Origin of the sequence: Streptomyces alfalfae (assembly GCF_004127445.1) — a bacterium.
Taxonomy (GTDB): domain Bacteria; phylum Actinomycetota; class Actinomycetes; order Streptomycetales; family Streptomycetaceae; genus Streptomyces; species Streptomyces alfalfae.
The window spans coordinates 1-113,926 of sequence record NZ_QEXM01000050.1 but is presented as its reverse complement, the minus strand read 5'-3'; the positions used below and the strand labels follow the sequence as shown (position 1 = coordinate 113,926).

The following is a 113,926-nucleotide window of genomic DNA, read 5'->3' as shown; positions in this document are numbered from 1 at the left end:
AATTCGCGACGCGCTTCACCTCGACCCCGCGCGGTGCCCGCCTCGCCCGCCGACTCGTCTCGTACCGCCTGGATGACTGGGGTCACCCTTACGGGAGCCCGGCCAACGAGACCTTCGCTCTCATCACGGCGGAGCTGACTGCCAACGCCGTGCAGCACGGCCACGTCCCCGGCCGCGACTTCCATGTGCGCCTCACCCTGGTCGACAACACGCTCCGCGTCGAAGTCACCGACACCCGCGCAGAGAAGAAGCCTCCATCCGCTCCACCGGCACCCGACTCCGCATCGGAGTCCGGCCGCGGCCTACTCCTCGTCGCCGCGCTCGCGGACAGTTGGGGCGTCACCCCTCGCACGGCCGCCCCCGGCAAGACGGTCTGGGCGGAGTTGTCCCACCCGGCCCCGCGCCCCACGCGCGCCCAACGCCCTACTTCCGACACACCCGCATGATTGCGCCACTCGCCCGAACCTCGTTGCGTCTGCAACTCCCCATGGGAGAGGATGTTCGTTACGCTACGAGGCGTAAGTGACGCGTGCGCGCACCGTGACGACCAAACCGGGTTGTGGCGCACGGAAGTTGCCGATCTACGGGGTGGGTGGATGAAGTTCGACATGGGGGACACGACCCTCGCGGTCCTGGGGAAGGACACGGCGGGGTCCAGTGACGATCTGGGCACGCTGATCCATCTGCTGGTGCAGGCGGCCGAGCCGCTGGAGGGTAAGTTCAACGGGGCGGGCAAGGCCACCTTCGACTCGTTCAAGCTGCGCGCTGACGAGATCACCGCCGACCTGAGCGGTGCGCTGTCATCGATCCTGGGCGGTCAGGCCGGTATGGAAGAGGCGTTCGGCACGGGTGACGACGAGCAGGCCGACAACGCCCAGCAGAACATGAGCGCCGCCAACTTCGAGGCCGCCCGCTTCTCCGGCTGAGCCGGCCGGTCACACACGTATTCCAGCCACAGGGGGCTGTTTCGTCATGGCAAATCAGAACCGCCGCTCCTACGACACCGGCGCCTCGTCAGACGTCCAGGGCGGACTGCACATCATCATCGGCCAGTTGGAACGCGTACTCGGCGACCGCGACCGCGCCGTCAAGGCCGCCATGGCCGACTACCAGGCCGACGGCGTCTCGGACGAATACCACGGCAAGGAAGTCCGCTGGAACAAGGCGGCCAACGAGGTGCGCGACATCATCCGCCTCGTGCGCGGCACGCTCGAGAAGAACGACGGCACGGCGCAGACCACGCTCGCCAAGGCCAGAGCCGCGGTCGACAACATCGTCTGACAGGTGGCGCGGGGCAGTAGGAGCAGAGCACACGGGGACAAGTAGGGGGGAATCGGCATGCCCGCGTGGGACATCTCACCGTCCGGGGTGGACTCGGTGACGTCGCTGGTGCGGATGGCGATGGACGACGTGGCCAAGGACGTCAAGGCGTACGGGGACCACGTCGAGAACGCGGCCGTTTCGGCCGGAACGATCAGCCCGGTCTACTGCGGAGCCGCGCCTGTCGGCCCGGTCGGCGCCGCGCTGCGCCTGTTCTTGGCGGAGACCGAGAGCGACGTGCGCTTCCTGGCCAAACGCTCCGTCAAGTCGGTGAACGGCGCGATCGAGGCGACCAACCACTACGTGGCCGGGGATCTGGAGCAGGCCGCGAACGCACAGCAGCAGGCGGCCCAGGCGCCCGACGTGACGGTGTTCCTGCCGTCGGCTCGCCGGGACGGGGGCTTCCCGTGACGGAGAAGATGGTCGATCCGGCGGGCATACCGCAGTTCACCGGCAACTTGGAGCAGTTGGCGAAGGACGCCTCCGGACTGCGCAGCGCCGCGACGGGGATACGCAGCGGCGGAGCCGACGTCCACTCCCGCTTCCAGATGCTCGGGGCGTACTACATCGCGCCGGAGGCCGAAGACCTGTTCTCCACCACCGAACCGGTGATGGACAAGGCCGACACCTTCGCGGCGGATCTGGAGACGGTGGCGGACGCGCTGGACACGTTCGCCTCCGAGGTGCGTCCGCTCGCCGCGAAGCTGGTGTCGTTGCAGGAGGACGCCAGGAAGTTCGTGGCCAGTGTCGAGGGCGACGACGACTGGACGGACGACGGGGACAAAACCGCCCGCAACAACGAACTGGTGGCGGACGTGACCGCGACCAGGGCCGCCTTCGAGGCCGCCGAGCGCCGGGCGGCGAGCAAGATCTCGGCACTCGTGGGCGGCCCGAGATTCATCGAGGACGACGGCAGCCACAAGGCCACCGAGCAGACAGTGATGTACGGCTACGACGCCGACCTGCTCAAGCAGGCGGAGGACCTGCCGTGGGGCAGTCCGGTGAGCCAGACCAGGCCTGACAACCTCGGTGGGCACCTCACGTCCTTCTTCTACGACGGTTTCGTCATGAACGGCGCGGTGGCCAGCGTCAAGGGGCTGGGAACCCTGGTGGGCATCGGCGGCTCGGCGAAGGACGCCTGGAAGGGCCTCTACGACGTCTCGGCCGGGGCGGGTCACTACCTGATGAAGCCCACGGACTGGGTCCTGGACCAGACGATGTTCGCGACCGAGGACACCGCGGACATGAAGCGGCAGAAGACCGCCTTCCGCGAGTTCGGCAAGGCTTTCGTGGCCTGGGACCAGTGGGAGGAGCACCCGGTCCAGGCCGCCGGAACGGTCACCTTCAACGCCCTCACGCTCGCCGCGGGCCCACTGGGCGCGGTCGCCAAGGGCGGCTCCGCCGCCGGCAAGGTGGGCCTGGGCGCGAAGGCCGCCGGGATCGGCGCGAAGATCGGCACGTACGCGGATCCGTTCTCGGCCGGCTTGACGCTGGGCGGCAAGGCGGTCGGCAAACTGCCGACCGTCGCGGAGGTCACGTCACGGATCCGCGCCGGGGCCGGTGCCACCGCCAACCTCGAGCGGGTACACAGCACCCTCGAATTCGAGGGCACTAGGGTCCGCGTAGAGGACGGCGAGTTCATCCTCCTCGACGCGGAGAGCAACCCCATCAGGGACGCGGCGCCGCACGAGAAGTCCGCCGACGAACGGGCGGTCTCCGAGCAAGCGCCACCCCAGCGCGAGCCTGCACTGGTCAGCTCCGAATCACGGACACCCGGGGTTGTCGCCCATGGCAGCGAGAACCTTTCTCTACAGGCCAGCCACGATGCGCAGGGACGAGGTGGAGGCACCACGGATTCAGTCGGGAAAGGGCAAGGCGGCCACTCCGGTGCGCCCAACGCTGGCCACGCAGCGGGCGACTCAGGTACTACTCAGCGCCCCGGCACGGATCACGGATCTGCAGATGTGTCTCACGGCAGTGGTTCGGGCAATGGGAATGGCACAGACGCTGCTCCCGGTTCAGGTGGTAGTGCCGGGGCCGACGAGGGCCCCGCTCGAACACCGGACGAAACCTCACCTAAAGGTGAAACTCAGCCCATCGTCCGCGGTGGTGACACGGAACAACGCGTCCGCGACGCGGTAAAAGGTATACCGGGTAAGAAGCGTCCAAAGCCTGACGTCCTCGAGAGGGTGCTCGCCAGACTTGCCTCAGAACCCAACGGACAACGGGTCGCTGACGTCATTGCGTCCGGCCGTTTCAACCAAAGTGACGAGTTCGGCCAAGTTGTATCGTCCCTGGGAGCACGAAAAGAGGCCATGTACCAGCCCGGGGCCGACCAGATCCTCTTTGCCGACGATCTCGTCAGGAGTGGGGTGCCTGCTGAGGCCATTGCCTTCGAGCATAAGGTCCCAGTCGGCGCCGATGCGGACATCCGCATCATAGGTGAGTCCGGCGAGGTTTACTCTTACCAGATGAAACACCTCAACGATCCCGTGGATCCGGTAAGCGAAATCAGTAGAGGCAAGTATCTGCTTCAGCTGGCCAAGTCCGAAGCTGATCACCACATCATGCTGGTCGATGGCGGCAGGGGGGCTCGCGCCGAGTGGATTTCCAACGGGTCCTACGATGAACTCATGGACATCCACCGCGGCGGGCGCGGGCCGAAGGGTGAGGGCATCACTTTCGTTGTCCGCCTGGAGGATGGAACACTCGTCATCCCGCCAGGTAGCAAGACTGACCCCAAGGACATGCTGTGATCACCACTGACCCTATTGGCGACTGGACTTGGGAAATCGCATCGAGCGGTGATGGCGTCACCGCTGCCGGAGCCGCGGAGACAGCCGTCTCGCTCTGGGGCATCCTGGCCAAGCACGAACTGGCCGTACCTGCTAGTAAGGCCGACCTATCGATTCGTTCCGTGAATGACATGCGGAACGTTCATCTCGATATGTCTGGCCTGCCCCTCGAAGCCGATCCACTGAGGCCGGGGACTGCGTTTTCGGAAGCTGTGGAGCAGGCGGGATCGCTCGAGGGCGATCTTCTTATGAGTCTGCGGATTCGATGCCCCGGCATCTGGCTGGAGTCTGGGGTCAAGCATCGTGCGGAGCAGCTGTTCGCCATCCAGGTAGACGTCTGGAAGCGCAGTCTGACCGTAGTGACTCTGGAAACGTACTCCGACGCATGGCTCACAATGGATACGCGTGAGCGAGAGCAGGCCGCGGTCCATGCAGAGAATGCCCCACGGCTTGCAGCTGCTCTGATGGAAGTTTCAGTCCTGCTCGGCAGCGCTCCAGAACCTGGCGATCCGAACCGTCACGCCACCCCAACGGAAACGGGTTTTGAGGACCCGCGGATCGAGGGCCCCGCCTACAGTGACTCTTGGGGAACGTTTGAGATCGCGGCCCGGTCGCGCCGACTTCGTTCTGGACTTCCTCCAGCGGAAGACGAGTACCCGGAGACAACAGACAGTCCTGTGCGTTACTTTGCAATTCAGCGCGAAACGCAAACGCTGGGCTATGTGTGGGCTTCCGTTAACAATGATGCGGCGGGTTATGAACCTCGAACTGCCGCTGGAGATGCGGCTTTTAAGGCCGGCACCCAGTGGCTGTTGCTGCTTCGGGAAGCCCACAAGCAGGGTCTCGCTCCGCTCAAGGCGCTGGAATGGCTCGCTCAGGTGCCTCCACGCCCAGAGATCGGCTCGGTAGATGAGGGTGCCCTTGATGAAGCTCCTTCGTTGGACGATCTGGAGGATCTGTCGGGCAAGTACTAGTTTGCCCTGCCAAACTCTAGGCACTACAGGGGCTATTGGCTGCCGCCGACAAGCGTGGGATAAAATATTTTACCTACCTTTTCCTTTGGGGGGATCCCACATTCGGACCAGTGGCATGACGTCATCGTCCGATTTTACACAAATATAGATGGGTAAGATCGCGCAATGTCAGCCCAGGATTACGACAGCCAGCTCTTGGAGTCGGTGTCGGTGCGCCGCCGGCGCCTGCAGAATGCCCTATTGTTCGGTGGCCAGCGGCAGCGGCGGAGTGTGGATGAGCGGCTCGGGAAAGTGTTCGCCGGGGTGGTGATCGCGGCTGTGCTCTGTGCCGGGTGCGTCGGGTGGTCGTTCATCTCGCATCGGCTCATCGGGAAGGGGCCCTACAGCTCCTCCGTGCCGTCCAGCCCGGCGTCCACATCTACGTCCACCTCATCTACGTCCACGTCCACCCCGGCCTCCTCGCCCTCTATGACCCCTTCCTCTCGATGATAGGTTCGAACGCGTGATATCTGCGGGGCCGCTGAGCCGCACGAGCGGTGGCAGTGCGGGCGGTACGAGTCGTACGGCCCTGAGTCGCGTCACCCTGGTCGGCGAGCTGCGGCGCGTGGATCTCGTTCTCCCCTCCCAGGAACCGATCGGGCTGCTGCTCCCCGAAGTGCTGCGGCTGGTGGGTGATCAGACCGCCGAGCGGCCCATGCTGCGGCATCTCGTGACCGCCGACGGTTCCGCGCTCGCGCACGACAGCACTCTGGAGTCCGCCGGTGTGCCGGACGGTGCCGTGCTGCGACTCGTGCGGGCCGAGGACGCGCCCTCCGCGCCCGTCGTGCACGACGTCACCGATGAAGCCGCCGACGATCTCGACGTACGGGCCTGGCGCTGGCGGCCCGCGGCCAGGCGTGTGGTCGCCGGGCTGACCACCGTCGTATGGGCCGTGGCCGGTGGGCTGTTGGCACGGCGGGACGTCGAAGCCGCCGCCGTCGGCAACGCGCTGCTCGGCGCCGCCTCCGTGGCGGCTCTCGTCGGAGCCCTGCTCGGGTGGTTGCGGCGGGCCGGGCTTGCCGCCACTCTCATCGTGACCGCCGGGGCCCTGGGCGTGCTGGGTGCCGGGACGCTCGCCGATGCCCACGCCTGGTCGGGAGCTCCCCTGCTGGCAGGGACCGCCGCCAGCCTCGCGGTGGCGCTTCTGCTGCTCGGCTGGTTCTCCCCGCTGGGGCGCGGCGCGTTGATCGGCGCCGGCGCCCTCGTGGGGTGCCTCGTCGCTTGGGAGGCGGCCATCGCCCTCCAGGGCGGGGCCGGGACCTCGGGCGAGCAGGCCCGCGTGGGCGCGCTGCTCGCCGTCACGTCCGTGGTCGTCCTCGGAGTGCTGCCCCGGCTCGCCCTGATGGCCTCGGGGCTTTCGGGGCTCGACGACCGGCGCTCGGGCGGTACGTCCGTGAGCCGGTACCGGGTCGGTACGGCGCTGACCGCCACCCACCGGGGGCTCGCCCTCGCCACCGTCGTGCTGTCCGCCTCCGCGAGCGCCGCCGGAGTGCTGGTGCTGCGCGCGCCGACCGTGTGGACGGTGCTCCTCGCGGTCGTCACCGCCGTCGTCCTCGCGCTGCGTGCCCGTGCCTTTCCGCTGGTGGCGGAGGTGGTGGCGCTGCTGGCCGGCGCCACCGCGGTCGTCGTCGCGCTGATGGTGGTGTGGCTCGCGCGGGCCGCCGCCGTCGGGCCGCTCGCGGTGCTGGTCGCCCTCGCGCTCGTACCCCTGGTGGTGCTGGCCGTGGAGCCCGCCGAGCACGTGCGGGTGCGGCTTCGCCGTATGGGGGACGTGATCGAGTCGGTGGGCGTGATCGCGATGCTGCCGCTGGTCATCGGGGCCTTCGGTGTGTACGGGCGACTGCTCGACACCTTCGCGTAGGGGTGAGCGGCGGCATGGCTCAGGGAAGTGACTGGCAGCGGGATCTGCTGCGTGAGTTGGAGGCAGGGGGCAATTCGGCGGCGCGCGGCACTTCGCCGGCAAGTGGCACCTCAGCGGCGGGCGGCCCCTCGACGACAGGTGGCACCTCAGCGGCGGGCGGCCCCTCGACGACAGGCGGCACCACGGCGGCGGGCGGCCCCTCGACGGCAAGTGGCACCGCAGCGGCACGCGGCACCACGGCGGCCGAACCGTCGACGCCGTCGAGAACTCCTCGTGCGGACCCGGACGCGTCCGCAACACCTGCCCCTCCGGCACGGGGCAACGCTTCGCCCCAGGCCCACCCATCGGCCGCACCGGCCACCCACGTCACCCGCCCCGCCCGCGAGCCCCGTAACCCCGAATCCACCCCCGGAGCCACACCCCAGTCCGCCCCCACCGTCGACCCCCGCCTCGCCATCGCCCTCGGCCGCCCCCGGCACGGCGACTCCGCGGCCCGGCGTACCGGGCGCTCGATCCGGAAGCTCGCCGCGTCCGCCGGGCGGGAGACCTCCGAGCAGACGCGGCTCGCCCGCGAGGTCCAGCGGCCCGTCACCACCGGGCGCGTCATCGCGGTGACCAGCATCCGCGGCGGCGTCGGCAAGTCCACCGTGTCCGCGCTGCTCGCCCGTACGTTCAACCACTACCGGCACGACCCGGTCCTCGCCCTGGAGGCCGACGCCGCGCTCGGCACGCTGCCCGTGCGGCTGGGGGCCGAGTCCGTGCGTTGGGCCGCCGCCGATCTCGCGGGCATCCTCAGCCCGGCCATGCGGCTCACCGACGTCACCGGCTACCTGGTGCCCGTCGCCGACGGCGGCTGGCTGCTGCCCGCCGGGCAGGGCCGGGTCGGCGCCCCGCTGGACATCCCCACCTACCGCACCGTCACCCTCGCCCTGCGCCGCTACTTCGCCGTGACGGTGGTGGACTGCGAGTCGCTGCCCGGCGAGGTGGCCCGTACCGCGATGGACACCGCCCACGCGCGCGTGGTGGTCGCCCCGATGACCGCCGAGGGCGTCAACGGCACCCGCGTCGTACTGGACTGGCTGGCGAGGCTGCCGCACTCGGCGCTGGCCACCACGGTCGTCGCGCTCAGCGCCAACTCCCCCGACACCACGCTCGACCTGAAGACGGCCGCCGCGCACCTGCGGGAGACCGGGGTGACCGTCGTCCCGCTCCCCTACGACCGGCACCTGGCCCAAGGAGGCCCCATCCACACCCGCATGCTCGGCCGGAACACCCGCGACGCCGCCGTCCACCTGGCCGCCGAGGCGATGCACAGGGCGGTGCGGGTGCGATGACGCGGCATCTCGTCCACCGTGCGGCCCGCAGCACCCAGCCCCTCGCCGCCGCCCCGGAGCGCACCATCGAACCGCCGCCCAACCTGCCCGAGGGCAAGATGGGCAACGCCGCGACCGCGCTGCTGCCGATGGCCGGCGTCATGGGCTCGGTCGTGATGATGACGGTCATCCGCAACAGCCAGTTCGCCGCGGTCGGCGCGATCGTGCTCGTCTTCGCGCTGCTCGGCGCGGTGGCGCTCTTCCTGTCCCAGCGCGGCAAGGCCCAGCGCACCCGGCGGGTCCAGCGTGAGCGCTATCTGGAGTACGTGGAGGAGCAGCGCGAGGAACTGGGCGGCGCCGAGCGGGAGTTGCGGAGGAAGGCCCGGGTCCTCAACCCGCCCCCCGCCGCGCTGTACGACCTCGTCCGTGACCCGGCGCGCCTGTGGGAGCGGCGCCGCCTTGACCCCGACTTCCTGCGGGTGCGGCTCGGTACCGGCGACGTGCCCGTGCAGGGCATCGCCATCGGGCAGAGCTCGGGCAGCGGTGTGCTGACCCCGCCCGATCCGTTCATGCTGAACGAGGCGCGGGCCCTGCAGCACCGGTTCGCCTCCGCCACCGACTTCCCGCTGATCGCCCCGCTGGACCGCGCCGGCGACGTCAGCGTCATCGGTGACCGGGACGGTGTGCTGCGGGTGGCGCGCGCCCTGCTGATCCAGACCGCGGTGACGCACGCACCGGACGACGTGGCCATCGCCCTGGGCGTGCCCGAGGACCGGCTCCCCGAGTGGGAGTGGGCGAAGTGGCTGCCCCACGTCCTCGACACCCAGCAGGGCGACGGCCCGGTCGCCGCCCGGCGCATCGCCCCGGACCTCGACCGGCTCGCCCGGCAGTGCTCCATGGACCTGCGCCGCCGCGCCTCCTACGCGGCCGAGGTGCGCCGCGGCCTCTCCGACCGCGACGCCCTGCGGATGAACGACCGGCTCCTCGTCGTCAGCGACCGCCACGGGGACACCGCCGGCGAGCTCCCGCGCCCCGACGCGGCGGTCGACCTCCCCGGCATGGGCGTGACCGTGCTGCACCTGCTGGAGCGGCAGGTGCACGAGCCGGACCGGGTGAGCGTCCGCATCACCGTCGACGGCGACCAGGTGAGCGTCGAGGATCTGCGCGTCCCCGACGCGCCGCCCAGCCGCGGCACCGCGGACGACGTGGGCGTCGCCGGCGCGGAAGGCCTCGCGCGCATGCTCGCCCCGCTGCGGCTGTCCGCCGAGTCCGCCGCCGACGGCACCCCGATCTCCGGGCCCGTCGACTTCCCCGAGCTGCTGGGCATCGCGGACCCGGCCGTCCTCGACCTGGACAGGCTGTGGGCGCCGCGCGGCGAGCGGGACTTCCTGCGTGTGCCCATCGGCCTGGACGACCGTCACCGGCCGGTCCTGCTGGACCTGAAGGAGTCCTCCGAGCTGGGCATGGGCCCGCACGGGCTGTGCGTGGGCGCGACCGGCTCCGGCAAGAGCGAGCTGCTGCGCACCCTCGTCCTCGCCCTGGTCACCACCCATTCGCCCGAGGACCTGGCGCTCGTCCTGGTCGACTACAAGGGCGGCGCCACCTTCGCCCCGTTCACCGGGCTCCCGCACGTCGCCGGTGTCATCACCAACCTGGAGAACCAGGCCGGCCTCGTCGAGCGCGTCCACACCAGCCTGGCCGGTGAGGTCAAGCGCCGCCAGCAGGTGCTGAAGGACGCGGGCAACGTCGCCGACATCGGCCACTACGCCGCCCTGCGCGAGAAGCGGCCGGGCCTCGAACCGCTGCCCCACCTCTTCGTCGTCATCGACGAGTTCGGCGAACTCCTCACCGCCAAACCCGACTTCATCGACCTGTTCCTCTCCATCGGCCGCATCGGCCGCTCCATCGGCGTGCACCTGCTGCTCTCCAGCCAGCGCATCGAATCCGGCAGGCTCAAAGGCCTGGAGACCTACCTCTCCTACCGGCTCGGCCTGCGCACCTTCTCCGCCGACGAGTCCCGCACCGTCCTGGACACCGTGGACGCCTTCCAGCTGCCACCGCTGCCGGGCTTCGGCTACCTCAAGGTGGACACCTCGACATACGAACGCTTCAAGGCCGGTTATGTCTCCGGCGGCTACCGCGGCCCCGCCCTGCGCGAACAGCCCGACGAGGCACCCCTCGCCCGGCCCTACCCCGCCTTCACCGCCGGCCACGCCCCCGCGACCGGCGTGCCGGAGGAACCCCCGGCACGGGAGCGGGACACCGGCCCCACCGTCCTGTCGGCCATGGTCGACCAGCTGTGCGCGGCGGCGCCTCCCGTGCGGCGCATCTGGTTGCCGCCGCTGCCCGACGCCATCGCCCTCGACGCCGCCGCCGGGCCCGTGCGGGCCTCCGAGCGGGGCCTGCACCTCGCCCTCACCGAAGGCCCCATGCGCGTACCCCTCGGTGTGCTCGACGACCCCGCCGCCCAGCGCCAGCAGCCGTGGGTCCTCGACCTGACCGTCGCCGGGGGCCACGCCGCCGTCATCGGCGGCCCGCAGTCCGGCAAGACCACGCTGCTGCGCACCCTCGCGCTCTCCCTCGCCCTGACCCACACCCCGCGCCAGGTCGCCGTGTACGGCCTCGACCTCGTCGGCGGCGGCCTGTCCGCGCTGGCCGGACTGCCGCACGTCGGGGGCATCGCGGGCCGCGCCGACCACGAACGCGCCGCCCGCACCGTCGCCGAGGTGCGCGCCCAGCTCACGGCCCGCGAGGAGCTGTTCCGCGAGTACGGCATCGACTCGGTCGGCCAACTGCGCCGCCTGCGCGCCCAGGGCAAGCTGACCGAACTCGGCTCGACGGACATCGTGCTGCTCATCGACGGTTTCGGCGCGCTGCGGGACGAGTTCGCCGAACTCGACGACACCGTCACCGACCTCCTCAAGCGCGGCAGCGGCTACGGCATCCACGTCGTCGCCGGGATGCTGCGCTGGAACGACGTGCGCATCGCCACCCAGTCGATGTTCGGCACCCGCGTCGAACTGCGCCTGAACGACCCCTCCGACTCCAGCGTCGACCGCAAGCTGTCCGAGACCCTGGCCGCCGACACCCCGGGCCGGGTCCTGACCGACGCCAAGCTCTTCGCCCACACCGCCCTGCCCCGCATCGACGGCCGCCCCTCCACCGGGGACATCGGCCCCGCCCTGGAGAGTGCCGCGCGTACGCTGCGGGCCGGCTGGCACGGCGAACTCGCCGCCCCCGTACGGGTCCTGCCGACGGCCCTGCCCGCCGCCAGACTGCCCTCCACCGTCGCCGAGCCGTCACGCATCCCGCTCGGTGTCGAGCAGGACACCCTCGCCCCGGCCCTCCTCGATCTGACGGGGCAGGACCAGCACCTGCTGGTACTCGGTGACAACGAGTGCGGCAAGACGAACCTGCTCAAGCTGCTCACCCAGCAGCTCATCGCCCGCCACAGCGACGAGGAGCTGGTCTTCGGCGTCTTCGATCCCCGCCGCGGCCTGCGCGGCGTGGTCCCCGAGCCCTACCGCGGCGGCTACGCGCACAACGCCAGGCTCGCCGCCGCCCTGGCCACCGGCATCGCCGGTGAGCTGGAGAAGCGGCTGCCGGAGACCGCCGACCCGGACACGATCGCCGAAGGGCCCACCTTCACCGGCCCGCGCATCGTGATCCTCGTGGACGACTACGACATCTTGACCACCGCGGGCCAGCAGCCCCTGGCGGCCTTCCTCCCCCACATCTCCTCCGCCCAGGACATCGGCCTGCACTTCGTCGTCACCCGGCGCGTCGCGGGCTCCTCCCGCGCCCTGTACGAACCCTTCCTCACCACCCTGCGCGAGAGCGGCGCCACCGCCCTGCTCATGACCGGCGACCGCACCGAGGGCCAGCTGTTCCCCGGCCTCTACGCCTCCGCCCAGCCCCCGGGCCGCGGCACCCTGGTCCGCCGGGGGCGCCGCCACCAGCTCATCCAGACCGCCCTCGCCACCGAGGCCGGCGACACCGCGGAGAACCAGCACCCGTGACCAAGGACGTCATCGCCCTCACCCCTGAGATGCCCGACACCAAGACCGTGCTCGCCGGACTCTTCGCGGGCGGCCCCGACCTGGGCGTCACGTCCGTGGCCGACGGCGCCGTCGTCCAGCTCCGCGCCCCCGACGGCCGCCCCCTGGTCTCCGTCGAAGCCCCCCTGCTCATCCAGGTCCCCGGCGAGGCGAGGCGTCTCCTGGGCCCCGACGCGGTGGCGCCCGACGGGCCGTACTGGTGGACCGAAGCGCGCGCCTCCACCACCGTCGAGGAGAGCGAACGCCTCGCGGGCTCGTTCGCCGGGCGCGTCGCCGCCGTGCTCGGCGGCACGGTCTGGCCACCGGAGGCGGCCCACACCGAGGTCGTCCCGCTCACCTCGGAGGCCGCCACCGCCGCGGCCGCGCCCGAGGCGACGCCACCGGCCGTCGACATCCTCACGGACAAGGCCGCGGTCGTCATCCAGGACCGCCGCCCGGTCGTCGCGATGAACACCTGGCTCGCCGACGCCCTGCGCACCGCCGCGGCGGGCGACCGCGCCCTGCAGATCGTCACCCCGCCCGGCACCGGCCTGACCCTCCCCACGCGCGGCGCGCTGCACGGGCGCCCCAACCGCTGGGTCGTCCAGGACCCCGACTGCGGCTACTACGACGGCCTGTCCGGAGCACGCCTCCACTGGCGGGACGGGCACTTCACGCCTGTCCCGTCCCCGGACGGCGAGGCCCGGATCGCCGACGCCTACCGACCGAGTGCGCCCCCTGCCCCCGCCGAACGCCAACTCGCGCTCTCCCTCCGCACCACGCACCCCGCCGACGAGAACCTGCTCCTCGGCCGCGCCCTGGAAGCGTCCTGGCGCGCCCTGACCGGCGCCCCGCCGGCCGGCTGGTCCACCGCCGAACCCATCTCCCTGCCCTGGTCCCCTCGTCGGCTCACCGAGCTGGCCCGCGCCCGCGCCCAGCGGTCCGCCCCCACCTGGCTGACGGCCATCGGCGCCCCGGACCGCCCGGCCATCGCCACCACCCACGTCTCCCACACCCCTGCGGGCATCGAGGAGCACATCACCCTCACCCTCGGCTACGCCCCCGACGAGGCCACGCCCCTGGAAACCCTCGCCCCGCTGGCCGAACTCCTCGCCGCCGAGCACGGACTGACCTCCATGCTCACGACCCTCCGCCCCGCCCGCAGGGACCTCACCGTCCCGCCCCGCTTCGAGGCCCCGCCCCTCCCGCTGACCTTCACCCTGGGCCCGGACGCGGTGACCGGCATCGGCCTCGCCCACGCCGAACAGCCCCGGGCCGGCGCCCACCCGCTCCGCCTCGGCCCGCCGACCCGTCCCGCGCTCCACTACGCGCTGGGCGACGGCACGGACCCCCAGGCGTGGGCCAGGTTCGAACGGCTCCGCGCACATCTGGCGACGGCCCGCGCGGGGAGATGACGCAGCCCCGGACCGGGGAGTCCCCGGGCCGGGGCCGAAGTGTCGCCAGGAGACGACAGACGAGTCGGGCTGTACGCCGGGTTCTGTGCCGCGGGTCCTCGCGGACGTCGCGGTGACGGCCATCCATCTAGGGCCGGCATTGCTGCCGGCCTCGTGCGGTCTACCCGCGGACTCGGGCGGGCAGCCCTCGAACGTCCGCGCAGAAGCGCCTTTTCCTGGGAAGAGGCGTTTCCTCTTGACCTTGCTCCAGGTGGGGTTTACCTAGCCGCCTGGGTCGCCCCAGGCGCTGGTGGTCTCTTACACCACCGTTTCACCCTTACCGGGGGCCGGAGCCCTCGGCGGTCTGTTTTCTGTGGCACTGTCCCGCGGGTCACCCCGGGTGGCCGTTAGCCACCACCTTGCCCTGTGGAGCCCGGACGTTCCTCGGGAAGGGCCCCCGAAGGGGTCTTCACGCGGCCGCCCGCCCGGCTCGTCTGCCGTGCCGACCATGTTACCCGCCGGGCGCCCCGGCTCGGCGCCGTCGCCGCCGTCGCCAGGAACGAGCCGGCCAGGATCAGGGCGAACGCCGCCACCACGGGCACGGACAGCGGCTCGTCCAGGAACGTGACGCCCGCCGCGACCGCCACCGCCGGGTTGACGTACGTGAAGACCACCGCCCTCGTGGGGCCCGCCTCCCGGATCAGTTCGAGGAAGACCACGAACGCCAGCGCCGTGCAGATGACTCCCAGGCCCGCCAGGGAGAGCAGGGTGGGCGTGTCCGGGAGCGCGTCCGGCCGGGACACCGCCGCCGCGGGGGCGTAGACGAGCGCCGCCAGGACCAGGCACGGCGCGATCAGTTGCAGCGTCGGGACCTCGCGGAGGTGCCGGGCCGCGATCAGCGGGGCGATGGCGTAGCCGAGCGCGGTGATCATGACCTCGGTGAGGGACCAGGCGTCGCCGCCCGTGAGATGCGGGACCGTGAGGACCACGACGCCCCCGAGGCCCAGGCCGAGCCCCGCGAGGCGGCGGGCGCCCAGGCGTTCCGTGTCGCCGAAGAAGCGGGCCAGGAGCGCGCCGATGATCGGGACGGCGGCGATGAGGAGCCCCGCCGTGGAGCTGGAGATGTGGCGCTCCGCGTCGGTCAGGGTCCACCACGGGCCGAGGATCTCGATGCACGCGAAGGCCAGCATCGGCCGCCAGTGGCCACGGACGACGCGGTCGAGGCCGCCCTGCCGCACCGCGAAGGGGAGCAGGATCGCCGCGCCCAGCGCGCAGCGGGTGAAGACCACCGTCGACGGTGACAGGTCACTGTCGACCGCCACCTTGATCATGAGATACGGGATGCCCCACAGGACCCCCATGAGTGAGAAGAGGAACCAGCCGCGTGCCGTCATGCCGGGAGTCTGCGCCGCGGCGGCGTCCCGCGTCTTGAACGCTGTTGCGGTACGCCGCCGGGGTCACCCCGAGCACCCTGCGGAACCAGCGCGTGAGGTGCGCCTGGTCGGCGAAGCCCACCAGGGACGCCGCCTCGGCGGGGCGCAACCCGGCGTCCAGGTGGGCGCGGGCGCGCGTCACGCGGTACTGGGCGAGCCAGGCGTAGGGCGGCAGCCCCGTCGACGTGCGGAAGGCGCGCAGGAGCTGGTAGCGGGAGAGGCCGAGCGGGGCGGCGAGTTCGGCCAGGGAGGGCGGGGCGAGGAGTTCGTCGGCGAGGCGTTCGCGGACCGCGCGGGCGATGTGGTCGGCGCCCGGGACGCGGTCGGCCAGCGGGCGGGCGGCGCCGTGCCTGCGGGCGAGGGCGGTGAGCAGCCACGGCACGCGGGACTCGGCCTCCAGGGGGTCCACGCGGCCCCGGGCCCCGCTCAGCTCGGTGTGCGCGGCGCGCAGGGCCGCGGCGAGTTCGGGGTCGTCGACCACCGCCTCGCGGAAGTGCGGCGGCGTGGCGGTGCCTTCGGCGAGGAGGGACGGCAGGGGGTACATGGCGCGGTAGGCGTAGCCGCCGAGGGCCGCCGGTCCGCCCGTGTGCACCTCGCCCGCGGCGAGGACGACGATGGAGCCGGGCCCGGCGTCCACGCGCCCGCCCCGGTAGTCGATGACCTCGCAGCCGCCGACGCCCACTCCTACGGTGAACTCCTCGTGGTAGTGCGGGGCGTAGCGGTGCCGGTCGAAACGGGCGGTCAGCAGGTCGAGGCTGTCGCCGCCGGGGCCGAGGGGGGCTCTGGCCCAGAAGGCCTGCTCGCGCGGCCGCCGTCCGCCTGCCGCCGTCACCTCCCCGTCCGCCGCCTTCACCACCACCCCGTCCGCCGCCTTCACCGCCCCGTCCACCCAGGCACCCCGTCCACGCACGCGTCCCGCGCCGCCATGGCGCGCTCCCCCGCTCTCGTCGACCCCGCGTACGTCGTGGCCACTCCCGGCCCCCCAACCACGCACGCGCCCCGCGCCGCCACGGCGCGCTTGCCCACTCCCGTCGGCCGCGTACGTCGTGCCCGCCCCTGTCGGCCCGGCGTCCGAGTCCGTCGCGCCCGCGCTCCTTGCCCCTGAGTCGTTCATGTGCCGCCCGCTCCCCCGAACCCGCGCCGTCTCCGTACGCGCGGCCGCAGCCGCCCTCAGCGGATCAACGCGCGCGTGCCCTTCTTCCATGCCGCGCCGAGGTCCGCTCCTTCGGGAAACCGGCCGTGGATCTCCAGGATCACCATGCCGTGCGCGAACGCCCAGGCGGCGCGGGCCAGTTCCCCGTCCCCCGCGCAGGCGCGCACCAGCGGGGCGGCGGTCCTGTCCTCCAGGCCGTCGGGCAGGGCGTGACGGGGCAGCGGGCGTTCGGTGGCGAGGCGGTAGAGGTGCGGATGGCGCAGGGCGTACGCGCGGTAGGCGTCCGCGATGGCTTCGAGCGAGCCCGGGGCCTCCGCCTCGGCGGCCTCGCAGGCCGCGGCGCATTCGTCGAGCATCTGCGCGATCAGCTGGACCTCCACCGCCTGCTTGTCGGGGAAGTGCTTGTACAGCGAGGGCGCCTTGATGCCGAGCCGGTCCGCGAGCGAGCGCATCGTGAGCTTCTCGGCCCCCGACTCCTCGACGAGATCGCGGGCCGCGTGGACGATCTCCCTGGCCCTGGGCGTGAGGCGTTCGCCCCACGTGGGCGGCTCCCCGGGCTCCTGCCGCTGGTCAGCCACGCTGAAAGCCCTCCTTGGTACGCAGTCCATAGCCGAAGGCGCGATCGTACGAGATGTGGGCGAGCCAGCCGCACAGGGCCGCGAGGGCGGGGGCCCACTTCCCGGGCAGCGCCGCGTACAGCCCGAGGAGCGTGAGCGGGACCAGGGCGCGGTGGGCCGCGTTGTAGAGGGGGACGGCCCGCGGGGGGAGCTGCCCGCGGGCCATGCGCGGGGCGTCGCGCAGACCGGCGAGGAAGGTCAGGTCGGGGGCGACGAAGAAGACGGCGGCGGCCAGGCCCGCGAGCCGGCCGTGCTGGACGCCCGCCATGACGCCGAGCACCGACCAGGCGAGCGCGGCGACGAACCAGGCGGCACGGCACGCGCCGGGCGACGTCCGTTCCGTGGGGCGGGGCGGAGCCGGTGCGCAGGTGCTCATGGGTTCTCCTTGAGGCCAGGGCTGGCTAACGCCGTTAGGCAGGATGACATTATAGCTAACGCCGTTAGCCATCAAGGGTTCCGGCTCGGCGGAAGTCATCCCGGTTCGGCGGGAGTCATCCCGGCTCGGGAAGCGACGGGACGGCAGTCTCCCGTAGCCCTGGCCGAGGAAGCGGCCGGACGGCAGTCACCCTGGCCAGGGAAGCGGCCGGGCGGAAGTGTCCGGCCAGGAAAACGGCCGGGCGGGAGTCATCCCGGCTCGGGAAGCGGCCCCGCAGGCGGTCGCCCGCGGCTACGCCGGTTCGAACCGCACCTTCACCGCGCCCGGGTCCGCTTCCGCCTCCGCGAGCCTGACGCGCAGGCGCTCCCCGAGGGGCAGCGCCGCCGTGCCGCCCTCGATGCGCGCCACGACGGCGGGGTCGGTCACCTGCACGGTGCCCACGGCCGGTTCGTTGTCCTTCACGTCCACGACCACCGCGTCGAACACCTCGCCGACCCGGTCCTTCAGCATCACCGCTTCGACGATGTCCACGCACGCGCGCTCCACGGCGTTGCCGCGCCGGGTGCCCTCCGCCATCTCCCCGGGCAGCGCGTCGAGAGCGGCGAGCACCCACTGCGGGACGCCCGCGCCCGCGCAGGCGGCGAGGCACAGTTCGGAGGCGTAGCGGTCGACGAGGCGGCGCAGCGGGGCCGTGCAGTGGGTGTAGGGGGCGGCGACCGCGGCGTGCACCGCCGGGTCGGGCCGGTGGCCGCCGGTGAACGCCGTGTAGCCCGCGCCCCGCAGCAGCGTCGTGCACTCCTGGAGGAAGGCGGCCTGGTGCGGCTGCCGGGGGTCGAGGGAGCGCACGAGCTCCGCGTACGAGACGTGGTGCGGCCAGTCGACGCGCAGCGCCTCGGCGGTGCGGCGCAGGCGGGCGACCGCGCCGTCCGGGGCGGTGGGCAGCGTCCGCAGGATGCCCGTGCCCGCGGTCAGCATCAGCTCGGCGGCGGCCATGCCCGTGAGGAGCGAGATCTGCGCGTTCCAGCCGTCGGCCGGCAGGGGCGCGCGGAAAGCCGGCTCGTACCGTCCGTCGCGCTCGACGATCTCCTGCTCGGGCACGTTGAGCGAGATGCCGCCGCGGGCCACCTCCAGGGCCTCGCGCAGCGTCCCGATGTCCCGCAGGAGCGCGAGGGGCTCCTCTGCGGCGCCCGCGTCGATGGCCCGCTGCACGCCCGCGTAGTCCAGTTTGGCCCGGCTGCGCACGAGGGCGCGGCGCGCGTCGGCGCGTTCCGTGCGGCCGTCCGCGTCGAGGTCGATGGTCCACAGGACGGCGGGGCAGGTCTGGCCGGGCAGCAGGCTGGCGGCTCCCTCGCTCAGGGCCGCGGGGTGCAGCGGGACCCTCTCGTCGGGGAAGTAGAGGGTGGTGACGCGCCGGTGGGCCTCGGCGTCGACCGGTCCGCCGGGCGTGACGTAGGCGGCGACGTCGGCGATGGCGTACGTGACGCGGTAGCCACCGCTCTCGCGCCGGGCCAGGTGCATGGCCTGGTCCAGGTCGACGGAGCCGGGCGGGTCGATGGTGAACAGGGGGACATCCGTGGCGTCGTGCTCCGGCAGCCGGGGCGCCTTCGCGGCGCGCTCCGCCTCCGCGAGGGCCTCGGCGGGGAAGTCCGGGGGCACGTCGAGATCCGTGCGCAGCTCACGCAGCGCGGCCCGCAACGGAGCCTCCGCTGCGCCGGTCACGTGAAGACTCCGGCGAGGCATGGACCGAGCGTATGACCGCCGGCCCGACTCGGCACCCCGTACCGGGACGCGCACCCGGGGCCCCGCGCACGCCCGCGTGTCCCGGCCCGGGGGCCCCGCGCCCCGCCCGCGTGTCCCGGCCCGGGGACGCGCACCCCGTACCCTTTCGCGGGGGCCGCACCCCTCCCCTCGTACCGCTGAAGGAGTCCGATCGTGCTCGTCCTGCTGCCGCCGTCCGAAGGCAAGGCCCCGTCCGGGCGGGGCGCCCCGCTCAAGCCCGAGTCGCTGTCGCTGCCGGGGCTCGCCGAGGCGCGGCGGGCGGTGCTCGACGAGCTGGTCGAGCTGTGCTCCGCCGACGAGGAGAAGGCGCGGGCCGTGCTGGGGCTGAGCGAGGGCCTGCGGGGCGAAGTGGCGAAGAACGCCGGGCTGCGCACGGCCGGCGCGCGGCCCGCCGGGGAGATCTACACGGGGGTCCTGTACGACGCCCTGGACCTGGCCTCGCTCGACGCCGCGGCCAAGCGGCGCGCGGGGCGTTCGCTGCTCGTCTTCTCCGGGCTGTGGGGCGCGGTCGGGGTGGGCGACAAGATCCCCTCCTACCGCTGCTCGATGGGCGTGAAGCTGCCGGGTCTCGGGGCGCTCGGCGCGTACTGGCGGACGCCGATGGCCTCCGTGATGCCGGAGGCGGCGGGCGACGGGCTCGTGCTCGACCTGCGGTCGTCGGCGTACGCGGCGGCGTGGAAGCCGAAGGGCGAGGTGGCGGGGCGGACGGCGACCGTGCGGGTGCTGCACGCGCAGCTGTTCGACGGGGTCGAGAAGCGGTCGGTGGTCTCCCACTTCAACAAGGCGACCAAGGGGCGCATCGTCCGGTCCCTGCTGACCACCGGCGTCCGGCCCAAGGACCCCGCCGAGTTGGTGGAGGCGCTGCGGGACCTGGGGCACGTGGTGGAGGCCGAGGCCCCGACGAAGCCGGGCAGGCCGTGGGCGCTCGACGTGGTGGTGCGGGAGATCCACTAGGGCTCGCCCGGGACGGGACCGGCGCCCGCACCCTCTCCCGTTGCGGCCTGCGCAACGCCCTTTGCGCAGGCTGCGTCCCTAGGGGCAGGATGCCCGTATGACCTCCTCCGCGCCCGCGCCCTCCGTACTCGATCTCGCCCCCGTCGTCCCCGTGGTCGTCGTGGAGGACCTCGGCGACGCCGTGCCGCTGGCCCGCGCGCTGGTGGCCGGCGGGCTGCCCGCGATCGAGGTGACCCTGCGGACACCCGTCGCGCTCGACGCGATCCGGGCCATCGCGGCCGAGGTGCCGGACGCGGTGGTCGGCGCGGGCACCGTGATCTCCCCGCGCAACGTCACCGACTCCGTCGAGGCCGGGGCCCGCTTCCTCGTCAGCCCCGGCTGGACGGACGCGCTGCTCGACGCGATGCGGGGGTCCGGCGTGCCGTTCCTGCCGGGCGTCTCGACGACCTCCGAGGTCGTGGCGCTGCTCGAACGCGGCGTGACGGAGATGAAGTTCTTCCCCGCGGAGGCCGCGGGCGGCACCGCGTACCTGAAGTCGCTCGGCGCCCCGCTGCCGCAGGCCCGCTTCTGCCCGACCGGCGGGATCAACGCGGGGACGGCGCCGGCGTACCTCGCGCTGCCCAACGTCGGCTGCGTGGGCGGCAGCTGGATGCTCCCCGCCGACGCCGTGGCGGCCAAGGACTGGGCCCGCGTGGAGTCCCTGGCCCGCGAGGCCGCCTCCCTGCGCTGAGAGCCGCTACCGCAGGTGAGACGTGTCGTTCAGGAGGCGCAGCGAGGCGTTGCCGTCGGCGTAGTACGCCACCGCGGAGACCGAGGCCGCCGAGAGTTCCATGCGGAACATGGACTCCGGCGGGGCGCCGAGCGCCAGGCGCACCAGCGTCTTGATCGGCGTGACGTGCGTGACGAGCAGGACCGTGCGGCGCGCGTACGCGGCGGTCAGCCGGTCGCGTGCCGCCGCGACCCGCCGCGCGACCGCGGTGAACGACTCGCCGCCGGGCGGGGCCGCCTCCGGCGAGGCCAGCCAGGCGTTCAGCTCCTCGGGGTGCCGGGCGCGCGCCTCGGCGAACGTCAGCCCCTCGAAGACCCCGAAGTCGGCCTCGCGCAGGTCCTCTTCCAGGTGGACGTCGAGCCCGAGGCGGGCGGCGACCGTGTGCGCGGTCTCCTGGCAGCGCTTCAGCGGCGAGGAGACGACGGCCTGTATCGTGCCGCGCGCGGCGAACGCGGCGGCGGCCCGCTCGGCCTGCTCGCGCCCCGCGTCCGACAGGGACGGGTCGGAACCGCCGCTGCCGGAGAACCGCTTCTCGGGCGTGAGCGGGGTCTCGCCGTGCCGCAGCAGCACGAAGGTCGCGGGCGCGCCGAGGTCGGGCGCGGCCCAGCCGACCTGGGGCGCGGACACGTTCCGCGCGGCCTGGGCATCGATCCCGGCCACGGCGGGGACGACCACGGGTGCGTCGCCCCGCGCAGCCGTACCCGTGCCAGGGGCCACGCCGCGCGTGGCCGTACCCGCGGCAGGCGCGTCGCTCCGCGTGGCCGTATCGACCGCGGAGGCATCGCCCCGGGTGGCCGTGAGGGCCGCCCGTGCTCTCGCCGCGCCCGCAGCCGCGTCCCCGGGCGGGCCCGCGGGCGTCGGGTCGGCGGCCGACCGTGACGCGCGCGCGTCCAGCTCCGCCGTCGACGCCGACGGCGACCACCGCTCGCCGCGCTTGCCGGCGTCCATCGCCTCGTTCGCGAGCCGGTCCGCGTGCTTGTTCCGCTCGCGCGGAATCCACTCGTACGTCACCCGCTCCGCGGGGAAGACGCGCGCGGCCTCGGCCGCGAGCGGCTTCATGTCGGGGTGCTTGATCTTCCAGCGGCCCGACATCTGCTCGACGACGAGCTTGGAGTCCATGCGCACGTGCACCGAGGCGTCCGGGTCCAGCTCGCGGGCCGCCTTCAGGCCCGCGACGAGCCCCTTGTACTCCGCGACGTTGTTCGTCGCGACGCCGATGTGCTCCGCGGCCTCCGCCAGGGTCTCCCCCGAGGCCGCGTCGATGACCACGGAACCGTAGCCCGCGGGCCCCGGGTTGCCCCGGGAGCCGCCGTCGGCCTCGACGATGAACTCACGCATGGACCACGGCCCCTACAGGCCGGACTCGGACGTGCGGACCAGGATGCGGCGGCAGTTCTCGCACCGCACGACCGTGTCCGGGGAGGCCGCCTTCACTTCGTTGACCTCGGTGATGTTCAGTTCGAGGCGGCAGCCCTCGCAGCGCCGCTGGTACAGCTTGGCCGCGCCGACGCCGCCCTGCTGGGCGCGGAGCTTGTCGTAGAGCTTGAGCAGGTCGGCCGGGACGGAACCGGCGACGACCTCGCGCTCCTTGGTGACCGTGGCCATCTCGCCGTCCAGCTCCCGGAACGCGGAGTCGCGGCGGCCCGTGGCGTCGTCGATCTTCGACTGGACCGAGGAGACCCGCTCGGTGAGCTCGGCGACCCGCTCCTGCGCGGACTCGCGGCGCTCCATGACCTCCAGGACGACGTCCTCCAGGTCACCCTGGCGCTTGGCGAGCGAGGTGATCTCGCGCTGGAGGTTCTCCAGGTCCTTGGGCGAGGTCACGGCGCCGGAGTCGAGGCGCTGCTGGTCGCGGTTGGCGCGCTGGCGGACCTGGTCGACGTCCTGCTCCGCCTTGGTCTGCTCGCGGGCGCAGTCGCTCTCCTCGGTCGTCGCGGCGACGAGCAGGTCGCGCAGCTGCGCGAGGTCCTTGTTCAGCGACTCGATCTCGGCGTGCTCGGGCAGCGACTTCTTCTTGTGCGCGAGCTGCTGCAGGCGCACGTCCAGGGCCTGGACGTCGAGCAGTCGGATCTGGTCGGCGGGCGCGGCGTTCAGTTGGGGGCTCCAGATGTGTCGGTTGTGGTGGACGCCGCGTGGGCGGTCCAGGGGTCGGTGACCGTCTTCGAGACGTGGACGCGCAGTCCCCATCCGTTGCGGTCGGAGATCTCGTCGAGCTGGGCTGCGGCCAGCTCGCACCAGGGCCACTCGGTGGCCCAGTGGGCGGCGTCCAGCAGCGCGAGCGGGGTGCGCTCGCGGGCCTCGGACGCCGGGTGGTGGCGCAGGTCGGCGGTGAGGAAGGCGTCCACGCCGGCGGCGCGCACGTCGTCGAAGAGGCTGTCGCCGGAGCCGCCGCTCACCGCGACGGTCCTGATCAGCGCGTCGGGGTCGCCCGCGACCCGGATGCCCTGCGCGGTCGCGGGCAGCCGCTTCGCCGCGCGCTCGGCGAGCTCGGCGAGGGTCAGGGGGTGGTCGAGTTCGCAGATCCGGCCGAGGCCGCGGCGTCCGTCCCTGTCGGCGGGGTCGGGCACGAGGGGGCGCACGACGCGCAGGTCGAGGGCGCCCGCCAGGGCGTCGGAGACACCCGGGTCGGCGCGGTCGGCGTTGGTGTGCGCGACGTGCAGCGCGACATCGTGCCTGATCAGGTCGTGCACGACGCGGCCCTTGAAGGTGGACGCCGAGACGGTCGTCGTACCGCGCAGGTAGAGCGGGTGGTGGGTGACCAGGAGCTGGGCTCCGAGCCGGACCGCCTCGTCGGCGATCTCCTGGACCGGGTCGACGGCGAAGAGGACGCGGGAGACCTCGGCCTCGGGGTCTCCGCAGACCGTGCCGACCGCGTCCCAGCTCTCGGCCAGACCGGCGGGCCACAGGGCGTCGAGGGCGGCGATGACTTCAGACAGACGGGGCACGGGGAAAGGCTACCTTCCCCGCCACCCCCGCAGGTCGTGCGTTACGCACCGCTGTCAGACGGCTACTTGAAGCGCCGCGGCGGAGGCACGCCCCCACGAGCCCCGCGCGGAACCGGACGGACCGGGCGGGCCGGACGGACCGCGCGCCACCCCGCCCCACCCCCGCCCAGCACAACCACACCCCCACCCTCGGCAGAACCGTTGCTCCTCCATCCTTCCGTGTGAAGCGAACGGCCACTCACGCCACGTCAGCGCGTGCGAAAACTAGCTTCGGGGCCGGAGGTGGCGCCGACGATGACTGCGGCAACGATCACGGTGGACGGCGGGTACGCGGCGAGGCTGGCCCGCAGGGGCGAGTCCTGGTTCCCCGAGCGCTGGACACTCGACTCCCCCGAGCCCTACGCGGTGCCGCTCGCCGGCCGCCAGCCCGAGGAGCCGGGCACCGAGGTGCTGCCGATGGGCGACGGCCGTGTCCTCGTCCACCGCCCGTCGGCCGGGCGGCACCTGTTCGCGCTGCTCTACCCGAGTGGCCCGGCGACCGGCGAGATCCCGCTGGGCGCGGTGGAGTGCGCGGGCGACCTGACCCTGCTGCCACCCTCACCGGACGGCGAGCGTGCCTACGCCGTCGCCGTCGGCGCCCACACCACGGACGTGTGGCTGGTGGCGGGCGGCTCCTTCGGCCCCGAGCACGTCGCGGAGGTGCCGGGGCGCTGCTCGGGCGGTGTCTGGCTGGACCGTACGGGGCGGATGCTGGCCCTCGACCGGGAGGCGGACGGCCGCGTGAAGACCGTCACGGTCGATCTGGCGCGGGGCGGCGAGGTGTCTCCGCTCCTCCAGATCACGGAGGAGAGCGACGACCGGCTGCTGCTCGCCGACGCCGACAGCGGCCTGCTCCTGATCCGCTCCAACGCCCCGGGCCACGACCGCCTCGGCTGGGGCGTCCTCGGCTCCGCCCTCCCCGTCCGCTTCCCGGAGTCGCTGCGGCTCGCCGACTGCGCCGTCACGCCGTTCGCGATCCAGCCGGGGCAGACGCTGCTCCCCGAGCGGTGCGCGGTGGCGCTGCGGATCGACGGCGCGGCGGGCACCTGGCTCGGCCTGTGGCGCCCGGCGGTGCGCGGCATGCGGCAACTCCCCGCGCCACAGGGCTGGTTGGCGGGCACGGGCCGCTGGACGCGCGACGGCGTGCTGCTCCTCCCCTACTCGACGAGCGCCGTGCCCTGCGGCGTCGCGCGCCTCCCCGTACCCACCGGCGAGACGCCGCCGCGGACCCCCCGCGCCGAGCCGTCGGAGCCGCCCCCGGCACGGCCCGTACCGCTGCAGCAGGCACCTCTGGGCGGTCGGGTCGCGGCCGGTTAGACTCGCCCGGCTGTACGAACGATCTTCATACGGGGTGATGGGTACAAGATGTCGACCGAGACGGGTACGGAGACCCACTGGGACACCGAGCCGCAGCACGCGGCGACCACGACCGGGGCCGCGCAGGGCACGACCGCCACTGCCACCTCGGGCGCGGGCAAGCACCGGGGCCCGGTGGCCGAGCACGACGAGGCCACCTCCCCCAGGGGCCGCCACCGCAGGCAGGCGGCGCACCCGGGGGCGTGATCACGGGAGAAGTCCCGCCCCTGCGCTGCCAGAAGCGGCGTAGGGGCGGGACTTTTCCGCATCCCCGTCAGCCACGCCGCAACGCCAGCACTTCCGTCGCCGCGAAGCCCTGGGGGTGCTCGGCGTAGTACGGGGTGAGCAGCTTGTCCAGGTCGGCGTACGTGAGCGAGGCGTCCTCGGGGGCGTCGAACTTCGCCGCCACCTTCGGACGCTCCATGAGCGCGACCATGCCGCCGTGGACGACGAGCAGCTGGCCGCTCACCTCGGCCGCCGCGGGCGAGGCGAGGTAGCCGACCAGCGGGGCGACGTGCTCGGGGGCCAGCGGGTCGAGTCGGCCCTCGGACGGCTCCTGGAAGCCCTGGAAGACGTCCTCGGTCATCCGCGTCCGTGCGCGGGGGCAGATGACGTTGGCCGTCACGCCGTACTTGGCCAGCGCCAGGGCGGTCGACGTCGTCAGGCCGACGACGCCGCCCTTGGCCGCCGCGTAGTTGGGCTGGCCGGCCGAGCCCGCGAGGTAGGCCTCCGACGACGTGTTGACGATCCGCCCGTACACCGGGCCGCCCGCGGCCTTGGAGCGCTCGCGCCAGTGGGCGGAGGCGAAGCGGATGGTGTTGAAGTGGCCCTTGAGGTGGACGCGGATGACCGCGTCCCACTCGGCCTCCGTCATCGAGAAGATCATGCGGTCACGCAGGATGCCCGCGTTGTTGACCAGGATGTCGAGCTTGCCGTACGTCTCGACGGCCGTCCCGATGAGCGCGCGGGCCTGCTCGTGGTCCGCCACGTCCCCGGTGTGGGCGGTGGCCCGGCCGCCCGCGGCGCGGATCTCGGCGGCGACCTCCTCGGCGGGCGCCGCCGAGGCCTCGCCCGAGCCGTCGCGCCCCGGCTGACCGAAGTCGTTGACGACGACGCTCGCGCCGAGCCCGGCCAGTTCCAGGGCCTCGGCGCGGCCCAGCCCGCGGCCCGCGCCGGTGACGACGGCGGAAAGGCCCTCAAGTGGCAGTGACATCGCATTCCCTCCGGGGCGAATCGGATCGCGGGTCGGAACGTGCGGCGGATCGCTCGGTTCACGCAGACCGCTCGGCCCGCGCGGTTCGCTCGTTCGCTCAGATCTCTATGCAGGTGCGCAGGGCCGTTCCCGTGCGCATCTGTTCCAGGGCCTCGTTGATCTCGGTGAGGCGCACGCGGTGGGTGATCATGCTCTGGAGGTCGATGCGGTCCGCGCGCCAGAGCGCGATGGCCCGCTCGTACGACCGCAGGACGTCGCCGCCGCCGTACAGGGAGGGCAGGATGCGCTTCTCGTCGAAGAACAGCTCGAACATGTTGAGCCGGAGGTGGTCGTCCATGGCTCCGGCGCCGACGACGCAGAGCGTGCCGCCGCGGCGGGTCGCCTCGTAGGCCGTGCGGGCGGTGGCCGACTTGCCGACGACCTCGAAGACGTAGTCGAAGCCGTCGCCCGCGGTGATGCGCTGCTTGGCGTCGACGAGGCCCTCGGGGGCGACCGCCTCGGTGGCGCCGAAGCGGAGCGCCGCCTCCCTGCGCGAGGCCACCGGGTCGACCGCGACGATCTGCGCCGCCCCCTTGACGCGGGCGCCCTGGATCGCGGCGATGCCGACGCCGCCGCAACCGATGACGGCGACCGACGAACCGGCGCTCACGTCGGCCGTGTTGATGGCCGCGCCGAGCCCCGTGGTCACGCCGCAGCCGATGAGCGCCGCGACGTCGAGGGGCACGTCGTCCGGGACCGGCACCGCGCACCGGGCGTCGACGACGACCTCCTCGGCGAAGGTGCCCGTGCCCGCGAAGCCGAAGACGTCACCGCTGGGGCGCTTGAAGTTCGGGGTCCCCGCGTTCATGAAGCCGGCGAGGCAGAGCTGGGTCTGGCCGCGCTTGCAGGCGGGGCACGTACCGCAGGCCGGGAGCCAGCAGATCAGGACCCGGTCGCCCCGGGCGAGGCCGGTCACGCCGTCGCCGACGTCGATGATCTCGCCCGCGCCCTCGTGGCCCGGGACGAACGGGGCGGGCTGCGGCAGCACGCCGTTCATCGCGGAGACGTCGGAGTGGCACAGGCCGGTGGCCCTGACGCGGATCCTCACCTTCCCCGGGCCGAAGCCCATCGCCTCGACGTCGTCGAGGACCTCCAGCTTGGTCCGGCCTGTCTCGTGCAGTACGGCTGCGCGCATGGTGCGGCTCCTCTCGTCGTACTCGTCGTGCTCCTCGTACTCGTCGTGCTCGTCGTACGGAGATCCGGCCTGCTTCGGGTGCGTCCGGCCCACTTCTGGCCGTGCGTGCGTTCGATCCCTTCAGGGACGGGCTCGGCCGCCTCAGTCGTGCTCGGCCGCCTCAGTCGTGTTCGACGATCGTGTCCGTCAGCACCGGTGCGTCGTCCCGTTCGACCGCCGTCACCTCGGCTCTCACACGGCCCTCGGTGTGCCACATCCGGATGCGCAGGGTCTCGCCGGGGAAGACCACGCCGGCGAAGCGGGTGCTGTAGGCGCGCACCCGGGAGACGTCGCCGCCGAGCCGGGTGTCCACTGCGGCCTTCAGGGTCATCCCGTAGGTGCACAGGCCGTGCAGGATCGGGCGGTCGAACCCGGCGAGCGCGGCGAACTCGGGGTCGGCGTGCAGGGGGTTCCAGTCGCCGGAGAGGCGGTAGAGGAGCGCCTGGTCCTCGCGGACGGGCCGCTGGACGGTCAGGTCGGGTTCGCCCTCGGGGTCCGGGAGGCGGGCGGACGGGCCGCGGTCGCCGCCGAAGCCGCCTTCGCCGCGTACGAAGATCTGGGCGTCGCTCGTCCACAGCGGGCCCTCGGCGTCGGCGGTCTCGGAGCGCAGGACGAGGACCGCCGCCTTGCCCTTGTCGTACACCGCGGCCACCCTCGACGTCGTCACGGCCTTGCCGCCGACCGGGATCGGACGGTGCAGGGTGATGCTCTGGCCGCCGTGCAGCACCGCGGCGAGGTCCACCTCGACGCCGGGGGCCGAGAGGCCGCCGACGACGCCCATGCCGGCGCCGGCGACGGTGGCGAAGCTGGGCAGGACGTGCAGCCTCGACTCCAGCGTGTAGCGCAGCTCCTCGGGAGCGGTGGCGGGCACTCCCGCGCCGAGGCCGAGGTGGTAGAGCTGGACGTCCTTGTGGTCCCAGGCGATCTCGGCGGACCGGGGTTCGGCGGCGACGGCCTTCGCGGCGTCAATGGGCATGTGGTGAGAGCTCCTTGGGCCGACGGCGGAGACCTCGGTGCGGCCGTCCGCACCGTCGACCGCACCGAGGTCGCAACTGGGCCGGAGGGCCGTTCGGGAACCGGCCGGTTCTAGAACGCGTTCCACTCCGGCGATCCATGTATAGCCGAGGGCCGATCGCTTGGGAAGGCTCCTGACGTGACGTCAGATCGGGTGGGCCGCCCGTGACATTTGTACCGGCCGAGTCCGTACGGGCGCCTCTGCCGCCGCGTTCCGGCCGCTCCTAACGTCGTGGGCATGACGAAGACATCACAGCGCGCGGCGGGCGCGGTCCCGTTCCGCCGGTTCCCCGCCTCCGGTTCGTACGCTGGTGTCCCTGACCGGCAAGGTGCGCGGACCGTACGGCCCACTACGAGGACGGGGGACGTCGCGATGTTCCGGAAGGACAGGGGCGGCTGCCGGATGCGGGACGCCGAGGGGCTCGGGCCGCCGCCCACCGGCTTCGCGCTGCTGCCCTGGCTGCTGATGGGTCTCGGCGCGCTCTCCCACCTGCTCCAGGGCGAGACCCCCAACCCCTGGATCGGCGGCATCGGGCTGCTCCTGTTCAACTCCCTCTACGTCTTCATCGCCTTCCGCGCCTTCGACAGGAACACCCGCGAGGCCCGGTCCACGCGGGTCGCCCTGGTGCTGCTGGGGCTGCTGACCGTCGCTCTCGCCGCCGGGTACGGCGGCAACTGGCTCCTGTTCTTCCCCCTTCTCGGCCTCGCCACGGGCGCCCTCGTGCGCGGGCGCGGCCTCGGCTTCACCGGGCTCGGCCTGAGCGCGCTCGCGGGCGTCGTCGGCGGGGCCAGGGACGGCTGGGGAGCGGTCGACATCGCGTACGGGACGTTCCTGTCGACGATGGTCACCGCCGCGATCCTCTCCCTCTCCGAGGCCGTCCGCGAACTCCGCGCCACCCGCGAGGAGCTGGCCCGCGCCGCCGTCGAGAAGGAACGCCTGCGCTTCTCGCGGGACCTGCACGACCTGCTCGGGCACACCCTCTCCGTCATCGTCGTCAAGGCGGAGGCCGCGCGCCGCCTCGCCCACCGCGACCTCGGCGCGGCGCTCGGCCAGGTCTCCGACATCGAGTCCGTCGGCCGGCAGGCGCTCACCGAGATCCGCGAGGCCGTCACCGGCTACCGCGAGGGCAGCCTCACCCTCGAACTCGACCGTGCCCGCGATCTGCTGTCCGCCGCCGGGATCGACGCCGTCGTCCGTCAGGCCGGGCCGCCGCTCGACCCGCAGACCGCCGCCCTGCTCGGCTGGGTGGTCCGCGAGTCCGCCACCAACGTCGTACGCCACTCACGGGCGGCCCGCTGCGAGATCGAGGTCACGGGCACCGCCGAACAGACCCGCCTGGTGATCACCGACGACGGGTGCGGCGCGGGCCCCGGGGCGGCCGGCAGCGGGTTGCAGGGCCTCGCCGAACGCCTCGCGGCGGCGGGCGGCTCCCTCACCTCGGGCCCGGCGCCCCACTCGGGGTTCCGCGTCACCGCCGTGCTGCCGGGTACGCCCATGGCGGACTCCGACGGCGGTGACCGCCCGGGGCACGACGCCGCCGCGTCCCGGCCGCCTAACGGCCGGTCGTGACCTTCGCGAGGAGCGCAGCGAGGACCGGCTCGGCGTGCGTCCACAGCAGCGCGCCGCCGGTTCCCGGGACGACGCGGTGCTCGGCGCCGGGGACACGGGTGGCGAGCAGTGCCCCGTTGTCGGGCGAGTGGCTGGTGTCCCGTTCGCCGTACCAGATGTCGACGGGGACGGTGATCCGGTCGAGGGCGAGCGGCCAGCGCCCCATGGCCAGGACCGTGTCGCGGGCGTAGCCGGCGGCGCCCTGGGCGAATCCCTCGTCCAGGGCCCTGCGGTAGGCGCCCGCGAAACCCGGCTCCTGGTACACGGCGAGGTCGCACGCCGGGCTCCCGGCCATGACCATGTCCCACATCGCTGCCGCGGTGAAGCCCGCGAAGAACTCCTCGGCGCCCGCCGGGTCGCACACGGCCCGTTCGACCAGGCCGCGCAGGTCCGCCGCCAGCGCGGGCGCGAACTCCGGCGCGGCGACCTCGTCCGCGCCGGAGACGATCGCCAGGGCCGAGGCGATCCCCTCCTGGGCGCAGGCGAGTGCGAACGGCGCGCCTTGGGAGTTGCCGACGATGGCCGGGCGGCCGAGGCCCCGCAGTTCGCAGAGTTGCCGGATGTCGCCGGCGAAGTCGGAGAAGGTGTGGCCGGGCGCGGGCGTCGAGACACCGAGTCCCGGGCGGTCCACGGAGACGAGGCGCACTCCACGCGCCTCGACGGCCCCCGCGCCGAAGCCGAGCCACCGGCTCGTGGCCGCGCCCGGGCACAGCAGGACGGGCGTCCCGTCCGACGGGCCCCACTCCGCCCAGCCGAGCGTCCGTCCGTCGGAGAGACGGCTCTCACCGAGCCGGGCGGGATCGTCGACGTACACAGTCATGATCCACATGATGACCGTGGGCGGGGCGTCCCTCCACGGGTTTTGGACGACCGGGCCGCGCAGGACGTGGGTCCGTCGGGTCGCCCACCCCGGCGGCGGTCGGTCCTACTCTTTCCCCGTGGAAGAGATGCCGCGGGACCACCGTCCGGTCACATCTGTCAGAGTCCTGCTCGCCGAGGACCAGGGCATGATGCGGGGCGCGCTCGCCCTGCTGCTCGGCATGGAGGACGACATCGAGGTGGTCGCGCAGGTCGGCGCGGGGGACGAGATCGTGGACGCGGCGCTGGCCGCCCGGCCCGACGTGGCCCTGCTCGACATCGAGCTGCCCGGCCGCAGCGGTCTGGACGCCGCCGCCGACCTGCGCCGGGAGTGTCCCGACTGCCGGGTCCTGATCCTCACCACCTTCGGGCGGCCCGGCTATCTGCGCCGCGCCATGGAGGCGGGCGCCGCCGGTTTCCTCGTCAAGGACGGGCCCGTCGAGGAGCTGGCCGAGGCGGTCCGGCGGGTCCTGCGGGGTGAGACGGTCATCGACCCGGCCCTCGCCGCCGCCGCGCTCAGCGCCGGGCCGAACCCGTTGACCGGCCGCGAGGCGGATGTCCTCAAGGCGTCGGTGGACGGGGCCACGGTCGCCGACATCGCGGGCAGGCTGCATCTGTCGGAGTCGACCGTGCGGAACTACCTCTCCGCGGCCATCGGCAAGACGGGGACGCGGAACCGGATGGAGGCGGTGCGGGAGGCTCGGCGGCAAGGCTGGCTCTGACTGGCCCCTGAGCCTTGAGCACCGCGCCCCGGCACCCCCCGGCTTCGGGCCCCGCCCGCCCCGCTTCGGGCCCCGCCCGCCCGGCCTTGCCCGGTCCCCCTGCCCTGCGCGCCGTCCGTCACCGGCTTCGCCGAGTTCGTCCTCCATCGCCGGACGGGCTCTCATCCACGGCCGGACGGGCGTCCATCTACCGTCGGCCGGGCGCGAAGTCACCGGGGACGGCCGCCCACTTACCGCGGGCCGGACTCTTATGTACCGACGGACGCGCATCCATCTAGCGTTTCGACCGGGCGCGTAGTTACCGGGAACAGCCGCCTACTTCCCGCGGGCCGGACTGACTTTTACGTACCGACGGACGTCCATCCACCGTCGGCCGGGACTTCGTACCAACGGAAGCGCATCCATCCACCGTCGGCCGGGCGCACAGTCGCCTCGGGACGGGCTCCTACTCGCCGTCGGCCGGGCTCTTGCTCGGCTTCTGTCGGGGCTTCTCCCTCGTACTGCCCGGCATCCACAGCAGCAGTACCACCACGCCCGCAAGGAGAATGCAGCCGCTCGTGCGGAACGCCATCGCGTAGCCGTCGGTCAGGGCCTGCTTCGACGTCGAGCCGTTCATCTGGGCCGCCGCCACCGTGGAGAGCACCGCGAGGCCCAGTGCGCCGCCCATCGTGCGGGAGGTGTTGATCAGGCCCGAGACGAGGCCCGCGTCGCCCGGCGCCGCGCCCGACGTGGCGAGCGAGGCGAGCGGCGTCGTGGCGAAGCCCGCGCCGAACATCATCACGATGCCGGGCAGCATGATGGAGGTGACGTACCCGCCGTCGACCGTCATCGTCGACTGCCAGCCGAAGCCGGCGGCGGCCACGAGTATGCCGAGCACGGAGACGTTCTTCGGGCCGAGCACCGGCATCACGCGCGGCGCCAGCATCGAGCCGAGGACGATGGTCAAGGACGACGGGATGAGGGCGAGGCCAGCCTTCAGCGGGGAGTAGTCGAGGACGTTCTGGGCGTACAGCGTCATGAACATCCACATGGCGAACATGCCGCCGCCGCAGACGAACATCGCGGCGTTCGCCGCCGACACCGACCGCACCTTGAACAGCTTCAGCGGCATCAGCGGCACCCGGGTGCGCGCCTCCACCGCGAGGAACCCGCCGAGCAGCGCGAGCCCGGCCGCCAGCGGCGCCAGGGTCGCCGCCGCCGTCCAGCCCTTCTCCTCGGTCTGCACGATGCCGTACGCGAGGGTGGCGAGCCCCGCGGTGACGAGGACCGCGCCCGGCACGTCGAGGCGCCGGGCCTGGCCCGCCTTGCTCTCGGTGAGCCAGGCGATGCCCGCGAAGATCACGAGGGCGCCGATCGGCACGTTGATCAGGAGCACCCAGCGCCAGGAGAGCAGGTCGGTGAGGACCCCGCCGACCAGGCCGCCCGCCGCGCCGCCGCCCGCGCCCACGGCCGACCAGACGCCGATGGCCCGTACGCGCGCCGGGCCCTCGGGCACCGCCGAGGTGAGGATCGTCAGGGTCGACGGCGCGAGGACCGCCGCGCCGAGCCCCTGCACGGCCCGTGCCAGCAGGAGCTGCCACTCGGCCTGGGCGAGGCCTCCGCCGAGCGAGGCGGCGGTGAAGAGGCCGAGGCCGAGGAGGAACATGCGCTTGCGCCCGAAGAGGTCTCCGGCCCGGCCGCCGAGCAGCATGAAGCCCGCGAAGGCGATGGAGTAGGCGTTGACCACCCATTGCAGTCCGATGGCGCTCATGCCGAGGTCGGCCCGCATCGACGGCAGCGCGGTGTTGACCACGGAGACGTCGAGGACGACGAGGAACTGGCCCGCGCAGGCGGCCAGCAGCACCGCCCACACCGGGGCGGACTTCTTCGGCGGGGCGGCGGGATCGGTGCGGTAAGTGGTGGAGGGCGTCTGGGCCATGACAGCCATCCTCTCAACTGTCCGATGGTCCGTACATCGGGATTTCGCTCCACGGGTCCTGGGCCGCTGGGCCTAGGACCCAGGACCCTCCCCGGCCACCCCCACCGCCCGCCGTCACCGCCGCAGCAGCGTCACCACCGCCGCCCCGCCGAGGCCGATGTTGTGGGCGAGGCCGACCCGGGCGTCCGGCGCCTGCCGGGCCCCCGCCTCGCCGCGGAGCTGTCCGACCAGTTCGGTGACCTGCGCGAGCCCCGTGGCGCCGAGCGGATGGCCCTTGGAGATGAGGCCGCCGGAGGGGTTCACGACCCAGCGTCCGCCGTACGTCGTCGCGCCGCTCTCGACGAGCTTCCCCGACTCCCCGGCCGCGCACATGCCGAGCGCCTCGTAGGTGAGGAGTTCGTTGACGGAGAAGCAGTCGTGCAGCTCGATGACGTCCACGTCCTCGATGCCGAGCCCGGAGTCCTCGTACACCCGGCGGGCCGCCTCCCGCGACATCGGCTGCCCGACGACGTCGATGCACGACCCCGAGGCGAAGGACTCGCCGGTGTCGGTGGCCATGGCCTGCGCGGCGATCTCCACGGCCCGGCCGGCGAGGCCGTGCCGCCGGACGAACCGCTCGGAGACGACGACGGCCGCGGCGGCGCCGTCCGACGTCGGCGAGCACTGGAGCTTGGTGAGCGGCCGGTGCACGGTCCGCGCGGCCAGGACCTCGTCGACGGTGTACTCGTCCTGGAACTGGGCGTACGGATTGGCCGCCGAGTGCCGGTGGTTCTTGGCGCCGACGGCCGCGAGCTGCGCCTCGGTCGTGCCGTACCTCTCCATGTGCTCGCGGGCCGCGTTGCCGAAGATCTGCGCGGTCGGCGGGGTCGCCTCGAAGCCGTGCCGGGCGGCCATGACGCCGTAGTGGCGGGCCACGGGAGAGGCGCTGAGGTCTCCCCCGCCGCTGCCGCCGCCCAGGGCGCCGCGCGTCATCTGCTCGAAGCCGAGCGCGAGCACGCAGTCGTTGAGGCCGCCCTCGACGAACTGCCGCGCCATCATGAGCGCGGTCGCCCCCGTCGCGCAGTTGTTGTTGACGTTGTAGACGGGGACGCCGGTCAGGCCCAGTTCGTAGACGGCGCGCTGCCCGGCCGTCGACGGCTGGAAGCAGTGGCCCACGGGGACCTGCTCGACCTGGTCGTACGCGATGCCGGCGTCCTCCAGGGCCTTGGTCCCGGCCTCCTTCGCCATGTCCCAGTACCGCCAGTCCCGCGTCTCGGGCTTCTCGAACCTGGTCATGCCGACACCGACGACGTAGCTCTTCATGAGGGCACGTACTCCTTCAGTCACGGTGGACGCCCGGGAACCGCCCCCGCCTCGCCGGTGGCGGCGACCGGGGCGGGCGTCAGGGTAGAACACGTTCCAATCTGACGGAAGGTCAGCTGCGGGGCCCCGTCGGCGCCGGCTGCGGAACCGGCATTTCGGGCCAGCCGCGCACAAGGGGCGGCCTCGGTGATGACCCGGTTAACAAAGAGTCAAGAGTTCCCCTCGTACGACACCCGTCGGAATAGTCGCCCGAGGTGACAGGTTCGAGCTACACGTAACGACCGCCCAGCCCCACCTCGCGCCCTTCGGAGGCCCCACGCAATGTCGATGACGACGACCCAACCACGCGGCACCCGCGGAGTCGTCCCCGTACTCGCCTTCTCCGGCATCGTCGTCGCGGTGATGCAGACCCTGCTCGTGCCGGTGATCAAGGATCTGCCGGCCCTGCTGGACACCGCGCCCTCGAACGCCACCTGGGTCATGACCTCGACCTTGCTGGCGGGCGCCGTCGCCACGCCGATCATGGGCCGCCTCGGCGATCTCTTCGGCAAGCGGAAGATGCTGCTCTCCAGCCTCGCCGTGATGGTCGTCGGCTCGCTGGTCTGCGGTTTCACCGACGACCTGCTGATCATGATCGTGGGGCGCGCCCTTCAGGGCTTCGCCATGGGCGCCATCCCGCTCGGCATCGGCCTGATGCGGGACGAGCTGCCCCGCGAGAAGCTCGGCTCGGCGATGGCCCTGATGAGCTCCTCCATCGGCGTCGGCGGCGGTCTCGCGCTGCCGCTCGCCGCGCTCACCGCGCAGCACGCCGACTGGCACGCCCTGTTCTTCGGCGCCGCGGGGCTCGGCGTCCTCTCGATGCTGCTGACCGTGGCCTTCGTCCCGGAGAGCCCCATGCGCGCGGCGGGCACCTTCGACGTGCTCGGTGCGCTCGGCCTCTCCGCGGGGCTCGTGCTGTTCCTGCTGCCGATCACCAAGGGCAGCGACTGGGGCTGGTCGTCGGGCACCACACTGGGCCTCTTCACCGCCGCCGCCGTCGTGCTCGTCCTGTGGGGCGTGATGGAGCTGCGCGTGAAGGCGCCGCTGGTGGACCTGCGCACCACGGCCCGCCGCGCGGTGCTCTTCACCAACCTCGCCTCGATCATGGTCGGCGTCGCCTTCTACGCCGTCTCGCTCGTCCTGCCCCAGCTCCTCCAGCTCCCGTCGGCGACCGGCTACGGCCTCGGCCAGTCGATGGTCGTCGCGGGTCTGTGCGTGATGCCGCTCGGCCTGACGATGATGTTCACGGCTCCCGTCTACGCCCGCCTGTCGGCGAAGTACGGCCCGAAGACCACCCTCATCCTCGGCATGCTGATCATCGCGGTCGGCTACGGCGCGGGCCTCGGCCTGATGAGCGCCGCCTGGCAGACGATCATCATCGCGGTGGTCCTCGGCGCGGGCATCGGCCTCGCCTACTCCTCGCTGCCCGCGCTCATCATCGGCTCGGTCGACGCCTCCGAGACGGGCGCGGCCAACGGCCTGAACACCCTGATGCGCTCGATCGGCACCTCCGTCTCCAGCGCCGTGATCGGCATGGTCCTCGCCAACACCGCGGACCACGTCGGCGGCGTGGCCGTGCCCACCATGCACGGCTTCAGGGTCTCGTTCCTGATCGCCACCGCCGCCGTCGTCATCGGCCTGGTCTTCGCCCTGTTCCTGCCCTCCGCGCGCCGCCCCGCCACGACGCAGCTGCGGGCCAGCAGCGAGGAGGACGCCAACCTGGAGCGCGCGACCAGGGCCCTGGCCGGCTTCCACGGCCAGGTGCACGGCGCGGACGGCGCGCCGCTGGCCCGCGCCAAGGTCACGCTGATCGACCGCCGCGGCAAGCAGGCGGGCGCCGCCCTCACCGACACCGAGGGCCGCTACGCCCTCGACGTGCCCGCCGACGGCTCCTACGTCCTCGCCGCCACCGCGTCGGGGCACGCGCCGCGGGCCTCGGCCGCCGCGCACCCGGGCGGGGAGCGCCCGGTGCGGGTCGACCTGGCCCTCACGGGCTCGTCCGACGACAGCGACGTACTGTCCTGACCTCCGCGCTCCGCCCGCACCCCCGTCACCCCCGTGGCGGGGGCGCGGTGCATCATGGGGCGCCGACATCCCGTACGACCCGGAGGAAGCCCCATGGCCGACGCGCCCGACATGGCCGGGACGGCCCCCGTGCCCGAGCCGGAGGTCCTCGCCGCCTTCGAGGCCGCCAAGGGCTTCATGCCGCGCGCCGAGGGGCTCGCGCTGTACGCGGCCGCGACAGAGGCCGCCGCGCTCGGCCTGCCGCTCCTCGAAGTCGGCACCTACTGCGGACGCTCCACGATCCTGCTGGCCGACGCCGCCCGGCGGGCGGGGACGACCGCGGTCACCGTGGACCACCACCGCGGCAGCGAGGAGCAGCAGCCGGGCTGGGAGTACCACGACCCGGAGACGGTGGACCCCGAGGTCGGCCTGATGGACACGCTGCCCACGTTCCGCCGTACCCTGCGCACGGCGGGCCTGGAGGAGCACGTGATCGCCGTGGTGGGCCGCTCGCCGCAGGTGGCGAAGGTCTGGGGCGGCGCGCTCGGCCTGGTCTTCATCGACGGGGGCCACACCGACGAGCACGCCACGGCCGACTACGAGGGCTGGGCCCCGCACGTGGCCGAGGGCGGACTGCTCGTCATCCACGACGTCTTCCCCGACCCGGTCGACATCATGACCGGGCAGGCTCCCTACCGCGTGTATCTCAGGGCCCTGGAGTCCGGGGCGTTCACCGAGGTCGCGTCCGTGGACTCGCTGCGCGTGCTGCGGCGAACGGGAGCGGGGACCTGACCGCGCGGATAGGCTCGCCCTCGTGTCGTACGTAGGTCCGGAATTCGATCCCTCCCCGCCCCCCAAGCGCGGCGTCGGCCGCCCGATCACCGTGGCGGTGGCCGCCCTCGTGCCCACCTGCCTGGCCGGGTGGCTCGTCTACCAGGCGACGAGCGGCCCCGGTGGTGATGACCCGGCGCGCTCGCTGCCGGCCTCGCCGAGCGCGTCCACCGGGCAGAGCGCCCCCTCCGAGCCCGGCTCACCCACGCCTTCGGCGTCCGGAAAGGACGACAAGGGTGATAAAGACAACAAGAAAGACGGGGAGGGCGACGGCAACGATTCGAGCACGAAGCCGCCCGCCAGCCGCCCCGCCGCGAACGGCCCCCTCAAGGGCAGGACGGTCGTCATCGACCCCGGCCACAACCCCGGCAACTTCCGTCACGCGACGGAGATCAACCGCAAGGTGGACATCGGGACGAACAGCAAGGAGTGCGACACCACCGGCACTTCGACCAACGACGGTTACACGGAGGCCGAGTTCACCCTGGACCTCGCCCACCGGCTGCGGGCCCTGCTCGAAAAACAGGGCGCCACGGTGAAGTTGACGCAGGACGGCGACCGCCCCTGGGGCCCCTGCGTCGACGAGCGCGCCCGGATCGGCAACAAGGCCGGGGCCGACGCCGTGGTCTCCCTCCACGCCGACGGCTCCGGAGCGGGCAACCGCGGCTACCACGTGATCATGCCGGGCAAGGTGAGGTCGGGCGCGGCCGACACCTCCGCGATCGTGATCCCCTCCAAGGAGTTGGGCGAGCGCATCGCCGGAAAGTTCGTCGAGGTGACGGGCAGCGCCCCCTCCAACTACATCGGCGACGGCACGGGCCTCGACACCCGCACCGACCTCGGCGGCCTCAATCTCTCCACCGTCCCCAAGGTCTTCGTCGAGTGCGGCAACATGCGGGACGCGAAGGACTCGGCGCTCCTCAAGAGCGGCGCGTGGCGGCAGAAGGCGGCGCGGGGCATCTCCGAGGGGATCGAGGGATTCCTGCGGGGGTGATGCGTGAACGTCTTCCTTCTGTAATGTGGACGTCTTTATCCCGAGCAGACACCCCACACGTCCGGACGATATTGTCCCTCCTACGATGAGGGGCCACCCCCGCGCTTCGCGCCCCGCGACACGACCGCGAACACGGCGACAGCGACGCCTCCACTGACGAGACGACTGACGAAGGACCTGAAGTGAATTTCCGCTCCCTCACTCGAGGCGACGGCGTGGTGATCGGAGCAGCGGTGTTGCTCTTCATCGCGTCGTTCCTCGACACTTTCGACGGCGATGGCGACTCCGTTCCCACCGCCTGGGACAACGGCAACCTGCTGCTGAGCGTGTACCTGCTCGGCATCATCGGTGCGGCGCTCATCGTCCTCGGCCGCGCCATGCAGCCGCAGCGCAAGGTCGTGGGCCTCGACCTGGGACAGCTCGGCGTCGCCTTCGCGCTGGCCGCGGCATGGTCCTCGCTCGGTGCGATCTTCGACACCGACCAGTCCTTCGGGATTATCATCGATCGGCTCGGTGGCCTCGGCGCCGGCAGCAGCGAGTCCCCCGACGCCGGCGTCGGCCTCATCCTCGGTCTGATCGGCGCGCTGGTCCTGGCCGCCGGCGCGATCGCCGGTCTGGTCGTCCCCGCCCTCAAGGCCCCCCTCATGGGCGCCCCCCGTCCGGCCGCCCCCGGCCCCTACGGCGGTCAGCCGCAGGGTGGCTACGGCTACCCGGGCGCCGGCGCGGGCCAGCCGCAGCCGGGTTCGCCCTACGGCGGTCAGCCGGGTCAGCCGCAGGGCGGTCAGTCCTTCGGCGGGCAGCCGCAGCCGCAGGCCGGGCAGACCCCGCCGCCCGCGCAGGCGCAGCCCGCGGGGGACTTCTCGCCGTTCTGGTTCGCCGTGCCGGTGCCGCGTCCGCTGTACGCGGAGGACGGCTCGCCCACGCCGATCGCCGAACTGGCTCCCGGCACCTGGTACCTCGCCGTCGAGCAGCGCGGCCCCGGCCTGGTGGCCCAGACGCAGGACGGCCGTCGCGGCGTCCTCCAGGACACCACGGGGATCCAGCGCGGCTGATCCGCGCCCGGCAGTCCCTCGGCCCCCCGCCCTTCCGGGCGGGGGGCCGTTGTCGTACAGTCGGCCCGGCCAGCGGCTGACTTGCCGTCAGTTCAGCTCCGTGGACCGGGAGGGCGTATGCGGCTCGGGCTCGCACTCGGCTACTGGGGGCGCGGCCCCGACCCCGGCCACCTCGCCCTCGCCCAGGAGGCCGAACGGCTCGGCTACGACTCGGTGTGGACCGCCGAGGCCTGGGGCTCGGACGCCTTCACGCCGCTCACCTGGATCGCCGCGCACACCTCACGGATCAGGCTCGGCACGGCCGTCGCGCAGATGGCGGCCCGCTCCCCCACCGCCACCGCCATGCACGCGCTCACCCTCGACCACCTCTCCGGCGGGCGGATGACGCTCGGCCTCGGTCTTTCGGGACCGCAGGTGGTGGAGGGCTGGTACGGGCGGCCCTTCCCGACGTCGCCGCTCACCGCGACCCGGGAGTACGTCGAGGTCATACGGCAGGTGCTGCGCCGCGAGGGCCCGGTGGAGGTGCGGGGCCGCTTCCATCCGCATCCCTACGCGGGCGACGACGGCGCCGGGCTCGGCAAGCCGCTGAAGCCGATCACCCATCCGCTCCGGGCCGACCTGCCGGTCCTGCTCGGCGCGGAGGGGCCGAGGAACATCGAGCAGACGACGCGGATCGCGGACGGCTGGCTGCCGCTGTACTGGTCGCCGCTGCGCACCGACGTGTACGAGGCCTCCCTCGCCGGGCTGCGGGAGGGTTTCACCATCGCCCCGATGGCCCGCGCGAAGATCTGCGACGACGTCGCCGAGGGCCTGCTCCCCGTCAAGGCGATGCTGGGCTTCTACATCGGCGGCATGGGGCACGCCGCCCGCAACTTCCACGCCGACCTGATGGCCCGCATGGGCTACGAGAAGGAGGCGCGGCGGGTCCAGGAGCTGTTCCTCGCGGGCCGCAAGGAGGAGGCCGTCCTCGCCGTGCCGGACGCCTTCGCCGACGAGATCTCCCTGGTGGGCCCACGTGCGCGGGTCGCCGAGCGCCTCGCCGCGTGGCGCGCCGGCCCGGTCACCGACCTGCTGGTCCTCGCCCCGGACCCGCACACCCTGCGGGTCCTCGCCGAGCTGAACTCCTGAGAGCGCGTCGTCAGCCGTTGCCGAGTTCGCCGGCGGACGGCACCTTGTCCTTGACCTCGGCCCCGGCCTCCTTGCCCGCGCCCTTCACGGAGTTGATGACCCCGTCGAAGTCCTTCACGATCGAGTCCGTCGAGTCGCCCTTGCGGAGCTTGGACGGCAGGTCCTTCAGCTTCTCGATGCTCTCGGACAGCGGCGCCACGGCCTTGGACAGGGTCGGGTCGCCCTTGGCGTTCTTCGTCGCGGCCTTCAGCCTGTTGTACGTGAACGCGCCCGCGAGGCCCGCCTTGACCAGGGCGAACTTGCGGCCGTCCGCGCCCTTCTTGAACTTGCCCGCACGCCACGGCTTCACGATCCACTGGTACGTCGCTCCGGCGGCGAGCCCGGCGTTGGCGACGAAGCGGGTCTTGGCGAACTTCTGCTTCTCGGCGCTGCTGCTGGCCGACGGCGCCGACGCCTCGGCCTCCTTGGCATTGTCGTTGCCGCAGGCCGTAGCGCCGACGAGCAGACTGCAGCACAGCGTGAGCGAGACTCCGGCGTTGCGGACGGGTACGGAGCTGAGCACGGCAGCGGCCTCCAGAGGTGAGCGGTCCTCCGGGCAGCGTCACCCCGGCCCCGGGGCCCCGCCACTCGGGCGGGACCGTACGGGTTCGGGAGGGCGCGCTGTTTCAACGCGCGCATTGCAGGTAAACGGTTGCCATGTCCCCAGTGCGACGCTCAAGTGGAAGCACCGCAGCGAACATCATCATGGTCATCGCGGACGTCATGGCCCTCATCCTCGGGCTGTGGATCCTGATGTACCTCCTGGACGCCAACCGCGCGAACGAGCTCGTCCAGTTCATCCACGACGTGGCCCGTTTCCTCGCCGGCTGGTCCCACGACCTGTTCACCTTCGACGCGGCCTGGGCCAGGGTCGTCGCGGGCTACGGCCTCGCGGCGGTCGTGTACCTGCTCATCGGCCACGCCCTCGCGGGCCGTCTGCGCCGCTACTGACCCACCGTCGCAAACCCCGTCCCACCTGCGCTACGGAGTGCTCCGGCAGCACTCCGGGGCCAGGCCGCCCGGCAGCCGCTCACCGGAGAAGACGGCGCAGGTCGCCTCGTCGCCGCCGAGCGCCGCCACCGCGAGGAGCAGCGAGCCCGCCGTCCAGGTGGTCAGCTCCTCGGGCCAGCGGGCCCGGTCCTCGAAGACGTAGCCCGTCCAGTACAGGCCGCTCTCCGGGTCGCGCAGGTGCTGGATGGACTGGAGGATCTCCAGGGCGCGGTCGGACTCGCCGAGGACCCACAGGGCGAGGGCGAGTTCGGCGCTCTCACCGCCGGTGACCCAGGGGTTGGGCACGACGCAGCGCACACCGAGGTCCGGCACCACGAAGCGGTCCCAGCCCTCCTCGATCCGCGCCTTGGCCTCCGGTCCGGTCAGGGCGCCGCCGAGGACCGGGTAGTACCAGTCCATGGAGTAGCGGTCCTTGTCGAGGAAGCGCTCGGGGTGGCGGCGGATCGCGTGGGCGAGGGCGCCGGTGGCCAGCTCCCAGTCGGGCTGCGGCTCCTCGCGCTGCTCGGCGATGGCGAGGGCGCAGCGCAGCGCCTGGTGGATCGAGGACGAGCCGGTGAGCAGCGCGTCGGTGACGGGCGTGCCGTCCGCCTCCCGCTTCCAGCCGATCTGCCCGCCGGGCTGCTGGAGTGCGAGGACGAACTCGACGGCGGCGAAGACCACGGGCCACATGCGGTCGATGAAGGCGTCGTCGCCGGTGGCGAGGTAGTGGTGCCAGACGCCGACCGCGATGTAGGCGCAGAAGTTGGTCTCCCGGCCGTGGTCGGTGACGTCGTGCGGGTCCCCGTCGGCGTAGGCCGCGTACCAGGAGCCGTCGGTGTTCTGGTGCCGGGCGAGCCACGCGTAGGCGCGCTCGGCCGCCGCGTGCTCGCCGGCCGCGTCGAGCGCCATGGCTGCCTCGATGTGGTCCCAGGGGTCGAGGTGGTGGCCGCGGAACCACGGGATGGCGCCGTCCTCGCGCTGGACGGCGAGGATGCCGCGCACCGTCGCCGTGGCCTGTTCCGCCGTCAGGACGCCGGGCAGGACGAGGTGTTCGGTCCGCTCCGGGCTCGTCACTTGGCGTCCGCCGCGGCGTCGTCAGTGGCGTCGGCCGCGGCCCGCGGCAGGTGCGGCTTGGTCGCGTACGCCACGAAGCTCTTGCCGACGACGGGGTTGAGGAGCTGCTCGGCGACGCGGGTGGCGAGCGGCTTCTTCATGATGTCCCAGACGAGCAGTTTGTGGTAGGCGCGCACGGGCAGCGCCTTGTCGTTGTCGACGCCGAACGCGCACTTCAGCCACCAGTAGGGCGAGTGCAGCGCGTGCGCGTGGTGGGTGCCGTAGGGCTTGAGGCCCGCCTCGCGCATCCTGCCGAGGAGTTCGTCCGCCTTGTAGATGCGGATGTGGCCGCCCTCGACCTCGTGGTAGGCGTCGCTGAGCGCCCAGCAGACCTTCTCGGGGCCGTAGCGCGGGACGGTGACGGCGATGCGGCCGCCGGGCTTCAGCACCCGGACCATCTCGGCGAGGACGCCCTTGTCGTCGGGGATGTGCTCCATGACCTCGGAGATGATCACGACGTCGAACGAGGCGTCGGGGAAGGGCAGGTTGAGCGCGTCGCCCTCCATCGCGGTGGCCGTGGCTCCCACCGGGGCCTCGCCCGCCTCCTTCATCGCGGCGAACCACTTGGCGACCTCGCGGATCTCCTCGGCGTTCTGGTCCAGGGCCACCACCCGGGCCCCGCGCCGGTAGCACTCGAAGGCGTGCCGGCCCGCGCCGCAGCCCAGGTCGAGGACGCGGTCACCCGCGGCGAGCGGGAAGCGGGTGAAGTCGACGGTCAGCATCAGCGATGGCTCCCGGAGTACGTCGCGGTGGCCGCGGGGCGGCCGGGGTTCGTGGCGGCGGAGCGGCTCATGGCCTCGCGGTAGCGCTCCGCCGTGCCCTTGGCTGCCTGCGCCCAGGTGAATTTCCGCAGCACCCGCTCGCGGCCCGCCCGGCCGAGGCGGGCCCGCAGCTCCGCGTCGCCGAGCAGCCGGTTGAGCCCTGCGGCGAGCGCGTCCGCGTCGCCGGGCGGCACCGCGAGGCAGGTCTCGCCGTCGCGGCCCGCGACCTCGGGGATGGCGCCGCCGGTGGTGGCGAGGAGCGGGGCGCCGGTGGCCATCGCCTCCGCCGCGGGGAGGGAGAACCCCTCGTACAGCGAGGGCACGCAGGCGACCTGCGCCGAGCGGACGAGGTCGACGAGTTCGGCGTCGGTGATGCCCTTGACGAACTCGACGCGGTCTTCGAGGCCGTAGCGCTCGATGGCCTGGGCGACGGGGCCGTCCTCGGCGCGCTTCCCCACGACGACGAGGTGGGCGCCGGGGTGCTCGGTGCGCGTCTTGGCGAGCGCCTCGACGAGGTGGACCAGGCCCTTGAGCGGGACGTCGGCGCTGGAGGTCGTCACGATGCGGCCGGGCACCTCGGGCACGGCCGGGTCGGGCGAGAACAGGCGGGTGTCGGCGCCGATGTGGACGACGTCGATGCGGTCCTGGCGGACGCCGAGGTGGTCGATGATCTCCTGCCGCGAGGTGCCGGAGACGGTCAGGACGGAGGGCAGCCGCCGTGCCACGCGCTTCTGCATGCGGGTGAAGGCGTACCAGCGGCGGACGGAGAGGCGGCGCTTGAGGTCGGGCGCGGCGTCCAGTTCGAGCTGCCGGTCGACGGTGATGGGGTGGTGGATCGTGGTGACGAGCGGGGCGCCCAGGTCGCCGAGGAGGCCGTAGCCGAGGGTCTGGTTGTCGTGCACGACGTCGAAGTCGCCACGCCGGGCCCGCAGATGGCGTCTGGCGCGCAGGCTGAAGGTGACGGGCTCGGGGAAGCCGCCGGTCCACATCGTCGCCACTTCGAGGGCGTCGACCCAGTCGCGGTACTCGTCGCGCTTCGGGGTGCGGAAGGGGTCCGGCGAGCGGTAGAGGTCCAGGCTCGGCAGCTCGGTGAGCCTCGGGTTCCCCGGGCCCGCGCCCTCGTCGAGCACGGGGTAGGGCTGGGCGCCGATCACCTCGACGCTGTGGCCGAGCAGCGCCAGCTCGCGCGAGAGGTGGCGCACGTAGACGCCCTGGCCCCCGCAGAACGGGTTCCCCTTGTACGTCAGGAGGGCGATGCGCAGCGGCCGGTCGTCGTCGGCGCCGGAGCCCTTGCGGGGGCCCGCTTCCATGGCCTCAGCGGTCACTCTCGGCCCCCTTCTCCGTGCAGTTGTCCGCGAGATTACGCCGGGACGGTAATCTAGAACAAGTTACAGACTTGATCGTTGGGTGATCGTTGAATGATCGCTGATCGAGCTCCGAATCTACCGGCAGGTAGCCGAGGGTGTAGGGCCCGGATCAGGTGATTCGCGCCACGACCGGCTCCCTGCCATGCTGTGCGATCTCGCGAGGCGTTTTCCGGAGGGGGGCATCCACATGACAGCGGAAGCCGGAGCGGCGGACCCCGCGACGCCGCCCCTGACCGAGCGCCAGGAGGCGCGCCGCCGCCGCATCCTGCACGCGAGCGCGCAGCTGGCCAGCCGGGGCGGCTTCGACGCGGTGCAGATGCGGGAGGTCGCCGAGGCGGCGGGCGTCGCCCTCGGCACGCTGTACCGCTACTTCCCCTCCAAGGTCCATCTGCTGGTCGCCACCATGCAGGACCAGCTCCAGCGCATGCACGGCACGCTCAGGAAGCGCCCGCCGGCCGGGGAGACGCCCGCCGAGCGCGTCGCGGAGACGCTGATGCGGGCCTTCCGCGCGCTCCAGCGCGAGCCGCACCTCGCGGACGCGATGGTGCGGGCCCTCACCTTCGCCGACCGGTCGGTCAGCCCGGAGGTCGACACGGTCTCCCGGCTCACCACGGCGATCATCCTGGACGCGATGGGCCTGCCGGAGCCGCCGAGCGCGCGGCAGCTCTCCGCCGTGCGGGTGATCGAGCACACCTGGCACTCCGCGCTCATCACCTGGCTGTCGGGGCGGGCCTCGATCGCCCAGGTCAAGATCGACATCGAGACGGTCTGCAAGCTCATCGACCTGACGGCCGAGCCCCGGGCGTAGCCGCACCGCCGGGGCCATCGCGGGCGCGTGCCCGTCGTGGCGTCCTCCGTCAGTCCTCCGTCAGTCCTCCGGCGGGAACACGGTCTCGCCGCTGTGGGCGAGCGTGATCGTGATCGCCTCCACGGGGCAGCCCTCCGCCGCGTCGAGGACCTTCCCGTCGGCGTCGCTCTCGGACGCCGTGGGGTGGGACTGCCGGGCGGTGTCGAGGGCGAAGCCGCCGGGCGCGGTGAGGACGCACATGCCGGAGCCGACGCAGAGGGAGCGGTCGACCTCGACGCGCCAGCGGTCGCCCATCAGGCGCCCGCCCCCGGCTCCGCCGCGTCGGCGGGTGGCGCATACGCCGCGGGGAGATGGATCATCTTGTGCTCGAAGTACTCGCCGTACCCCTCGGGTCCGAACTCCCGCCCCAGGCCGGAGTTCTTGTAGCCGCCGAAGGGGCCGAGCATGTCGAGGCTGAAGGTGTTCACGGAGTACGTGCCGGTGCGCACCCGCCGGGCGACGTCGATGCCGCGCTCGACGTCCGCCGTCCAGACGCTGCCGCTGAGCCCGTAGTCGGAGTCGTCGGCGATCCGCACGGCCTCGTCCTCGTCGCCGTACGGCAGCAGGCAGATCACGGGTCCGAAGATTTCCTCGCGGGCGACGCGCATCGTGTTGTCGACGCCGCCGAAGAGGGTCGGTTCGACGTACCAGCCCTGGTCGAGCCCCGCGGGGCGGCCGCCACCCGCGAGGATCTTCGCGCCCTCCTCCTGGCCGATGCGGATGTAGTCGAGGGAGCGCCGCCGCTGGCGCTCGGCGACCAGCGGACCGAGTTCGGTCGCGGGGTCCATGGGGTCGCCGACCTTGAGTCCGGAGGCGGCGGCGGCGAAGGCCTCGGCGAACTCGTCGTAGCGCGTGCGGGGCACCAGGATGCGGGTCTGGGCCACGCAGGCCTGGCCGTTGATCATCCAGGCGAAGGGGGCGATGCCCGCGACGGCGCTCGCCGCGTCGGCGTCGGGCAGCACGATCGCGGCGGACTTGCCGCCGAGTTCGAGGGTGACGCGCGTGAGGTTGCGGGCGGCGACCTCCATGACGCGCTTTCCCGCGGCGACGGAGCCGGTGAAGGACACCTTGTCGACGCCAGGGTGCCCGACGAGGTGCTCGCTGACCTCGCGGTCGGCGCAGATGACCGAGAGCACGCCGGCGGGCAGGCCGGCTTCCGCGGCGATCTCCGCGAGGATGTACGCGTCCAGGGGCGCTTCCGGCGACGTCTTGAGGATCACCGGGCAGCCGGCGAGGAGCGCGGGCGCGAGCTTGGCGGCGGCGGTGAACTGCGGGACGTTCCACGGCACGACGGCCGCGACGACGCCCATGGGCTCGCGGCGGACGAGGAGCTCGCCGAGCGCTCCGTCGCGCCGCTCCTCGTAGGTGAAGCCGCGGGCGACGGTGAGCGCCGCGTCCCAGACCATCATGGCGGCGAGGGCCTGCACCATGACGCTGGAGGTGTACGGGGTGCCGTTCTCGGAGCTGATGACGCGGGCGATCTCCTCGTGCCGCGCCGCGAAGCCGTCCTTGATCCTGGTGACGACCTCGATCCGCTCGTCCACGGTCATGCGCGGCCAAGGGCCTTCGTCGAACGCCTTGCGCGCGGTGGCGACGGCGCGGTCCACGTCGGCGGGGGCCGCGTGCGGGACGCGGGCGAAGACCTGGCCGGTGTGCGGCGAGACGACGTCGATGACGCCCTTGCCGAGCGGGTCGACCAGCTCACCGCCGATGACCAGCTGTCCGTGTTCCACGAGCTCCGTCATGGCTGACTGCCTCCTGCGGGGCGGCTGCGGGGTGGCTGCGCGGCGGCATCTGACTGTCTATCAGAACTGATACCAGTTCTACTTGCAGGAGTCCACGGGGGGGCGCGAGCCCGCCGGAGGGGCTTCAACATCCTTTGCATGCGGTCGACTTGGGCAACCACTGGAACCAGTTCTCGTTATAGTGGCGGTGGCCGCATCGCGGACCGCGAGCGGCACGGAGCGAGCAGAGACGAGGGCGCCCATGACGCGGGAGAGCGGCGCACGACCGGGCGGCCCGCCGGTGACCGGGCACGGCGGCGGCGTCTGGAGCATCAAGGTCCCGATCCCCGACAACCCCCTCGGCTTCACCCTCGTCCACCTCCTGGACACCGACGGCGGCCCCGTCCTGATCGACACCGGCTGGGACGACCCCGCCTCCTGGTCCACCCTCGTCGCGGGGCTCGGCGCCTGCGGCGTCGCCGTCGAGGACGTGACCGGGGTCGTCATCACCCACCACCACCCCGACCACCACGGCCTCTCCGCCCGGGTCCGCGAGGCCTCCGGGGCCTGGATCGCCATGCACGAGGCGGACGCCGCCGTGGTGCGCCGCACCCGCTCCACCCCCGCCGAGCACTGGTACGGCTACATGGCCGCGAAGCTCACCGCCGCCGGCGCCCCCGCCGGGCACGTCGCCCCGCTGCTGCGCGCCGCCGCCGACGGCCGCCCCCGCAAGCTGCCCGGCCTCGACCCCGCGCTGCCCGACCGGTCCATCACCCCCGGCGAACTCCTGGACCTGCCGGGGAGGAGGCTGCGCGCGATCTGGACGCCGGGGCACACCCCCGGCCATGTCTGCCTGCACCTGGAGGAGGACCACCCGGCGGGGCTCCCCGGCAACGGCCGCCTCTTCTCCGGCGACCACCTGCTGCCCGGCATCACCCCGCACATCGGTCTCTACGAGGACCCGGACGACGACACCGTCACCGACCCCCTCTCCGACTACCTGGACTCCCTGGAGCGGGTGGGCCGCCTCGGTCCCGCCGAGGTGCTGCCGGCCCACCAGCGCGCGTTCACCGGCGCCCCGGCCCGCGTCCGCGAACTCCTGGCCCACCACGAGGACCGCCTGACCGGGCTGCTCGCCCTGCTCTCCGAGCCGCTCACCCCCTGGCGGCTCGCCGAGCGCATGGAGTGGAACCGGCCGTGGGCGGACATCCCCGCGGGCTCCCGCAGCATCGCGGTCTCGGAGGCGGAGGCCCATGTGCGGCACCTGGTCAAGCTGGGGCGCGCGGAGGCGGCGGCGGGGAGCGATCCGGTCACCTACGTGGCGGTGTGACCGAAAGGGGCATTGCCCCGGCCGGTAGAGTGGGCGGGTCGTCCTCACGTCCGCGCAGGGGGAAGCCGGTGGAAGCCCGGCGCTGACCCGCAGCCGTATACCAGCGCCCACGGGCCCGTGGTGAGCCGGAATGCCCGGCGCGGAGCGTGACCGGCTCGCTTCACCGGACCCCGGTGAGCGGCACCGTCGAGGTATACGGAGCCGGAGCCGCCCGGAAGCCGTGCCCGCACGGCGCCGTGCCGCCCCGCTCCCCGCAGGGAGAGGCAACCCGCCGCATCATGAACGTTCGCCGCAGCGCAGCGGTCCTGGCCGCCGTGGCCGTGTTCGGCATGGCCGCCGCACCGGCGGCCTTCGCGGCCACGGGGGACCACCGGCTCGGACAGAGCCGGGCGCCCCAGGACGCCTCGCCGTCGCCGTCGCTCCCCTCGGGTCTCTACGGCAAGACCGACCCGAAGTTCGACGGCGTCTTCCGCCAGTCGTACGCCCTGCTCGCCCAACACACCGCGGGCGTCGAGCCCGCCCCCAAGGCCGTCGACTGGCTCACCGGCCAGCAGTGCGCGAGCGGCGGCTTCGCGGCGTACCGCGAGGACGCCGACCAGCCGTGCGACGGCAAGACGCCCGTGGACAGCAACTCCACCGCCGCCGCCGTCCAGGCCCTCGCCGCGCTCGCGAAGCGGGACAAGAGCCTGGCGGCGATGGTCGACAGAAGCGTCGACTGGCTGAAGTCCGTGCAGAACAAGGACGGCGGCTGGGGCTACAACCCCGGCCTGCCCTCGGACGCCAACTCCACCGGCATCGCCGTCGGCGCGCTCGCCGCCGCGGGCCAGAACCCCGCGGGCGTGCGGAAGGGCGGGAAATCCGCCTACGACGCCCTGCCGAAGCTCGCCATGGACTGCGGCAAGGGCGACGGCGCCTTCGGCCTCGCCGACGCCAAGTCCGGCAAGCTCTCGCCGAACGCCGACGCCACCGCTGCCGGCGTGCTCGGCAGCCTCGGCAAAGGCCTCGTCGTGGAGCCCGCGAAGAAGGCCGCGTCCGGCGCCCCCGAGTGCGCGAAGCCGGACTCCGCGTCGCAGGCCGCGAGCAACGGCACCGCCTACCTCCTCAAGACCCTGGGCGAGACCGACGACCACCTGATGTCCTCGATGCCGGGCGCCGACGACAAGCCCGACCAGGGCAACACCGCCGACTCCGTGCTCGCGCTCGCCGCCGCCGGGCAGAAGGAGCAGGCCCGAAAGTCCGCCGAGTGGCTCGCGGAGAACTCCGCGGACTGGGCGGAGCAGTCGGGCCCCGCCGCCTACGCCCAGCTGATCCTCGCCGCGCACGCCGCCGGCCTGGACCCGCGGGACTTCGGCGGCGCCGACCTGGTCAAGCAGCTCAACGCCCAGGGCCCGGCGCCGCAGACCGCGTCCGCGTCGCCGTCCGCGGCCGACGCCGGCGAGGAGAAGGACGACGACGGCGGCGTCAGCATCTGGTGGATCATCGGCGTCGGCATGGTCGCCGGCATCGGCATCGGCTTCCTGTACAGCGGCAACCGCAAGAAGCAGCCGTGACGCGGGTCCGCGCCCGGCGCGGGCGTCTGACGGCAGGGCTGCTCCTCGCCGCCCTGCTGGGCGTCCTCGCCGCCGCACCCGCATCGGCCGCCGGCTACCGCTACTGGTCGTTCTGGGACCGGGACGGCGACGCGTGGACGTACGCGTCCCAGGGCCCCGGCACCGCCCGGCCCGACGACGGCGATGTCCAGGGGTTCCGCTTCGCGGTCTCCGCCGACTCCGCGGACGCCACCCGGCCGCGCGGCCCCGCCCGCTTCCGGGACATCTGCGCGGGCACGCCCGCCGAGGACGGCCGCAAGCGCGTCGCCCTCGTCATCGACTACGGCCGTGCGCAGGACGCCCCCGGCGGCGAGCACCCGCCCGAGCGGCGGACCGCCTGCGCGCGGGTCGCCGAGGACGCCACCAGCGCCGAGGCCCTGGCCTCGGTCGCGAAGCCGCTGCGCTACGACAGCAAGGCGCTGCTCTGCGCCATCGACGGCTACCCGAAGACGGGCTGCGGCGAGCAGGTATCCGGCGACGGCGGGCGGAAGAAGGCCACGGCGGACACCGCCGCCGACACCGAGGCCGGTTCGGACGACGGCGGGCCCTCCGTGGGTCTGATCGCCGGGGTCGCCGCCGTGGCGCTGCTCGGCGGCGCCGCGCTCTGGCAGACCCGGCGTCGCCGCGGCTGACGCGGCACCGAACACGGACGGCACCATGACGCACCACGGCAGCAGCGCGCCCGGCCGCATCGGGCGCCGCCTCGCCCCCGAGGCGCACCGGAGCAACGCGCTGCACCCGGGCGCCTGGTGGGTGTGGGCCCTCGGCCTCGGCGCCGCCGCGTCCCGCACGACCAACCCGCTCCTGATCGGCCTGCTGATCGGCGTCGCGGGGTACGTCGTGGCGGCGCGCCGGACGTCCGCGCCCTGGGCGACGTCGTACGGCGCCTTCGTGAAGCTGGGCCTGGTCGTGATCGGCATCCGCCTGGTCTTCGCGGTGGTGCTCGGTTCGCCGGTCCCCGGCACGCACACCGTCGTGACGCTCCCGGAGGTCCCGCTGCCCGACTGGGCCAGGGGCGTGCGGATCGGCGGCCGGGTGACGGCGGAGGGCCTGCTCTTCGCGCTCTACGACGGGATCAGACTGGCGGGCCTGCTGATCTGCGTCGGCGCCGCCAACGCCCTGGCCAGCCCGTCCCGGCTGCTCAAGTCGCTGCCGGGCGCGCTGTACGAGGCGGGGGTCGCCGTCGTCGTGGCGATGACCTTCGCGCCGAACCTCATCGCCGACGTGCGGCGGCTGCGGGCCGCCCGCCGCCTGCGCGGACGCCCCGACCGGGGGATGCGCGGGCTGCTCCAGGTCGGGCTCCCGGTGCTCGAAGGCGCCCTGGAGCGGTCGGTCGCGCTGGCCGCCGCGATGGACGCGCGGGGGTTCGGGCGCAGCGCCGCCGTCCCCCGCCGGGTGCGCGTGGCGACGGCCGTGCTGACCCTGGGCGGCCTGATGGGCGTGTGCGTCGGCACGTACGGGCTGCTCACCGCGGAGGGCGCCTCCTACGGGCTGCCCGTCCTGGCCTGCGGTCTGCTCGCGGCCCTCGCCGGGCTGCGGCTCGGCGGACGCCGAGCGGTGCGCACCCGTTACCGGCCCGACCGCTGGGGCGTGCGCGCCTGGCTGGTCGCCGGGTCCGGCCTCGCCGTGGCGGGCCTGACGGTGTGGGCGGCCGCCTCCGACGCGGCGGCCCTGAACCCCGGAGTCGTGCCGCTGGTCGCGCCGGCGCTGCCGCTGTGGCCCGCGGCGGCGGCCCTGATCGGTCTGCTGCCGGGCCTCGTGGCCCCGGTCCCCACGGGCGAGCAGGCTCCCGCGCCGCCCCGCGCGAAGCCCCCGGTCCAGCTCCGCAACCCGTCCCCGACCTCTCCCGAGGAGACCTCATGATCCGCTTCGAGGACGTCTCCGTGACGTACGAGGGAGCAGCGGGACCCACGGTGCGGGGCGTCGATCTCGCCGTGCCCGAAGGGGAACTGGTGCTGCTCGTCGGCCCGTCCGGGGTCGGCAAGTCGACACTGCTGGGCACGGTGAGCGGCCTGGTGCCGCACTTCACCGGCGGCACGCTGCGCGGCCGGGTGACCGTGGCGGGCCGCGACACCCGTACCCACAAGCCCCGCGAACTCGCCGACGTCGTCGGCACCGTGGGCCAGGACCCCCTCGCGCACTTCGTGACGGACACGGTCGAGGACGAGCTGGCGTACGGCATGGAGTCGCTCGGTCTGGCCCCCGACGTGATGCGCCGCAGGGTCGAGGAGACCCTGGACCTACTCGGCCTCGCCGGCCTGCGCGACCGGCCCATCGCCACGCTCTCCGGCGGCCAGCGGCAGCGGGTCGCGATCGGCTCGGTCCTCACCCCGCACCCGCGGGTCCTCGTCCTCGACGAGCCGACCTCCGCGCTCGACCCGGCCGCCGCCGAAGAGGTCCTCGCCGTGCTCCAGCGGCTCGTGCACGACCTCGGCACGACGGTCCTGATGGCCGAGCACCGCCTTGAGCGGGTCGTGCAGTACGCGGACCAGGTGCTGCTGCTCGCGGCGTCCGGTGAGCCACCGATGCTCGGCGACCCGGCCGACCTGATGGCCCGCTCGCCGGTGTATCCGCCGGTGGTCGCGCTGGGCCGCCTCGCCGGCTGGTCGCCGCTGCCGCTGACCGTGCGGGACGCGCGACGCCGGGCGGGCGCGCTGCGGGACCGGCTCGCGGACGTGGCGCCGCGCCAGGGGACGACGGCCGTCCGGCGGCCCGAGCGGCCCGAGCGCGGGAGCCGCTGGGCGCGCCGGGACCGCACCGCCAACGGGACGCCCGCCGAGCGGGCGCCGGCGGCCTCCGTGGCGGGCCTCGCCGTCCGGCGCGGGCGGGTCGAGGCGCTGCGCCGCGTCGACCTGACCGTCACACCCGGCGAGACCGTCGCCCTGATGGGCCGCAACGGCGCGGGGAAGTCGACCCTGCTCGCCACCCTGGTCGGCCTGCTCGAACCCACGTCGGGCACGGTCCGCGTCGGCGGCGCCGCGCCCCACCGCACCGCCCCACGCCGGCTGATCAGGCACGTCGGCCTCGTCCCCCAGGAACCGCGTGACCTCCTCTACGCGGACACCGTCGCCGCCGAGTGCACGGCGGCCGACCGGGATGCGGACGCGGCGCCGGGGACCTGCCGCGCCCTGGTGAGCGAGCTGCTGCCCGGCATCGCGGACGACACCCACCCCCGCGACCTCTCCGAGGGGCAGCGCCTCGCGCTGGCCCTGGCGATCGTCCTGACCGCGCGTCCGCCGCTGCTCCTGCTCGACGAGCCGACCCGCGGCCTCGACTACGCGGCCAAGGCCCGCCTCGTCGCGATCCTGCGCTCGCTCGCGGCCGAGGGCCACGCGATCGTCCTCGCCACGCACGACGTGGAACTCGCCGCGGAGATCGCCCACCGCGTGGTGATCCTCGCGGACGGCGAGATCGTCGCGGACGGACCGACCGCCGGGGTCGTGGTCTCCTCCCCCTCCTTCGCGCCGCAGGTGACCAAGATCCTCGCGCCGCGCGAGTGGCTGACGGTGGCGCAGGTGCGCGAGGCGCTGGCCGCGGCGGAGGGAACGCCGTGAGCACTCCCCCCGCGCGGGGCCGGTCCCGCCCGATCCGCCTCGGCCGCCGCTCGGTCGCCGCGCTGGTGCTGGTCAGCGCCGTCGGCGTGGCCGCCTTCGGGTGGCCGCTCCTCGCGGACGGCGGGTCCGGGCTCGCCGAGCACGCGCAGGACGCGCCCTGGCTGTTCGCGGCGCTGCTGCCGCTGCTGCTCGCCGTGGCCGTGGCGACCATCGCGGACGTCGGCCTGGACGCCAAGGCCATCGCGATGCTGGGCGTCCTCGCCGCCGCGGGCGCCGCGCTGCGGCCGCTGGGCGCGGGCACGGCGGGCATCGAGCCGATGTTCTTCCTGATGGTGCTGAGCGGGCGAGTGCTCGGGCCGGGCTTCGGGTTCGTGCTCGGGGCGGTTTCGATGTTCGCGTCGGCGCTGCTCACCGGCGGGGTGGGGCCGTGGATGCCGTTCCAGATGCTGTCGATGGGCTGGGTCTGCATGGGCGCGGGCCTGCTGCCGGGCGCCGACCGCCTGCGGGGCCACGGCGAGCTGTGGATGCTCGCGGCGTACGGGGCGGTGTCGTCGGTCGTCTACGGCACGATGATGAACCTCCAGGGCTGGCCCTATCTCGGCGGCCTCGCCACCGGCGTCTCCTTCGTCCCCGGCGACCCGCTGGCGGACAACCTGGGCCGCTTCCTCGCGTACTGCCTGGCGACGTCGATGGGCTGGGACCTGCCGCGGGCGGTCGTCACGGTCCTGCTGAGCCTGGCCCTCGGCCCCGCGGTGCTCAAGGCGCTGCGGCGGGCCACACGGCGGGCGGCGTTCGAGGCGCCGGTCACCTTCGAGGCTCCCGAGCGGTAACCGCGTCCGCACGGGCCGTCACCTCGGGGTGGCGTATCCGTGAGGCGGCCCACAGGACCTTGGTCCTCTACGAGGCGGGGCCGTAGCCGCGCGGCTTGACGCGGCCACACCCAAACCTGCCCTGACCTGCCGATAGAGACCCAGCTCACACACGGAGGAACGTCCCCGATTCCGGCGTCCACTAGTAAAGGGGGGCATTGCGGCAGGGCCGCGACCCTGTTTCTCTGGACGAGTCGCAAGGCGCCGAGGCCCATCAGGGCTCCTGGTCGCCGTCCCACCCCGCGTGCCTCCCCGCTCTGCTCCGGCACGCACCGCGACCCCCGTCCCCCACCGGAAGGTCCTCAGTGCCCGCCTCGCTCATCCGCCGCATCGCTTCCCCGAAGAAGGCCATCACCGGCGGCCTCGTCGCCGCCGCCGCGTCCGGCATGGTCTTCGCCGCGGCCCCCGCCCAGGCAGCCACCCCGACCGTCATGAAGACCCCGGCCCCGGCCGCCGCTCCCGCCGCCGCGCCGGCGTCCGCGAAGGCGATCGCGAAGCAGAAGATCAAGGACCCCGCGCAGTTCGCGGCCTTCGACAAGATCGTCTCGCACGAGAGCGGCTGGAACCCCAGCGCGACGAACTCCTCCTCGGGCGCGTACGGCCTGGTCCAGGCCCTCCCCGGCTCCAAGATGGCCTCGGCGGGCGCGGACTGGAAGACCAACCCCGAGACGCAGATCGAATGGGGCCTCAAGTACATGAACGACCGCTACGGCAGCCCGACCGGCGCGTGGGCCCACTGGCAGGCGAACGGCTGGTACTGATTCGCTGCCGCTGTGCCGAAGCGGTGAGGAGGCGGCACCCCCCAGGGGGGTGCCGCCTCTTTCCCGTGCGTGCACCCCGGGGAGAAGGGGAGTCACTTTCCCCGTGCATGCGCGCCCCCTCGGGGGGCCACTTTCCTGCGCGCCCCCTCGGGGGGAGCCACTTTTCCCATGCGTGCCCGCTGGGGGGAGCCACCTTCCCCATGCGTGGGCCCGGGGGGGGAGCCACTTCAAACCCGTCCGGCGTTTGAGGACGAACACGGCGGAGCCGGTGACAACGGTGCCCGAAGCCACCCCGAGCCCGTCCGGCGCTCGAGGACGAACTCGGCGGAGCCGGTGATCGCGGGCGCGGAGCCAGGGAGCCGGAGAGCCCTCCGTCCGCTACAGCCGCTGCAAGATCGTCCCCGTAGCCACCGCACCCCCCGCACACATCGTGACCAGTGCGAACTCCTTGTCCCGCCGCTCAAGCTCATGCAGGGCCGTCGTGATGAGCCGCGCCCCGGTCGCCCCGACGGGGTGGCCGAGCGCGATCGCACCGCCGTTGACGTTCACCTTCTCCAGGTCCTGCCCGAAGACCTGCGCCCAGCTCAGCACCACCGAGGCGAACGCCTCGTTGACCTCCACGATGTCGATGTCCTTCAGGGACATCCCCGCCTTGCCGAGCACGGCCCGCGTCGCGTCGACCGGTCCGTCCAGGTGGAAGTGCGGGTCGGCGCCCACCAGCGCCTGCGCCACGATCCGCGCCCGCGGCTTCAGCTTGAGCGCCCGCGCCATCCGCTTGGACGCCCACATGAGGGCCGCCGCCCCGTCGGAGATCTGCGAGGAGTTGCCCGCCGTGTGCACGGCGGTCGGCATGACCGGCTTCAGACCGCCGAGCGCCTCCATCGTCGTGTCGCGCAGCCCCTCGTCCCGGTCGACGAGCCGCCACATGCCCTGCCCGGCGGCCTGCTCCTCCTCGGTGGTGGGCACCTGGACGGCGAACGTCTCGCGCTTGAAGCGCTCCTCCGACCACGCCTCGGCCGCCCGCTCCTGCGAGATGAGCCCGAGGGAGTCCACGTTCTCGCGGGTGAGCCCCCGCTTGCGGGCGATCCGCTCGGCGGCCTCGAACTGGTTGGGCAGGTCCACGTTCCACTCGTCGGGGAACGGCTTCCCGGGGCCGTGTTTGGACCCGGACCCCAGCGGCACCCGCGACATCGCCTCCACGCCGCAGCTGATCCCCACGTCGATGACCCCGGCGGCGACCATGTTGGCGACCATGTGGCTCGCCTGCTGCGAGGAGCCGCACTGGCAGTCCACCGTCGTCGCCGCCGTCTCGTACGGGAGCCCCATGGCGAGCCAGGCCGTGCGCGCCGGGTTCATCGACTGCTCCCCGGCGTGCGTCACCGTGCCGCCGACGATCTGCTCCACGCAGTCCGCGTGGATGCCGGTGCGGCCGAGGAGTTCTCGGTAGGTCTCCCCGAGCAGATAGGCGGGGTGGAGGTTGGCGAGCGCGCCCGCGCGCTTGCCGATGGGGGTGCGTACGGCTTCGACGATGACAGGTTCCGCGGCCATGGGGCTGGTCCTCTCCGTCCACGTCCCGCGAGCCGTCCCGGCGGCTCGCGGGTGTAACTAGTACGCGTTCTAGTTCTGTACAGCAGTCTGCTGAGCCGGACCCCGGCGCCGCAAGGGTCTTGCAAGCCACGCCGCGGGCCGGGCCGCCCCGGCGCACACCCACCGCCCGACAAGGACCCCCGTCATGGCCCTTGCCACTTGTAGAACCCGTTACTACCTTGCGAGCACATCTCCTGATGACCCGTCAGACCTGGAGTCGCCGATGCCCTGTCCAGCGCTGCCCGACGGGTTCGACCTCACCGATCCCGACCTGCTCCAAGCCCGCGTGCCGCTGCCGGAGTTCGCGACCCTGCGGCAGACGGACCCGGTGCGCTGGATCGCCCAGCCACTCCGCGTGTCCGGCTTCGACGACGCGGGGTACTGGGCCGTCACGCGGCACGAGGACGTCAAGCACGTCTCCACGCACCCGGAGCTGTTCTCCTCCTACCTCAACACCGCGATCATCCGCTTCAACGAGTCGATCAGCCGCGACGCGATCGACGCCCAGCGGCTGATCATGCTCAACATGGACCCGCCCGAGCACACCCGCGTACGGCAGATCGTGCAGCGCGGCTTCACGCCCCGCGCCATCCGCTCGCTGGAGGACGCGCTGCGCGCCCGCGCCCGCTCCGTCGTCGCGGCGGCGCTGGAGAACGCGGGCCCCGACGGCTCCTTCGACTTCGTCACGAACGTCGCCGTCGAGCTGCCGCTCCAGGCCATCGCCGAGCTGATCGGCGTCCCCCAGGGCGACCGCTCCAGGATCTTCGACTGGTCCAACAAGATGGCGGCCTACGACGACCCCGAGTACGCCGTCACCGCCGAGGCCGGCGCCGAGGCCGCGATGGAGCTCGTCTCCTACGCCATGAACCTCGCCACCGCCCGCAAGGAGTGCCCCGCCGACGACATCGTCAGCCGTCTGGTGGCGGCGGAGGACGAGGGCAACCTCTCCTCCGACGAGTTCGGCTTCTTCGTGATCCTGCTCGCGGTCGCCGGCAACGAGACCACCCGCAACGCCATCACCCACGGCATGCACGCCTTCCTCACCCACCCGGACCAGTGGGAGCTGTTCAAGCGCGAGCGCCCCGCGACCGCCGCGGAGGAGATCGTGCGCTGGGCGACCCCCGTGGTCTCCTTCCAGCGCACGGCGACGCAGGACACGGAGCTGGGCGGCGCGAAGATCAGGGCGGGCGACCGCGTCGGCGTCTTCTACTCCTCCGCCAACCACGACCCCGAGGTCTTCGAGGACCCCGGCGCCTTCGACATCACCCGCGACCCCAACCCCCACCTCGGCTTCGGCGGCGGAGGGCCGCACTTCTGCCTCGGCAAGTCCCTGGCCGTCCTGGAGATCAACCTCATCTTCGACGCGGTCGCCGACACAATGCCGGGACTGCGCCTGACGGGCGATCCGCGCAGGCTCCGGTCCGCCTGGCTGAACGGCGTGAAGGAGCTGCGGGTCAGCACCCGCTGACCGGCCGCCCCCGACCGGCCACTTCCGGCCGTCCCCCTTTACGGAACCAACGTTTCCGTTGCGTGCCGCGTCCTGGAAGGTGAACCTTGCCTTTCAGGACGACAGGACAGCGTCAGGACGTCAGGACGTCGAACGGAAACGGTGGCCGTGGTCTCTGCCGACTTCTCGCTCGCCCCGTCCGGCAGCGCGCCCAGCGAGCGGAACTCCTCGTTCCGTGGGTTCTGCCGCCGACACCGCGTCCCCCTGCTCGCCACCGCCCCCACCCTTCCCCTGTACGCGGTGTGGGCCGCGTTCCTCGCCACCGGCGGCGGTGACCTCGCGGCACAGGAGGCGTGGGCGCGGTTCGCCGCGGAGCACGGGACGGCCGCGTACAACCTCTTCTGGTACGGCGGCATGCACACCGCCAACTACAGCCTCATCTCGCCCTACCTGATGGCCGCGGCCGGTGTGAAGACCGTGACGGTGCTCTCCGGGATCGCGGGCGCCTGGCTGGTCGCCGCGCTCATCGAGCGCACCGGCGTCCGCAGGCCCCTGGGGCCCGCCGTGCTCGCCTCGCTCGGCATCTGGTGCAACGTCGCCTCCGGCCGCACGACGTTCGCGCTCGGCCTGGCCTTCGGCCTCGCGGCGTGCCTGGCGCTCGTACGGGAGCGGCGCGCGGCCGTGGCCGCCGGCTGCGCGACGCTCGCCACCATGGGCTCCCCCGTGGCGGGGCTCTTCCTGGTGGTGGCGGGCGCGGGCCACCTCCTCGTACGCGACTGGGTGCGCGCGGCGGCCCTGATCGCGCCGCCCTTCCTGGTGGTGGCGGCCACGACGCTGCTCTTCCCCTTCAGCGGCGAGCAGTTGATGCCCTCCGACCGGATCTACCCGCCGGTGTTCTTCGCTCTGGCCCTGGTCGTGGCGGCGCCGCGCGAGTGGCGCGTGCTGCGGTGGGGCGCGGCCGTCTACGCGGCCGGGACCGTCCTGACGTATCTCATCCCCTCCCCCATCGGCACGAACGTCGAGCGCCTCGCGGAGCTGGTCGGGCCCGCCGCGCTGCTCGCCGCCCTGCTCGCGCCGGGGCTCGGCCGGCCGCGGCGGGCCGTGCTCGCCGTGGCCCTGGTGCTCTCCTCGACGTGGGTCGTCCAGAAGACCCACGACGACCTGGCCGTCTCCACGAAGGTGCCCGCCTGGGCCGCCGACACCCAGGGCGTGGTGCGCGCGCTGGAGCGGCTGGGCGCCGACCGGACCCGCGTCGAGGTGGTCCCGGCCCGCAACCACCGCGAGGCCACCGCGCTCGCCCCGTACGTGAACATGGCGCGCGGCTGGAACCGCCAGCTCGACATCGAGCGCGGGCGCCTCTTCTACGACGGCACGTTCTCCGCGGCCACCTACCGCGCCTGGCTGGACCGGTGGGCCGTCGGGTACGTGGTGCTGCCCTCGGGCAAGCCGGACGGGTTCGCCGAGGACGAGGCGGCGCTGGTGGCGAGCGGCCCGAAGTGGCTGGACCCGGTGTGGCGGGACGCGCACTGGCAGATCTTCCGGGTGGAGGACCCGGTGCCGCTCGTCTCGCGCCCCGCGTCCGTCGTCCGCACCACCGGCTCCGACGTGGTGGTCCGCGTCCCCGAGCGGGGTTCGGTGACGGTCCGCCTGGTGTACTCGCCGTGGCTGCGGGCGCCCGGCGCCTGCCTCGACCGCCAGGGCGAGTTCACCCGCCTCTCGGTGCCCGGGCCCGGCACCTACCGGATCAGCTCGGGGTACGGTCCTCCGCCCGGTCGTCCGTCGGCGTGCCGCTGAGGGGCCGGCTCACCCGGGGCCCGGAGAGCAGGTGGGTCAGGCCGAAGCCCGCGCCGACCACGGCGGCGCCGCCCACCGCGTCGAGCACCCAGTGGTTGCCGGTCGCCACGATCGCGGAGAGCGTGAGCAGCGGGTGCAGCAGCCCGAGGGCCTTCAGCCACCACCGCGGCGCGAGGACCGCGATGACCAGGCCGCACCACAGGGACCAGCCGAAGTGCAGCGAGGGCATCGCCGCGTACTGGTTGGTGAGGTCGGTCAGCGTGCCGTAGTTCGGCTGGGTGAAGTCCTGCACGCCGTGCACCGTGTCGATGAAGCCGAGGTCCGGCATCAGGCGCGGCGGGGCGAGCGGGTAGGCCCAGAAGCCGACGAGGGCGAGGACCGTCGCGAAGCCCAGCGCGAAGCGGGCCCAGCGGTAGTCGGCGGGACGCCGCACGTACAGGACGGCGAGGACGCTGAGCGGCACCACGAAGTGGAACGACGTGTAGTAGAAGTCGAAGAACGCCTCCAGGCGGCCGCCCGTCGCCACCGCGTGGTTGACCCAGTGCTCGACGTCGATGTGCAGGAACTTCTCGATCGCGTGGATCTGCTCGCCGTGCTCCTCGGCCCTGGCCCGGCCCCCGGAGATGGTGCCGCCGGTCGCCGCGAGCCTGACCTGCTGGTACGCGGAGTAGCCGACGCGGATCAGGAGCAGTTCGAGGAGCAGGTTCGGGCGGGTGAGGACCCGCCGCCAGAACGGCACGAGCGGCACCCGGGACCAGCGGGCGGGCACGGCCTCGGCGTACTCCGTCGGGATCGGGCGGCGGTACTGCGGGTGCGCGCGGGGCAGGAACGGCACGACCGTGGCGGCGGCGAGCGCCGCGATCAGCACGATGTTGTCGCGGACCGGCTCGGTGACCGGCATGTTCGGCAGCATCATCGTGGCCGGCAGCGTGGAGACGAGGATGACGGCGACGGGCCACACGTACCGGTCGGACTGACGCCTGCCGACCCGGCCGACCACCGCGAAGAGCACCCAGAGCAGCTGGTGCCGCCAGGTCGTCGGCGACACCGCGACGACGACGCAGCCGGTGACGGCGACGGCGAGGAGGAGCTGCCCGTCCCGGGCGTAGCGCACCGCGCGGCGCAGGCCGAGGAAGGCGACGACCGCGCCCAGGGCCAGGAAGAGGGCGATCTCCACCGGCCCGGCGAGCCCGAGGCGGAGCAGCATGCCGTGCAGCGACTGGTTGGCGTCGGCGTCCGGGCTCGCGCCGAGGCCCGCTCCCGCGAGGTGGTGGAACCAGTACGTCCATGAGTCGTGCGGCATGGCGGCCCAGGCGAGCGCCGTGCAGGCGGCGAAGCCCGCCCCCGCGGACGCCGCGGCCTTCCGGCGCCCCGTGCACCAGAGCAGGGCGGCGAAGAGCAGCATGGTCGGCTGCAGCGCCGCGCCCACGCCGATCAGTGCGCCGCTGGTCCGCTCGCCGCGCACGGCGAAGAGGCCGAGGAGCACGAGCAGCACCGGGAGGATGCTGGTCTGGCCGAGGTGGAGGGCGTTGCGGACCGGCAGCGACACAATGAGCAGGCTGATCGCCACGGGGGCGGCGAGCAGCGCGGTGCGCCGGGAGACCGGCTGCGGCAGGGCACGGGCCGCGACCAGGCCGAGCGCGATCACCAGGCCGAGCGTGCCGAAGGTCCACACCCAGCCGAGCGCCTGCTCGCCCGAGCGGGCGAGCGGCTTGAGGACGAGACCGGCGAAGGGGGTGCCGGTGAATCTGTCCGCGTCGTAGAGGGAGCCCTTCACGTGGAGGACGCCCTCCGGCCCGATCCAGGTCTCCAGATCGGTGAGGCGTTCCCCCCGGGGAGTGCTCAGGACGGCGGCCACCTGCCGGATCGCCAGGACCGCCGCGACCAGCCAGAGGGCGGCACGAGCCGCTCCGATCCGCGCCCCGGGCCCACCGGGCCGCCCGGCTTCCAGGGCATTGCCCGGTCCCCTGTGCTCCACGTCCGCCACGCCCCGTCGGCCCTCCGTCCGAATCCGTCCCGCCTTCGGCTCTGTCTTCTGGGACGCGCGCAACCGCCGGTTCACCTGACGGCTATATCCGCTTTCTATCGGCTTTCTGATGATCTTGCCCGGCCAAAACGCGCGGGACCGCTGCTTACACGCCAGCCGATACGGTCACGGATCGTTACCCCGCAAAAGGAACCATCCGGGCCACACGGAGCGGTTCCTGGCCCGAGCCGCGACATAGATCACAGGGACAGCGCGTCCACACGGCCTAAAGAAAGGCCGTTTGACCTGCATAGGAGCAGTTTTGCGGCGCTATGCGGCCGAGCGGCCACCGAACGTAATGATGGTCAATGCACCTATGGTCGATTTCGGGCCGCCCGGGTTTCCGCGGGCGGCCCCGACCATGTCGTCGACCGAAAGCAGGCGAGCGAACCCTTGGCGAGTGCCACTCCCGTCGCCCTCCGGAAGCCCGAGCCCGCACCGGGGACCGTCCCCCGGCCCGCGGACCCCGCAGCCCCGGACGCCGCAGCAGGCGTCACCGTCACCGACCCCGCGATGGTCAAGCGCGCGGTGAAGGCGGCCGCCCTCGGCAACGCGATGGAGTGGTTCGACTTCGGCGTCTACAGCTACATCGCCGTCACCCTGGGCAAGGTCTTCTTCCCCTCGGGCAACCCGACGGCGCAGCTCCTGTCCACCTTCGGCGCCTTCGCCGCGGCCTTCCTGATCCGGCCGCTGGGCGGCATGGTCTTCGGACCGCTCGGCGACCGCGTGGGCCGCCAGAAGGTCCTGGCGCTGACCATGATCATGATGGCCGCGGGCACGTTCGCGATCGGCCTGATCCCGTCGTACGCGTCGATCGGCGTGGGCGCCCCCGTCCTGCTCCTCCTCGCCCGCCTGGTGCAGGGCTTCTCCACCGGCGGCGAGTACGCGGGCGCCGCGACCTTCATCGCGGAGTACGCCCCCGACAAGAAGCGGGGCTTCCTCGGGAGCTGGCTGGAGTTCGGCACACTGGCCGGCTACATCGGCGGCGCCGGTCTCGTCACCCTGATGACCGCGCTCCTCTCCTCCGACGACCTGCTCTCCTGGGGCTGGCGCATCCCGTTCCTGATCGCGGGCCCGATGGGCCTGATCGGCCTGTACCTGCGGATGCGCCTGGAGGAGACCCCGGCGTTCGCCGCCGAGCTGGAGAAGGCCCACAAGGACGAGCAGACCCGCTCGAAGGTCCGGCTGCGCGACATGGTCACCGGTCAGTGGAAGGCGCTGCTCCTGTGCATGGGCCTGGTCCTGGTCTTCAACGTCACGGACTACATGCTGCTCTCCTACATGCCCAGCTACCTCACCAGCGAGCTGGAGTACGACGAGACGCACGGCCTCCTCGTCATCCTGGGCGTCATGGCCCTGATGATGTGCGTCCAGCCGTTCATGGGCGCGCTGACGGACCGGGTGGGCCGCCGTCCGGTGATCGCCGCGGGCTGCGCGGGCTTCCTCGTCCTCTCGGTCCCCGCCCTCCTCCTGATCCGCGACGGCTCCCTGTGGGCGATCGGCCTCGGCCTCGGCGCCCTGGGTCTGCTCCTGGTCTGCTTCACGGCCTCGATGCCGTCCGCCCTCCCGGCCCTCTTCCCGACGAAGGTCCGCTACGGCTCGCTCTCCATCGGCTTCAACATCTCCGTCTCGATCTTCGGCGGCACGACTCCGCTGGTGGTGACGGCGCTGATCGGCGCGACGGGCGACAAGATGATGCCCGCGTACTACATGATGGCGGCGGCGGTCGTGGGCGGCATCGCGGTCTGGCACATGACGGAATCGGCCCGCAAACCACTGCCGGGCTCGCTGCCGGCGGTGGAACGCCAGGCCTGATCGGATTCACCCTTCCGGTGGGGAGAACCGGTGCCTCCGGTCGGCGGGCCGGTGCCTCCGGTGGGGAGAACCGGTGCCTCCAGTGGGCAAGGCCGCCCCTCCGGTGGGCAGAATCAGCGCCTGCGGTGGGCAGAGCCGGCGCCTCCGGCGGGCAGACCGGTGCCTCCGGTGCGCAAGACCAGCCCCTCCGGCTGGCAGAGCCGGTGCCTCCGGCCGGCAGAATCGGTGCCCCGGTGGGGGCAGCCCCTCCTACAGGCAGCGGCGGTGCGGGCAGAGCCAGTGTCTCCGGTGGCAAGATCGACCCCTCCGACGCAGAGCCGACGCCTCCGGTGGACAGACCGGTGCGTCCGGCAGGCAAGGTCGCCCCTCCCGTGGGCAAGGTCAGCCCCTCCGGCGGGCAGAAGCGGTGCCTCCGGTCGGCAGAGTCGGTGACCCCGGCGGGCAAAATCAGCCCCTCCGGCGCTTGAGGAGCGGGGTCGGGGGCGGAGCCCCGCTTCGGGAAGAGGCGGGCTCGGGGACCGCCGGTAGGCCACCCCGTCCTGCCGCGCGGAACTCGACAACGTCGTGCGTGGCGGCGCCGTCGCCGACCCTTCGAGCACCGACCCGAACGTGCGCGGCACCCGCGCAGCGCTCGAACTCATGGCGGAGCACCCGAAGCTGAGAGCGCCACCGCCGTGCAGACGGTGGGGAGCAAGGGGTACGACGGCTTCGCGCTGGCCCGCGTCCTGGACTGACGACCGCCCCCGCCCCTCGCGTCGGCCCTCAACCCTCGTGATAGAAACCGACGTTCACGCTCCGCGGCCCCGACCTGTCCTGGATGACCACCTCGCCCGAGCCGCCACGGCCGAGCGGTGCCACGCCTCCGTAGGCGAGAGGCCGTGCCGCTCCCCCGGAGACGACCCGGACCTCCGAGGCGGGGTCCGGATTCGAGCCGCGCACCCAGGCCACCGACCAGGTCCCGTCGGGGCCGCAGCGGAACTCCAGATGCGTACGGGACACGAACAGCCAGTCGTCGGGCGTCACCAGGCGGCAGACGCTCCGATCGCGCCCCACCCGCAGGACCGCACCCGGCTCGCTCGGCGCGTCGGCCATGAGCATGCCCGCGGTGGCACCCGCGTCCGCCCCGGACACGGAGGCCATCGTCAGCTCCAGCACGTAACCACGCTCCTTCAACTCGGTGCCGCGAGAGCGTGATTGCGGCTCACGCGCTGCCGCATCTTAGGTCGCGCCGCCCGGCGGACGCATCGCCTCCCTGGGACAATGACCCCATGACTGAGCGCAAGCCACCGGGAGTCGACTTCGAGTCCTGGATCGACAAGCAGATCCGCGAGGCGGAGGAGCGCGGAGACTTCGACGCGCTGCCGGGCAAGGGGAAGCCGCTGCCGGAGGGCCCCGATCCCACGTACGACGAGATGTGGTGGGTCAAGCGGAAGATGGCGAACGAGGGCCTCTCCTACCTCTCCCCCACCCTCGCCCTCCGCAAGGAGGCCGAGGACACGCTGGCCGCGGCGGTCGACGCGCCGTCCGAGCACATGGCACGCCGACTCGTGACCGAGCTGAACGACAAGATCCGCGTGGCGCTGCGGAATCCGCCGCCCGGCCCGCCGCTCGGACTCGTGCCGTACGACGTGGAGGAGCTGGCCCGGCAGTGGCGGGAGCGCCACCCGGCCTGAGCCCGCGCCCCTGAGAGGGGGCCCGCGCGGCGGGACGCCTTCGCGGGGGCCGTTTGACGGGCGGCTTCCGGGCAACTCGTCTGGGGGACAGTCGTCGAGGCGGCACGCCGAGTTCGCCCCGGCGCCTCAAGGCCCACCCCCCGGGAAGGCACCCATCCATGTCCACAGTCATGATCATCATCCTGATCGCGGTCGTCGTCGTCATCGCCGCCGCCGTGCTCGCCGTGCTGAACCGCGGGCGGCTGAGTGCGGGCGGCGGGCAGAGCCTCAAGCGCCGGTTCGGCCCCGAGTACGACCACGCGGTCGCACGCCACGACGGCGACACGAAAGCGGCCGAGCGCGAGCTCGGGGAGCGCGTGAAGCGCCACGGTGACCTGCGGACGCGGCCGTTGGAGCCCGCGGCCCGCGAGCAGTTCTCCGTCCGCTGGAACCTCGCCCAGGAGCGTTTCGTCGACTCCCCGCGCCAGGCCGTCGCCGAGGCGGACCACCTCATCTCCGAGCTGGCCGGCGCCCGCGGTTTCCCGGCCGACGGCCACTACGAGGAGCAGATCGACGCGCTGTCCGTGCACCACGCCCACCACGTCCACGGCTACCGCAGGGTGCACCGCGCGGCGCTCGCCACGACGGGCGTCGAGGAGACCGCGGCGGACACCGAGGAGATGCGCGCCGCCATGGTCGAGGCTCGGGCGCTCTTCGACGCCCTCATGGCCGAGGGCCACGGCCACCACTCCACCGCACGCTCCGGCAAGCACCTGACCGAGAAGCGCTCGACCGGCATCACCCGAAGGGGAGTACAGCATGGCTGACACCGCTCTGTTCCCGTCCGCTGAGCGCGACAAGCTGACCTTGCGCCTGCAGAACGCCGTCAATGGCTTCGTCGACGCCCCGCGCGGCGCGGTCGAGGAGGTCGACAGCGTCCTGGAGGACGCCATCGCCCGCCTCACGGACGCCCTGGCGGAACGCCGCCGCACCTTGCGCACGTCCTGGCAGTCGACCCCGGCCCGCGGCATGCGGGAGCCGGCGCCCGGCACTCAGGCCCCGACGCCCGGCACGGCGCCGGGCGAGGCCTCCGGCAGCGGCGTCGCGCCGGGCGGCGCCCCGGCCGTCGGGCTCACCCCCGACGGCACGGCGGCCCATGGCGACACCGCGGCCCCCGCGCACGGCGGTGCCGCGGGCGTGGCCCCCGGCGGCGCGCTGCCCACCGAGGGCGGCCACCACGCCGAGCCCGCGACCACCGACACCGAACAGCTCCGCCTGGCCCTGCGCGACTACCGCGAGACGGCCGAGCGCCTGCTGCGGCTCTGACGGCTCGCAGGACCCGCACGCGACGGACGCCCCCGGGGAAGGACCTCGGGGGCGTCCGTCGCGCGCCCTTACGGCAGGATGGGCCGCATGAGCATCGTGAAGATCAACGCCCTCACCGTCCCCGAGGAACAGCGCGAGATCCTGGAGAAGCGCTTCGCGTCCCGCGCGGGCGCCGTGGAGAACTCCGACGGCTTCGAGTGGTTCGAGCTGCTCCGGCCGGTCGAAGGCACGGACCAGTACCTCGTCTACACCCGCTGGCGCGACGAGGCGTCCTTCCAGGCATGGATGGAGGGGCCCATGAAGGTCGCGCACCAGGGCGGCGGCGAAGGCGGCGGCGAGCGGCCGAAGCCGGCTGCCTCCGGGTCCAACGTGTGGTCCTTCGAGGTCATCCAGCAGGCCGCGCCCAAGAGCTGAACCGGGCCACGCCCAAAGGCCGAGCCAGACCACTCCAAAGGGCTGAGCCAGGCCACACCCGGAGGCCGAGCGCGCCCGCGCCCTGGCTGAGCCAGACCACTCCAAGGAGCTGAGCACGGCCACGCCCGGAGGCTGAGCGGGCTCGCGCGCCGGAGGCTGATGCGGGCCACGCCCAATGGGCTGAGCCAGGCCACACCCGGAAGCTGAGCGGGCCCGCACGCCGGGGCTGGTGCGGGCCACGCCCCGAGGCCGGGCCGGGCCACACCCGGAGGCCGAGCGGGCCCGCACCCCCGGGGGCTGATGCAGGCCACACCGAAAGGGCTGATGCGGGCCACGCCCCGAGGCCGGGCCGGGCCGTCACGGCGGCGTTCCGCGGGCAATTCGCTTGCGGGGCGCCGCCGTCGTCGTCTGGGATCGTCGTCATGACCACCGCTGCCGCCCGTGACGCCGCCTACGCCTCCGCTTCCTGGACCGTCGCTCCCGAGCCGTATGACTCCCCTGTCGCCGCCGCGCTCTGGCGCGCGTACTACACCGAGGTCAGCGACCGCTGGTACCTGCTGCACGAGGGGCGGCCCACCGACCCCGCCGAGCTGGAGCGCGAGGTGGCCGCGGAGAGCGGGGCCGATCTCGCGCCGCCGGACGGGGCGCTGCTCGTCGCGCGGTACGGGGGCGAGCCCGGCGGCACGGCGGGGGTGCGACTGCTCGAACCGGGCCTCGCCGAGCTCAAGCGGGTCTTCGTGCGCGAGGAGCTGCGCGGGCTCGGCGGCGCTCCCGTGCTGCTCGCCGCCGCCGAGGACGCGGCCCGCGCGCTCGGCGCCGGGCGGATCGTCCTCGACACCCGAACCGATCTCGTGGAGGCCCGCGCGCTGTACAGGCGGCACGGGTACGAGGAGACCGAGCCGTACACCGCCCGTCCGTACGCCGAGCACTGGTACGGCAAGAAGCTCGGCTGAGGCGAGGCCGGGCCGGGGCGGGCCCGGCCCGGACTACGCCGCGCGGACCACCGTCGCACCGCTGTGGGGCCGCTCCGACTCCGAGCCGCACAGTTCGGCGCTGAGCATTTCCACCAGCCGGGCCAGGTCCGTCGGGCGGTCCGGGCCCCACCAGTCGCCGAGCAGCTCGGCCAGGGACTCCTGCCGGGCGGTCGCCAGCCTGCCCGCGGCCTCGCGTCCGCTGTCGGTCAGGAACATGTCCAGGCCGCGCCGTTCGGCCAGGTGCCGCTCCTCGACCTGGCGGGCCGCCGCCGTGATCACGGACAGCGGGACCGTGGTCCGCTCGGCGAGTACGCCGGGTTCGACCGAGCCGTGCCGGGCGATGCGCAGGAGCAGCCAGCTCGCCGCGGGCAGCAGGTCGTAGCCCGCGCGCTCCGTGATGCGCTCGTACACCTGCCTGCGGCCCTCGCGCGTGCCGAGCACGGAGAGGGCCCGCGCCACCTCGTCGTACGACGAACGCTCGACGGGGTTGCTGGCCAGCGTCTGCGTGGTGTCGGGCGCCGTGACCGAGCCCCGCAGCTTGTCCTCGCGCAGGAACCAGGCGAGGACGAAGGCGAGCAGGGCGACCGGCACCGCGTAGAGGAAGACGTCCGTGATCGAGGAGGCGTACGCGTGCAGGGCGTCGGGGCGCAGGGCGGCGGGGAGCCGCGCGATGCCGCGCGGGTCGGCCTCCAGGGCCGGCACGCTCGCGCCGGGCGGCAGTGGCTGTCCGGCGAGGGCGTCGGTCAGGTTGTCGCCGAGGCGGTTGGTGAAGATGGTGCCGAAGATCGCGACGCCGAAGGAGGCGCCGATCGACCGGAAGAAGGTCGCGCCGGAGGTCGCCACGCCGAGGTCCTGGTAGTCCACGGCGTTCTGCACGATGAGCACGAGCACCTGCATGACCAGGCCGAGGCCCAGGCCGAAGACGAAGAAGAAGGCGCTCATCACGCCCGTGCCGCTGTGCTCGTCCAGTTGGTGGAGGAGGAAGAGACCGAGCGCGGTGATCGCCGTGCCCGCCACGGGGAAGACCTTCCAGCGGCCGGTGCGGCTGACGATCTGCCCGGAGACCGTCGTCGACAGGAGCATGCCGATCACCATCGGCAGCATGTGCACGCCCGACATGGTCGGCGAGACCCCCTGGACGACCTGGAGGAACGTCGGCAGGTAGGTCATCGCCCCGAACATCGCGAAGCCCACGATGAAGCTGATGACCGCGGAGAGGGTGAAGGTGCGGACCCGGAACAGCTTCAGCGGCAGCACCGGTTCCGCGGCCCTGCGCTCCACGGCCACGAACACCGCGGCGAGCAGTACCCCCAGTACCGCGAGGCCGATGATCTGCGGGGACGCCCACGCCCAGGTCGTGCCGCCGAGGGAGGCGACGAGGACGAGGCAGGTGGCGACAGAGGCGATCAGGAAGGTGCCGAGGTAGTCGATGGTGTGCTTGGTGTCGCGGACCGGGATGTGCAGCGTGGTGGCGATGACGAGCAGGGCGACCACGCCGATGGGCAGGTTGACGTAGAAGACCCAGCGCCAGCTCAGGTGCTCGGTGAAGAGTCCGCCGAGCAGCGGTCCCAGCACGCTGGTCGCGCCGAAGACCGCGCCGAACAGGCCCTGGTACTTGCCGCGCTCACGCGGCGAGACCAGGTCGCCGACGATCGCCATGGAGAGCACCATGAGCCCGCCGCCGCCGAGGCCCTGGAGGGCGCGGAAACCGATGAGCTGGGGCATGTTCTGCGCCATGCCGCAGAGCGCGGAGCCGACCAGGAAGATGCCGATGGCGGTCTGGAACAGCTTCTTCCGGCCGTACTGGTCGCCGAGCTTGCCCCAGAGCGGCGTCGCCGCCGTCGCGGCCAGCATGTACGCGGTGACCACCCAGGACAGGTGGTCCATGCCGCCGAGTTCACTGACGATGGTCGGCAGGGCCGTGGAGACGATGGTCTGGTCGAGGGCGGCGAGCAGCATGCCGAGGAGCAGGGCCCCGATGGAGACCAGGACGCCGCTCGGAGGGTGCCCATTGCTCCCCCGACCGGGTACGGGGCCGGGCGGCGGCCCCGTGGGGCGGGCGCTGACGTCCTGCGTCATGGACACCTCCTGGGACTCCGGGCATGCCGTGGGGCCTCCCTTTCCATCGTGGTGCGTGTGACCGGTTATGGCCTGTTGAAGCCCGGTTCTGCATAATCTCCTGGGTTCCTTGGGGAGGGACACTCGCGGCGGGGAGGGGGAACGGCCGATGACGGGTCGGGACGAAGGAGAGCGGCGGGGCGGACAGCGGTGCCCCGAGTGCGGGATGACGCGCCCGCCGGACACGGCTCCGACCTGCGGCTGCGCCCGGCGCGCGACGGAGGCGGCCCGCCTCGCACGCTCCGCGGAGGCGGCGGCCGCCGAGGACTTCGACCCGATACGGATACGCCCGTTCGTGTCCTTGACGGACCCCGCCACCGAGAGGACGGGGGCAGAACCCCCGCCGAAGCCACCGGGCACGGCCGCGCCGGACCCGTCCGCGTCACCCGACGAAACCGGCCGGGCTCCGGCCGGGGGCTCGGGCGTGGGGGGAGCCGCGGGCACGGGCGAAGCTTCCGGAGCGGGGGGAGCCGCGGGCCAGGCGGAGGTCCCCGGCACGGGGGAAATCCCGGGCAGGGCGGAGGTCCTGGGCGTGGGGGGAGCCGCGGGCACGGAGGGAGCCCCGGGTACGGGGGGAGCCCAGGGCAGGGCGGAGGCCCCAGGTGTGGGGGGAGCCGCTGGCACGGGGGGAGCCCCGGGTACGGGGGAAGCCCCGGGTACAGCCGAGACCCCCGACACTGGGAACGCCCCCGGTACGGGGAGCGCCCCGGGTGCAGCGGCAGCCTTGGGCAGGGGGAACACCCCCGGCACAGCCGAAACCCCTGACACACGGAACACCCCCGGCACGAGGCACGCCCCCGGCATAGCGGCAACCTTCGGCAGAGGGAACACCCCTACAGCCGAAACCCCGGGCACACGGAACACCCCCGGCATGGCGGCAGCCTTGAGCGGAGGGAACGCGCCCGGCACAGCCGAAACCCCGGGCACACGGGCAGCTCCCGGCACGGTCGAAGCCCCGGCCGGCACGGCGGTCGTGTCCGGCCTCGCGGCCACGCGGCCCCTCGACGTACGGGAAGCACCGGGCACGGGGTACGCCCCGCGGCAGCGCCGTCGGCCCTACGCGCTGCTCGCCGTGGGCGGCGCCTTCGCCGCGGTCGTCGCCGCCGGTGTGCTGGCGACCGGCATGCTCTCCTCCGCCGCCGACCAGCCGGACCGTGACCGTGCGCTGCCCGCCGTGCCGACCCCGGCGCCCGCGGACCCGACGAAGCCCGTCCCGCCCCCGGCCAAGGCGTCCCCGCAGCCCTCGGCTGCGCCTTCCGCGCAGCCGCGCCTCGCCACTCCCCCGCCGTCGCCCACGCGCGCGTCCGAGTCGCCGTCGTCCTCGCCCCCGCCGCCCACGGCACGCGCCACCGGCTCGGTGGGCACGACGCCGCCCCCGCGCCACGAGCCGACCGTCCGCGCGTCCCTGGCCGAGGGAGACAAGGGGCCCGAGGTCGCGGAGTTGCAGGAGCGTCTGGCCCAGCTCCACCTGTACGCGGGCGAGCCGGACGGCGTGTACACCCGCCTGGTCAGCGACGCGGTGACCCGCTACCAGTGGGCCCGCGGCCTCACCGACGACCCCCGCGGCCAGTACGGCCGCGAGACGCGGCGCAGCCTGGAGGCGGAGACGCACCGCTGAAAGTCCCGCCGCCCCCGCTGCCCCGGCCGCCCCCGCTGCTCCGCGCTGCCCCCCCGGCCCCGGCGGAGAGTCCCGGCGCCCCGGAGGAACCCGCTCAGCCCCGGAGGAACCCGCTCAGCCGATGGTCAGCAGGATGCGCCCGTCCCCGGCGTCGGAGACCCGTACCCGCGTCAGGTCGTCGACGTGCACGGTCGGCCCGAACCGCGCGGCCCTCGTGCCGACGCCCACGACCCGCATGCCGGCCGCGAGGCCCGCGCGGATGCCCGCCTCGGAGTCCTCGAAGACCACGCAGTCGGCGGGGTCGAAGCCGAGCGCCGCCGCGCCCTTGAGGAACCCCTCGGGGTCGGGCTTGCTCGCGCCCACGCTCTCCGCGGTGACCCGCACCTCCGGCAGGTCCAGTCCCGCGGCGGCCATCCGCCCGGTGGACAGCGGCACGTCGGCCGAGGTCACGAGCGCGTGCGGCAGCCGGAGCCCGGCGAGCGCGGCCATGAAGGCGGGTGCGCCGGGCACGGGCACGACGCCCTCCATGTCGGCGGTCTCGGCGGCGAGCATCTCGCGGTTCTCGGCGTGGTTCTCCGCCATGGGCCGCTCCGGCAGCAGCACCGCCATGGACGCGTAGCCCTGCCGTCCGTGGACGACCTCGATGACCTCGTCGAAGTCGAGGCCGTGCCGCTCGGCCCAGCGCCGCCAGCAGCGCTCGACGACGGCGTCGGAGTTGACGAGGGTGCCGTCCATGTCGAGGAGGACGGCTCCGGTGGTCATTTCGAGGCCGGCGGGGGCGGCTGAGTCGGCGGACGTGGCCGTCATCGGTGAGCTCCAGAGCGCAGAGGGGACGTCCGCGCGCTCCGGCGGAAGGCCCCGGACGCACGGAGCGAGAATCAAGGCGGCCCCGCCCGCCGGTCAGGGAATACGGGCGGAGCCACTTTGTTCTCGCACGGTACAAAACATGGACGCCAAACGCCAACGTCGCAGGTCAAACCGACAGCGCCCAGCCGCAAGCCGCCCAAAAAGAACAGATGCGCGCCACGCACGGCGGCCACCCGGCTCAGGCGATGGCCTCGTACAGGCTCCACACGCCGAGCCCCAGCATCAGCAGTGCCGCGATCTTCGTGATCAGCGCCAGCGGCACCCGCCGCATCAGGGCCTTTCCGCCGACGATGCCGAGGCCCGCGACCGCCCAGAGCGCGAGGACGGCGCCGAGGCCGACGGAGAGCGGGTCGTCGTAGCGGGCGGCCAGGTTCGCGGTCATGATCTGCGTCAGATCGCCGAACTCCGCGACCAGGATGAGCATGAAGCCCGCCCCCGAGACCTTCCAGAAACTCTGGTTCTCGGGCTGCTTGACCTCCTCCTCGTCCCCGCCGCCCTTCATGAGCAGCATCGCCGCGCCGGCCAGGAAGAGGACGCCGGTCAGGGCGTGGACCAGTTGCTGCGGCAGCAGGGTCAGGACACTGCCGGCCGCGACGGCGAGCACCACGTGCACGGTGAAGGCCGCCGCCACTCCGGCGAAGACATAGGAGGCGCGGTAGCGCGTGCCGAGGACGAGCCCGGCGAGCGCCGTCTTGTCCGGCAGCTCGGCCAGGAAGACGACGCCGAAGACGAGCGCCGTCACGCTGATGCTGATCAAGGTTCCTCAATCGGTCGGGGCCGCCCCACCGAGAGTGTTCCACCGCTTCGCGTACGACACCTCGGCACGGCAGCACACGGATACGCACGCGGACGCGCACGTCATGCACTGCTTGCCGAAGGTCTCGCTGGCCTGCCCGTGACGGGCCTGCCTCCGGGCGCCGGCTCAGACGAGCTGAGCAGTATGTCGACGGTCCGGCGAAGAGCTACTCCCCTTCTGCGTCATCCATCGTACGGGACTCCCGGCCACCCCCGGCCAGGGCCTTTCCGCCCGACCCCCGCGTGACGCGGGTCACTCACACGGGTGTGTGCCATTGGGCCATTCGGGCGACTTGCCGCAAAAGGGGTCGACCGGGAGGCGAACACTCCCACCGAAACCCTTCGGAGGCCAGAAGGGGGCCACCCAGGGCGCGAGAGTGGTTCACAAAAGCGTACTTATACACGCAAACATCCGAGCATCGCGCCCGTTATCCGCCCATCCGCGCCCCGTTCACCACCTACTCGCGCCCTCACTCGCCGCCAACTCGCGCCCCACGACGCGCATATGACACCGTGCCAGGCCCTTGAACTCCGCCCCTGATTGACGCGACCCTGTCACCAGCTGCACACCCCGGGGCAACCCCGGCCCGCAAGCATGACCGCCCCACCGGTCAACCGCCCCCCACGCACAGGGAGTTCGCATGTCCGTTGTCTACGCGCGTCAACGCACGGCACTCAAGAACCCGACGGCCGCGGCCAAGCACCGCGTGGCCGCGCTCGGCGGCGCCGCGCTCCTGGCCACCGCCGCCACCCTCCTCACCGGCGCCCCCGCCCAGGCCGCTCCCCCGGCTCCGGTCAGCGCCGCCACCGCCCGCGCCTACCTCGGCGAGCTGACGGTCAAGGCGGAAGGTTCCTCCGACGGCTACAGCCGCGACAAGTTCCCGCACTGGAGCACGCAGTCCGGCGCGTGCAACACCCGCGAGGTCGTCCTCAAGCGCGACGGCACCGACGTCCAGCAGGACGCGAGCTGCGCCGCCACCTCCGGCACCTGGAAGTCCCCCTACGACGGCGGCACCTGGACCGCCGCGTCCGACGTCGACATCGACCACGTCGTGCCGCTCTCCGAGGCCTGGAAGTCCGGCGCGAACGGCTGGACCACCAGCCAGCGGGAAGGTTTCGCCAACGACCTGACCCGGCCCCAGCTCATCGCGGTCACCGACAACGTCAACCAGTCCAAGGGCGACCAGGACCCGGCGGAGTGGATGCCGCCGACCGAGTCGTACCACTGCTACTACGCCCGCATGTGGGTGGACGTGAAGCACCACTACAAGCTCAACGTGAACACCGAGGAGAAGGCCGCCCTGGCCTCGGTGCTCAACGGCTGCTGAACCGTCACCGCACCGTCACCACACCGTCGCCGCACGAAGCACCTCGGCGTGAATGGGCGGAACCGCCCCGCCCTCTTCCGTCGTTCCGTACCGTACGGGGCGACGGAGGAGGGTGATCATCTGTGGCACGGCTGCGCCTTGGACCACTGCTGAGGTACGTCGACGGTTCCACGGCGACCGTCTGGGTCGAGACCGACCGGCCCTGCGCCGCCGAGGTGCGCTGCGCGGACGGCGCGCACGGCTCGGCGCGCACCTTCCAGGTCGCCGGGCACCACTACGCGCTGATCCCGGTCACCGGCCTCACCCCGGGGACCGAGACGGCGTACGAGGTGCTGCTGGACGACGCGCCCGACGAGGACGGCCCTGGCCAGGGCGATCCCTATCAGCGGGGCCTTCGCGAAAGGGGCCCCGCTGACAGGGGCCCTCACGAGGAGGGTCCCGACCAGGGTGGGATCGACCATGGCGGTCCCGAGGAGGGCGGAAGCGCCCAGGGCGGGCCCGACGAGGGCGGAAGCGAGGGGGGCGGCCCCGACGAGGGCGGAAGCAATGGGGGCGGCCCCGGCGAGGGCGGAATCAAGGAAGGCGGGCCGGGAGGGTCGCATGGCCGTGCGGCTCTCGTCTGGCCCGAGCCTGGTTCGCCCTTCCCCCCGAGCACCATCCGCACGCCCGCCGGGGACGGCGGCACGGACTTCCGCGTGACGTTCGGCTCCTGCCGCTGGGCCGCGCCGCCCTCCGGCGAGGACGACCCCGTGGGGCCCGACGCCCTGGACACGCTGGCCGCCCGCATCGCCGCCGACCCGGCCACCGAGCGCCCGGACGTCCTGCTCCTGCTGGGCGACCAGGTGTACGCGGACCAGACCTCCAAGGCCACCCGGCGCTGGCTGGCGGCTCGCAGGGACACGTCGGAGCCGCCGTGGCACCAGGTCGCGGACTACGAGGAGTACACCCACCTCTACTACGAATCATGGCTCGACCCCGAGGTCCGCTGGCTGCTCTCGACCGTGCCGAGCTGCATGATCTTCGACGACCACGACGTCATAGACGATTGGAACACCAGTGCGGCCTGGCTCGCAGAGATGCGGGTCACACCCTGGTGGCGCGAGCGCGTCCTGAGCGGCCTCATGTCGTACTGGGTCCACCAGCACATCGGCAACCTCCGCCCCGACGAACTGGACAGCGACGCGGTCTACGCCTCCGTGCGCGCGACGCCCGACGGCACGGAAGCGCTGCGCGCCTTCGCCGCCGCCTCCGACGCGGACGCCACGGCGGTGCGCTGGAGCTACCGGCGGGACTTCGGCCGCGTACGCCTGCTGATGATCGACACCCGCGCGGCCCGCGTCCTCACCGAGGGCGAGCGCGCCATGGTCGATCCCAAGGAGGCCCGCTGGCTGCGGGAGCAGGCGCTGGAAAACCCGGGCGGCTACGACCATCTGCTCATCGGCAGCTCCCTGCCCTGGCTGCTCCCCCACCTCATCCACGACGCCGAGGGGTGGAACGCCGCGCTGTGCCGGGGCGAGCGCGGCGAGCGCTGGGCCCGGTTCGGCGAGAACCTGCGCAGGCGCTCGGACCTGGAGCACTGGTCGGCCTTCCCCGCGTCCTTCGAGGCACTCACCGCCCTGATCGCGGAGGCGGGCTCGGGGCCCGACGCCCCCGCAACGGTGTGCGTGCTCTCCGGCGACGTCCACCACGCGTACATCGCCGAGCCGACCTGGCCCGCGGGCGCCGGACCCGACGCCCGGGTCCTTCAGCTCACCTGTTCGCCGGTCCACAACTCGATCCCGTCCGCGCTCAAGCTCGGTTTCCGCTTCGGCTGGAGCCGCGTCGGACGGGCCCTCGGACGCCGCTTCGCGCGGCACGGCTCGGTGACGCAGGCGGGCATCGACTGGCGCAGGACGGGCGGCCCGTGGTTCGGCAACCAGCTCATGACCCTGACCCTGCACGGCCGCTCGGCCCACCTCCGCCTGGACCAGGCACGGGCGGTCCGGGGCGGCGGGGCGCGGCTGGAGGTAGCGGAGGAGGGACGACTCACGTGACGTGAGGGGGCCGAGGGGCGGGCGGCGCCTGGGGCAGCTGCCGACAGGGGGCGGGGCCGTGGGCGAGGGTTCGCCACCGCCGGCCTCGCTGCGGCTGCCGGACTGCCGGCCGGCGGACTCCGGGGCCGCCGAGCTTCTGGCCTGCCGAGCCTCCGGGCCGGGGGCCCCGGACTGCTGAACTGCCGGGCCGCCGAGCCTCCGACGGCCGAGCCGCCGAGCTTGCGGACCGCCGAGCTTCCGGGCCTCCCGGCCACCAGACTGCCGGGCCGCCGGGCTTCCAGCCTGACCGGCCGCCGGGCTTCCGGCTTGGCTTGACCTCCGGGCCGCCGGGCTGCCGACCTGATCGGGCCGCCGGGCCGCCGTGCCTCCGACGGCCGGACCGCCGAGCTTCCGGGCCTCCCGACCGTCGAACTGCTGGGCCGCTGGGCCGCCGGGCTTCCGGTCTGGCCGGGCCGCCGGGCTTCCGGTCTGGCCGGGCCGCCGGGCTTCCGGTCTGGCCGGGCCGCCGAGCCGGCTGCCGGGCTGCGGGACCGCCGACCTGCCGGGCGGCTGAGCTTCCGGGCCGGCGGACTGCCGGGCTGCCGGGCCGCCGAGCCTCCGACGGCCGAGCCGCCGAGCTTGCGGACCGCCGAGCTTCCGGGCCTCCCGGCCACCAGACTGCCGGGCCGCCGGGCTTCCAGCCTGACCGGCCGCCGGGCTTCCGGCTTGGCTTGACCTCCGGGCCGCCGGGCTGCCGGGCCGTCGGGCCGTCGGGCCGTCGGCTTGGTTTGGCCGCCGGGCCGCTGGGCCACCCGGCCACCGAGCTTCTAGGCTGCCGGGCCTCCGGGCTGCGGGACCGCCGACCTACCGGACGGGTGAGCTTCCGGGCCACCGGGCCGGCGGACTGCCGGGCCACTGGGTTTCTAGGCTGCCGGGCCTCCGGGCTCCCGGGCTACGGGACTGCCGACCTACCGGACGGCCGGACCGCCGGACCGCCCGGCTTCCGGCTTGACCGGGCCTCCGGGCCGCCGGGCTCACGAGCCGTGGGCCGAGGGCTCCGGGACCGCCGACCCGCCGGACAGCTGGGCTTCCGGGCCAGCGGACCACCGAGTCGCCGGGCTACCGCGCTGCCGGGGGGCGGTTTCCGGCCACGATAGGGGTGGGCCCCGTAGAGGTGCCGATTCCGTACGTCCAGGCGTCGCCCCTGCCGACCGCTGCCGCACGGGCGGGCTACGGCGTTCTCGCCCTGCGAGGTCTCGCCGGGCCCCGGGACGCCGCGACGCCGGCACCGAGGCGTTCGCGCCGACCGCCCCTGGCGGACCTTGCCGGACGGTGGCGCGCAGCCGCTAGGTGCCGTGTTCGCCGTACCGCGTGACCTGGGAGAAGCACTGCGCAGGCCGGTCGGACACGGGCCTCGTCGGCGCCCCGCGGGCTCGCGCCCCAGCCACTGACACATGCCTCCCGGCGCCTTCCCCCGTTCGGCGCGGCGGTCGCCCTCGACCGGGGTGGCGCCGGGGGCCCGGAGACATGGCGGGCCGATCGGCAAGCGGGCGTTCCGGCCGACTCCGGCCCATGGAGCGCGAGCACGGCGCGAACGGTGGGACGTACGTCACGATCTTCGTCGGCACGACGGCCACAGGCGCGTATGGGCCCCTCGGCCAAGGCCCTCGACCACGCGAGCCGCCGGCCCGCCGCGCCCCGGAGGAGCCGCTCGCGCGACTCACCGTGACGGCCCCTCGCGGCCCCTCCCTCATCGACGATCACGCCCCGGACCGACCGGACGCCACGGCGCGCTTCCACCACCTGATAGATCATCAAGGTTGTTGCCATACACGTTGGTTCACACACCGGGCCGCTCCCGCGCGGGGTGCGCTGGGTGACCGCCGCCGACACCGGAGCCGAGCCCGAGGCGGGCCGCGCCACGGGACGGGGAACGGTGGCGCGGCGTCGCACCGGACACGCCCATCTCGACTTCCGGGACGCCGCCCCGCCCCCCGCCCGCGCTGGAAGCGGAAGCCCCGCATGACCGAATGTTGAACTTGCAAGCACTAATTAGGTGCGCCTAATCTTGGGCCTCCGCTCGGTTCCGTCCCCCTTGACCGAAGGAGTCCCCCACCATGACTGGACGTCTCAACAGCGCCCAGCCCTACGCCATCGGCCTGTTCCGCATAGTCGTGGGCCTGCTCTTCGCCTGCCACGGCGCCGCGTCCCTCTTCGGCGTCCTCGGCGGTGCGTCCGGCAGCGGCGGCACCATCGACGCCGGCACGTGGCCCGGCTGGTACGCGGCGGTGATCCAGCTCGTCGGCGGCTCTCTGGTCCTCCTCGGCCTCGGCACGCGCGCCGCGGCGTTCGTCGCGTCCGGCTCGATGGCCTACGCCTACTTCAAGGTCCACCAGCCGGAGGCCCTGTGGCCCATGGAGAACGGCGGCGAGGCCTCGGCGATGTTCTGCTGGGCGATGCTGCTGTTCGTCTTCACCGGCTCCGGCGCGTTCGGCCTCGACCGGCTCTTCGCCGGGCGCGGCGCGAGCGAGGCCGACAAGGCCTCGGAGCGCACGCCGGTCGCCGCCTGACCGACTCGGCGACGCCCTCTCCTTCCGCACGCGGTAAGGAGAGGGCGTCGCCGTCCCCGGGCGGCGACACCCGGGGGAACGCCGGATGACGGACATCCGGGGGCATCCGGGCCCCAGTGGATCATCGGCGGCGCGCGCGGCGTACGCTGTAGAGCTGTCATCAGGCCGCCCCTGCCGTTCCCCGCGACACAGCGGCAACCGCTGCCGTCCGGGGAGTCACGGGGAGTCGTTGTGCTGGAGAGTGTGGGCGCGCTGACCGGCAGTCCATGGATCTACGCGGTCGTGGCCCTGTCCGTCCTCTTCGACGTCTTCTTGCCCGTCCTGCCGAGCGGCGTCCTCGTCATCATGTCGGCGACGGCGGCGGCAGCGGCCGGCACGGGCCGGGTGCCGCACAACGTCCCCGACATCCTGCTCCTGACGCTCAGCGCGGCGACGGCGTCCGTACTCGGCGACATGGCGGCGTTCCGCCTGGCGTGGCGCGGCGGCGAACGCCTGGAGCGCGCCATCGCCCGCTCCCGCCGGCTGACCTCCGCGCAGGCGAAGCTCGGTGCGGCGCTCTCGCGGGGCGGCGGCATCCTGTTCGTCATCGCCCGCTTCGCGCCCGCGGGCCGCTCGATCGTCTCCCTCGGCGCGGGCGCGGCCCACCGCAGGCTCCGCGACTTCCTCCCGTGGTCCGTGCTGGCCGGCCTGGCCTGGGCGGGCTACAGCGTGGCCCTCGGCTACTTCGGCGGCCAGTGGCTCGGCGCGACGTGGCTGGCCACGGGGGTCTCGGCGCTCGCGCTGGTCGCGGCGGGGGCGGGGGCGGCGTTCCTGGTGCGCCGGCCCGCGGCGACCGCCGGAAGCTGACCCGGCGGCGAACAGGGCCCCTCCGAATCACAGGGGTTTAGGAGGCCCGCGCCCCGCGCACCTCAAGACCGGCGAGGAGTTCCGCGGTCGCCTCGGCCACGGCGTCGACGGCCCGGTCGAAGACCTCGCGGTTGTGCGCGGCGGGGGCGCGGAACCCGGAGACCTTGCGTACGTACTGCAGCGCCGCGGCCCGGATCTCCTCCTCGGTGGCGTCCTCGGGGATGGCGGGCGGACGCAGCGTCTTGATGCTTCGGCACATGCCTCCAGCTTGCCACCACGCCCCGCCCGGCACCCGCCGCTCGCCACCACCGCCAACGGAACGCCCCTCGCCGAAGCCGAATCCAGGAACCCCGGAACCCCGGTATCAGCCGACCCCTGGTATCACTCGCACACCTAATTCGAACAGGAGTACCATTACGGTGTGCCTCCATCCCCATCCCATGACTTCCCTGGCGACCTCCTCGCCGCCCAGGAGGAACTGCACCAGGTCCGCTCCGAACTCCTGGCGCTGCTCAAACGCCTCCCCTGGTCGGTGGAGCCGCTCGACGGCTTCAGCGACACCGGCGGCTGGCGCAGCGTGGAGCGGCCCGCGTCGCCCGGCTGGACCGCGGACGAACAGGCCGAGGTCGAGAAACTGCGCGCGCGGGAGCGGGAGTTGGCGGTCTCCGTGACCTGCCACCGCTACTGGGAACAGGTCTCGGGCCCCGACGCGGTCACCGCGAGAGCCCGCCTCAAACACGTCCACGGGACGCCGGACGACTCCCCGCCGCCAGGCCATTGACAGGGGGGAACGGCGGGCGTTGACTCCCCCTGACCGGCGCGCACAGGCCCGTCGGCCGCGGAGGTGCAGCCGTGAATGTCCTGATCCTCATCGCGATCCTGGCCCTGATCGGCCTGGGCTTCGGCCAGCCCATCCTGTGGCTCGGCGCGGCGGCGCTCGCCTTCTACGTACTGCGGTCCCACGAGGTCGGCGGCAAGCCCGCAAGGACCATGAAGCCCTCCGGCCCGCGCGGCGGAGGGTCAGGCCTCCCCAAGACGTACCGCGACTACCGCCTCCGCAAGGAACGCCAGGAACGCTGGGACCGCAGATACCGCCGAACACATCCGGACAGCGGCCGCTGAGTTCTTACTCGCCGGGGCCTCGCTCGCCCGACGCCCGTACGCCGAGGCGGGAAGCGACGGAGCCCCGTACCGATCACTCGGCACGGGGCTCCGTCGTTCTGACCCGGTGGGCGCGGACGGTTTCGAACCGCCGACATCCTCCTTGTAAGGGAGGCGCTCTACCCCTGAGCTACGCGCCCGGGACGAGTGGACAGCCTACCCTGCCGCAGGTGGTGCCCCGCAAACCCGTTGGGCGGGCCCGGTGCCGTGGGGTCGCTCGGGGCGGCAGCGGGGGAATCAATCGTGCGCGGAGCGAACTGACCGGCCCGTGTGTTCGTCTCTGACCGGTGGGAGAATGTGACTCCGGGGCAGGGCCGATGACAGCACGGGAGAGGGATTGTGACGGCGACACCGTGGCAGCCGTACACACCGGACCAAGCGGGGAGCGAGAGCGGGGCGACAGGGCGGAAGGCATCGGCCGGGAGTGGCGCGGTACGCGCCCCGCACACCATCGGAAGCGTTCGGCCGGGCCGCTGCGGGCGGCCCGGGCGGCCCGGGCGTAGCCGCTTCGCGGCGGGTCTGCGTGACGTCCTCACCCTCGTCCTCCTGCCGCTGCCCCTGCTCGCCGTCACCGCCCCGGCCGCGTTCGCCGGGGGCGGCACCCGGCGGTGGTTCGGCGGGCGCGGCGAGAGCGTGCGCGCGGAGGCGCAGGCCGCCAAGGACGCCGCTGCCGCCGCCTTCTACGAGCTGGACACCGCCCAGCGCGACCTGCGGATCTCCATCGAGACGATCGTCGCCGTGGACTCCTCGTCCGGGGCCCGGCGCGCCGTGTCCGACTTCGAGACGCTCGGGCGGCGCATCGACGAGGCCAGCCACCAGTACATCGGCGCGGTGGACGCCCACGACCTCGACCGCGACGACCTCGACGCGTCCGTCGCGGCCAGCGCGCGGACCGAACTGACCCGCGCCAAGGACGAGCTGACCAAGGTCAAGGACGAGCTGGAGCGCTTCCGGCAGGGGCTCGGCCCGCTGCTCGACAAGGCGGAGACCCAGCTCGCCCGGCTCGCCCCGGCCGTGGAGCGGGCCCGCCAGACGCTGCTCGCCGCGAGCAACGCCCTGGACGCGGTACGCGCGGCGGGCCTGCGCGCCGACGACCTGGCGGCCCGGCTCGCCGCCCTCGCCCCCGAGCTGACCAAGCTGAACCAGGGCGCGGGACAGCACGGCGTACCGGAGACGCTCCAGCGCGCCGACCGCGTGCTGCGCGACGCCGAGGCCGTGCGCGCCGAGGCCGAGCGGCTGCCCGAGCGCGCCGCCGAGATCGACCGGCGGCTGGTGTCGCTGCGGACCAGGGCGCAGGCCCTGACCACCCGCAGCGGCCAGGTGGAGCCGATCCTCAGCGAGCTGCGCCGCCGGTTCGCCCTCGCGTGCTGGGAGGACCTGCAACGCGTCCCCGACCAGGCCGGAGAGAGCGTGCGCCAGGCGGAGACGAAGCTGAAGGAGGCCCAGCAGGCCCGTGACGAGCAGCACTGGCCGGACGCCACGGCCCTGCTCTCCACGGTCCGCGCCCTGCTGAACAACACCGACGAGGCGGTCTCGGCCGCCGGTGACCGGCTGCGGCGGCTCAACGCCGTCTCCAAGGACCCGCAGCAGGAGATCGAGCGCACCCGCTTCGCGATCCGGGACGCGCAGCGCCTGGCGATGGCGGGCCGCCAGACCCCCGAGCCGCGGCACGCCCGCCCCCTCGACGACTCCGTGGCCCGCCTGGACCGCGCGGTCTCGTCCCTGGAGGGCCGTCACCCCGACTACTGGCACTTCCTCACCGAGACCGAGGAGGTCCGCTCGACGGTGGCCCGCGTGGTGGCGCAGATCCGGGAGGAGCGGGGGCAGGGCGCCTGAGCCTGCCCTGACGCGGCAGCAGGGCGCCTGAGACTGCCCTGACGGGGGGCCCGCAGCGCGCCTGACCGGCCCTCGCCCCTGGGGGGCAGCGCGCCGGGGCGCGGGCGCACGCCCCGGCCGACCCCCGGCCCACCCCCTGTGCGAGCCTGGGGCCATGTTCGACGTGCTCGATTTCCCCGCCGCTCTCCGGGCGGAACGCCTCGTCGCCATCGTGCGCGGCAGCGACCCGGACGCCTCCTTCCGTACGGTCATGACACTCGCCGAGGCCGGGGTACCGCTCGTCGAGGTCTCCCTCAGCGGCGCCGACGCGCTGGACGTGCTCCGCAGGGCCCGCGCCGAACTCGGCCCCGCCGCCTGGCTCGGCGCGGGCACCGTGCTCACCGCGCAGGACGCCCGCCTGGCGGCCGAAGCGGGCGCCAACCTCATCGTGACGCCCGGCCTCGGCGCGGGCTCCGAGGAGGCGGCGCGGCTCGGTCTGCCGGTACTCGGCGGTGTCCTCACCCCCACCGACGTGATCGCCGCGGAGGCCGCGGGCGTCACCGCCCTGAAGATCTTCCCCGCCTCCGCGATGGGCGGCCCCGCCTACCTCAAGGCCCTGCGCGGCCCCTTCCCCCGTACGCCGTTCGTGCCGGTCGGCGGGGTGGACGCGGCGGCGGCCGAGGCGTACCTGAAGCTCGGGGCGGTCGCGGTGGGCGTGGGGTCGCCGCTGGTCGGGGACGCGGCGGACGGCGGCGACCTGGCGGGGCTGCGCGCCCGGGCAGCGGAGTTCGTGAAGGTCGCCGCCGGCACGGAGGCCGGCCGATGAGCGCGCCCGAGGTCCTCACCTTCGGCGAGACGATGATGGCGCTGCGCGGCGGCGGCCCCCTCAAGCTGGGCGGCTCGATGGACGTGTCCGTCGCGGGCGCCGAGTCCAATGTGGCGATCGGCCTGGCCCGCCTCGGCCACGCCGTCCGCTGGGCGGGCGCGGTCGGCGCCGACGAGGCCGGTGAACTGGTCCTGCGGACGCTGCGCGCCGAGGGCGTCGACGTGACCGCGGCGACGCGGGACGAGGGCGCGCCGACGGGCCTGATCCTCTTCGAGCCGCGGCTGCCGGAGGTGACCCGCGTGCACTACTACCGCGCGGGCTCCGCGGGGTCCCGGCTCTCCCCGGCGTCGGTCGAGGCCGCGTTCGCCGCGGGCGCGCCGCGCGTGCTGCACCTCACGGGCATCACCCCGGCGCTCGGCCCCTCGGCGGCGGAGGCCTGCCGCACCGCGCTGCGCCTGGCCCGCGCACACGGCACGGAGGTCTGCCTCGACGTCAACCACCGCTCACGCCTGTGGACCGCGGAGGAGGCCACGGCCGAGCTGCGGGACTGGGTCCCGTACGTCGACGTGCTCATCGCCTCGGACGACGAACTCCCCCTGTGCCTGCCGGAGGCCACGCCGAAGCGCCTCCTGGCCGAGGGGGTGCGCGAGATCGTGGTCAAGCTGGGCGCGGCCGGCGCGACGCTGCACACCGCGGAGGGCGAACTGCGCTCCCTGGCGCGCGAGGTGCGCCCGGTGGACGCGGTGGGCGCGGGCGACGCGTTCGTGGCGGGGTACCTGTCCGCGCTCCTGGACGGCGCGGCCGCGGCGGCCCGCCTGGACCGGGCGGTCACCACGGGCGCCTTCGCCGTGGCCTCCCGCGGCGACTGGGAGGGCGCGCCGACACGAGCGGAACTGGACCTGCTGGGCGCGGGCCCGGGCACGGTGGTCCGCTGAGACGGGCCCGCGAGAGGCGCGGGCAAGGGCGCCACCGGCCACGACCGGACCCGCGGCCGACGGACGGGCCCCTACGCCCCGTCAGCCACAGCAGCCCCCGCCACAGCACCCACCGCCCCCGCCGCCGCCCTGCGGGCCCGCGGAGGCCGACGACTGGCCCCCCACGGCCACCGTGGAGAGCAAGCGCACCGTGTCCCCGTGCCCGGCAGGGCACTCGGCGGGATCGGCGGACCGCGCCATCGGTCGGCTGACTTCGAAGGTGTCCCCACAGGACCGGCAACGGAATTCATAACGAGGCATGGCCACAGGCTAGCTCCGCTCCCCCTCCCGGAGGAACGCCCGGAGGATCGCCTCCCCCGCGGCGACGCCCCGCTCGGGGAGCACCGTGAGGCCGGGAACGGTGAACCCCGTGTCGGCCAGCTCCCCGTGGCCGGGCCGCCAGGAGCGGTCACCGGCGAGGAGCAGGTCCGCGTCCAGCAAGGAGTCCCCCGCGGTGAGGACCTCCGAGGCGTCGACCCGCCGCGCGACCTCCCGGACGGCCGCGCTCTTGGTGAGCGGCGCCGGCACGACGTACAGCTTGCGGCCCTGCAAGGACACCGTCCAGCCGCGCTCCCCCGCCCACTGTGCGAGTTCCTTGACCCACTGGTCCGGCAGCAGGGCGCGCTCGACGACGAGGTAGGCGAAGAGGTCCTCGGCTACGCGCTCCTTGAGCAGCCAGGCCGGGTCGGCGGTCCGCACGAGATGCGCGCGCACTTCGTCGAGCGAGGCGCACTCGTCCGCGAGGCGACGGGTGACGCGCGCCTGCCAGTCCCGGTCGGAGACGCCGTCGACGAGGATGTGCCCGCCGTTGGCGCAGATGGCGAAGCGGGGCGGGGGCCCCGGCAGGTGCACCCGCCGGTACTGCTCCCGGGTCCGCGTGGTGGTCGGCACGAAGACCGAGGCCCCGCCCAAGTCGGTGAGGAGCCCGGCGGCGGTCTCGGTGACGTACGACAGGGGCTTGCCCTCGTACACCTCGACGCAGAGCAGTCGCGGCGCCTCGGCGTCGGGCATGGTCAGGCCCAGCGCGGCGGTGGAGTAGATGAGCGTGCGGTCGAGGTCGCTGGCGACGAGCTTCGTCACGGGGAGACCACCGCCTTGCCGTCCGCGCCGGTCGCGCCGCGCGTGTACTGGGGGTGGATCAGCCCCACGCAGCTGTAGGGCAGTTCGGCGACCTCCTCGACCGGCACGCCGCGCTGCTCGGCGAGCAGCCGTACGTGGTCGAGGTCGGCGCCGGCGCCCGCGCGGGCCAGGATCTTCCAGGGGACGCGGCGCAGCAGCACCCGGGTCGTCTCGCCGACGCCCGGCTTGACGAGGTTCACGTCGTGGATGCCGTACTCCTCGCTGATCCGCTCGACGGCGGCCCAGCCCTCCCAGGTCGGCGCGCGGTCGGCGGAGAGGAGTTCCTTGACGCGTACGTCCACGGCGTCGGCGACCTCGTCGAAGCGGGCGGCGACGGCGTCGACGAAGTGGCGGGACAGGTCGGCTCCGGCGAGTTCGCGGTAGAACTTCGCGCCGTGGAAGTCGTCGGGGCCGACCAGGTCCGCGCGCAGCACGGTGCGGGATATCAGCCCGGAGACCGTGGAGTTCAGGCAGGCGGAGGGGATGAGGAAGTCCTCGCGGGTGCCGTAGGTGCGGACGCACGAGCCGGGGTCGGCGAGCACGGCGATCTCGGGGCTGAAGCCCGTGGCGCCGCCGGACGCCTCGTACGCCCGTATCGCGTCGGACAGTTCGCGGGTGATGGCGCCCTTGCCCGTCCAGCCGTCGACGAAGACGACGTCGGCGGGGTCGTGGTGGGCGGCGAGCCAGCGCAGCGCGTTGGCGTCGATGCCCCGGCCGCGCACGATCGAGACGGCGTAGTGCGGCAGGTCGAGCCCGTGCCGGTGCGCCGCCCAGCGGCGCATCAGGACCCCGACGGGGGTGCCCGCGCGGGCGAGGGAGACCAGGACGGGACGGGACGGCCGCTCCGCCATGACGGTCTCCGTGACGGTGCCGACGGCCCGGGCGATGCGGGCGGCGGAGGTGTCGAGCGCGGCGTGGAACAGCTCTTGGTAGCGCTCGCTCGGCTGGTACTCGACCGGCAGCGACTCCGCGTAGTGCGCGCCGCCGCTCTGGATCGCCTCCTCGCGCTCCTCGGTGGGCGCTTCGAGCGTCACGCCCGAGAGGTCCTGGAGCAGCCAGCCGACGTCGTCGGCCGCATACGAGGAGAAGACGGGTCCGCGGAGGGGTTCGGGCAGCAAAGGGGACCTTTCGGATGCGGCGGGCGCGGGGACGTACGAGGGGACGACGGCCAGCAGGACGTGCGGGACGTGCGCGGAGAGCTGCGCGAGGAGCCCGTCGGCGGCGTGCAGCTCCGGGGTGTCGGCCACGGAGTCCACGACCGCGACGACGGCGTCGAAGCCGCCGCCCGCGACGTTGTAGGCGAACCGCGGCCCGGGGCCGTCGGCGGGCGCGTCGTGGGCGGGGAAGACGAGGCGGGTGCGGATCGCGTAGCCGGGGTCGTCGACGGCGAGGACGGGTGACCGGGTCGTGGTGGAGAACCGCACGTCGGCGTCGGTGAGCCGCTCCAGCTCCACGCCGAGGGCGAGCGGTGCGTACATCAGCTCCTCGAAGCCGAGGACGAGGACGCGGCGCGCGCCGGCCGGCAGCTCCCGGGCGATGCGCCCGGCCATGCCGGGCAGGGCCTCCTGGAGCCTGGTCCGGTGGGCGGGGGTGAAGCCGTGCCTGCCGCCGTCGGGCACGCCCGCGGGCCAGCCGAGTGCGACGCGGCCGGCCGGTCGGTGTTCTTCGCGCGGTCCGGGGACGGCGGCCGTCTCGTGCTCGGCGACCAGCGCCCGCCCCTTCTCCAGGACTCCCTCCGGCAGCCGGACCGTGCCCGCCGCCTGCGCGATCAGGTCGACGCGCGCGCCGACCTCGCGGGCGAACGCGGCGAGGCGCCCGCGGTCCTCCGGTGAACGCATGTCGACCAGGGCCACGATCACGTACCGCTCGCGGGGGAAGCGCTCGTGCAGGGCGCGGATGGTGTTCAGGACGGTGTTGCCGGTGGAGAACTCGTCGTCGACGAGGACCAGCGGTCCCTGCCCGGCGAGGAGCCGGGGGTCCTCGGGGAGCAGCAGGTGGGAGGTGGCGTGCGAGTGGGACTCCTCGAAGCCGCCCGCGCGCTCGACGCCCTCGACGGGCCGCCGGGTGGAGTGCAGGTAGGGCGCGAGGCCCACGCCGTCGGCGACCGCGTGGCCGAGGCCCGTCGCGGTCTCCGCGTAGCCGAGGACGACGGCGTGGCCCGCCGCGTCGTCGCCGAGCAGCTCCCGCACCCGGACGCCGAGGCCGTGCCCGGCGGCGTGGACCACGGAGGGGCGCTGCGGCACGTGCTTGCCGAGCACGTTGGAGACCAGGAGGTGGGCCCGCTTGGGGTTGCGCCGCAGGGCGAGGCCGAGCAGTCCGGGCAGCGTCTCGTCGCCGTCGAGCCCGACCCCGAGCCGCTCGGCGACCCAGCTGCCCGTCCACACCGCGTCTTCAGTCACGTACGTCCTGTTCCTTGCGTTCGACCGGCCGCCGGGGCCGGAGGGGGTGGGGGCGTCACGAAGCCGATGGCGTCATGAAGCCGGTGGCGTCACGAGGCCGGGATGGCGGCCGCCAGCAGCTCCACGAAACCGACGTCCTCCCTGGCGACGCCGAAGACCTCGGCCCGCCGCAGGGTCCGCTCGGCCCAGGCGCGGTGCGGCTTCACCTCGTTCATCTTGTTCGTGTACGAGGAGCGCAGCACCCCGCCGCCGTCGCGCTCGGGGCGCAGGATGTCCCGCGCGTCGCTGAACTCCTCGTGGCTGACGACCGACAGGGCGTGCACGGGCAGGACGTGGGAGGGGTGGATGCAGGTCTTGCCGAGCAGGCCGTTGGCGCGGTCGAGCTCGATCTCGCGGAGCAGGCCGTCCATGTCGTGCTCGATGAGGGCCTGCCGCAGCTCGTCGGCGCGGCCCTCCAGGAAGGGGCTGCGGCGCAGCTGCGGCTTGAACATGCGCTCCTGGACCCGGAAGTACTCCCAGACGGGCCCGGTCACGATGTGGCCCGTGCCGTCGGCCCTGCCCAGCACGTTCACCACGTCGGCGATGACCGAGGCGACGATCTGCACGTCGTAGGCGGTCATGTCGGGGGGCCTGCGCAGTCCGTACGCCGAGCAGAAGTCGGTGACGCCGAGGCGCAGCGCGAGCACCCGGTCGCGGTACTTGTCGACGGTGCGGGCGATCCCCGCGAGCGTCTCGGCGCGGCTCTCCAGGTGCAGCAGCTCGGGCGACTCCAGGACGGGCATGGCGAAGAGCCGCCGGCCGGGGGCGATCTCCGCCTCGGCGGCCGTCAGCGCCTCCAGGAACGGAACGCCCCGCTCCTCGGTGAACTTGGGCAGTACGAATCCGGACAGCAGCCGAACGCTGGGGCCGAGCCTGCGGACCAGGTCGGGTATCTGCTCGGCGGCGCGGACCCGGATGAACAGCAGCGGGGGCTCCACGCCCCGCCCGGCCAGGGCGGCGAACTGCCGGACCAGGTTCTCCTCGGCTTCGCCCACCTCGGAGTCGTCGATGGAATCCTCCAGGCAGAGCACCATGGAGGTCACGCCGCGTCCGCCCTGCTTGAGGACGTCGTCGGCGAGGCGGGGACGGGTGGCCGGGCTGTAGAGCGTGGCTCCCAGGGCGGACGCGAGCACGTGGGGCGGGGAGTCCGCGGTGAAGGCACACGGCTCCCGGTGGAAGAGGCGCTGTCGCACCTCTGGGGCGATGTGCCCGAAATGACGCATGGAATTCCCCTGTTATCGCCTGTTCCGTCAAACATTGTCGTCTGTTCCGTCGACATGGACGGTTGTGATGTGGCCGGTAATAGTACGTAGGAAGGGGTGCCGAGGGTTCCCGACGGGTGTGAACTTCAGGTAACCCGGCCATGTCGCACACGCACAGCACACAACCGTCGCACGCGCGGACCGCCCCCAGGTCAGACGCCTGCCGACGCGGCCGGGGCCCGCAGGTCAGACGCGTGCCGACATGGCCGGACCGGCGGCCCCCGCGTTGTGGCGCCCGTGCGGAAGAAGGCAGGATGACCGCATGACGCACGCGATGTTGAAGGGGTCGAACGTCCCGCTCGAAGCCTCGGCGGTCCGCGCCGTGCTGCGCTGGGCCCCTGGGCAGGGTGTCCCCGACGTCGACGCGTCGGCGCTGCTTCTCGGCGGGGACGGCCGGGTCCGCTCGGACGAGGACTTCGTCTTCTACAACCAGCCGCGCCACCCCGGCGGCAAGGTCTGGCGGCTCGGCAAGAAGCGGGTCGCCGAGGGACTCACCGACACGATCCAGACGGATCTGGCGGGCATGGACCCCGCGGTGAGCCGCGTGCTCCTCGCCGCGTCCGCGGAGGGCGTCGCCTTCGAGAACGTACCGGCCCTGTGCATCCTGATCTACGACGCCATGGCCGCCGACGGCGAACCCCTCGCCTACTTCGACATCACCCCGCAGACCGGCGAGGAGACGGCGCTGATCTGCGGCGAGCTGTACCGCCGCGGCGAGGGCTGGAAATTCCGCGCGCTCGGCGAGGGCTACTCCAACGGTCTCGAGGGGCTGGCCTCGGACTTCGGGATCTCCGTGGACGACACGGAGTCCGCCCCGCCTCCCGAGCCCCTGCCGTCCGTGCCGGGGCCCTCGACGTCCTTCCCGCTGCCGCCCGCGCAGCCCATGCCGCAGCCGTCCGCGGCGCAGCCCGCCCCGCAGTCACCGCCCTCGTACGGCTATCCGCCGGAGCCACCCCGGCACCCGGCGCCCCAGCCGTCGTACGGCTACCCGCCCGCGGCGCCCACACAGCCCGCGCCGATCGCCCGCCCCGCCCCGCTCGCGCAGCCGTCGTACGGCTATCCGCAGCCGGTGGCCCCGATGCCGGACCCGAACTTCGCGCTGCCGCCGCAGGGACCGCAGTTCCTGCCCCGCTGAGGATCAGCCGACCTTGGTCTTGTAGCCGCGGCCCCACTGGAGGCCCCAGCCGTAGAGCCGGTCCAGCTCGGCCTGGAAGCCGTAGACGAATTTCACCTCGCGGCGGACGATCAGCTCGTCCTTGACGTTCTCGATGGACACCACCGCGCAGGAGCGGGCCTGCGGCTGCCGCTCGTCCAGGTCGATCTCGACCCGCGGCCCGTTGCTGGGATAGAGCGTCACCTTGGCGTGCGTGCGGTCAAAGGCGGGCGTCTGGTCGTAGATGTACGCGAAGACGAGGAGCCGCTTGATGGACTCGCGGTGGTCGAGGTTGACGTAGATCGTCTCGCCGGACGGTGAGCCGAACCGGTCGTCGCCGCTGAGCTGCACGTACGGGGGCGCGTTGAGGCTTCCGAAGAAGCTGCCGAGCGGCTGCACGACCCCCTTGGCCCCGTCGGTCAACTCGTACAGGCAGCCGATGTCCAGGTCGACGTTGACCACGCCCTGGGTGTGGGCCTGCACCACGTCCGGCTGGAACAGCTTGAACGGGTGCCGCAGCAGACTGCCGCTGGACCGCTGCTTGCCCATGAAGTCCGACGGCCGCATCTGCCAGGACAGGTTGACGCGCAGATTGCCGGTGGCGGCTCCCTGCTTGCTCAGCGAGACCGTCGGGTTCCGCTTGGTCAGTTCGATGGAGTTGCTCGCGGCACTGCCCGATTCAAAGTCCATCGAACGCCCGCGCCACAGTCCGTCCCAGAAGGACATGCCGCCCCCAAGTGCCCTTGTGTCTCCTACGGATACGGGGCGGCCGCCCCGCTCCAAGCGTTCCTCGCCCGGGCCTTCGTCACACTCCGGAACCCGGAATCGGACAGGCGGGCGGGGTTTTCGGTCAGCGTCAGACCCCTGACGAGACCTCGGTCTTCTCTCCTGAACCGGCTCCCCCTTCGGCCGCCGCCAGCCTGCGGTTGCGGAGCACGGAGGAGATGAAGGACCAGGCGATCAGGATGACGCCGACGGAGCCGGTGATGACTTCGTGGATCTCGTACTGGATGGTGACCAGGAGGATCACGGCGAGGGCGCCGATCGCGTAGTGCGCGCCGTGCTCCAGGTAGACGTAGTCGTCGAGGGTGCCCTGGCGGACCAGGTAGACGGTGAGCGACCGGACGTACATGGCGCCGATGCCGAGGCCGAGCGCCATCAGGACGATGTCGTTGGTGACCGCGAAGGCGCCGATGACGCCGTCGAAGGAGAAGGACGCGTCAAGGACCTCCAGGTAGAGGAACATGAAGAACGCGGCCTTGCCCGCCATCAGGACGGCGGGAACCTTCTTGCCGGCCTTCGCGGCCTCTTCCTCGGCCTCGTGCTCCCGCTCCTCTTCCTCCTCCAGCTTGTTCTCGAAGAAACTGGAGAGTCCGCCGACGATCAGATACGTGATGAGTCCGGCGATACCCGAGATGAGGACGGTCTGCGCCTTGTCCACATGGGCGCCGCCGTGCTGGTGCGCGTGGGTGGCGAAGGTCATCGCGGTCACCATGAGCACGACGAGCGCGATGCAGACCGACAGCATGTCGACCTTGCCGAGCTTGGCGAGCGGACGCTCCAGCCAGCCGAGCCACTTGATGTCGCGGTCCTCGAAGATGAAGTCGAGGAAGATCATCAACAGGAACATGCCACCGAAGGCGGCGATCGACGGGTGGGCGTCGGTGACCAGCTGCTTGTAGTGGTCCTTCTCGTTGAGCGCGAGGCGGACCGCCTCGATCGGGCCGATCTTCGCACTGACGGCGACGATCACGACCGGGAAGACCAGGCGCATGCCGAAGACCGCGATGAGCACGCCGATGGTGAGGAAGATCTTCTGCCAGAAGGCATTCATCTTCTTCAGGATTCCGGCGTTGACCACCGCGTTGTCGAAGGACAGCGAGATCTCGAGGATGGACAGGATCGCCACGACACCGAAGCCTGTCCACCCCCCGTAGAACACCGCGGCCACCAGGCCGAGCGCGGTGACCGCGAACGACCAGCCGAAGGTTTTCAGAATCACTGGCTACCCAATCGTGTATGTACGGGCTCCCGTTTAGCGGTCTCCCCCGCGCCGGTCCCCTGCTTTACGAAACGTTGACCCCGAAGTCTAGAGCGATACCTCGCAGGCCCGACGCGTACCCCTGCCCGACTGCACGGAACTTCCACTCGCCGCCATACCTGTACACCTCGCCGAAAATCATCGCGGTCTCCGTCGAGGCGTCCTCGCTCAGGTCGTAACGCGCGAGTTCCTGCCCGTCCGCCTGGTTCACCACCCGGATGAAAGCGTTGCTGACCTGGCCGAACGTCTGCCCGCGATTGTCCGCCTCATGGATCGAGACAGGGAAGATGATCTTGTCGCAGTTCGCCGGCACCTTGGAGAGGTCGATCAGGAGCGACTCGTCGTCGCCGTCACCCTCACCGGTGAGGTTGTCGCCGGTGTGCTCGACGGAACCGTCCGGGCTCTTCAGGTTGTTGTAGAAGATGAACCATTCGTCACCGAGGACCCGGCCCGCGTCGCACAGCAGCGCGCTGGCGTCGAGGTCGAAGGGAGCGCCGGTGGTGGAGCGCGCGTCCCAGCCGAGTCCGACCAGGACCTGGGTGAGATTCGGTGCGGCCTTGGAGAGGGAGACGTTGCCTCCCTTGGCGAGTGTGACGCCCATGCTGCTGGTCCTCCCCGAGGTTGAACAGGAACACGTGTCCTCATGGTGACGGGGCACGCGGTGGTGAGCACGTCCGGCGCCGCACGTGTGTGGGGTGCGGCGCCGGACGAGTGGTGTCTTCCGTCTGGATCGGACCGGATGACGACAGGCTCTGGTGAAGGGCGGCTTCGGCTCAGACGTTGACGCCGAAGTCCTGCGCGATGCCGCGCAGACCCGAGGCGTAGCCCTGGCCGACCGCGCGGAACTTCCACTCGGCGCCGTGGCGGTACAGCTCGCCGAAGACCATGGCGGTCTCCGTCGAGGCGTCCTCGGAGAGGTCGTACCGCGCGATCTCCGCGCCGCCCGCCTGGTTCACGACGCGGATGAACGCGTTGCGGACCTGGCCGAACGACTGCTGGCGGGTCTCGGCGTCGTAGATCGAGACCGGGAAGACGATCTTCTCGACGTCGGCGGGCACCGCCGCGAGGTCGACCTTGATCGCCTCGTCGTCGCCCTCGCCCTCACCCGTGGTGTTGTCACCCGTGTGCTCGACGGAGCCGTCGGGGCTCTTCAGGTTGTTGAAGAACACGAAGTTCTGGTCGCTGCTGACCTTGCCCTCCGCGTTCGTCAGGATGGCGCTGGCGTCCAGGTCGAAGTCCGTACCAGTGGTGGTGCGGACGTCCCAGCCGAGGCCGACCAGAACCGCGGTCAGGCCAGGCGCCTCCTTGCTCAGCGATACGTTGCCGCCCTTGCTGAGGCTGACTCCCACGAGTCCTCCCAATTGGTGTCCAGGGGCGGGGAGCCCCAAGCGTTGCTTGCCATCGGATCAACGTGTGGATACTAGTGACCGGTTCCCGGCCGTGAGCGAAAACCGGGCGTGCTCAGAGCGTTTCGAGCGCCTTGACGTACTCGTTCAGGTCACGGGCGTCGGGAAGTCCGTTGACCACACTCCAGCGCACGACGCCCTCCTTGTCGATGATGAAGGTGCCGCGCACCGCGCAGCCCTTCTCCTCGTCGAAGACGCCGTAGGCGCGGCTGACCTCGCCGTGCGGCCAGAAGTCGGAGACCAGGGGGTACTCCAGGCCCTCCTGCTCGGCGAAGACGCGCAGGGTGTGGATGGAGTCGTTGGAGACGGCGATGAGCTGGGTGTCGTCGTTGACGAACGTCGGCAGCTCGTCGCGGAGCGCGCAGAGCTCGCCGGTGCAGACGCCGGTGAACGCGAAGGGGTAGAAGAGCAGCACCACGTTCTTCTCGCCGCGGAAGTCGGCGAGCTTCACGGTCCGGCCGTGGTTGTCCTTGAGCTCGAATTCCGGGGCCTTGGTGCCGGTCGCGATTCCAGCGAGCGCCATGAGTACGCATCCCTTCGACGGAGCCCCTCGGCCGGGGCTGTTCGGGTGATACCACCCTACGTCCGCCGATCTTCGCCCATGCGGGGCGCTCCCTCTGCTCCCGCGGCCGTCACGGGGCGCCCACGCGCGTGAGGCCCCCACCGACGGAGTCGTCGGTGGGGGCCTCACGGTGTCATCCGGTGGGACCGCGGCCGGGCGCGGTCCTTGGTTGCGCGCGGCTCGGCGCGAGGGTGGTCAGCGCTTCTTGGCCGCCGCCTTGGGCGTGACCAGGCGGGTACCGCTCCAGTCCTTGCCGGCGTTCGTGCTCTTGGTCTGGGACAGGCCCGCGGTGGTGGCCGCCTCACCGATGTCGCTCGGCTCGACGTAACCGTCGCGGCCGGTCTTCGGAGTCAGCAGCAGGATCTGGCCGCCCTCCTCCATGTACGCGATGGCATCCACCAGCGCATCAGTCAGGTCCCCGTCGTCCTCACGGAACCAGAGCACCACGGCGTCGGCCACGTCGTCGTAGTCCTCGTCGACGAGCTCTGTGCCAGTGGCCTGCTCGATGGCCTCGCGGAGCTCCTGGTCGACGTCGTCGTCGTAGCCGATCTCCTGGACCACCTGGTCGGGCTGGAAACCAAGCCTTACGGCAAGGTTCGTCTCCGCGTGGTCCGCGGTCGCGCTCACGGATTGCCTCCTGATCATGTTTTTCGGGAATGCCTTCAGCCACGCGCGTGCGCGGGGCGTTGGCCGTAGTCCACACGGGCGGGGCGGATCGCGCAAGTACCCGGCCGTCGAGACCGCCGAAACGGTGACGTTCCCCGTCGTGTCGCCGCAACTGGCGCCTCATCCGTACGAGACCGAACGGCTCTGCGAAGCGGCTAGGCGGGATGGGCGTATCGTTGCGATTTGGTCGAGCCTACCGCAGGGTCGCCGGATCAATGTCGCGGTCACCTCCTCGGTTACCTATCGGTAGAGATGACGTTCGCGTTCGTCGGGTACACGATGGACAGCGGTGCACGGCCAGGCAGAACCCAGGCGAGAGCCCCAACAGCGAAGGAACAGCGTGGCTTCCGGATCCGATCGCAACCCGATCATCATTGGCGGCCTGCCGAGCCAGGTCCCGGACTTCGATCCCGAAGAGACCCAGGAGTGGCTGGACTCCCTCGACGCCGCGGTCGACGAACGCGGACGCGAGCGGGCCCGCTACCTGATGCTCCGACTTATCGAACGCGCGCGCGAGAAGCGCGTGGCGGTTCCCGAAATGCGCAGCACGGACTACGTCAACACGATCGCCACCAAGGACGAGCCCTTCTTCCCCGGCAACGAGGAGATCGAGCGCAAGGTCCTGAACGCGACCCGCTGGAACGCCGCGGTCATGGTGTCGCGCGCCCAGCGCCCCGGCATCGGCGTCGGCGGCCACATCGCGACGTTCGCCTCCTCCGCCTCTCTGTACGACGTGGGCTTCAACCACTTCTTCCGCGGCAAGGACGAGGGCGACGGCGGCGACCAGATCTTCTTCCAGGGCCACGCGTCCCCCGGCATCTACGCCCGCGCCTACCTCCTCGACCGCCTCTCCGAGCAGCAGCTCGACGCGTTCCGCCAGGAGAAGTCCAAGGCTCCGCACGGGCTGTCGTCGTACCCGCACCCGCGCCTCATGCCGGACTTCTGGGAGTTCCCGACGGTCTCCATGGGCCTCGGCCCGCTCGGCGCGATCTTCCAGGCCCGGATGAACCGCTACATGGAGGCCCGTGGCATCGCCGACACCTCCAAGTCGCACGTCTGGGCCTACCTCGGCGACGGCGAGATGGACGAGCCCGAGTCGCTCGGCCAGCTCTCCATCGCCGCCCGCGAGGGCCTGGACAACCTCACTTTCGTCGTCAACTGCAACCTCCAGCGGCTCGACGGCCCGGTCCGCGGCAACGGCAAGATCATCCAGGAGCTGGAGTCGCAGTTCCGCGGCGCCGGCTGGAACGTCATCAAGCTCGTCTGGGACCGCAGCTGGGACCCGCTGCTCGCCCAGGACCGCGACGGCATCCTGGTCAACAAGCTGAACACCACCCCCGACGGCCAGTTCCAGACGTACGCGACCGAGACCGGCGCCTACATCCGCGAGCACTTCTTCGGCGACGACCAGCGCCTGCGCGCCATGGTCGAGAACATGACCGACGAGCAGATCCTGCACCTCGGCCGCGGCGGCCACGACCACAAGAAGGTCTACGCGGCCTACGCGGCGGCCAAGGCCCACAAGGGCCAGCCGACGGTGATCCTCGCCCAGACGGTCAAGGGCTGGACCCTCGGCCCGAACTTCGAGGGCCGCAACGCCACGCACCAGATGAAGAAGCTGACCGTCGACGACCTCAAGGGCTTCCGCGACCGTCTGCACATCCCGATCTCGGACAAGCAGCTGGAGGACGGCGCCCCGCCGTACTACCACCCCGGCCGGAACTCCGAAGAGATCCAGTACATGCACGACCGCCGCAAGAGCCTCGGCGGCTACGTCCCGACCCGCGTCGTGCGCGCCAAGCCCCTCCCCCTCCCCGCGGACAAGACGTACGCGGTCGCGAAGAAGGGCTCGGGTCAGCAGTCGATCGCCACCACCATGGCGTTCGTCCGCATTCTGAAGGACCTCATGCGGGACAAGGAGATCGGCAAGCGTTTCGTGCTGATCGCCCCCGACGAGTACCGCACCTTCGGCATGGACGCCTTCTTCCCGAGTGCGAAGATCTACAACCCGCTCGGCCAGCAGTACGAAGCCGTGGACCGCGAACTGCTCCTCGCCTACAAGGAGTCCCCGACGGGCCAGATGCTGCACGACGGCATCTCGGAAGCCGGTTGCACCGCCTCTCTGATCGCCGCGGGCTCGGCCTACGCCACCCACGGCGAACCGCTCATTCCCGTGTACGTCTTCTACTCGATGTTCGGTTTCCAGCGCACCGGCGACCAGTTCTGGCAGATGGCCGACCAGCTCGCCCGCGGCTTCGTCCTCGGTGCGACGGCCGGACGCACCACCCTGACCGGCGAGGGCCTGCAGCACGCGGACGGCCACTCCCAGCTGCTCGCCTCGACCAACCCGGGCTGTGTCGCCTACGACCCGGCGTTCGGCTACGAGATCGCCCACATCGTCCAGGACGGCCTGCGCCGGATGTACGGCCCCGACAGCGAGGACGTCTTCTACTACCTCACCGTCTACAACGAGCCCATCCAGCACCCGGCCGAACCGGCGGACGTGGACGTCGACGGCATCCTCAAGGGCATCTACCGCTTCAAGTCCGGCGAGCAGGGCGCCATCCCCGCACAGATCCTGGCGTCCGGCGTCGCCGTGCCGTGGGCGGTCGAGGCCCAGCAGATCCTCGCCGAGGAGTGGAACGTCAAGGCGGACGTCTGGTCGGCGACCTCCTGGAACGAGCTGCGCCGCGAGGCGGTGGACGTGGAACGCCACAACCTCCTGCACCCGGAGGAGGAGCAGCGCGTCCCGTACGTGACGCGGAAGCTCTCCGGCGCCGAGGGTCCGTTCGTGGCCGTCTCCGACTGGATGCGGAGCGTCCCCGACCAGATCTCCCGCTGGGTGCCCGGCACGTACCAGTCGCTGGGCGCTGACGGCTTCGGCTTCGCGGACACGCGCGGCGCGGCCCGCCGCTTCTTCCACATCGACGCCCAGTCGATCGTGGTCGGCGTGCTGACCGAACTGGCCCGCGAGGGCAAGCTCGATCGTTCCGTACTGAAGCAGGCGATCGACCGCTACCAGCTCCTGGACGTCGGCGCGGCCGATCCGGGGGCGGCCGGGGGCGACGCTTAGTCGCCGTCCCTCGCGGCCCCTCGCCGTCGCCTCTCAGCGGTCGTGGTCCCAGTGACCGCTGTCTCGTAGGTGGTGGTGGCGCGGTCAGGGAGGCTTGAGTCGTCTCCTGTGCCGAGGGCGGCGGGCCCTGAGCCCGTCGCCCTTCGGCGTTCTCAGGACGCGTCGGTCGCGGTGGCCGCACGGGCCGTGCTGGTTGCGCTGATCGTGCTGGTCACTTCGACCGCCGTCTTGAGCGTCGCGCGGTCCGGCCCGCTCCGGGGTCACGTCCGGCCTCGTGAGCGAGGGTGCTCGCGCGTGTTCTCTCCGAAGCCCGGCTTCATCGCTTCTCACGTCGGCCGGCATCGGCCGGCGCGGGCTCTGTGTCTCGGGTACCCGCATTCAGCTCTCCCAGACTTTGAAGGCCCGGACGCGGTAGGGCGAGTCGGGGACCCAGGTGCCGCCGCCCGGATAGGTGTCGAACTCGCCCGTCTCCGCGCACTCCGCGGACTGGTAGGTGGTGACCGGCCGACCGGTGCGGTTGACCAGGGCCTCCGCGCCGCTCCCCGCCGGCAGCGCGATGCAGCTCTCGATGTCGATGTCGGCCAACTCGTATGTCTTCCGGTCGCCTTCGAATCCCGCCTTCTCCCAGAGGCAGAGCTCGCCCGGTCCGCAGTCCCGGAGCGTGGGCGGCGCCGCGGCCGCGGTCGCCGTGGGCGTCAGGATCACCGCGGCGAGCGCGGCGGCCAGGGTGGCGGTGGCGGGCATGTTCGTACGCATCTTCTTCAACCCCCGTGTGGTGTGGCTCGGTTGTCCACTGTGGTGTCGTTCGGCTGTCCACTGTGGTGTGGCTCGGCTGCCTCACGCCATGTGGCTCGGTCGTCCGCTGCGAGCGGATCGCCTGCATGAACTGTGGACCGGCCGAGCGGGGCTTCGGAAGGGCCTTAAGGGGTGCGTCACCCTGATACATGAAAGCCCCCCAGGTTTTCCCTGGGGGGCTTTCCCTGACTTTCGCGGTCAGACGGTCGTGGAGATGCGGCGGCCGGGGCCGGCGATCCGAGGCGGGGCCAGGGGCCGGGGCCGGCAGCAAGCCCGGGGCAGGCGACCCGAGGCGGGGCCGGGAGCCGGAGGCCTGGGCCGGCGGCTAGATGTGGCCGACGCCCGCGCCGGCCTCCGCGTTGGCTCCGCGCTTGGTGAGGAACGCGACGAAGACCGCGACCACCGCGACGCCCGTGGCGACCAGGCAGGCCAGGCCCATGCCCGACATGAACGTGTCGTGCGCGACCGAGGTGATCTGCTCGGCGACGGACGGCGGCGCCTTCGGCGGCACCGGCGCCACGCCGACCTGGACGGCCTCGGCGGCCTTGTCGAGGTCGGCCTCGCTGAGCGGCGGAAGCTTCGCTTCGGCCCAGTTGCCGGCCAGGTCGCTGTCGACCTTGGAGGCCATGACGGCGCCGAGGACGGCCGTGCCGAGGCTGCCGCCGATCTGCATCGCGGCCTGCTGGAGGCCGCCGGCGACGCCGGAGAGCTCCATCGGCGCGTTGCCCACGATGACCTCGGTCGCGCCGACCATGACCGGGGCGAGACCGAGGCCGAGGAGGGCGAACCAGAGCGACATCGGACCGCTGCCGGTGCCCGCCTCCAGCGTGGACATGCCGAACATGGCGGCAGCCGTGAGCGCCATGCCGCCGGCCAGCGGGATACGCGGGCCCACCTTGGTGATCATGGCTCCGGCCAGCGGCGATCCCACGATCATCATGCAGGTGAGCGGCAGCAGGTGCAGGCCGCTGTCGACGGGGCTCATCCCGTGCACGTTCTGCAGGTAGAACGTCACGAAGAAGAGGCCGCCCATGAAGGCGATGGCCATGAGCACCATCAGGACCACACCGGCGGAGAGCGCCACCGAGCGGAACAGGGCGAGCGGGATCAGCGGCTCCTTGACCTTCGACTCCCATGCCGCGAAGAGCACGAAGCTCAGCACGGCCACGCCGATGAACGTCCAGGTCAGACCGGCGCCCCAGCCCCATTCGGGCGCCTTGATGAGCGCCCAGACCAGGCAGAACATGGCAGCCGAGAGCAGCACGATGCCCAGGATGTCGAAGGACCTGGGGGCGTTCTCGGCCCGGTGGTCCTTGAGGATGACCAGGCCGAGCACCAGGGCGAGGACGCCGACCGGCACGTTGATGAAGAAGACGGACTGCCAGCTGACGTGCTGCACCAGCAGACCACCGAGGATCGGACCGCCCGCCGTGGAGGCGCCGATCACCATGCCCCAGATACCGATGGCCATGTTGAGCTTCTCGGCCGGGAAGGAGGCGCGCAGCAGACCGAGCGCCGCGGGCATCAGCAGGGCGCCGAACAGGCCCTGGAGCACGCGGAAGGTGACCACCAGGGCGATGCTGTCGGAGAGCCCGATGGCACCGGACGCGGCGGCGAAGCCGACCACGCCTATCAGGAAGGTCTGGCGGTGGCCGAAGCGGTCACCCAGCTTGCCCGCGGTGATCAGCGCGACGGCGAGCGCCAGGAAGTACCCGTTGGTGATCCACTGGACCTCCGCGAAGGTGGCGCCGAGGTCCTTCTGGATGGCCGGGTTGGCGATCGCCACGATGGTGCCGTCCAGGGCGACCATCATCACGCCGATCGCGACGGAGAAGAGCGTCAGCCAGGGGTGGCCGCGGAGCCCCTTGGCCGGGGTCGGAGCGGACGCCGGCTCCGGCGCCTTGTCCGCCTGTTCGACGGTGGTCTGACTAGTCATACGGGAAGATTAGTGACAGCGACTGACAGTTGACAAACTTATTCACTAGTCGGTAACTGTCACGTGGCCCACAGGTAAGCTGAACTGCGCAAAGAGGCGAAAAGAGGGCCAAGGTGTGAACTCCGGACCGGGATTGCGGGAGCGCAAGAAACAGCGCACTCGGAACGCGCTCCTGCGCGCGGCGCTCGAACTCTTCACCACCAAGGGGTACGAGGAGACGACCGTCGACGAGATCGCCGAGGCGGTCGACGTCTCCCAGCGCACGTTCTTCCGGTACTTCGCGAACAAGCAGGAAGCCGTCTTCGCCGTCCAGGAGATGGTGGAAGCGCGATTCGTCGAGGTGCTGCGCGAGCGTCCCGCCCACGAGACCCCTCTCGTGGCGCTGCGCGAGGCCGTGCTCGGCGCCTGGGAGGCGATGGGGCAGTCGATCGAGGAGGTCGTCCCCGTCGAGCTGCACATGAGCACATACCAGATGATCGAGTCGACGCCCTCCCTGCTCGCCGTCCACATGCGCCGCTCCATCGAGACCGAGGACGAGGTCGCCCGGGTCATCGCCGAACGCGAGGGTCTCGACATGGAGACCGATCCGCGACCCCGGGTGGCGGTCGCGGCGTTCAGCGGCGTGATGCGCGTGACGGGCCGGCTGTGGGGCGCGGGCGAGGACACCAGCCTGGAGTCGATCCGGGAGCTCACCGGGCAGTACCTCGACCACCTGGGACCCGCGCTGGCCCAGGACTGGCACACGCGGTGAGGAACGCGGCCGACACGCACACGCCACTCGAGCCCTCGCACGGCAGAGCCGTGCAGCAGCGACGGACGTCGCGCACAGCCCCACTGGAGTCGTACACACGCTGTAAGCAAGCGGAGTCAAAATGCGCCCGCCATGCCTCAATCAGCCGCCTGGAAACGTGATCTGCCTCACGCGATGCACGGTAAGCATCACGATTCTCCTAGGGTGTTCCGCAGTGACTTCCTTCGACTCCTCACCCCAACTCAACGCCTGGCGCGCCCTCCTTGCTCTCGCCGTCGTGTTCGTCATGCTGGCGACGACGGGCTGGACCGCGGTACGCAACAACAGAGGTGGCGCATCGCCTCTCGAAGCCGCCGTCACCGCCTGGGAGCACGGGAACATCGACGGGCGCGCCCTGCCCGACGCCGATGCTCCCGCGGCTCGGCTCAGCCGCTTCTTCGCCTCGCTCGACAAGCGGCAGCGCCACCGGCTCGCCGCGCGCTACCCCCTGGCGGTCGGCAACATGAACGGCGCGCCCGTCCAGCTGCGATACCGCGCCAACCGCATCGCGCTGGGGCAGGCCCGTGAGGTGGAGCGGGAGCGCATGCGCGACAAACGCCTCTCCCCGCTGGGGCAGCAGGAGGCCGAGCGCCGCATGAAGCGGTTCGGCGTCATGATGCGTCCCGAGCGGCAGGTCTTCGCCTTCGACCCCATGGGCTCCGGTCGCATGGCGGAGGTCTTCGGAGACCTCGACAAGGCCCGCCGCGTCTCCGTGGTGGTGCCGGGCGTCGACACCAACGTGCTGACCTTCGAGCGGACCTTCCGCAAGTACTCGGCACCGGTGGGCATGGCGAAAGCGCTCTACCGCGCGGAGCACGAGGCGAAGCCACGCGCGCGTACCGCGGTGATCGCCTGGGCCGACTACACCGCGCCCGTCGGCATCGGCGTCGACGCGGCCACGGCCATGCGCGCCGAGAGCGGGGCCGTGCGCCTCGACTCGATGGTGCGTGGCCTGCCCGGTCGCTCCCCGGTCGCGCTGTACTGCCACAGCTACGGCTCCGTGGTGTGCGGCGTCGCCGCGCGGACCCTGCCCGCGCGGGTCACCGACATCGCGGTGGCGGGCAGCCCGGGCATGCGGGCCGACAAGGTCTCGGAGTTGGGCACGGGGGCGCGGATCTGGGCCGCACGGGACAGCGACGACTGGATTCAGGATGTGCCGTACATGGAGGTCGGCGGGATCGGCCACGGAGCCGACCCGGTGTCGGGCGGCTTCGGCGCGCGGGTGCTGTCCGCCACCGGCGCCAGGGGCCACACCGGCTACTTCGAGCCGGGCACGGAGAGCCTGCGCAATTTCGCCGAGATCGGCACCGGCATGTACGACGCTGTGCGGTGCGCGAGCCGGGACGACGCCTGCCGGGAAGGCATTTCCGGCGCGGCGGCGGCCTGACGCGCGTAGAAATCGATGCAACAGCGGGCCGCCACAGGAGGGACGGAGGCGCGCGTGCCGCCTACGATGAGCCGCATGGGTGACGTACTGGCCGGATTTCATGCCGCCTGGGAGTTCGAGTCCGACTCCGTGCTCATCCGCTTCGAACGGGGGATCCGCACACCGAAGCTGTTCCAGGCGCTCGGTGAACGGCGCGTCCCGTATGAGGCGATCACGGCGGTGACTCTCTCCCCCGGCAAACGCGGGACCGTGGTGTTGCATGCCGTGCCGAGACCGGGCGGCGATCCCTTGATGGAGGCCGCGGCCGGCCAGCTCAAGGAGAGCTGCGACCCCTACCGCCTCGTGCTGCCCGCCGAGCGGGAGACGCTGGCCGAGTACTACGCGGACGAGCTGCGGGCCCAGCTCCGGCCCGACGACGGCGAACCCGCCGACCGTTATCTGGTGGCCGCGCCCGAGGCGCCTCTGCAGTTCAAGGCGTACGACGGGAAGGCGTCCTTCGACGGCAAGCAGGTCTCCTTCCGGTGGTTCTGGACGGGCGCCTCGTCGGCGAAGTGGAAGGCCGGTGACCAGAGCTTCGCCGTCTCGGACCTGAGCGGCATCGAATGGCGTTCCCCCGAGGTCTTCGAGGGGCATCTGCGGCTGCTGCGCCGGGACGCTCCGGTGGCGCAGCCCCAGCAGGCCGACCAGGACCCGGCGGCCGTCGTCTTCGGTCTGGGCTACGGCCCGGTCCATGAGTCGCTGCCGTTCGCCGCCTCGGTCCTCGCGGCGGTACGGACATCCGGCCCCGCCCTGGCCCTCGGCGGCGTCGTCGCCACCGCGACCGTGGCCCGACGTGACCCGGCGGACATCGCGGACCGCATCCGCCACCTCGGCGAACTGCACCAGGCAGGTTTCCTCACGGACGAGGAGTTCACGGCGAAGAAGGCCGAGCTGCTGGCGGAGCTGTGACCCAAGCCGTCACGAGGCCACGGGCGCCACGCCTGGGGCCGCGGTGATACCGGGGTATGAGGTGTGGTCCAGCTCCCTGGTATGACGGCACGAGGGGGGCGGGACGCCTACGCTGATCGGGCCATGAACAGCGCATCCTCGACGCCCCACGATCAGGGGCCCCGCCGTCCGGACCCGGAGCCGGACAGCCGCGGGGCCGGTGCCCGGCGTGCGGCGGCCGCGGTCTTCGACGGTCTGCGGGCCGCGGGAGTCTCGCTCTCCACACCAGCCGTGTCGACCAAGCCGCTGCTCGCCGACGCCCCCAAGCGCTGGGTGCGGCTGCTGCCCCAGGTGATCGCGCTCGGCTTCGTCGTCGTCCTGATCCCGGTCACCGTCCAGGTCCTGACCAACGACTACGGCGTGGGCGGCGGCCCCGCGGGTGCCCTGGCCGTGGCCCAGTCCGCCCCGCTGTTCCTCGCGATCACCCGGCCGCTCCCGGCCTGGTGGATCGTGATCACGGCGGACATCATCGGCGCGATCGTCACGATGTCGGCCAACGCAGGACGTCCGGCCCCCTGGACCCCCATGATCATCGTGGGGTACGTGGTCCTCTGCTGTGCGCTGTCCCTGCGCGAGAGCCGCCGCACCCTCCTGGGCATCTGGATGGTGACGGTGGTGTCCGGGCTGGTGCTCGGCGCGTTCAGCGGCGAGGGAAGCCAGGACACCAGCGTGCTGCTGATCGTGCTGAGCGGGTCCGTGCTGATGCTCGGCACACTGCTGCGCGAGCGCGGCGACGCCCGGCGCCGGCTCGTCGAGCAGGAGACCATCAGCGAGGCCGAGCGCGCCCAGCGCACGCTTCTGGAGGAAAGGGCACGCATCGCCCGCGAGCTGCACGACGTCGTCGCCCACCACATGTCGGTGATCACCGTCCAGGCGGACTCCGCGCCCTACCGGCTGGACGGGCTCCCCGACGCGGCCCGCGAGGAGTTCGGCAGCATAGCGGCGAGCGCCCGCGAGTCCCTCACCGAGATGCGGCGGCTGCTCGCGGTGCTGCGCAGCGAGGGCGCGAACGGCGAGCGGGCGCCCCAGCCAGGCCTCGACCGGCTGCCGCACCTGGTCGAGGCCACGGTGCGGGCCGGCATACCGATCGACCTGTCACGCCCCGAGCTCGCGATCCTCACACAACTGGCCCACGTGTCCCCGGCCGTGGACCTGTCCGCCTACCGAATCGTGCAGGAAGCCCTGTCGAACGTGATGCGCCACGCTCCGGGCGCCCGCACCACGATCACGGTGAGTCTGGACGACCAGTATCTATTGGTCCTCGTCGTCAACGGCCCCTCCAGCGAGCCGCCCGCCCCACTGGAAGGCAGCGGTACGGGCCACGGGCTCGTCGGCATGCGCGAGCGCGTACGGTTGGTCGGCGGCACGGTCGACGCCGGGCCGCTGCCCGGCGGCGGCTTCCGCGTCGCCGCCCGGCTCCCCCTCCTCCCGAAGGGCTCCGGCACCGCATGACCATCCGCGTGATCATCGTCGACGACCAGAACATGGTGCGCGCGGGATTCGCCGCCCTGTTGGCCGCGCAGAGCGACATCGACGTCGTGGGCGAGGCGGAGAACGGCCAGAAGGGCATCGAGGTCAGCCGAAGCACCCACCCCGACGTGGTCCTGATGGACGTCCGCATGCCGGAGCTGGACGGACTCAGCGCCGCCCGCGCCCTGCTGGACCCGCCACCGGGAGTGGTGCACGTGCCGAAGGTGCTCATGCTCACCACCTTCGACGTCGACGACTACGTGTACGAAGCGCTGCGCGCCGGAGCCTCCGGCTTCCTGCTCAAGGACGCACCGCCCGCCGACCTGATCTCGGCCGTGCGCGTGGTGGCGTCCGGCGAGGCGCTGCTCGCCCCTTCGGTGACCCGGCGCCTGATCGCGGACTTCGCCAAGCAGCGCCCCGCGCCGCGCGAGGCGCTGCGGTTGAACGGTCTCACGCCGCGTGAGACCGAGGTGTTGGTGCTGATCGCGCGCGGCCTCTCCAACCAGGAGATCGCCGAGCGCCTGGTTCTCGCCGAGCAGACGGTCAAGACCCACATCGGCCGTGTGCTCAACAAGCTGAACCTGCGGGATCGCGCTCAAGCAGTGATCTTCGCGTATGAATCGGGCCTGGTCACGCCCGGCGAGCAGTGACCCACCCCCTACTGCGGTAGCACCTCCGGACGGCACTGAGTACTCCGGTATCACCCGGGAGTTGGCTCCCGGGTGTGACGTGCCACCGATCACCGTCTCCCTACCTTTCGCAGCGTCAGGCCACCGGCGCCACGAAACGGGGAGGGAGACCGGCCATGCGGCTGCGGTCATGGAAGGCTCGGAGCAAGAGGGCGCTGGTCGCCGTCGCGCTGACGACCACAGCGGTGACGGGCACGGCGGGCTGGGCCGTCGGCAGCGAACAACAGCCGCTCACGGGCCCACCCCCGGGCACGAGTTCATGGCGCGCGGACCACCCGTGGGGCCTCCGGCTCCCGGACCCCGCGAGCGCCTCCCCCGCCCGGATCGCCGCGTTCTTCGCGTCGCTCAGTGCCGGGCAGCGCGAGGATCTGGCGGCGCGGCACCCCTCGGTGGTCGGCAACCTCGACGGAGCTCCGACAGCCCTTCGGTACCAGGCCAACAAGCTCTCCCTCCGCGCCGAGCGGGCGCGCGAGCGGGCCCGCTCCACCGACCCCGACCTCACCGCGCAGGACCATGAGCGCGCTCGCGCATCGATGTCGCGATACGACGAATTGCTCGCCCCGGGACGCCAGATCCTGGCCTTCGACCCTCGCGGGCGGGGCCAGATCGCCGAGGTGTACGGGGACTTGGCGGGCGCGCGGGACGTCTCCGTCGTGGTGCCGGGATCCGACATCGACCTCAGCACCTTCGACCGCGCCAAGGGCACGTACGGCACACCGTCGGGAATGGCCCGCTCCCTGCGCGCGGCGGCCGGCGACGGCACTGCCGTGGTGGCCTGGGTGGGGTACACCACCCCGGTCGGCCTCGGCCCCGACGCGGCCACGGGCCGGCTCGCCGAGGCGGGCGCACCCCGCCTGGCGCGCTTCGTCCAGGGCCTGACGGCCACAGGAGCCCCCCGGCCCGCCCTCTTCTGCCACAGCTATGGCTCGGTGGTCTGCGGCCTCGCCGCTCCCCGACTGCCCGCGAGGGACCTGGTGGTGCTCGGCTCCCCCGGTATGCGAGCCGACAGTGTGGCCGATCTGCACACCGAGGCCCGGGTCTGGGCGGCCAAGGACGACAGCGACTGGATCAGCAAGGTGCCGAACGTCGAGCTGTTCGGCCTCGGCCACGGCGAGGACCCGGCCGCCCCCGGCTTCGGCGCCCGGCACATTCCCGCCGAGCGGGTGAAGGGCCACACCGGCTACTTCGCGCCCGGCACCGACTCCCTGCGGGCCTTCGCCCGCATCGCCGGCGGAGACGACCTCACCGGCGAGACCCACGACAGCACGCGAGGCATCGGAGCACGGCCATGAGGATCCCCGTTCTGACCGTACAGCGCAAAGAGCCCGGAGCGCGCGGACAGTCGCCTGTGCGTGGCCTGCGCCGAGCCGCGGCCGCCATCGACGCCAAGACCCCCGCCCACCGCGACCGGGCCATCGACGGACTGCGCGCACTCGCGCTGCTCGCCGTGCCGACGGGGCACTGGCTCCTGGGCGGCTTCACCCTCGACGCCGGGGGCGCGCTGCACAACGCGAGCCCCCTGTCCTCGTTCGGCTTCCTCGCACCGCTCAGCTGGGTGCTGCAGATGCTGGGCATCTTCTTCCTCGTCGGTGGCTACGCCTCCGCGCTGTCCTACCGGCGGGCGGTCGCGCGCGGCGAGTCGACAGGGGGCTGGCTGCGGGGGCGCATCGCCCGGCTCGGGCGGCCGGTGCTCGGGGTGACTGCCGTCTGGGCCGCGCTGATACCCGTGCTGTACGCGGCCGGTGTGCCGGGCACGTCCCTGCGCACCGCGTCCACGCTGGTCATCCAGCCCTTGTGGTTCGTGGGCGTCTACACGGTGATCACGGCTCTCACGCCGTGGTGCATACGCACGGCGGAGCGGCTCGGGGCCTGGGCCGCGCTTCCCCTGATCGGCTCGGTCGCCCTCGTCGACTTCCTGCGCTACGGCCCGTTCGCGGCCTCCGCGCCCTCCTGGCTGAGCCTGCTGAATCTGCTGCCGGGATGGATGTTCGCCTACCAACTGGGGGTCGCCTGGGGCGAGAGGAAACTGGGCAGGCGCGGCGGCTGGCTGTTGCTCCTCGGCGGCGCCGCTCTCTTCGCCGCACTCCTGCTCGCCTTCCACTACCCGGCGTCGATGGTCGGCGTCCCCGGAGAGGCCCGCACGAACTCGCATCCGCCGTCGCTGCTGGTCCTCGCCCTGGCCGCCGCGCAGAGCGGCGCGGCGATCCTGCTCCGGGACCGCATCGGCGGGTTGCTGCGCCGGCCCGCCCTGTGGGCGCCGGTGGTCGTCATCAACCTGTCGGCGATGACCATCCTGTGCTGGCATCAGACGGCGTTGCTCGCCACGGCCGTGCCGGGCTCGTTCCTGGGAGAGATACCGGGGCTCACCACGGGGCCCGACTCCTTCGCCTGGATAGCCGCGCGGGTGGCCTGGCTGCCGGTGCTCGCGGCACTGCTCGTGCTGATAGGCCGGTACGCCCGCGGCTTCGAGGCCCCATGGCAGCGGACGTCCCACGCCCGCCGTGCGCTCGCGGGACTCCTGGCGGCCGGTTTCGCGGCCTTCGCTCTGGGGCTGACGTGAGCGCGGGGCTCGGGGCTCGGGAATCCGGGGCTCGGGGACTCGGGACCCTGAGCTCGCGGCTCAGGGCTCCCCGCTCGGGCCGGCCTCGCCGGAAGGCGACCCGAGCGGCAAGTGGCCCCTAGCGGCGTCCCGTTGGGATCACTCGCGGCCGGCCGAGGTGAAGGTCATGTCGGCGTAGCGGTTGCCCGCGACGGCGGCGGCGATCGGGGCGAGGAGGGCGAGTTCGTCCTCGGTGAGGGTGATGCGGGTGGCCGCCGTGTTCTCCTCGACGCGGGTCCGCTTGCGGGTGCCGGGGATCGGGATGACGGGCAGGCCGTGGAGTTCGCTCTGCTGCTGGACCCAGGCGAGGGCGATCTGGCCGAGGCTCGCGCCGTGGGCGTCGGCGACCGTGCGGACGGGGTCGAGCAGGGCCGCGTTGGCGGTGGCGTTGTCGCCGGTGAAGCGGGGCTGCTGGCGGCGGAAGTCGTCCTTGTCGAGTTCCTTGTCTGCGTGGACGAAGGCGCCGGTGAGGAAGCCGCGACCGAGCGGGGAGTAGGGCACGAGGGCCACGCCGAGGTCGGCGGCGGCCGGGACCACGCCCTTCTCGATGTCACGGCTGAAGAGAGACCACTCCGACTGGACGGCGGCGATGGGATGGACGGTATGGGCGGCACGCAGTTCGGGTCCTGTGACCTCGCTGAGGCCGAGGTGCTTGACCTTGCCCGCGGTGACGAGTTCGGCCATCGTGCCGACCGTCTCCTCGATGGGGACCCGCGGGTCACGGCGGTGCATGTAGTAGAGGTCGATGACGTCCGTGTCCAGGCGGCGCAGGCTGGCGTCGACGCTGGCGCGGATGTAGGCGGGGGAGTTGTCGATGTGCCGCTTCGTCGGTTCGGCCGGATCGATGGCCAGGGCGAACTTGGTGGCGAGGACGATCTCGTCGCGGTGCGCCTTGAGGAAGGGGGCGAGGAACTTCTCGTTCTCGCCCATGCCGTAGACGTCGGCGGTGTCGTAGAAGGTGACGCCCAGTTCGAGGGCGCGGTCGAGGGTGGCCCGGGCCTCGTCGGCGTCGGTGGGGCCGTAGGCGAAGCTCATGCCCATGCAGCCGAGGCCCTGGACGCCCACCTCGGGGCCGTGGTCGCCGAGCCGGGCTGTCGCGATGTTCTGCGTCATCAGTGTTCAGAGCCTCTCCGACGCCTTGCGGGCGCCCGCGTAAGTGTCGATCTTGTAGTCGAGGACGGCGAGGGTGTCCTGCAGCTCGGCGATGCGGGTGCGCACGTCGCGTCGGGTCTGCTCCAGGAGGTCTTGGCGCTCGGCGAAGGTGTGCGGGCCTTCACGGACGAGTTCGGCGTAGCGGACCATGTCGGCCACCGGCATGCCGGTGAGGCGGAGCTTGCCGACGAAGGCGAGCCAGCCCAGGTCGCGGTTGCGGTAGCGGCGCTGACCCGTGTGGGAGCGGTCGATGTGCGGCATCAGGCCGATCCGTTCGTACCAGCGCAGGGTGTACGCGGTCAGGCCGGTGAAGGCGGCGACCTCACTGATCGTGTAGCGATCCTGGCCGGTCGGACGCGGGTGGCCGGGCTCCGGGGCATGGATGGGGGCTCCGGCCCTGGCGGGGGCTGGTGCAGGCGTGGTCTCCGTCACCGTCATGACCCTCACGCTAGAACCTTGGAGTGCACTCCAAGCAAGCGGATTCGGAGGAAATGGTGGGCCATCTCGTCCCTCGGCCTCCCCGGTCGCCGCCTGGTCGCTGCCCGGTGGCCGCCCCGGCCGCCGCTCGGGCTCGGCCCGCTCTCGGCCCGGTCGCCGCCGGGGCCCCCGCACGGTCGCCGCCCGGTCTCAGCCCGGGTCGCCGTCCCGTCGATGCCCGGTCGTCGTCCGCTCTCCGCCGGATGGGCGGGGTCCACCCCGGCGGACTCGGGTGCCGGAGAGGAATTAGGCTCGGGCGCATGCAGAGCCTGGCGTTGATCGAGAACTGGCCGGTCCCCACCGCTGCCGCCGCTGTCGTACGCGCGGACGGGACGGTGGCCGGGGCGCACGGACCGACCGGCCGGCGGTTCGCGCTGGCCTCGGTCACGAAGCCGCTCGCGGCCTATGCGGCGCTCGTGGCGTACGAGGAAGGCGCGGTGGAGCTGGACGAGCCCGCCGGGCCCGAGGGGTCGACGGTTCGGCACCTGCTCGCGCACACCAGTGGCCTCGCCTTCGACGAGCACCGGGTGACGTCGGAGCCGGGGGTGCGGCGGCTGTACTCCAACGCCGGGTTCGAGGTCCTCGGGGAGCACATCGCCAAGGCGACGGGCATTCCCTTCGGAGAGTATCTGCGCCAAGGGGTGCTCGAACCGCTGGGGATGACGTCCACCTCGCTCGAAGGGGACGGCTCGCCGGCCAAGGACGGCGTCTCGACCGTGGACGACCTGGTCCGGTTCGCGGCCGAGGTGCAGGCGCCGAGGCTGCTCGACGCGCGGACGGTGGCCGCGGCGATGACGGTGACGTATCCGGGGCTGAAGGGTGTTCTGCCGGGGTACGGGCACCAGAATCCCAACGAATGGGGGCTCGGGTTCGAGATCCGGGACTCGAAGTCGCCGCACTGGACGGGGAGCGCGTCGTCGCCGCGGACGTTCGGGCACTTCGGGCAGGCCGGGACGTTCCTGTGGGTCGACCCCGATGCCGGGGCCGCCTGCGTGGCGCTGACCGACCGTCCCTTCGGGCCGTGGGCCACCGAGGTCTGGCCCGCGTTCACCGACGCGGTGCTGGCGGAGCTCTGACGCCGGGCCCCCGGGGCGACCGCCGACCGGCGTGCGCCTCGCGGGGTCGGCTCAGCCCTGGGGCGGGCCCGTCATCTCCCACACCAGCAGCTCCGCCGGTCCGCCCCCGGTGGCGGCAGCCGCCAGGTCCGTCTCTCCGGTGACCCGGGCCGAGTCGCCGGGGCCCAGTAGTTCCTGGCCGAGGCCGGTCTCGCCGCGGACCACGTGGACGTAGAGGTGCGGGGCGTCCGGGAGGGCGGCTCGTTCGCCGGGGCCGAGCCTGCGGACGTGGAGCAGTGCTCCCGCGCCGGGGACCGCGTAGGGGGTCGAGTCGGCTATGCCGTGCACGACCTCGTAGGACGGGTCGCCGCCCGGGGTGAGCGGGGCCAGCCACATCTGGACGAAGACGAGGGGGGTGTCGCCGTCGTTGCGTTCCACGTGGCGGACGCCGCCCGCGGCCGAGAGGTGCTGGACGTCGCCGGGGCGGACCAGGGAGGCGTGGCCCGTCGAGTCGCGGTGGGTGAGTTCGCCCTCGACGACCCAGGTCACGATCTCGGTGTGGCTGTGGGGGTGCTCGTCGAAGCCCGTGCCGGGGGCCAGGCGTTCCTCGTTGCAGGCGAGGATCGCGCCGAAGCGGAGGTTGTCGGGGTCGTAGTGGGGCCCGAACGAGAAGGCGTGCAGGGATTCGATTCCGGCCGCCGGCTCCCCGCCGCGGTACCGGTCGCCGGAGCGCCGTACTTCAATCACCTTCCCCACGTTAGCCCCGGGGCCGCCCGCCGCTGCCCCGAAGCCGCCGCCGCACGGCCACCGCCGCGCCCCACCGCAGCCACCGCAGCCACCGCACCGCATGCCCCGCACCGTCACGCCCCCACACACCCGCACAACAGACCCCAACCCCGACACCCCCAC

Annotated in this window: 99 protein-coding genes, 1 tRNA gene, 1 other RNA gene, 2 pseudogenes and 1 riboswitch (1 of these 104 cut by a window edge); of the genes and pseudogenes, 59 read left to right on the top strand and 44 right to left on the bottom strand. The window is 72.7% G+C overall.

Features of this window, described 5'->3' with window-relative positions; genetic code table 11:
- The 10 genes from DCW30_RS31625 to DCW30_RS31575 form a co-directional block, all read left to right on the top strand.
- Positions 1–446, top strand: partial view of an ATP-binding protein gene (locus DCW30_RS31625; protein WP_079250162.1) — the 3' portion only. Its footprint begins 58 nt before the window's first position; the window shows 446 of its 504 coding nt (coding positions 59–504); its start codon lies beyond the left edge, outside the window; the stop codon is at positions 444–446.
- Between the two features lie 150 nt (positions 447–596).
- Positions 597–926: a hypothetical protein gene (locus DCW30_RS31620; protein ID WP_076686609.1), complete on the top strand. Its 330-nt coding sequence runs from the start codon at positions 597–599 to the stop codon at positions 924–926.
- Positions 927–972: 46 nt separating this feature from the next.
- Positions 973–1,281: a pore-forming ESAT-6 family protein gene (locus tag DCW30_RS31615; RefSeq protein ID WP_062777135.1), complete on the top strand. Its 309-nt coding sequence runs from the start codon at positions 973–975 to the stop codon at positions 1,279–1,281.
- 57 nt (positions 1,282–1,338) lie between these two features.
- Positions 1,339–1,731 (top strand): DUF6507 family protein, encoded by a 393-nt coding sequence (locus DCW30_RS31610; protein ID WP_062777138.1) that lies wholly within the window; start codon positions 1,339–1,341, stop codon positions 1,729–1,731.
- Positions 1,728–4,076: a hypothetical protein gene (locus DCW30_RS31605; protein WP_079250161.1), complete on the top strand. Its 2,349-nt coding sequence runs from the start codon at positions 1,728–1,730 to the stop codon at positions 4,074–4,076. Before DCW30_RS31610 ends, DCW30_RS31605 begins: the two co-directional genes overlap by 4 nt.
- Positions 4,073–5,089, top strand: coding sequence for a hypothetical protein (locus DCW30_RS31600; protein ID WP_076686608.1), 1,017 nt, complete (start codon positions 4,073–4,075; stop codon positions 5,087–5,089). Before DCW30_RS31605 ends, DCW30_RS31600 begins: the two co-directional genes overlap by 4 nt.
- Positions 5,090–5,591: 502 nt before the next feature.
- Entirely contained in the window at positions 5,592–6,989 is a 1,398-nt protein-coding gene (gene eccD / locus DCW30_RS31590) for a type VII secretion integral membrane protein EccD (RefSeq protein ID WP_079250160.1), read from the top strand.
- A gap of 14 nt (positions 6,990–7,003) precedes the next feature.
- Complete coding sequence (locus DCW30_RS36920; protein ID WP_162933591.1) at positions 7,004–8,323, top strand: CpaE/TadZ family protein; 1,320 nt, start codon at positions 7,004–7,006, stop codon at positions 8,321–8,323.
- Positions 8,320–12,321 (top strand): type VII secretion protein EccCa, encoded by a 4,002-nt coding sequence (gene eccCa, locus DCW30_RS31580; protein ID WP_076686606.1) that lies wholly within the window; start codon positions 8,320–8,322, stop codon positions 12,319–12,321. The genes DCW30_RS36920 and eccCa overlap by 4 nt, the downstream gene beginning before the upstream one ends.
- Positions 12,318–13,754, top strand: coding sequence for a DUF6177 family protein (locus DCW30_RS31575; RefSeq protein WP_162933520.1), 1,437 nt, complete (start codon positions 12,318–12,320; stop codon positions 13,752–13,754). Before eccCa ends, DCW30_RS31575 begins: the two co-directional genes overlap by 4 nt.
- A gap of 56 nt (positions 13,755–13,810) precedes the next feature.
- Here the strand turns inward: DCW30_RS31575 and rnpB are convergent.
- The 6 genes and pseudogenes from rnpB to DCW30_RS31540 form a co-directional block, all read right to left on the bottom strand.
- An RNA gene (rnpB, locus tag DCW30_RS31570) (RNase P RNA component class A) lies at positions 13,811–14,226 on the bottom strand.
- 118 nt (positions 14,227–14,344) lie between these two features.
- Positions 14,345–15,064, bottom strand: a pseudogene (locus DCW30_RS38310) (DMT family transporter); the annotation flags it as partial.
- Complete coding sequence (locus DCW30_RS31555) at positions 15,039–15,998, bottom strand: helix-turn-helix domain-containing protein (RefSeq protein WP_205576680.1); 960 nt, start codon at positions 15,996–15,998, stop codon at positions 15,039–15,041. The pseudogene DCW30_RS38310 and the gene DCW30_RS31555, both read right to left, overlap by 26 nt.
- 338 nt (positions 15,999–16,336) lie before the next feature.
- On the bottom strand, positions 16,337–16,897 hold the full coding sequence (locus DCW30_RS31550) for a TetR/AcrR family transcriptional regulator (RefSeq protein WP_076686605.1): 561 nt from the start codon (positions 16,895–16,897) through the stop codon (positions 16,337–16,339).
- Entirely contained in the window at positions 16,890–17,312 is a 423-nt protein-coding gene (locus DCW30_RS31545) for a DUF4260 family protein (protein WP_076686604.1), read from the bottom strand. The genes DCW30_RS31550 and DCW30_RS31545 overlap by 8 nt, the downstream gene beginning before the upstream one ends.
- Positions 17,313–17,603: 291 nt before the next feature.
- Positions 17,604–19,052 (bottom strand): RNB domain-containing ribonuclease, encoded by a 1,449-nt coding sequence (locus tag DCW30_RS31540; RefSeq protein WP_076686603.1) that lies wholly within the window; start codon positions 19,050–19,052, stop codon positions 17,604–17,606.
- Between the two features lie 192 nt (positions 19,053–19,244).
- On the opposite strand from DCW30_RS31540, the gene yaaA reads away from it, so the two are divergent.
- Both yaaA and eda read left to right on the top strand, forming a co-directional pair.
- Positions 19,245–20,045, top strand: a complete 801-nt coding sequence (yaaA, locus tag DCW30_RS31535) for a peroxide stress protein YaaA (protein WP_076686602.1) — start codon at positions 19,245–19,247, stop codon at positions 20,043–20,045.
- Positions 20,046–20,142: 97 nt separating this feature from the next.
- Positions 20,143–20,775, top strand: a complete 633-nt coding sequence (eda, locus tag DCW30_RS31530) for a bifunctional 4-hydroxy-2-oxoglutarate aldolase/2-dehydro-3-deoxy-phosphogluconate aldolase (RefSeq protein ID WP_062770566.1) — start codon at positions 20,143–20,145, stop codon at positions 20,773–20,775.
- A 6-nt stretch (positions 20,776–20,781) separates the two neighbouring features.
- On the opposite strand, the gene DCW30_RS31525 is transcribed toward eda, so the two are convergent.
- Genes DCW30_RS31525 through DCW30_RS31515 form a run of 3 tightly spaced genes read right to left on the bottom strand, consistent with a single transcriptional unit; the run spans position 20,782 to position 23,759 of the window.
- Positions 20,782–22,152, bottom strand: a complete 1,371-nt coding sequence (locus DCW30_RS31525) for a bifunctional RNase H/acid phosphatase (RefSeq protein WP_076686601.1) — start codon at positions 22,150–22,152, stop codon at positions 20,782–20,784.
- A 12-nt stretch (positions 22,153–22,164) separates the two neighbouring features.
- Positions 22,165–22,908: a zinc ribbon domain-containing protein gene (locus DCW30_RS31520; RefSeq protein ID WP_198504985.1), complete on the bottom strand. Its 744-nt coding sequence runs from the start codon at positions 22,906–22,908 to the stop codon at positions 22,165–22,167.
- Entirely contained in the window at positions 22,905–23,759 is an 855-nt protein-coding gene (locus tag DCW30_RS31515) for a Nif3-like dinuclear metal center hexameric protein (RefSeq protein WP_062770575.1), read from the bottom strand. The genes DCW30_RS31520 and DCW30_RS31515 overlap by 4 nt, the downstream gene beginning before the upstream one ends.
- Positions 23,760–24,053: 294 nt before the next feature.
- Here DCW30_RS31515 and DCW30_RS31510 point away from each other — a divergent pair, with 294 nt between their 5' ends.
- Positions 24,054–25,115 carry a hypothetical protein gene (locus DCW30_RS31510; RefSeq protein ID WP_076686599.1) on the top strand — a complete coding sequence of 354 codons (1,062 nt, stop codon included), beginning with the start codon at positions 24,054–24,056 and terminating at the stop codon, positions 25,113–25,115.
- A 48-nt stretch (positions 25,116–25,163) separates the two neighbouring features.
- Complete coding sequence (locus tag DCW30_RS31505) at positions 25,164–25,361, top strand: hypothetical protein (RefSeq protein ID WP_062780176.1); 198 nt, start codon at positions 25,164–25,166, stop codon at positions 25,359–25,361.
- A gap of 67 nt (positions 25,362–25,428) precedes the next feature.
- On the opposite strand, the gene DCW30_RS31500 is transcribed toward DCW30_RS31505, so the two are convergent.
- The 3 genes from DCW30_RS31500 to DCW30_RS31490 form a co-directional block, all read right to left on the bottom strand.
- Positions 25,429–26,367, bottom strand: a complete 939-nt coding sequence (locus DCW30_RS31500) for a 3-oxoacyl-ACP reductase (protein WP_076686598.1) — start codon at positions 26,365–26,367, stop codon at positions 25,429–25,431.
- Between the two features lie 97 nt (positions 26,368–26,464).
- Positions 26,465–27,541 carry a Zn-dependent alcohol dehydrogenase gene (locus DCW30_RS31495; RefSeq protein WP_076689386.1) on the bottom strand — a complete coding sequence of 359 codons (1,077 nt, stop codon included), beginning with the start codon at positions 27,539–27,541 and terminating at the stop codon, positions 26,465–26,467.
- 160 nt (positions 27,542–27,701) lie between these two features.
- Complete coding sequence (locus DCW30_RS31490; protein ID WP_076686597.1) at positions 27,702–28,556, bottom strand: MaoC/PaaZ C-terminal domain-containing protein; 855 nt, start codon at positions 28,554–28,556, stop codon at positions 27,702–27,704.
- A gap of 411 nt (positions 28,557–28,967) precedes the next feature.
- Here DCW30_RS31490 and DCW30_RS31485 point away from each other — a divergent pair, with 411 nt between their 5' ends.
- Positions 28,968–30,164 carry a sensor histidine kinase gene (locus tag DCW30_RS31485; protein ID WP_198504986.1) on the top strand — a complete coding sequence of 399 codons (1,197 nt, stop codon included), beginning with the start codon at positions 28,968–28,970 and terminating at the stop codon, positions 30,162–30,164.
- On the opposite strand, the gene DCW30_RS31480 is transcribed toward DCW30_RS31485, so the two are convergent.
- Positions 30,148–31,023 (bottom strand): alpha/beta fold hydrolase, encoded by an 876-nt coding sequence (locus tag DCW30_RS31480; RefSeq protein ID WP_205576621.1) that lies wholly within the window; start codon positions 31,021–31,023, stop codon positions 30,148–30,150. The two genes, DCW30_RS31485 and DCW30_RS31480, sit on opposite strands and share 17 nt — an antisense overlap.
- 127 nt (positions 31,024–31,150) lie before the next feature.
- Here DCW30_RS31480 and DCW30_RS31475 point away from each other — a divergent pair, with 127 nt between their 5' ends.
- Positions 31,151–31,783, top strand: a complete 633-nt coding sequence (locus tag DCW30_RS31475) for a response regulator transcription factor (protein WP_062780180.1) — start codon at positions 31,151–31,153, stop codon at positions 31,781–31,783.
- A gap of 445 nt (positions 31,784–32,228) precedes the next feature.
- Here the strand turns inward: DCW30_RS31475 and DCW30_RS31470 are convergent, their stop codons facing one another.
- Positions 32,229–33,710 carry an MFS transporter gene (locus tag DCW30_RS31470; RefSeq protein WP_416069315.1) on the bottom strand — a complete coding sequence of 494 codons (1,482 nt, stop codon included), beginning with the start codon at positions 33,708–33,710 and terminating at the stop codon, positions 32,229–32,231.
- Between the two features lie 105 nt (positions 33,711–33,815).
- Entirely contained in the window at positions 33,816–35,003 is a 1,188-nt protein-coding gene (locus DCW30_RS31465) for a lipid-transfer protein (RefSeq protein WP_076686595.1), read from the bottom strand.
- A 321-nt stretch (positions 35,004–35,324) separates the two neighbouring features.
- Here DCW30_RS31465 and DCW30_RS31460 point away from each other — a divergent pair, with 321 nt between their 5' ends.
- The 5 genes from DCW30_RS31460 to DCW30_RS31440 all read left to right on the top strand — a co-directional run bounded on the left by DCW30_RS31460 (position 35,325) and on the right by DCW30_RS31440 (position 41,051).
- The gene (locus DCW30_RS31460; RefSeq protein ID WP_076686594.1) at positions 35,325–37,067 is read left to right on the top strand and encodes an MFS transporter; all 1,743 of its coding nucleotides are present in this window, start codon (positions 35,325–35,327) and stop codon (positions 37,065–37,067) included.
- Positions 37,068–37,160: 93 nt separating this feature from the next.
- Entirely contained in the window at positions 37,161–37,838 is a 678-nt protein-coding gene (locus DCW30_RS31455; RefSeq protein WP_232626674.1) for a class I SAM-dependent methyltransferase, read from the top strand.
- Between the two features lie 22 nt (positions 37,839–37,860).
- Positions 37,861–38,871, top strand: a complete 1,011-nt coding sequence (locus DCW30_RS31450) for an N-acetylmuramoyl-L-alanine amidase (protein WP_076686593.1) — start codon at positions 37,861–37,863, stop codon at positions 38,869–38,871.
- Between the two features lie 182 nt (positions 38,872–39,053).
- Positions 39,054–39,923 carry a hypothetical protein gene (locus tag DCW30_RS31445; protein WP_062780185.1) on the top strand — a complete coding sequence of 290 codons (870 nt, stop codon included), beginning with the start codon at positions 39,054–39,056 and terminating at the stop codon, positions 39,921–39,923.
- A 117-nt stretch (positions 39,924–40,040) separates the two neighbouring features.
- On the top strand, positions 40,041–41,051 hold the full coding sequence (locus tag DCW30_RS31440) for an LLM class F420-dependent oxidoreductase (RefSeq protein WP_076686592.1): 1,011 nt from the start codon (positions 40,041–40,043) through the stop codon (positions 41,049–41,051).
- Between the two features lie 10 nt (positions 41,052–41,061).
- Here DCW30_RS31440 and DCW30_RS31435 read toward each other — a convergent pair whose 3' ends face one another.
- Entirely contained in the window at positions 41,062–41,613 is a 552-nt protein-coding gene (locus tag DCW30_RS31435; RefSeq protein WP_076686591.1) for a hypothetical protein, read from the bottom strand.
- Between the two features lie 134 nt (positions 41,614–41,747).
- Between DCW30_RS31435 and DCW30_RS31430 the strand changes: the two genes are divergently transcribed.
- The gene (locus DCW30_RS31430) at positions 41,748–42,041 is read left to right on the top strand and encodes a hypothetical protein (protein ID WP_076686590.1); all 294 of its coding nucleotides are present in this window, start codon (positions 41,748–41,750) and stop codon (positions 42,039–42,041) included.
- Positions 42,042–42,071: 30 nt separating this feature from the next.
- Here DCW30_RS31430 and DCW30_RS31425 read toward each other — a convergent pair whose 3' ends face one another.
- Genes DCW30_RS31425 through DCW30_RS31415 form a run of 3 tightly spaced genes read right to left on the bottom strand, consistent with a single transcriptional unit; the run spans position 42,072 to position 45,279 of the window.
- On the bottom strand, positions 42,072–43,154 hold the full coding sequence (locus DCW30_RS31425) for a prenyltransferase/squalene oxidase repeat-containing protein (RefSeq protein ID WP_076686589.1): 1,083 nt from the start codon (positions 43,152–43,154) through the stop codon (positions 42,072–42,074).
- Positions 43,151–43,915: a class I SAM-dependent methyltransferase gene (locus tag DCW30_RS31420; protein ID WP_076686588.1), complete on the bottom strand. Its 765-nt coding sequence runs from the start codon at positions 43,913–43,915 to the stop codon at positions 43,151–43,153. The genes DCW30_RS31425 and DCW30_RS31420 overlap by 4 nt, the downstream gene beginning before the upstream one ends.
- Positions 43,915–45,279 (bottom strand): glycosyltransferase family 4 protein, encoded by a 1,365-nt coding sequence (locus DCW30_RS31415; RefSeq protein WP_076686587.1) that lies wholly within the window; start codon positions 45,277–45,279, stop codon positions 43,915–43,917. Before DCW30_RS31415 ends, DCW30_RS31420 begins: the two co-directional genes overlap by 1 nt.
- Positions 45,280–45,508: 229 nt before the next feature.
- Between DCW30_RS31415 and DCW30_RS31410 the strand changes: the two genes are divergently transcribed.
- Positions 45,509–46,129 carry a TetR family transcriptional regulator gene (locus DCW30_RS31410; protein WP_076686586.1) on the top strand — a complete coding sequence of 207 codons (621 nt, stop codon included), beginning with the start codon at positions 45,509–45,511 and terminating at the stop codon, positions 46,127–46,129.
- Positions 46,130–46,189: 60 nt separating this feature from the next.
- Here DCW30_RS31410 and DCW30_RS31405 read toward each other — a convergent pair whose 3' ends face one another.
- Positions 46,190–46,423, bottom strand: a complete 234-nt coding sequence (locus tag DCW30_RS31405; protein ID WP_076686585.1) for a ferredoxin — start codon at positions 46,421–46,423, stop codon at positions 46,190–46,192.
- Positions 46,423–47,913: an aldehyde dehydrogenase gene (locus tag DCW30_RS31400; protein WP_062780194.1), complete on the bottom strand. Its 1,491-nt coding sequence runs from the start codon at positions 47,911–47,913 to the stop codon at positions 46,423–46,425. Before DCW30_RS31400 ends, DCW30_RS31405 begins: the two co-directional genes overlap by 1 nt.
- A 241-nt stretch (positions 47,914–48,154) precedes the next feature.
- On the opposite strand from DCW30_RS31400, the gene DCW30_RS31395 reads away from it, so the two are divergent.
- From DCW30_RS31395 to DCW30_RS31365, 7 genes are all read left to right on the top strand, one after another.
- Complete coding sequence (locus tag DCW30_RS31395; RefSeq protein WP_076686584.1) at positions 48,155–49,222, top strand: MBL fold metallo-hydrolase; 1,068 nt, start codon at positions 48,155–48,157, stop codon at positions 49,220–49,222.
- A gap of 58 nt (positions 49,223–49,280) precedes the next feature.
- Positions 49,281–49,358, top strand: a riboswitch (cobalamin riboswitch).
- Positions 49,359–49,500: 142 nt separating this feature from the next.
- On the top strand, positions 49,501–50,772 hold the full coding sequence (locus DCW30_RS31390; RefSeq protein WP_076686583.1) for a prenyltransferase/squalene oxidase repeat-containing protein: 1,272 nt from the start codon (positions 49,501–49,503) through the stop codon (positions 50,770–50,772).
- Positions 50,769–51,443 (top strand): SCO2322 family protein, encoded by a 675-nt coding sequence (locus DCW30_RS31385; RefSeq protein ID WP_076686582.1) that lies wholly within the window; start codon positions 50,769–50,771, stop codon positions 51,441–51,443. Before DCW30_RS31390 ends, DCW30_RS31385 begins: the two co-directional genes overlap by 4 nt.
- A 25-nt stretch (positions 51,444–51,468) precedes the next feature.
- Complete coding sequence (locus DCW30_RS31380; protein ID WP_076686581.1) at positions 51,469–52,674, top strand: energy-coupling factor transporter transmembrane component T; 1,206 nt, start codon at positions 51,469–51,471, stop codon at positions 52,672–52,674.
- A complete protein-coding gene (locus DCW30_RS31375; RefSeq protein ID WP_076686580.1) occupies positions 52,671–54,365 on the top strand; it encodes an ABC transporter ATP-binding protein in 1,695 nt (564 codons plus the stop codon). Before DCW30_RS31380 ends, DCW30_RS31375 begins: the two co-directional genes overlap by 4 nt.
- The gene (locus DCW30_RS31370; RefSeq protein ID WP_076686579.1) at positions 54,362–55,195 is read left to right on the top strand and encodes an ECF transporter S component; all 834 of its coding nucleotides are present in this window, start codon (positions 54,362–54,364) and stop codon (positions 55,193–55,195) included. The genes DCW30_RS31375 and DCW30_RS31370 overlap by 4 nt, the downstream gene beginning before the upstream one ends.
- A 344-nt stretch (positions 55,196–55,539) precedes the next feature.
- Positions 55,540–55,995 carry a lytic transglycosylase domain-containing protein gene (locus DCW30_RS31365; protein ID WP_076686578.1) on the top strand — a complete coding sequence of 152 codons (456 nt, stop codon included), beginning with the start codon at positions 55,540–55,542 and terminating at the stop codon, positions 55,993–55,995.
- A 378-nt stretch (positions 55,996–56,373) separates the two neighbouring features.
- On the opposite strand, the gene DCW30_RS31360 is transcribed toward DCW30_RS31365, so the two are convergent.
- Positions 56,374–57,543 carry a steroid 3-ketoacyl-CoA thiolase gene (locus tag DCW30_RS31360; RefSeq protein WP_062780201.1) on the bottom strand — a complete coding sequence of 390 codons (1,170 nt, stop codon included), beginning with the start codon at positions 57,541–57,543 and terminating at the stop codon, positions 56,374–56,376.
- Between the two features lie 262 nt (positions 57,544–57,805).
- Between DCW30_RS31360 and DCW30_RS31355 the strand changes: the two genes are divergently transcribed.
- Entirely contained in the window at positions 57,806–59,050 is a 1,245-nt protein-coding gene (locus DCW30_RS31355) for a cytochrome P450 (RefSeq protein WP_076686577.1), read from the top strand.
- Between the two features lie 141 nt (positions 59,051–59,191).
- Positions 59,192–60,823: a DUF2029 domain-containing protein gene (locus DCW30_RS31350; RefSeq protein ID WP_076686576.1), complete on the top strand. Its 1,632-nt coding sequence runs from the start codon at positions 59,192–59,194 to the stop codon at positions 60,821–60,823.
- On the opposite strand, the gene DCW30_RS31345 is transcribed toward DCW30_RS31350, so the two are convergent.
- Complete coding sequence (locus tag DCW30_RS31345; protein WP_079250156.1) at positions 60,774–62,810, bottom strand: bifunctional glycosyltransferase 87/phosphatase PAP2 family protein; 2,037 nt, start codon at positions 62,808–62,810, stop codon at positions 60,774–60,776. The genes DCW30_RS31350 and DCW30_RS31345 overlap by 50 nt on opposite strands.
- A 432-nt stretch (positions 62,811–63,242) precedes the next feature.
- Here DCW30_RS31345 and proP point away from each other — a divergent pair, with 432 nt between their 5' ends.
- Both proP and DCW30_RS37715 read left to right on the top strand, forming a co-directional pair.
- Entirely contained in the window at positions 63,243–64,664 is a 1,422-nt protein-coding gene (gene proP / locus DCW30_RS31340) for a glycine betaine/L-proline transporter ProP (protein ID WP_076686575.1), read from the top strand.
- Positions 64,665–65,216: 552 nt separating this feature from the next.
- Positions 65,217–65,398 (top strand): annotated as a pseudogene (locus tag DCW30_RS37715) (methyltransferase); the annotation flags it as partial.
- Between the two features lie 28 nt (positions 65,399–65,426).
- Here DCW30_RS37715 and DCW30_RS31330 read toward each other — a convergent pair.
- A complete protein-coding gene (locus DCW30_RS31330; RefSeq protein WP_076686574.1) occupies positions 65,427–65,819 on the bottom strand; it encodes an FHA domain-containing protein in 393 nt (130 codons plus the stop codon).
- A 113-nt stretch (positions 65,820–65,932) separates the two neighbouring features.
- Here DCW30_RS31330 and DCW30_RS31325 point away from each other — a divergent pair, with 113 nt between their 5' ends.
- From DCW30_RS31325 to DCW30_RS31305, 5 genes are all read left to right on the top strand, one after another.
- The gene (locus DCW30_RS31325; protein ID WP_062780208.1) at positions 65,933–66,337 is read left to right on the top strand and encodes a DnaJ family domain-containing protein; all 405 of its coding nucleotides are present in this window, start codon (positions 65,933–65,935) and stop codon (positions 66,335–66,337) included.
- A 158-nt stretch (positions 66,338–66,495) separates the two neighbouring features.
- A complete protein-coding gene (locus DCW30_RS31320) occupies positions 66,496–67,143 on the top strand; it encodes a hypothetical protein (RefSeq protein ID WP_076686573.1) in 648 nt (215 codons plus the stop codon).
- Positions 67,136–67,642 (top strand): hypothetical protein, encoded by a 507-nt coding sequence (locus DCW30_RS31315; protein WP_076686572.1) that lies wholly within the window; start codon positions 67,136–67,138, stop codon positions 67,640–67,642. The genes DCW30_RS31320 and DCW30_RS31315 overlap by 8 nt, the downstream gene beginning before the upstream one ends.
- Positions 67,643–67,729: 87 nt before the next feature.
- Positions 67,730–68,056, top strand: coding sequence for an antibiotic biosynthesis monooxygenase family protein (locus DCW30_RS31310; RefSeq protein WP_076689378.1), 327 nt, complete (start codon positions 67,730–67,732; stop codon positions 68,054–68,056).
- A 422-nt stretch (positions 68,057–68,478) separates the two neighbouring features.
- Positions 68,479–69,009 (top strand): GNAT family N-acetyltransferase, encoded by a 531-nt coding sequence (locus DCW30_RS31305; RefSeq protein ID WP_076686571.1) that lies wholly within the window; start codon positions 68,479–68,481, stop codon positions 69,007–69,009.
- 33 nt (positions 69,010–69,042) lie between these two features.
- Here the strand turns inward: DCW30_RS31305 and DCW30_RS31300 are convergent, their stop codons facing one another.
- The gene (locus DCW30_RS31300; RefSeq protein ID WP_076686570.1) at positions 69,043–71,109 is read right to left on the bottom strand and encodes a DHA2 family efflux MFS transporter permease subunit; all 2,067 of its coding nucleotides are present in this window, start codon (positions 71,107–71,109) and stop codon (positions 69,043–69,045) included.
- Positions 71,110–72,031: 922 nt separating this feature from the next.
- On the opposite strand from DCW30_RS31300, the gene DCW30_RS31295 reads away from it, so the two are divergent.
- The gene (locus tag DCW30_RS31295) at positions 72,032–72,766 is read left to right on the top strand and encodes a peptidoglycan-binding domain-containing protein (RefSeq protein ID WP_123985624.1); all 735 of its coding nucleotides are present in this window, start codon (positions 72,032–72,034) and stop codon (positions 72,764–72,766) included.
- A gap of 114 nt (positions 72,767–72,880) precedes the next feature.
- On the opposite strand, the gene DCW30_RS31290 is transcribed toward DCW30_RS31295, so the two are convergent.
- Positions 72,881–73,573, bottom strand: coding sequence for an HAD-IA family hydrolase (locus tag DCW30_RS31290; protein ID WP_076686568.1), 693 nt, complete (start codon positions 73,571–73,573; stop codon positions 72,881–72,883).
- Positions 73,574–73,811: 238 nt separating this feature from the next.
- Positions 73,812–74,390: a TMEM165/GDT1 family protein gene (locus DCW30_RS31285; protein ID WP_062769596.1), complete on the bottom strand. Its 579-nt coding sequence runs from the start codon at positions 74,388–74,390 to the stop codon at positions 73,812–73,814.
- Between the two features lie 679 nt (positions 74,391–75,069).
- On the opposite strand from DCW30_RS31285, the gene DCW30_RS31280 reads away from it, so the two are divergent.
- The 4 genes from DCW30_RS31280 (at position 75,070) to DCW30_RS31265 (ending at position 81,184) form a co-directional block, all read left to right on the top strand.
- A complete protein-coding gene (locus DCW30_RS31280) occupies positions 75,070–75,756 on the top strand; it encodes an HNH endonuclease family protein (protein WP_076686567.1) in 687 nt (228 codons plus the stop codon).
- A gap of 122 nt (positions 75,757–75,878) precedes the next feature.
- Complete coding sequence (locus DCW30_RS31275; protein ID WP_076686566.1) at positions 75,879–77,789, top strand: alkaline phosphatase D family protein; 1,911 nt, start codon at positions 75,879–75,881, stop codon at positions 77,787–77,789.
- A gap of 2,096 nt (positions 77,790–79,885) precedes the next feature.
- Positions 79,886–80,338: a DoxX family protein gene (locus tag DCW30_RS31270; RefSeq protein WP_076686565.1), complete on the top strand. Its 453-nt coding sequence runs from the start codon at positions 79,886–79,888 to the stop codon at positions 80,336–80,338.
- Between the two features lie 231 nt (positions 80,339–80,569).
- Positions 80,570–81,184 (top strand): DedA family protein, encoded by a 615-nt coding sequence (locus tag DCW30_RS31265; RefSeq protein WP_076686564.1) that lies wholly within the window; start codon positions 80,570–80,572, stop codon positions 81,182–81,184.
- A 37-nt stretch (positions 81,185–81,221) separates the two neighbouring features.
- On the opposite strand, the gene DCW30_RS31260 is transcribed toward DCW30_RS31265, so the two are convergent.
- Positions 81,222–81,443 (bottom strand): DUF2277 domain-containing protein, encoded by a 222-nt coding sequence (locus DCW30_RS31260; protein ID WP_062769581.1) that lies wholly within the window; start codon positions 81,441–81,443, stop codon positions 81,222–81,224.
- Positions 81,444–81,605: 162 nt separating this feature from the next.
- Here DCW30_RS31260 and DCW30_RS31255 point away from each other — a divergent pair, with 162 nt between their 5' ends.
- Together DCW30_RS31255 and DCW30_RS31250 are read left to right on the top strand one after the other, a co-directional pair.
- A complete protein-coding gene (locus tag DCW30_RS31255; RefSeq protein WP_076686563.1) occupies positions 81,606–81,965 on the top strand; it encodes a hypothetical protein in 360 nt (119 codons plus the stop codon).
- A 71-nt stretch (positions 81,966–82,036) separates the two neighbouring features.
- A complete protein-coding gene (locus tag DCW30_RS31250; protein WP_076686562.1) occupies positions 82,037–82,306 on the top strand; it encodes a hypothetical protein in 270 nt (89 codons plus the stop codon).
- A 107-nt stretch (positions 82,307–82,413) separates the two neighbouring features.
- Here DCW30_RS31250 and DCW30_RS31245 read toward each other — a convergent pair.
- Positions 82,414–82,485 (bottom strand) — tRNA-Val (locus DCW30_RS31245).
- A gap of 199 nt (positions 82,486–82,684) precedes the next feature.
- Here DCW30_RS31245 and DCW30_RS31240 point away from each other — a divergent pair.
- The 3 genes from DCW30_RS31240 (at position 82,685) to DCW30_RS31230 (ending at position 85,921) form a co-directional block, all read left to right on the top strand.
- The gene (locus DCW30_RS31240; RefSeq protein WP_076686561.1) at positions 82,685–84,181 is read left to right on the top strand and encodes a coiled-coil domain-containing protein; all 1,497 of its coding nucleotides are present in this window, start codon (positions 82,685–82,687) and stop codon (positions 84,179–84,181) included.
- Positions 84,182–84,335: 154 nt separating this feature from the next.
- Positions 84,336–84,986: a bifunctional 4-hydroxy-2-oxoglutarate aldolase/2-dehydro-3-deoxy-phosphogluconate aldolase gene (locus DCW30_RS31235; RefSeq protein WP_062769572.1), complete on the top strand. Its 651-nt coding sequence runs from the start codon at positions 84,336–84,338 to the stop codon at positions 84,984–84,986.
- Positions 84,983–85,921, top strand: coding sequence for a sugar kinase (locus DCW30_RS31230; RefSeq protein ID WP_076686560.1), 939 nt, complete (start codon positions 84,983–84,985; stop codon positions 85,919–85,921). Before DCW30_RS31235 ends, DCW30_RS31230 begins: the two co-directional genes overlap by 4 nt.
- Before the next feature lie 81 nt (positions 85,922–86,002).
- On the opposite strand, the gene DCW30_RS31225 is transcribed toward DCW30_RS31230, so the two are convergent.
- The 4 genes from DCW30_RS31225 to DCW30_RS31210 form a co-directional block, all read right to left on the bottom strand.
- Entirely contained in the window at positions 86,003–86,221 is a 219-nt protein-coding gene (locus tag DCW30_RS31225; RefSeq protein WP_076689376.1) for an FmdB family zinc ribbon protein, read from the bottom strand.
- A 9-nt stretch (positions 86,222–86,230) separates the two neighbouring features.
- Positions 86,231–87,040, bottom strand: a complete 810-nt coding sequence (locus DCW30_RS31220) for an HAD family hydrolase (RefSeq protein ID WP_076686559.1) — start codon at positions 87,038–87,040, stop codon at positions 86,231–86,233.
- The gene (locus tag DCW30_RS31215; RefSeq protein ID WP_076686558.1) at positions 87,037–89,478 is read right to left on the bottom strand and encodes a phosphoribosyltransferase; all 2,442 of its coding nucleotides are present in this window, start codon (positions 89,476–89,478) and stop codon (positions 87,037–87,039) included. The genes DCW30_RS31220 and DCW30_RS31215 overlap by 4 nt, the downstream gene beginning before the upstream one ends.
- Before the next feature lie 89 nt (positions 89,479–89,567).
- Positions 89,568–90,740, bottom strand: coding sequence for an HpcH/HpaI aldolase/citrate lyase family protein (locus DCW30_RS31210; RefSeq protein WP_076686557.1), 1,173 nt, complete (start codon positions 90,738–90,740; stop codon positions 89,568–89,570).
- A 301-nt stretch (positions 90,741–91,041) separates the two neighbouring features.
- On the opposite strand from DCW30_RS31210, the gene DCW30_RS31205 reads away from it, so the two are divergent.
- On the top strand, positions 91,042–91,914 hold the full coding sequence (locus tag DCW30_RS31205) for a TerD family protein (protein WP_076686556.1): 873 nt from the start codon (positions 91,042–91,044) through the stop codon (positions 91,912–91,914).
- 3 nt (positions 91,915–91,917) lie between these two features.
- Here the strand turns inward: DCW30_RS31205 and DCW30_RS31200 are convergent, their stop codons facing one another.
- From DCW30_RS31200 to DCW30_RS31175, 6 genes are all read right to left on the bottom strand, one after another.
- On the bottom strand, positions 91,918–92,658 hold the full coding sequence (locus DCW30_RS31200) for a TerD family protein (protein ID WP_076686555.1): 741 nt from the start codon (positions 92,656–92,658) through the stop codon (positions 91,918–91,920).
- 130 nt (positions 92,659–92,788) lie between these two features.
- On the bottom strand, positions 92,789–93,934 hold the full coding sequence (locus tag DCW30_RS31195; RefSeq protein WP_062781875.1) for a DUF475 domain-containing protein: 1,146 nt from the start codon (positions 93,932–93,934) through the stop codon (positions 92,789–92,791).
- 64 nt (positions 93,935–93,998) lie between these two features.
- The gene (locus tag DCW30_RS31190) at positions 93,999–94,574 is read right to left on the bottom strand and encodes a TerD family protein (RefSeq protein WP_076686554.1); all 576 of its coding nucleotides are present in this window, start codon (positions 94,572–94,574) and stop codon (positions 93,999–94,001) included.
- Positions 94,575–94,746: 172 nt separating this feature from the next.
- Positions 94,747–95,322, bottom strand: a complete 576-nt coding sequence (locus DCW30_RS31185; protein ID WP_062781869.1) for a TerD family protein — start codon at positions 95,320–95,322, stop codon at positions 94,747–94,749.
- Between the two features lie 112 nt (positions 95,323–95,434).
- Entirely contained in the window at positions 95,435–95,902 is a 468-nt protein-coding gene (locus DCW30_RS31180; protein WP_062781865.1) for a peroxiredoxin, read from the bottom strand.
- Positions 95,903–96,136: 234 nt separating this feature from the next.
- Positions 96,137–96,568 (bottom strand): DUF3052 domain-containing protein, encoded by a 432-nt coding sequence (locus tag DCW30_RS31175; protein WP_062781860.1) that lies wholly within the window; start codon positions 96,566–96,568, stop codon positions 96,137–96,139.
- A 379-nt stretch (positions 96,569–96,947) separates the two neighbouring features.
- Between DCW30_RS31175 and aceE the strand changes: the two genes are divergently transcribed.
- Positions 96,948–99,680 carry a pyruvate dehydrogenase (acetyl-transferring), homodimeric type gene (aceE, locus tag DCW30_RS31170; RefSeq protein WP_076686553.1) on the top strand — a complete coding sequence of 911 codons (2,733 nt, stop codon included), beginning with the start codon at positions 96,948–96,950 and terminating at the stop codon, positions 99,678–99,680.
- A 378-nt stretch (positions 99,681–100,058) separates the two neighbouring features.
- Here the strand turns inward: aceE and DCW30_RS31165 are convergent, their stop codons facing one another.
- Complete coding sequence (locus tag DCW30_RS31165; RefSeq protein ID WP_076689375.1) at positions 100,059–100,436, bottom strand: peptidase inhibitor family I36 protein; 378 nt, start codon at positions 100,434–100,436, stop codon at positions 100,059–100,061.
- 364 nt (positions 100,437–100,800) lie between these two features.
- Complete coding sequence (locus DCW30_RS31160; protein WP_076686552.1) at positions 100,801–102,411, bottom strand: DHA2 family efflux MFS transporter permease subunit; 1,611 nt, start codon at positions 102,409–102,411, stop codon at positions 100,801–100,803.
- A gap of 115 nt (positions 102,412–102,526) precedes the next feature.
- Here DCW30_RS31160 and DCW30_RS31155 point away from each other — a divergent pair, with 115 nt between their 5' ends.
- From DCW30_RS31155 to DCW30_RS31125, 7 genes are all read left to right on the top strand, one after another.
- Positions 102,527–103,162 carry a TetR family transcriptional regulator gene (locus tag DCW30_RS31155; protein WP_103557498.1) on the top strand — a complete coding sequence of 212 codons (636 nt, stop codon included), beginning with the start codon at positions 102,527–102,529 and terminating at the stop codon, positions 103,160–103,162.
- A gap of 214 nt (positions 103,163–103,376) precedes the next feature.
- Entirely contained in the window at positions 103,377–104,588 is a 1,212-nt protein-coding gene (locus DCW30_RS31150; protein ID WP_076686551.1) for an alpha/beta hydrolase, read from the top strand.
- 75 nt (positions 104,589–104,663) lie between these two features.
- Positions 104,664–105,536 carry a DUF4429 domain-containing protein gene (locus DCW30_RS31145; RefSeq protein ID WP_205576620.1) on the top strand — a complete coding sequence of 291 codons (873 nt, stop codon included), beginning with the start codon at positions 104,664–104,666 and terminating at the stop codon, positions 105,534–105,536.
- 123 nt (positions 105,537–105,659) lie between these two features.
- A complete protein-coding gene (locus tag DCW30_RS31140) occupies positions 105,660–107,027 on the top strand; it encodes a sensor histidine kinase (protein ID WP_076686549.1) in 1,368 nt (455 codons plus the stop codon).
- Entirely contained in the window at positions 107,024–107,695 is a 672-nt protein-coding gene (locus DCW30_RS31135) for a response regulator (protein ID WP_076686548.1), read from the top strand. Before DCW30_RS31140 ends, DCW30_RS31135 begins: the two co-directional genes overlap by 4 nt.
- Before the next feature lie 155 nt (positions 107,696–107,850).
- Positions 107,851–109,026 (top strand): alpha/beta hydrolase, encoded by a 1,176-nt coding sequence (locus DCW30_RS31130; protein ID WP_076686547.1) that lies wholly within the window; start codon positions 107,851–107,853, stop codon positions 109,024–109,026.
- A 56-nt stretch (positions 109,027–109,082) separates the two neighbouring features.
- Positions 109,083–110,294: an acyltransferase family protein gene (locus DCW30_RS31125; RefSeq protein WP_076686546.1), complete on the top strand. Its 1,212-nt coding sequence runs from the start codon at positions 109,083–109,085 to the stop codon at positions 110,292–110,294.
- A 138-nt stretch (positions 110,295–110,432) separates the two neighbouring features.
- Here DCW30_RS31125 and DCW30_RS31120 read toward each other — a convergent pair whose 3' ends face one another.
- The gene (locus tag DCW30_RS31120; protein WP_076686545.1) at positions 110,433–111,446 is read right to left on the bottom strand and encodes an aldo/keto reductase; all 1,014 of its coding nucleotides are present in this window, start codon (positions 111,444–111,446) and stop codon (positions 110,433–110,435) included.
- A 6-nt stretch (positions 111,447–111,452) separates the two neighbouring features.
- Positions 111,453–111,923 carry a MerR family transcriptional regulator gene (locus DCW30_RS31115; protein WP_076686544.1) on the bottom strand — a complete coding sequence of 157 codons (471 nt, stop codon included), beginning with the start codon at positions 111,921–111,923 and terminating at the stop codon, positions 111,453–111,455.
- Between the two features lie 299 nt (positions 111,924–112,222).
- Here DCW30_RS31115 and DCW30_RS31110 point away from each other — a divergent pair, with 299 nt between their 5' ends.
- Complete coding sequence (locus DCW30_RS31110) at positions 112,223–113,038, top strand: serine hydrolase domain-containing protein (RefSeq protein ID WP_076686543.1); 816 nt, start codon at positions 112,223–112,225, stop codon at positions 113,036–113,038.
- A 51-nt stretch (positions 113,039–113,089) separates the two neighbouring features.
- On the opposite strand, the gene DCW30_RS31105 is transcribed toward DCW30_RS31110, so the two are convergent.
- Positions 113,090–113,764 carry a pirin family protein gene (locus tag DCW30_RS31105; protein WP_076686542.1) on the bottom strand — a complete coding sequence of 225 codons (675 nt, stop codon included), beginning with the start codon at positions 113,762–113,764 and terminating at the stop codon, positions 113,090–113,092.
- Positions 113,765–113,926 lie beyond the last annotated feature (162 nt).

Excerpts from the sequence above, each read along its gene's own strand:
- DCW30_RS31490 (WP_076686597.1), bottom strand. The coding sequence starts at position 28,556 with ATGCCCATTGACGCCGCGAAGGCCGTCGCCGCCGAACCCCGGTCCGCC.
- DCW30_RS31395 (WP_076686584.1), top strand. The coding sequence starts at position 48,155 with ATGACGCGGGAGAGCGGCGCACGACCGGGCGGCCCGCCGGTGACCGGG.
- DCW30_RS31290 (WP_076686568.1), bottom strand. The coding sequence starts at position 73,573 with ATGACGGCCACGTCCGCCGACTCAGCCGCCCCCGCCGGCCTCGAAATG.
- DCW30_RS36920 (WP_162933591.1), top strand. The coding sequence starts at position 7,004 with ATGGCTCAGGGAAGTGACTGGCAGCGGGATCTGCTGCGTGAGTTGGAG.
- eda (WP_062770566.1), top strand. The coding sequence starts at position 20,143 with ATGACCTCCTCCGCGCCCGCGCCCTCCGTACTCGATCTCGCCCCCGTC.
- DCW30_RS31500 (WP_076686598.1), bottom strand. The coding sequence starts at position 26,367 with ATGTCACTGCCACTTGAGGGCCTTTCCGCCGTCGTCACCGGCGCGGGC.
- DCW30_RS31455 (WP_232626674.1), top strand. The coding sequence starts at position 37,161 with ATGGCCGACGCGCCCGACATGGCCGGGACGGCCCCCGTGCCCGAGCCG.
- DCW30_RS31160 (WP_076686552.1), bottom strand. The coding sequence starts at position 102,411 with ATGACTAGTCAGACCACCGTCGAACAGGCGGACAAGGCGCCGGAGCCG.
- DCW30_RS31540 (WP_076686603.1), bottom strand. The coding sequence starts at position 19,052 with ATGCCTCGCCGGAGTCTTCACGTGACCGGCGCAGCGGAGGCTCCGTTG.
- DCW30_RS31305 (WP_076686571.1), top strand. The coding sequence starts at position 68,479 with ATGACCACCGCTGCCGCCCGTGACGCCGCCTACGCCTCCGCTTCCTGG.
- DCW30_RS31405 (WP_076686585.1), bottom strand. The coding sequence starts at position 46,423 with ATGGGCGACCGCTGGCGCGTCGAGGTCGACCGCTCCCTCTGCGTCGGC.
- DCW30_RS31380 (WP_076686581.1), top strand. The coding sequence starts at position 51,469 with ATGACGCACCACGGCAGCAGCGCGCCCGGCCGCATCGGGCGCCGCCTC.
- DCW30_RS31505 (WP_062780176.1), top strand. The coding sequence starts at position 25,164 with ATGTCGACCGAGACGGGTACGGAGACCCACTGGGACACCGAGCCGCAG.
- DCW30_RS31460 (WP_076686594.1), top strand. The coding sequence starts at position 35,325 with ATGTCGATGACGACGACCCAACCACGCGGCACCCGCGGAGTCGTCCCC.
- DCW30_RS31355 (WP_076686577.1), top strand. The coding sequence starts at position 57,806 with ATGCCCTGTCCAGCGCTGCCCGACGGGTTCGACCTCACCGATCCCGAC.
- DCW30_RS31400 (WP_062780194.1), bottom strand. The coding sequence starts at position 47,913 with ATGACGGAGCTCGTGGAACACGGACAGCTGGTCATCGGCGGTGAGCTG.
- DCW30_RS31320 (WP_076686573.1), top strand. The coding sequence starts at position 66,496 with ATGTCCACAGTCATGATCATCATCCTGATCGCGGTCGTCGTCGTCATC.
- DCW30_RS31410 (WP_076686586.1), top strand. The coding sequence starts at position 45,509 with ATGACAGCGGAAGCCGGAGCGGCGGACCCCGCGACGCCGCCCCTGACC.
- DCW30_RS31615 (WP_062777135.1), top strand. The coding sequence starts at position 973 with ATGGCAAATCAGAACCGCCGCTCCTACGACACCGGCGCCTCGTCAGAC.
- DCW30_RS31610 (WP_062777138.1), top strand. The coding sequence starts at position 1,339 with ATGCCCGCGTGGGACATCTCACCGTCCGGGGTGGACTCGGTGACGTCG.
- DCW30_RS31525 (WP_076686601.1), bottom strand. The coding sequence starts at position 22,152 with ATGCGTGAGTTCATCGTCGAGGCCGACGGCGGCTCCCGGGGCAACCCG.
- DCW30_RS31190 (WP_076686554.1), bottom strand. The coding sequence starts at position 94,574 with ATGGGCGTCACACTCGCCAAGGGAGGCAACGTCTCCCTCTCCAAGGCC.
- DCW30_RS31545 (WP_076686604.1), bottom strand. The coding sequence starts at position 17,312 with ATGAGCACCTGCGCACCGGCTCCGCCCCGCCCCACGGAACGGACGTCG.
- DCW30_RS31420 (WP_076686588.1), bottom strand. The coding sequence starts at position 43,915 with ATGCTGACCGTCGACTTCACCCGCTTCCCGCTCGCCGCGGGTGACCGC.
- DCW30_RS31315 (WP_076686572.1), top strand. The coding sequence starts at position 67,136 with ATGGCTGACACCGCTCTGTTCCCGTCCGCTGAGCGCGACAAGCTGACC.
- DCW30_RS31620 (WP_076686609.1), top strand. The coding sequence starts at position 597 with ATGAAGTTCGACATGGGGGACACGACCCTCGCGGTCCTGGGGAAGGAC.
- DCW30_RS31165 (WP_076689375.1), bottom strand. The coding sequence starts at position 100,436 with ATGCGTACGAACATGCCCGCCACCGCCACCCTGGCCGCCGCGCTCGCC.
- DCW30_RS31270 (WP_076686565.1), top strand. The coding sequence starts at position 79,886 with ATGACTGGACGTCTCAACAGCGCCCAGCCCTACGCCATCGGCCTGTTC.
- DCW30_RS31115 (WP_076686544.1), bottom strand. The coding sequence starts at position 111,923 with ATGACGGTGACGGAGACCACGCCTGCACCAGCCCCCGCCAGGGCCGGA.
- DCW30_RS31475 (WP_062780180.1), top strand. The coding sequence starts at position 31,151 with ATGCCGCGGGACCACCGTCCGGTCACATCTGTCAGAGTCCTGCTCGCC.
- DCW30_RS31280 (WP_076686567.1), top strand. The coding sequence starts at position 75,070 with ATGTCCGTTGTCTACGCGCGTCAACGCACGGCACTCAAGAACCCGACG.
- DCW30_RS31130 (WP_076686547.1), top strand. The coding sequence starts at position 107,851 with ATGCGGCTGCGGTCATGGAAGGCTCGGAGCAAGAGGGCGCTGGTCGCC.
- DCW30_RS31430 (WP_076686590.1), top strand. The coding sequence starts at position 41,748 with ATGTCCCCAGTGCGACGCTCAAGTGGAAGCACCGCAGCGAACATCATC.
- DCW30_RS31300 (WP_076686570.1), bottom strand. The coding sequence starts at position 71,109 with ATGACGCAGGACGTCAGCGCCCGCCCCACGGGGCCGCCGCCCGGCCCC.
- DCW30_RS31325 (WP_062780208.1), top strand. The coding sequence starts at position 65,933 with ATGACTGAGCGCAAGCCACCGGGAGTCGACTTCGAGTCCTGGATCGAC.
- DCW30_RS31200 (WP_076686555.1), bottom strand. The coding sequence starts at position 92,658 with ATGTCCTTCTGGGACGGACTGTGGCGCGGGCGTTCGATGGACTTTGAA.
- DCW30_RS31510 (WP_076686599.1), top strand. The coding sequence starts at position 24,054 with ATGACTGCGGCAACGATCACGGTGGACGGCGGGTACGCGGCGAGGCTG.
- DCW30_RS31110 (WP_076686543.1), top strand. The coding sequence starts at position 112,223 with ATGCAGAGCCTGGCGTTGATCGAGAACTGGCCGGTCCCCACCGCTGCC.
- DCW30_RS31495 (WP_076689386.1), bottom strand. The coding sequence starts at position 27,541 with ATGCGCGCAGCCGTACTGCACGAGACAGGCCGGACCAAGCTGGAGGTC.
- DCW30_RS31360 (WP_062780201.1), bottom strand. The coding sequence starts at position 57,543 with ATGGCCGCGGAACCTGTCATCGTCGAAGCCGTACGCACCCCCATCGGC.
- eccCa (WP_076686606.1), top strand. The coding sequence starts at position 8,320 with ATGACGCGGCATCTCGTCCACCGTGCGGCCCGCAGCACCCAGCCCCTC.
- DCW30_RS31310 (WP_076689378.1), top strand. The coding sequence starts at position 67,730 with ATGAGCATCGTGAAGATCAACGCCCTCACCGTCCCCGAGGAACAGCGC.
- DCW30_RS31235 (WP_062769572.1), top strand. The coding sequence starts at position 84,336 with ATGTTCGACGTGCTCGATTTCCCCGCCGCTCTCCGGGCGGAACGCCTC.
- DCW30_RS31210 (WP_076686557.1), bottom strand. The coding sequence starts at position 90,740 with ATGCGTCATTTCGGGCACATCGCCCCAGAGGTGCGACAGCGCCTCTTC.
- DCW30_RS31390 (WP_076686583.1), top strand. The coding sequence starts at position 49,501 with ATGAACGTTCGCCGCAGCGCAGCGGTCCTGGCCGCCGTGGCCGTGTTC.
- DCW30_RS31480 (WP_205576621.1), bottom strand. The coding sequence starts at position 31,023 with ATGACTGTGTACGTCGACGATCCCGCCCGGCTCGGTGAGAGCCGTCTC.
- DCW30_RS31440 (WP_076686592.1), top strand. The coding sequence starts at position 40,041 with ATGCGGCTCGGGCTCGCACTCGGCTACTGGGGGCGCGGCCCCGACCCC.
- DCW30_RS31465 (WP_076686595.1), bottom strand. The coding sequence starts at position 35,003 with ATGAAGAGCTACGTCGTCGGTGTCGGCATGACCAGGTTCGAGAAGCCC.
- DCW30_RS31205 (WP_076686556.1), top strand. The coding sequence starts at position 91,042 with ATGACGCACGCGATGTTGAAGGGGTCGAACGTCCCGCTCGAAGCCTCG.
- DCW30_RS31140 (WP_076686549.1), top strand. The coding sequence starts at position 105,660 with ATGAACAGCGCATCCTCGACGCCCCACGATCAGGGGCCCCGCCGTCCG.
- DCW30_RS31230 (WP_076686560.1), top strand. The coding sequence starts at position 84,983 with ATGAGCGCGCCCGAGGTCCTCACCTTCGGCGAGACGATGATGGCGCTG.
- DCW30_RS31120 (WP_076686545.1), bottom strand. The coding sequence starts at position 111,446 with ATGACGCAGAACATCGCGACAGCCCGGCTCGGCGACCACGGCCCCGAG.
- DCW30_RS31375 (WP_076686580.1), top strand. The coding sequence starts at position 52,671 with ATGATCCGCTTCGAGGACGTCTCCGTGACGTACGAGGGAGCAGCGGGA.
- DCW30_RS31145 (WP_205576620.1), top strand. The coding sequence starts at position 104,664 with ATGGGTGACGTACTGGCCGGATTTCATGCCGCCTGGGAGTTCGAGTCC.
- DCW30_RS31225 (WP_076689376.1), bottom strand. The coding sequence starts at position 86,221 with ATGCCTCGTTATGAATTCCGTTGCCGGTCCTGTGGGGACACCTTCGAA.
- DCW30_RS31180 (WP_062781865.1), bottom strand. The coding sequence starts at position 95,902 with ATGGCGCTCGCTGGAATCGCGACCGGCACCAAGGCCCCGGAATTCGAG.
- DCW30_RS31260 (WP_062769581.1), bottom strand. The coding sequence starts at position 81,443 with ATGTGCCGAAGCATCAAGACGCTGCGTCCGCCCGCCATCCCCGAGGAC.
- DCW30_RS31470 (WP_416069315.1), bottom strand. The coding sequence starts at position 33,710 with ATGGCTGTCATGGCCCAGACGCCCTCCACCACTTACCGCACCGATCCC.
- DCW30_RS31485 (WP_198504986.1), top strand. The coding sequence starts at position 28,968 with ATGTTCCGGAAGGACAGGGGCGGCTGCCGGATGCGGGACGCCGAGGGG.
- DCW30_RS31135 (WP_076686548.1), top strand. The coding sequence starts at position 107,024 with ATGACCATCCGCGTGATCATCGTCGACGACCAGAACATGGTGCGCGCG.